The 115,343-nt window shown below is 69.7% G+C and carries 99 protein-coding genes, 1 tRNA gene and 3 pseudogenes (2 of these 103 running past the window's edge); 54 read left to right on the top strand and 49 right to left on the bottom strand.

Going from position 1 to position 115,343, the window contains the following annotated elements; translation table 11 throughout:
- Window positions 1–1,825, bottom strand: partial view of a hypothetical protein gene (locus HUT12_RS04685; protein WP_176092586.1) — the 5' portion only. The gene continues 2 nt to the left of window position 1, outside the view; only the first 1,825 of its 1,827 coding nucleotides appear in the window; it begins with the start codon at window positions 1,823–1,825; the stop codon is cut by the window's left edge — 1 of its three bases falls inside, at window position 1.
- A gap of 101 nt (window positions 1,826–1,926) precedes the next feature.
- Between HUT12_RS04685 and HUT12_RS04690 the strand changes: the two genes are divergently transcribed.
- The 3 genes from HUT12_RS04690 (at window position 1,927) to HUT12_RS04700 (ending at window position 3,402) form a co-directional block, all read left to right on the top strand.
- Window positions 1,927–2,007: transfer RNA gene (locus HUT12_RS04690), tRNA-Leu, on the top strand.
- Between the two features lie 103 nt (window positions 2,008–2,110).
- Window positions 2,111–2,947 carry a Bax inhibitor-1/YccA family protein gene (locus HUT12_RS04695; RefSeq protein WP_176092587.1) on the top strand — a complete coding sequence of 279 codons (837 nt, stop codon included), beginning with the start codon at window positions 2,111–2,113 and terminating at the stop codon, window positions 2,945–2,947.
- A gap of 122 nt (window positions 2,948–3,069) precedes the next feature.
- Window positions 3,070–3,402, top strand: a complete 333-nt coding sequence (locus HUT12_RS04700; RefSeq protein WP_131055975.1) for a hypothetical protein — start codon at window positions 3,070–3,072, stop codon at window positions 3,400–3,402.
- An 8-nt stretch (window positions 3,403–3,410) separates the two neighbouring features.
- On the opposite strand, the gene HUT12_RS04705 is transcribed toward HUT12_RS04700, so the two are convergent.
- From HUT12_RS04705 to HUT12_RS04715, 3 genes are all read right to left on the bottom strand, one after another.
- Window positions 3,411–4,670: an acetyl-CoA C-acetyltransferase gene (locus HUT12_RS04705; RefSeq protein ID WP_176092588.1), complete on the bottom strand. Its 1,260-nt coding sequence runs from the start codon at window positions 4,668–4,670 to the stop codon at window positions 3,411–3,413.
- Between the two features lie 89 nt (window positions 4,671–4,759).
- Window positions 4,760–5,551 carry an SGNH/GDSL hydrolase family protein gene (locus HUT12_RS04710; protein WP_131055979.1) on the bottom strand — a complete coding sequence of 264 codons (792 nt, stop codon included), beginning with the start codon at window positions 5,549–5,551 and terminating at the stop codon, window positions 4,760–4,762.
- A gap of 61 nt (window positions 5,552–5,612) precedes the next feature.
- Window positions 5,613–6,665 (bottom strand): SGNH/GDSL hydrolase family protein, encoded by a 1,053-nt coding sequence (locus tag HUT12_RS04715; RefSeq protein ID WP_176092589.1) that lies wholly within the window; start codon window positions 6,663–6,665, stop codon window positions 5,613–5,615.
- A gap of 162 nt (window positions 6,666–6,827) precedes the next feature.
- Here HUT12_RS04715 and HUT12_RS04720 point away from each other — a divergent pair, with 162 nt between their 5' ends.
- The 3 genes from HUT12_RS04720 to HUT12_RS04730 all read left to right on the top strand — a co-directional run bounded on the left by HUT12_RS04720 (window position 6,828) and on the right by HUT12_RS04730 (window position 9,753).
- Window positions 6,828–7,184, top strand: a complete 357-nt coding sequence (locus tag HUT12_RS04720; RefSeq protein WP_131053540.1) for a YkvA family protein — start codon at window positions 6,828–6,830, stop codon at window positions 7,182–7,184.
- 82 nt (window positions 7,185–7,266) lie between these two features.
- Complete coding sequence (locus tag HUT12_RS04725) at window positions 7,267–8,637, top strand: cystathionine beta-synthase (protein WP_131053541.1); 1,371 nt, start codon at window positions 7,267–7,269, stop codon at window positions 8,635–8,637.
- A 159-nt stretch (window positions 8,638–8,796) separates the two neighbouring features.
- Window positions 8,797–9,753 carry an intradiol ring-cleavage dioxygenase gene (locus tag HUT12_RS04730; protein WP_217705946.1) on the top strand — a complete coding sequence of 319 codons (957 nt, stop codon included), beginning with the start codon at window positions 8,797–8,799 and terminating at the stop codon, window positions 9,751–9,753.
- A gap of 79 nt (window positions 9,754–9,832) precedes the next feature.
- Here HUT12_RS04730 and HUT12_RS04735 read toward each other — a convergent pair whose 3' ends face one another.
- The 9 genes from HUT12_RS04735 to HUT12_RS04775 all read right to left on the bottom strand — a co-directional run bounded on the left by HUT12_RS04735 (window position 9,833) and on the right by HUT12_RS04775 (window position 18,963).
- On the bottom strand, window positions 9,833–10,342 hold the full coding sequence (locus HUT12_RS04735) for a GNAT family N-acetyltransferase (RefSeq protein WP_176092590.1): 510 nt from the start codon (window positions 10,340–10,342) through the stop codon (window positions 9,833–9,835).
- A complete protein-coding gene (locus tag HUT12_RS04740) occupies window positions 10,339–11,268 on the bottom strand; it encodes a ribonuclease Z (RefSeq protein ID WP_176092591.1) in 930 nt (309 codons plus the stop codon). The genes HUT12_RS04735 and HUT12_RS04740 overlap by 4 nt, the downstream gene beginning before the upstream one ends.
- 334 nt (window positions 11,269–11,602) lie before the next feature.
- Window positions 11,603–12,793 carry an osmoprotectant NAGGN system M42 family peptidase gene (locus HUT12_RS04745; protein WP_131053544.1) on the bottom strand — a complete coding sequence of 397 codons (1,191 nt, stop codon included), beginning with the start codon at window positions 12,791–12,793 and terminating at the stop codon, window positions 11,603–11,605.
- Window positions 12,790–14,685 carry an N-acetylglutaminylglutamine synthetase gene (gene ngg, locus HUT12_RS04750; protein ID WP_176092592.1) on the bottom strand — a complete coding sequence of 632 codons (1,896 nt, stop codon included), beginning with the start codon at window positions 14,683–14,685 and terminating at the stop codon, window positions 12,790–12,792. The genes HUT12_RS04745 and ngg overlap by 4 nt, the downstream gene beginning before the upstream one ends.
- 2 nt (window positions 14,686–14,687) lie before the next feature.
- On the bottom strand, window positions 14,688–16,472 hold the full coding sequence (locus HUT12_RS04755; protein WP_131053546.1) for an N-acetylglutaminylglutamine amidotransferase: 1,785 nt from the start codon (window positions 16,470–16,472) through the stop codon (window positions 14,688–14,690).
- Window positions 16,473–16,730: 258 nt separating this feature from the next.
- Entirely contained in the window at window positions 16,731–17,393 is a 663-nt protein-coding gene (gene msrA, locus HUT12_RS04760) for a peptide-methionine (S)-S-oxide reductase MsrA (protein ID WP_176092593.1), read from the bottom strand.
- 72 nt (window positions 17,394–17,465) lie between these two features.
- Entirely contained in the window at window positions 17,466–17,888 is a 423-nt protein-coding gene (locus tag HUT12_RS04765; RefSeq protein WP_131053548.1) for an HIT family protein, read from the bottom strand.
- 4 nt (window positions 17,889–17,892) lie between these two features.
- Window positions 17,893–18,633: a nucleotidyl transferase AbiEii/AbiGii toxin family protein gene (locus HUT12_RS04770; RefSeq protein WP_176092594.1), complete on the bottom strand. Its 741-nt coding sequence runs from the start codon at window positions 18,631–18,633 to the stop codon at window positions 17,893–17,895.
- Between the two features lie 3 nt (window positions 18,634–18,636).
- Window positions 18,637–18,963 (bottom strand): hypothetical protein, encoded by a 327-nt coding sequence (locus HUT12_RS04775; RefSeq protein ID WP_176092595.1) that lies wholly within the window; start codon window positions 18,961–18,963, stop codon window positions 18,637–18,639.
- A gap of 97 nt (window positions 18,964–19,060) precedes the next feature.
- Between HUT12_RS04775 and HUT12_RS04780 the strand changes: the two genes are divergently transcribed.
- The 3 genes from HUT12_RS04780 to ilvA all read left to right on the top strand — a co-directional run bounded on the left by HUT12_RS04780 (window position 19,061) and on the right by ilvA (window position 22,996).
- On the top strand, window positions 19,061–20,203 hold the full coding sequence (locus HUT12_RS04780; protein WP_176092596.1) for a cystathionine gamma-synthase: 1,143 nt from the start codon (window positions 19,061–19,063) through the stop codon (window positions 20,201–20,203).
- A gap of 16 nt (window positions 20,204–20,219) precedes the next feature.
- Entirely contained in the window at window positions 20,220–21,629 is a 1,410-nt protein-coding gene (locus HUT12_RS04785) for an amidase (protein WP_176092597.1), read from the top strand.
- 146 nt (window positions 21,630–21,775) lie between these two features.
- Window positions 21,776–22,996, top strand: coding sequence for a threonine ammonia-lyase (gene ilvA, locus HUT12_RS04790; RefSeq protein WP_131053386.1), 1,221 nt, complete (start codon window positions 21,776–21,778; stop codon window positions 22,994–22,996).
- A 63-nt stretch (window positions 22,997–23,059) separates the two neighbouring features.
- Here the strand turns inward: ilvA and greA are convergent, their stop codons facing one another.
- Both greA and HUT12_RS04800 read right to left on the bottom strand, forming a co-directional pair.
- A complete protein-coding gene (greA, locus tag HUT12_RS04795; protein WP_131053387.1) occupies window positions 23,060–23,557 on the bottom strand; it encodes a transcription elongation factor GreA in 498 nt (165 codons plus the stop codon).
- A 235-nt stretch (window positions 23,558–23,792) separates the two neighbouring features.
- Complete coding sequence (locus tag HUT12_RS04800; protein WP_176092598.1) at window positions 23,793–24,227, bottom strand: DUF4307 domain-containing protein; 435 nt, start codon at window positions 24,225–24,227, stop codon at window positions 23,793–23,795.
- Window positions 24,228–24,497: 270 nt separating this feature from the next.
- Here HUT12_RS04800 and mca point away from each other — a divergent pair, with 270 nt between their 5' ends.
- From mca to purE, 6 genes are all read left to right on the top strand, one after another.
- Entirely contained in the window at window positions 24,498–25,382 is an 885-nt protein-coding gene (gene mca, locus HUT12_RS04805) for a mycothiol conjugate amidase Mca (protein ID WP_131053389.1), read from the top strand.
- A gap of 48 nt (window positions 25,383–25,430) precedes the next feature.
- Window positions 25,431–25,724, top strand: a complete 294-nt coding sequence (locus HUT12_RS04810) for a hypothetical protein (protein ID WP_176092599.1) — start codon at window positions 25,431–25,433, stop codon at window positions 25,722–25,724.
- 179 nt (window positions 25,725–25,903) lie between these two features.
- Window positions 25,904–28,444 carry a bifunctional diguanylate cyclase/phosphodiesterase gene (locus HUT12_RS04815; RefSeq protein WP_176092600.1) on the top strand — a complete coding sequence of 847 codons (2,541 nt, stop codon included), beginning with the start codon at window positions 25,904–25,906 and terminating at the stop codon, window positions 28,442–28,444.
- Between the two features lie 36 nt (window positions 28,445–28,480).
- On the top strand, window positions 28,481–30,520 hold the full coding sequence (locus HUT12_RS04820; protein WP_176092601.1) for a thioredoxin domain-containing protein: 2,040 nt from the start codon (window positions 28,481–28,483) through the stop codon (window positions 30,518–30,520).
- Between the two features lie 53 nt (window positions 30,521–30,573).
- Entirely contained in the window at window positions 30,574–31,755 is a 1,182-nt protein-coding gene (locus HUT12_RS04825) for a 5-(carboxyamino)imidazole ribonucleotide synthase (RefSeq protein WP_176092602.1), read from the top strand.
- Between the two features lie 40 nt (window positions 31,756–31,795).
- Window positions 31,796–32,284 (top strand): 5-(carboxyamino)imidazole ribonucleotide mutase, encoded by a 489-nt coding sequence (purE, locus tag HUT12_RS04830; protein ID WP_131053394.1) that lies wholly within the window; start codon window positions 31,796–31,798, stop codon window positions 32,282–32,284.
- A gap of 78 nt (window positions 32,285–32,362) precedes the next feature.
- On the opposite strand, the gene HUT12_RS04835 is transcribed toward purE, so the two are convergent.
- Complete coding sequence (locus tag HUT12_RS04835; protein ID WP_254876716.1) at window positions 32,363–37,612, bottom strand: SCO7613 C-terminal domain-containing membrane protein; 5,250 nt, start codon at window positions 37,610–37,612, stop codon at window positions 32,363–32,365.
- Window positions 37,613–38,007: 395 nt separating this feature from the next.
- Entirely contained in the window at window positions 38,008–39,435 is a 1,428-nt protein-coding gene (locus HUT12_RS04840) for a UDP-glucose/GDP-mannose dehydrogenase family protein (protein ID WP_131057222.1), read from the bottom strand.
- 253 nt (window positions 39,436–39,688) lie between these two features.
- Between HUT12_RS04840 and HUT12_RS04845 the strand changes: the two genes are divergently transcribed.
- Window positions 39,689–40,912 (top strand): acyl-CoA dehydrogenase family protein, encoded by a 1,224-nt coding sequence (locus tag HUT12_RS04845; protein WP_176092603.1) that lies wholly within the window; start codon window positions 39,689–39,691, stop codon window positions 40,910–40,912.
- Here HUT12_RS04845 and HUT12_RS04850 read toward each other — a convergent pair.
- Together HUT12_RS04850 and HUT12_RS04855 are read right to left on the bottom strand one after the other, a co-directional pair.
- A protein-coding gene (locus tag HUT12_RS04850; RefSeq protein WP_176092604.1) for an IS3 family transposase occupies window positions 40,887–42,031 on the bottom strand; the annotation gives its coding sequence in 2 pieces (ribosomal slippage) (window positions 40,887–41,758 and window positions 41,758–42,031; 1,146 coding nt in all). The genes HUT12_RS04845 and HUT12_RS04850 overlap by 26 nt on opposite strands.
- Before the next feature lie 45 nt (window positions 42,032–42,076).
- Window positions 42,077–42,316, bottom strand: coding sequence for a hypothetical protein (locus tag HUT12_RS04855; protein ID WP_176092605.1), 240 nt, complete (start codon window positions 42,314–42,316; stop codon window positions 42,077–42,079).
- Window positions 42,317–43,166: 850 nt separating this feature from the next.
- Here HUT12_RS04855 and HUT12_RS04860 point away from each other — a divergent pair.
- The 15 genes from HUT12_RS04860 (at window position 43,167) to HUT12_RS04930 (ending at window position 57,397) form a co-directional block, all read left to right on the top strand.
- Window positions 43,167–45,560 carry a nitrate- and nitrite sensing domain-containing protein gene (locus HUT12_RS04860; protein WP_303393476.1) on the top strand — a complete coding sequence of 798 codons (2,394 nt, stop codon included), beginning with the start codon at window positions 43,167–43,169 and terminating at the stop codon, window positions 45,558–45,560.
- A complete protein-coding gene (locus HUT12_RS04865; RefSeq protein ID WP_176092607.1) occupies window positions 45,557–45,958 on the top strand; it encodes a roadblock/LC7 domain-containing protein in 402 nt (133 codons plus the stop codon). Before HUT12_RS04860 ends, HUT12_RS04865 begins: the two co-directional genes overlap by 4 nt.
- Window positions 45,955–46,545, top strand: a complete 591-nt coding sequence (locus tag HUT12_RS04870; protein WP_176092608.1) for an ATP/GTP-binding protein — start codon at window positions 45,955–45,957, stop codon at window positions 46,543–46,545. The genes HUT12_RS04865 and HUT12_RS04870 overlap by 4 nt, the downstream gene beginning before the upstream one ends.
- A 40-nt stretch (window positions 46,546–46,585) precedes the next feature.
- Window positions 46,586–47,788 (top strand): ABC transporter substrate-binding protein, encoded by a 1,203-nt coding sequence (locus HUT12_RS04875; RefSeq protein WP_176092609.1) that lies wholly within the window; start codon window positions 46,586–46,588, stop codon window positions 47,786–47,788.
- Between the two features lie 34 nt (window positions 47,789–47,822).
- Complete coding sequence (locus tag HUT12_RS04880; protein ID WP_176092610.1) at window positions 47,823–48,683, top strand: branched-chain amino acid ABC transporter permease; 861 nt, start codon at window positions 47,823–47,825, stop codon at window positions 48,681–48,683.
- The gene (locus HUT12_RS04885) at window positions 48,680–49,714 is read left to right on the top strand and encodes a branched-chain amino acid ABC transporter permease (protein ID WP_176092611.1); all 1,035 of its coding nucleotides are present in this window, start codon (window positions 48,680–48,682) and stop codon (window positions 49,712–49,714) included. The genes HUT12_RS04880 and HUT12_RS04885 overlap by 4 nt, the downstream gene beginning before the upstream one ends.
- On the top strand, window positions 49,711–50,514 hold the full coding sequence (locus HUT12_RS04890) for an ABC transporter ATP-binding protein (RefSeq protein ID WP_176092612.1): 804 nt from the start codon (window positions 49,711–49,713) through the stop codon (window positions 50,512–50,514). The genes HUT12_RS04885 and HUT12_RS04890 overlap by 4 nt, the downstream gene beginning before the upstream one ends.
- On the top strand, window positions 50,498–51,235 hold the full coding sequence (locus tag HUT12_RS04895) for an ABC transporter ATP-binding protein (protein ID WP_176092613.1): 738 nt from the start codon (window positions 50,498–50,500) through the stop codon (window positions 51,233–51,235). Before HUT12_RS04890 ends, HUT12_RS04895 begins: the two co-directional genes overlap by 17 nt.
- Window positions 51,236–51,383: 148 nt before the next feature.
- Window positions 51,384–52,238 carry a hypothetical protein gene (locus HUT12_RS04900; RefSeq protein ID WP_176092614.1) on the top strand — a complete coding sequence of 285 codons (855 nt, stop codon included), beginning with the start codon at window positions 51,384–51,386 and terminating at the stop codon, window positions 52,236–52,238.
- On the top strand, window positions 52,235–53,020 hold the full coding sequence (locus HUT12_RS04905) for a methyltransferase domain-containing protein (RefSeq protein ID WP_176092615.1): 786 nt from the start codon (window positions 52,235–52,237) through the stop codon (window positions 53,018–53,020). The genes HUT12_RS04900 and HUT12_RS04905 overlap by 4 nt, the downstream gene beginning before the upstream one ends.
- 286 nt (window positions 53,021–53,306) lie before the next feature.
- The gene (locus HUT12_RS04910) at window positions 53,307–53,492 is read left to right on the top strand and encodes a hypothetical protein (RefSeq protein WP_176092616.1); all 186 of its coding nucleotides are present in this window, start codon (window positions 53,307–53,309) and stop codon (window positions 53,490–53,492) included.
- 346 nt (window positions 53,493–53,838) lie between these two features.
- The gene (locus HUT12_RS04915; protein ID WP_176092617.1) at window positions 53,839–54,555 is read left to right on the top strand and encodes a CPBP family intramembrane glutamic endopeptidase; all 717 of its coding nucleotides are present in this window, start codon (window positions 53,839–53,841) and stop codon (window positions 54,553–54,555) included.
- Window positions 54,552–55,334, top strand: coding sequence for a hypothetical protein (locus HUT12_RS04920; protein WP_176092618.1), 783 nt, complete (start codon window positions 54,552–54,554; stop codon window positions 55,332–55,334). Before HUT12_RS04915 ends, HUT12_RS04920 begins: the two co-directional genes overlap by 4 nt.
- 230 nt (window positions 55,335–55,564) lie before the next feature.
- Window positions 55,565–56,065 (top strand): hypothetical protein, encoded by a 501-nt coding sequence (locus HUT12_RS04925; protein WP_176092619.1) that lies wholly within the window; start codon window positions 55,565–55,567, stop codon window positions 56,063–56,065.
- 144 nt (window positions 56,066–56,209) lie between these two features.
- Window positions 56,210–57,397, top strand: coding sequence for a hypothetical protein (locus tag HUT12_RS04930; protein ID WP_176092620.1), 1,188 nt, complete (start codon window positions 56,210–56,212; stop codon window positions 57,395–57,397).
- Window positions 57,398–57,464: 67 nt separating this feature from the next.
- Here HUT12_RS04930 and HUT12_RS32655 read toward each other — a convergent pair whose 3' ends face one another.
- Together HUT12_RS32655 and HUT12_RS04940 are read right to left on the bottom strand one after the other, a co-directional pair.
- The gene (locus HUT12_RS32655) at window positions 57,465–57,797 is read right to left on the bottom strand and encodes a hypothetical protein (protein WP_176092621.1); all 333 of its coding nucleotides are present in this window, start codon (window positions 57,795–57,797) and stop codon (window positions 57,465–57,467) included.
- A gap of 1,287 nt (window positions 57,798–59,084) precedes the next feature.
- Window positions 59,085–59,606: a hypothetical protein gene (locus HUT12_RS04940; RefSeq protein WP_176092622.1), complete on the bottom strand. Its 522-nt coding sequence runs from the start codon at window positions 59,604–59,606 to the stop codon at window positions 59,085–59,087.
- Window positions 59,607–60,167: 561 nt separating this feature from the next.
- Between HUT12_RS04940 and HUT12_RS04945 the strand changes: the two genes are divergently transcribed.
- Window positions 60,168–60,701, top strand: a complete 534-nt coding sequence (locus HUT12_RS04945) for a nucleoside 2-deoxyribosyltransferase (RefSeq protein ID WP_176092623.1) — start codon at window positions 60,168–60,170, stop codon at window positions 60,699–60,701.
- A gap of 567 nt (window positions 60,702–61,268) precedes the next feature.
- Here HUT12_RS04945 and HUT12_RS04950 read toward each other — a convergent pair.
- The 6 genes from HUT12_RS04950 to HUT12_RS32555 all read right to left on the bottom strand — a co-directional run bounded on the left by HUT12_RS04950 (window position 61,269) and on the right by HUT12_RS32555 (window position 66,232).
- Window positions 61,269–62,795: a tyrosine-type recombinase/integrase gene (locus HUT12_RS04950; RefSeq protein WP_176092624.1), complete on the bottom strand. Its 1,527-nt coding sequence runs from the start codon at window positions 62,793–62,795 to the stop codon at window positions 61,269–61,271.
- Window positions 62,796–62,886: 91 nt separating this feature from the next.
- The gene (locus HUT12_RS04955; RefSeq protein WP_176092625.1) at window positions 62,887–63,156 is read right to left on the bottom strand and encodes a helix-turn-helix domain-containing protein; all 270 of its coding nucleotides are present in this window, start codon (window positions 63,154–63,156) and stop codon (window positions 62,887–62,889) included.
- A 152-nt stretch (window positions 63,157–63,308) separates the two neighbouring features.
- The gene (locus HUT12_RS04960; RefSeq protein ID WP_368660299.1) at window positions 63,309–63,746 is read right to left on the bottom strand and encodes an XF1762 family protein; all 438 of its coding nucleotides are present in this window, start codon (window positions 63,744–63,746) and stop codon (window positions 63,309–63,311) included.
- Between the two features lie 14 nt (window positions 63,747–63,760).
- A complete protein-coding gene (locus tag HUT12_RS04965) occupies window positions 63,761–64,936 on the bottom strand; it encodes a site-specific DNA-methyltransferase (protein WP_176092627.1) in 1,176 nt (391 codons plus the stop codon).
- Window positions 64,933–65,706 (bottom strand): hypothetical protein, encoded by a 774-nt coding sequence (locus tag HUT12_RS32550; protein WP_217705947.1) that lies wholly within the window; start codon window positions 65,704–65,706, stop codon window positions 64,933–64,935. The genes HUT12_RS04965 and HUT12_RS32550 overlap by 4 nt, the downstream gene beginning before the upstream one ends.
- Window positions 65,675–66,232 (bottom strand): DNA cytosine methyltransferase, encoded by a 558-nt coding sequence (locus HUT12_RS32555; protein WP_217705948.1) that lies wholly within the window; start codon window positions 66,230–66,232, stop codon window positions 65,675–65,677. Before HUT12_RS32555 ends, HUT12_RS32550 begins: the two co-directional genes overlap by 32 nt.
- A 661-nt stretch (window positions 66,233–66,893) precedes the next feature.
- Here HUT12_RS32555 and HUT12_RS32660 point away from each other — a divergent pair.
- The 5 genes from HUT12_RS32660 to HUT12_RS04995 all read left to right on the top strand — a co-directional run bounded on the left by HUT12_RS32660 (window position 66,894) and on the right by HUT12_RS04995 (window position 71,997).
- Window positions 66,894–67,118, top strand: coding sequence for a hypothetical protein (locus tag HUT12_RS32660; protein WP_254876718.1), 225 nt, complete (start codon window positions 66,894–66,896; stop codon window positions 67,116–67,118).
- Window positions 67,119–67,516: 398 nt separating this feature from the next.
- The gene (locus tag HUT12_RS04980) at window positions 67,517–67,939 is read left to right on the top strand and encodes a hypothetical protein (protein ID WP_254876719.1); all 423 of its coding nucleotides are present in this window, start codon (window positions 67,517–67,519) and stop codon (window positions 67,937–67,939) included.
- 35 nt (window positions 67,940–67,974) lie between these two features.
- Entirely contained in the window at window positions 67,975–69,642 is a 1,668-nt protein-coding gene (locus HUT12_RS04985; RefSeq protein ID WP_176092629.1) for a hypothetical protein, read from the top strand.
- Between the two features lie 45 nt (window positions 69,643–69,687).
- Window positions 69,688–70,832 (top strand): IS3 family transposase gene (locus tag HUT12_RS04990; RefSeq protein WP_176092604.1). Its coding sequence is split into 2 segments (ribosomal slippage): window positions 69,688–69,961 and window positions 69,961–70,832, totalling 1,146 coding nucleotides; the frame shifts between segments, so codons are not numbered across the junction.
- 229 nt (window positions 70,833–71,061) lie between these two features.
- A complete protein-coding gene (locus HUT12_RS04995) occupies window positions 71,062–71,997 on the top strand; it encodes a hypothetical protein (protein WP_176092630.1) in 936 nt (311 codons plus the stop codon).
- A gap of 5 nt (window positions 71,998–72,002) precedes the next feature.
- Here HUT12_RS04995 and HUT12_RS05000 read toward each other — a convergent pair whose 3' ends face one another.
- Complete coding sequence (locus HUT12_RS05000; RefSeq protein ID WP_176092631.1) at window positions 72,003–72,644, bottom strand: HAD family hydrolase; 642 nt, start codon at window positions 72,642–72,644, stop codon at window positions 72,003–72,005.
- A gap of 249 nt (window positions 72,645–72,893) precedes the next feature.
- Here HUT12_RS05000 and fxlM point away from each other — a divergent pair, with 249 nt between their 5' ends.
- From fxlM to HUT12_RS05040, 9 genes are all read left to right on the top strand, one after another.
- Entirely contained in the window at window positions 72,894–74,153 is a 1,260-nt protein-coding gene (gene fxlM / locus HUT12_RS05005; RefSeq protein WP_176092632.1) for a methyltransferase, FxLD system, read from the top strand.
- A 61-nt stretch (window positions 74,154–74,214) separates the two neighbouring features.
- On the top strand, window positions 74,215–74,415 hold the full coding sequence (locus HUT12_RS05010; RefSeq protein WP_176092633.1) for an FxLD family lanthipeptide: 201 nt from the start codon (window positions 74,215–74,217) through the stop codon (window positions 74,413–74,415).
- A 199-nt stretch (window positions 74,416–74,614) separates the two neighbouring features.
- Window positions 74,615–77,551, top strand: coding sequence for a lantibiotic dehydratase (locus HUT12_RS05015; protein ID WP_217705949.1), 2,937 nt, complete (start codon window positions 74,615–74,617; stop codon window positions 77,549–77,551).
- A complete protein-coding gene (locus HUT12_RS05020; RefSeq protein WP_176092635.1) occupies window positions 77,539–78,759 on the top strand; it encodes a lanthionine synthetase C family protein in 1,221 nt (406 codons plus the stop codon). The genes HUT12_RS05015 and HUT12_RS05020 overlap by 13 nt, the downstream gene beginning before the upstream one ends.
- A gap of 65 nt (window positions 78,760–78,824) precedes the next feature.
- Window positions 78,825–79,670, top strand: a complete 846-nt coding sequence (locus tag HUT12_RS05025) for a thiopeptide-type bacteriocin biosynthesis protein (protein WP_176092636.1) — start codon at window positions 78,825–78,827, stop codon at window positions 79,668–79,670.
- 8 nt (window positions 79,671–79,678) lie between these two features.
- The gene (locus HUT12_RS05030) at window positions 79,679–80,761 is read left to right on the top strand and encodes a hypothetical protein (RefSeq protein ID WP_217705950.1); all 1,083 of its coding nucleotides are present in this window, start codon (window positions 79,679–79,681) and stop codon (window positions 80,759–80,761) included.
- Window positions 80,762–80,910: 149 nt separating this feature from the next.
- Entirely contained in the window at window positions 80,911–81,456 is a 546-nt protein-coding gene (locus HUT12_RS05035) for a DUF1990 domain-containing protein (protein ID WP_217705951.1), read from the top strand.
- Complete coding sequence (locus HUT12_RS33330) at window positions 81,443–81,676, top strand: hypothetical protein (protein WP_368660228.1); 234 nt, start codon at window positions 81,443–81,445, stop codon at window positions 81,674–81,676. Before HUT12_RS05035 ends, HUT12_RS33330 begins: the two co-directional genes overlap by 14 nt.
- Window positions 81,677–81,877: 201 nt before the next feature.
- Window positions 81,878–82,387: a DUF4240 domain-containing protein gene (locus HUT12_RS05040; protein ID WP_176092638.1), complete on the top strand. Its 510-nt coding sequence runs from the start codon at window positions 81,878–81,880 to the stop codon at window positions 82,385–82,387.
- 61 nt (window positions 82,388–82,448) lie between these two features.
- Here HUT12_RS05040 and HUT12_RS33335 read toward each other — a convergent pair.
- Window positions 82,449–82,619 (bottom strand): annotated as a pseudogene (locus HUT12_RS33335) (DUF664 domain-containing protein); the annotation flags it as partial.
- Window positions 82,620–82,823: 204 nt separating this feature from the next.
- On the opposite strand from HUT12_RS33335, the gene HUT12_RS05050 reads away from it, so the two are divergent.
- Complete coding sequence (locus HUT12_RS05050; RefSeq protein WP_176092640.1) at window positions 82,824–83,084, top strand: hypothetical protein; 261 nt, start codon at window positions 82,824–82,826, stop codon at window positions 83,082–83,084.
- Window positions 83,085–83,566: 482 nt separating this feature from the next.
- On the opposite strand, the gene HUT12_RS05055 is transcribed toward HUT12_RS05050, so the two are convergent.
- From HUT12_RS05055 to HUT12_RS05065, 3 genes are all read right to left on the bottom strand, one after another.
- Window positions 83,567–84,220, bottom strand: a complete 654-nt coding sequence (locus HUT12_RS05055; RefSeq protein WP_217705952.1) for a tyrosine-type recombinase/integrase — start codon at window positions 84,218–84,220, stop codon at window positions 83,567–83,569.
- Between the two features lie 61 nt (window positions 84,221–84,281).
- Complete coding sequence (locus HUT12_RS05060) at window positions 84,282–85,199, bottom strand: tyrosine-type recombinase/integrase (RefSeq protein ID WP_176092641.1); 918 nt, start codon at window positions 85,197–85,199, stop codon at window positions 84,282–84,284.
- Window positions 85,200–85,409: 210 nt separating this feature from the next.
- A complete protein-coding gene (locus HUT12_RS05065; RefSeq protein WP_176092642.1) occupies window positions 85,410–85,763 on the bottom strand; it encodes a hypothetical protein in 354 nt (117 codons plus the stop codon).
- A gap of 116 nt (window positions 85,764–85,879) precedes the next feature.
- On the opposite strand from HUT12_RS05065, the gene HUT12_RS05070 reads away from it, so the two are divergent.
- From HUT12_RS05070 to HUT12_RS32665, 4 genes and pseudogenes are all read left to right on the top strand, one after another.
- Entirely contained in the window at window positions 85,880–86,662 is a 783-nt protein-coding gene (locus HUT12_RS05070; RefSeq protein WP_176092643.1) for a transposase family protein, read from the top strand.
- A gap of 259 nt (window positions 86,663–86,921) precedes the next feature.
- A protein-coding gene (locus HUT12_RS05075; RefSeq protein WP_176092604.1) for an IS3 family transposase occupies window positions 86,922–88,066 on the top strand; the annotation gives its coding sequence in 2 pieces (ribosomal slippage) (window positions 86,922–87,195 and window positions 87,195–88,066; 1,146 coding nt in all).
- 349 nt (window positions 88,067–88,415) lie between these two features.
- Entirely contained in the window at window positions 88,416–88,565 is a 150-nt protein-coding gene (locus HUT12_RS05080) for a hypothetical protein (RefSeq protein ID WP_176092644.1), read from the top strand.
- Between the two features lie 810 nt (window positions 88,566–89,375).
- Window positions 89,376–89,762: pseudogene (locus HUT12_RS32665) on the top strand (NADAR family protein); the annotation flags it as partial.
- 94 nt (window positions 89,763–89,856) lie between these two features.
- Here the strand turns inward: HUT12_RS32665 and HUT12_RS05090 are convergent.
- Window positions 89,857–90,912 carry a TRM11 family methyltransferase gene (locus HUT12_RS05090; protein WP_254876720.1) on the bottom strand — a complete coding sequence of 352 codons (1,056 nt, stop codon included), beginning with the start codon at window positions 90,910–90,912 and terminating at the stop codon, window positions 89,857–89,859.
- Entirely contained in the window at window positions 90,905–91,819 is a 915-nt protein-coding gene (locus HUT12_RS05095; RefSeq protein ID WP_176092645.1) for a hypothetical protein, read from the bottom strand. Before HUT12_RS05095 ends, HUT12_RS05090 begins: the two co-directional genes overlap by 8 nt.
- A gap of 193 nt (window positions 91,820–92,012) precedes the next feature.
- On the opposite strand from HUT12_RS05095, the pseudogene HUT12_RS05100 reads away from it, so the two are divergent.
- A pseudogene (locus tag HUT12_RS05100) lies at window positions 92,013–92,195 on the top strand (transposase); the annotation flags it as partial.
- Window positions 92,196–92,240: 45 nt separating this feature from the next.
- Here HUT12_RS05100 and HUT12_RS05105 read toward each other — a convergent pair.
- Window positions 92,241–92,552 (bottom strand): hypothetical protein, encoded by a 312-nt coding sequence (locus HUT12_RS05105; protein ID WP_176092646.1) that lies wholly within the window; start codon window positions 92,550–92,552, stop codon window positions 92,241–92,243.
- Window positions 92,553–92,844: 292 nt separating this feature from the next.
- Here HUT12_RS05105 and HUT12_RS05110 point away from each other — a divergent pair, with 292 nt between their 5' ends.
- Window positions 92,845–93,291: a hypothetical protein gene (locus tag HUT12_RS05110; RefSeq protein WP_176092647.1), complete on the top strand. Its 447-nt coding sequence runs from the start codon at window positions 92,845–92,847 to the stop codon at window positions 93,289–93,291.
- A 641-nt stretch (window positions 93,292–93,932) separates the two neighbouring features.
- Here HUT12_RS05110 and HUT12_RS05115 read toward each other — a convergent pair.
- The 14 genes from HUT12_RS05115 to HUT12_RS05180 form a co-directional block, all read right to left on the bottom strand.
- The gene (locus tag HUT12_RS05115) at window positions 93,933–97,445 is read right to left on the bottom strand and encodes an NACHT domain-containing NTPase (protein ID WP_176092648.1); all 3,513 of its coding nucleotides are present in this window, start codon (window positions 97,443–97,445) and stop codon (window positions 93,933–93,935) included.
- A 787-nt stretch (window positions 97,446–98,232) separates the two neighbouring features.
- The gene (locus HUT12_RS05120) at window positions 98,233–99,489 is read right to left on the bottom strand and encodes a hypothetical protein (protein ID WP_176092649.1); all 1,257 of its coding nucleotides are present in this window, start codon (window positions 99,487–99,489) and stop codon (window positions 98,233–98,235) included.
- Window positions 99,486–101,021, bottom strand: a complete 1,536-nt coding sequence (locus HUT12_RS05125; protein ID WP_176092650.1) for a DUF4407 domain-containing protein — start codon at window positions 101,019–101,021, stop codon at window positions 99,486–99,488. Before HUT12_RS05125 ends, HUT12_RS05120 begins: the two co-directional genes overlap by 4 nt.
- On the bottom strand, window positions 101,018–102,505 hold the full coding sequence (locus tag HUT12_RS05130) for a hypothetical protein (RefSeq protein WP_176092651.1): 1,488 nt from the start codon (window positions 102,503–102,505) through the stop codon (window positions 101,018–101,020). The genes HUT12_RS05125 and HUT12_RS05130 overlap by 4 nt, the downstream gene beginning before the upstream one ends.
- Before the next feature lie 47 nt (window positions 102,506–102,552).
- A complete protein-coding gene (locus tag HUT12_RS05135; protein WP_176092652.1) occupies window positions 102,553–103,554 on the bottom strand; it encodes a protein phosphatase 2C domain-containing protein in 1,002 nt (333 codons plus the stop codon).
- On the bottom strand, window positions 103,541–104,257 hold the full coding sequence (locus HUT12_RS05140) for a VWA domain-containing protein (RefSeq protein ID WP_176092653.1): 717 nt from the start codon (window positions 104,255–104,257) through the stop codon (window positions 103,541–103,543). The genes HUT12_RS05135 and HUT12_RS05140 overlap by 14 nt, the downstream gene beginning before the upstream one ends.
- 70 nt (window positions 104,258–104,327) lie before the next feature.
- Window positions 104,328–105,833, bottom strand: coding sequence for a type IV secretory system conjugative DNA transfer family protein (locus tag HUT12_RS05145; protein WP_176092654.1), 1,506 nt, complete (start codon window positions 105,831–105,833; stop codon window positions 104,328–104,330).
- A gap of 3 nt (window positions 105,834–105,836) precedes the next feature.
- Entirely contained in the window at window positions 105,837–106,100 is a 264-nt protein-coding gene (locus HUT12_RS05150) for a hypothetical protein (RefSeq protein ID WP_176092655.1), read from the bottom strand.
- A gap of 304 nt (window positions 106,101–106,404) precedes the next feature.
- A complete protein-coding gene (locus tag HUT12_RS05155) occupies window positions 106,405–108,027 on the bottom strand; it encodes a hypothetical protein (RefSeq protein WP_176092656.1) in 1,623 nt (540 codons plus the stop codon).
- Window positions 108,024–108,815 carry a helix-turn-helix transcriptional regulator gene (locus HUT12_RS05160; RefSeq protein ID WP_176092657.1) on the bottom strand — a complete coding sequence of 264 codons (792 nt, stop codon included), beginning with the start codon at window positions 108,813–108,815 and terminating at the stop codon, window positions 108,024–108,026. Before HUT12_RS05160 ends, HUT12_RS05155 begins: the two co-directional genes overlap by 4 nt.
- 328 nt (window positions 108,816–109,143) lie before the next feature.
- Window positions 109,144–109,449, bottom strand: a complete 306-nt coding sequence (locus HUT12_RS05165) for a hypothetical protein (protein WP_176092658.1) — start codon at window positions 109,447–109,449, stop codon at window positions 109,144–109,146.
- 981 nt (window positions 109,450–110,430) lie between these two features.
- Window positions 110,431–112,425: a hypothetical protein gene (locus HUT12_RS05170; protein WP_176092659.1), complete on the bottom strand. Its 1,995-nt coding sequence runs from the start codon at window positions 112,423–112,425 to the stop codon at window positions 110,431–110,433.
- Window positions 112,380–113,179 (bottom strand): IS5 family transposase gene (locus HUT12_RS05175; protein ID WP_217706061.1). Its coding sequence is split into 2 segments (ribosomal slippage): window positions 112,380–112,843 and window positions 112,843–113,179, totalling 801 coding nucleotides; the frame shifts between segments, so codons are not numbered across the junction. Before HUT12_RS05175 ends, HUT12_RS05170 begins: the two co-directional genes overlap by 46 nt.
- 229 nt (window positions 113,180–113,408) lie before the next feature.
- Window positions 113,409–113,780, bottom strand: a complete 372-nt coding sequence (locus tag HUT12_RS05180) for a hypothetical protein (RefSeq protein ID WP_176092661.1) — start codon at window positions 113,778–113,780, stop codon at window positions 113,409–113,411.
- Between the two features lie 271 nt (window positions 113,781–114,051).
- Between HUT12_RS05180 and HUT12_RS05185 the strand changes: the two genes are divergently transcribed.
- A protein-coding gene (locus HUT12_RS05185) for an NF041680 family putative transposase (protein ID WP_254876721.1) crosses the window boundary here: on the top strand, window positions 114,052–115,343 show its 5' portion. Its footprint extends 328 nt past the window's final position; only the first 1,292 of its 1,620 coding nucleotides appear in the window; its start codon is at window positions 114,052–114,054; its stop codon lies beyond the right edge, outside the window.

The raw sequence follows: 115,343 nt of genomic DNA on the forward strand, positions 1-115,343 counted from the left end.
AGACCCGCCAGATCCAGGCGTCGGCCACCCGGCTGGACGGCCCGTAGAGCGCCTCCAGGGTCAGCCGCAGGCTGTCCGCGTGCGCCGTGGCGACCGCCAGCACCACGCAGGAGACACCCCAGTGCCGCACGTCCTCGGCGGCCCGGCGGCGCTGGTTCGCACCGACCACCGGCCGTAGACCGCTCCGGGCCACCTCGGCGAGCAGCGTGGAGGTGGGCCGTGGGGCCACTCCCATCGCGGCGCTGCCGCCCCGGCCGTGCGGGCCGATGAAGAACCCCTCCGGCATGCCGAAGGCGGCGTCGGCGGCCGTCGACCACCGCATCGGCCAGGGGTCCTTCGGCGTCGCCAACGGCACCGGCATCAGCACCCCGCCCGGTTCGACGCAGGTCCGCCAGTGCCCGGCGGTGACGAACTCGGGCACCGGCGTGCGCGCGGCGGTGGGCAGCGGCGTCGGCACCAGTGGCAGGAGCACCACACCGGCCGTCACCAGCGCCAGTCGTCGGGCGCGCCGGCCCGCGCGCAGCGCCCGGTCCAGCGCGAGCACTAGGATCGTCGCCGCCAGCGGCGGCACCGCCAGGGCGAAGCGCATCGGCAACGCACCGTCCACCACCGGCAGCCCGGCCAGCAGCGCGTACGGTCCGGGAAGGCCGGTGCCCTCGCCCCGGTGGACCACCTCGGGGCCGAGCGAGAGCGTCCCCATCACCAGGATGCCGGCGAGGCAGGCCAGCGCCAGCGGGCGCCGCCGCAGCCAGAGCGCACACCCCGCGGTGACCACCAGCAGGGGCCAGCCCAGGAAGGTGTTGTACTCCGCCGGCCCGGTGGTCAGCGCGGCCGAGCGTTCGTCACCGAGCAGGGTCAGCGGCGAGACGGCCCACCAGCTGCGCAGGTCGGCCGAGAAGTAGTGCGGGCTGAACATGCCGTCGGCGACGCCGAGCGGCCCGGCGAACTGGAGCCACAGCGGCCGGGCGAGCACCAGCAGGGCCAGCCCGGTGGCGAGCGCCATCCCGCCGACGAAGGCGGGCAGCGCGCGGCGGGTCAGGTCCCGGTCCACGACCGCCATGGTCGCGGCCATCACCAGCAGGGTGACGGCGGCGAGGAAGAGCACCTCCTCGCCGACGAACACCTGGGCGCAGACCACGGCGGCGAGCCCCACGGCGGAGGTCACCAGCCGCCGCCGGTCCGGTCCGGCCCGCCCGGTGTCGGCGGCCCGGAGCAGGCGCACCACCAGCCAGACCACGACCGGCAGCAGCCACTGGGCGGTCATGTGCAGGTGGCTGTTGGTCTGCGAGACCATCCCGGGGCCGAAGCCGCACAGCGCGCCGCCCAGGACGGCGGCCAGGCGGTGCACGCGCAGCAACCGGGCGAACAGCAGGTACCAGGCGGTCGCGGTGGCGGCCAGGTTGCCGGCGGCGAGCAGGGCGAAGCTGACCGGCGCGCCGAACACCAGGGTGACCGGTGCGAACAGCAGGCCGAGGGCGACGACCGAGGTGTTGGCCATCAGGTTCACCCCGTCCGGGGCGTTCATCCGGTCGGTGTGCAGCCCGAAATCGCCCAGCAGGGCCCGCGCGTCCACGGTCAGGAACCACTCGTAGAGGACCTGGTCCTCGGGGTTGAGGGCGAGCACCCGCCCCGTCGGGTCGGGCCAGAGCCCGTGTGTGAGCCAGCCCGCCAGCATCACGAACACCAGTCCCACCAGCAGGTCGGCCCGGTGCCGTGAGACGGCCGCCACCAGTCGGGCCCGGCGTGGCAGGCGTACCCGATCGGTGGTGCGGATCGCCCGCTCGGACACGCCGTTTTCGCGTGCGGTGGGTGCGGCGCTGCTCACGGCCTCGACCCTAGTGCGGGTGCTCCGCGCGGGACGCCGCAGCGGGCGGGAACCCGCTACCGTGGCACTGCACCACGCGTGTCGTCGCGTCGGGGTCACCCGCCCGGGTGGTGGAACGGCAGACACGGCCGCCTTAAAAGCGGCTGCCGCAAGGCGTGCGGGTTCGACCCCCGCCCCGGGCACTCTCAGGGTTCCCTCAGCATTCCGATCGACATCGCGCTGCTCCGGCCGTCTACTCTTGTAGCGCGCGTTGACGTGCCACGACCCCCTTAGGGAGGCCAGAGAGTGAAGACTTCGAACCCGGTGCTCGCCCGGCTCGGCCAGGCGGCCGAGCGGGAGCGTGCCGCCGGGTACGCCCCGACCGGGCCGTACGGACAGCCCGGATACCCCCAGCAGCAGTACCCGCCGCAGGCCGGTTACCCCGGTGCGCCGGGTTACCCGTCCGCGCCGCCGGCGGTCACCCCCATGTCGATCGACGACGTGGTGGTCAAGACCGTCATGCTCCTGGCCATCGTCGGTGTGACCGGCGCGGCGGCCTGGGTGATGGTGCCCGACGCGCTGCTCGGCGTCGCCTGGATCGGTGCCGCCGTCGTGGGCCTTGTGCTCGGCATGATCATCTCGTTCTCCAAGATGGCGAACCCGGCTCTGGTCATCGCGTACGCGGTGGTCCAGGGCGTGCTCGTCGGCGCGGTGAGCAAGTTCTTCGAGTCGCTGTACGACGGCATCGTGGTCCAGGCGGTGACCGCCACCTTCGGTGTCTTCTTCGTGATGACCATGCTCTACCGGGCGAAGGTCATCCGGGCGACGCCGAAGTTCGTCAAGGGCATGGTCGCCGTGATGGCGGGTCTCTTCGCCGTCATGCTGATCAACCTGGTGCTGGCGATGTTCGGTGTGAACACCGGTCTGCGTGACGGCAGCCCGCTGGCCATCGGGTTCAGCATCGTCTGCATCGTGGTCGCCTCGCTGAGCTTCATCCTCAGCTTCAAGGAGGTCGAGGACGGCGTCCGGATGGGCCTGCCGCAGCGCTACTCCTGGGTCGCCGCCTTCGGCATCCTGGTCAGCCTGATCTGGCTCTACATCGAGATGCTGCGCCTGCTGAGCTACTTCCAAGGCGACGACTGATCATCGCCGCCCAGCGACCGACCGGCGCCCGCCCCACCGTGGGGCGGGCGCCGTCGTTCGTAGTCGGACCCGTCGGCGGCGGGCATGATCGCCGGTTCCCGGGCGGTGCGTACAGTGCGGGGATGGGTGATTCGCCGGGGCGGGACGAGGTGGGGCGAGGAGTCGAACTGCTGGTGCGGCAGGTCGGGCACTGGCAGCACCCCCGCTGGGCGGCCACCGCCTCCCGGGGCGACGTGTCCCGGGCGGACCTGGTGCACCGGTTGGTGCAGGAGATCGCCGACCTGGCCGCCGACGCGGAGGGGCAACCCCGGCGTACCGTGCCCCGGCTCGGCAACGACCTCGTCCTGCCCGACCAGCTCCGGGTGGTCGCCGCCGACCTGCTGGCCGCCGGCCCCACCGAGCAAGTGCTGGCGCGGGCCGCCGCCGAGGTGGCCGCGACCCGCACCGCGCTCTAGGAACCGCCTCAGTTCAGGCGTTCGAGGACCATCGCCATGCCCTGCCCGCCGCCGACGCACATGGTCTCCAGGCCGATGGTCCCGTCGTGCCACTGCAACGCGTTGAGCAGGGTGCCGGTGATCCGGGCGCCGGTCATCCCGAACGGGTGACCGACCGCGATCGCGCCGCCGGCCACGTTCAGCTTCTCCTCGGGGATGCCGAGCTGCCGGTACGACGGGATCACCTGCGCCGCGAACGCCTCGTTGATCTCCACCAGGTCGACGTCGTCGATGGCCATACCGGCACGTGCCAGCGCCTGCCGGCTGGCCTCGACCGGACCGAGCCCCATGATCTCCGGCGACAGCGCGGTGACGCCGGTCGAGACGATCCGGGCCAGCGGGGTGACACCCAACTCCTCGGCCCGTTGGGCACTCATCACGACCACGGCGGCGGCGCCGTCGTTGAGCGGGCAGCAGTTGCCGGCGGTGATCCGCCCGTCCGGTCGGAACACCGGCTTGAGCGCGGAGACCGCCTCCAGCGTCACCCCGGCACGCGGGCCGTCGTCGGCGGTGACCACGGTGCCGTCCGGAGTGGTGACCGGGGTGATCTCGCGGGCCCAGAAGCCGTCGGCGATCGCCTTCTCCGCCAGGTTCTGGCTGCGGACGCCGAAGGCGTCCATGTCGGCACGGCTGACGTCGTGCACCTGGGCCAGGTTCTCGGCGGTCTGCCCCATGGCCAGGTAGACGTCGGGCAGCGCGCCCTGCTCGCGCGGGTCGGTCCAGACCGGAGCACCGGCTTCCGTGCGGCTCCTGGAGCGGTCCCGCGCCTCGGCGAACCGGGGGTTCTCCCAGCGTCCCAGCAGGGCCTGTGCCTCCGGGGGCAGGACGTCGGAGTTGCCCCGGGCATAGCGGGAGACGGTCTCGACCCCGGCGGAGACGAAGACGTCCCCCTCACCGGCGCGGATCGCGTGCATCGCCATCCGGGTGGTCTGCAGGGACGAGGCGCAGTAGCGGGTGGTCGTGGCACCGGGCAGGCCGTCCAGGCCCATCAGGACGGCGACCACCCGGGCCATGTTGAAGCCCTGCTCACCACCGGGCAGACCGCACCCCAGGTAGAGGTCGTCGATCTCGCGTGGGTCGAGTTGGGGGATCTTGTCCAGGGCGGCCTGCACGATGGTGGCGGCGAGGTCGTCCGGCCGGACATCGCGGAGCGAACCCTTGTGGGCCCGGCCGATGGGGGAGCGGGCGGTGGCGACGATCACGGCGTCGCGGGACGACTCAATCGGCATGCGCTCACGCTAACTCGGCGGTAACTTGCAGCGGAAGTTTTCCGCCGTCGGGAAATGTCACCCCGCCACGTCGGCCTGATCGACCCAGGTCAGCGACGAGGCGTGACCGCCGCTGCGGCGACCACGGCCGGCAGCAGGGCGTGCGCCCAGACCCGGTAGCCGTCGGCGGAGGGGTGGTAGCCGTCGTGGCAGAACGTGCCCGCGTCGGCCCGGAACACCGGACCGGTCTCGGTGCCCAGGTCGACGACCGTGCCACCGGCGTCCAGGACCGCGCCGGTCTGCGCCCGCGCCACCCAGCGCCCCACCAGGCCGACGACCTGACGCAGGGGCGGGGCGATCGCGCGGACCGCCCCCAGGTCCGGGCAGGTGCCGACGACGACCTCGACGCCCGCCTGGCGCAGCCGGTGCACGGCGGCACCGAGGTAGGCAGCGGCGTCGGCCGGGCGGCGCATGCTGGTCACGTCGTTCGCGCCGACCAGGATGACCGCGACGTCCGGCCGCTCGCCGAGCAGTGCCCGCGCCACCTGGGTGGCCAGGTCGGTCGAGCGGGAACCGGAGACGCCGACGCTGGACAGCTGCACCTGCCGCCCGGCGGGTCCCTCGGCGAGCAGCTCGGCCAGTTGACCGCCGATGGTGTCGCCCAGACGGTCGACCCCGACGCCGAGCGCCGAGGAGTCGCCGAGCAGCACCAGACGCAGCACCGGCGCGTCGCTGCGACCGACCGTGGCCCGCAGCGCCAGCCCCAGCTCCGGCTGGGCGTACCGGCGGTTGCGTGCCGCCACGGCCTGACCGGCCAGGACGGCGGCACCGCCGAGCGTGCTGGCGAGCAGGGAGACGGCGGCCGTGCGGGCGACCCGAGCGCCGGGCGACCGCCCGGTCATCGTGTCGCTCCCAGGCGCGTGCCGGTACACCGTGGCCCGTGCTGCTGCCTGATCCGCTCAGTCATCTGAGTCCCTCCACTGCGGGTGAGTCGATCGCGGAGGTCGGCTGTGGCGTCGTGCCGCCCCCGAAGAAACCCCGGCGGCGAAGCTGTGCCCACCGGCCGGCCGGCCCGCTCTCGCTGCCACGGACCTGCGTTCCGCTGACCTCCGTCCCCGGGTGCTGGGCCGCTTCCTGAGCGGCCCTCGGCAATGACCGTACGCCTTCCGGGCGCATGCGCGAAGGCCCGCGTTCGGCTCCCTGCCCGAGCGCGGAGACCACCGTGGGCAACAGGGCGGCGGCGGCTGCCGCATAACCCTCGGCGGACGGATGGAACCGGTCCCAGGCGAACATCCGTCCCGGCTCGGCGTCGAACCGGGGACCGAGCAGGTCACCGAGGGAGACCGTCCAACCGCCCGCCGACACGACGGCGACGGTCTGGGCGGCGGCGAGCTGCCGACTCCACCGACGGGCCAGCCAGCGCAGCGGCGGCTGGATCGGCCGGATCGCCCCCAGGTCGGGACAGGTGCCGACGACGACCTCGGCCCCGGCCGCCCGCAACGCGCGAACCCCCTCGGCGAGATGGCGGATGGCCAGGGCGGGTGGCGTCCGGTTGGTCACGTCGTTGGCGCCGATCAGGATGACCGCGACGTCGGGATCGCAGTCCACGGCCGCCTCGACCTGGAAGCGCAGGCCCGCCGAGATGGCGCCGACCACGGCGAAGCGGTGCAGCCGGACCGGCCGTCGCAGCCGCCGGGACAGACCGGTCGCCAACAGGGCACCAGGCGTCTCGCGGCGGCGGTGCACGCCGTAGCCGGCGGCCGAGGAGTCGCCGAGCACGACCACGGTGATCGGCGTACCCGGGAACTTCGCACCGTAGACCCCGTCGCAGCGCGGCGGTGGTGCCTCGGCCATCGGGATGGTCCGTCGGGCCTGCCGGGCCTGGCCGAACAGCACCCCGGTGGTGGCCGCCGCGGCGGCCACCGTGGCACCCGTGCCGATCGCGGCGGCAAGGGCCACCCGCCGCGCGTGCTGCCAGCGCGGACGATCCGAGACGACGGAATCAACCACCCCCATGAAGCGACACTAGCGCGCGGGTACGACGGCTCGCTGTCGTCGAGCACTCTGCGCTGATGCCTGGAAAACGACCGATCCGGGTACTTGGCGCTGTGGCGTCGTGTGACGGATCGTGGAGGTTGCGCCGGGTCGTCACGCTGCACGGTGGAGAGGAGCACGACGATGGCTAAGACGTTGAAACGGGGTGCGGCGTTCGTCGCCCTGGCCCGGGCGCTGACGGCCGGTGCCCGGGGCGGTCCGTCGATCGGCGCACGGGTCGGGGCGCTGCCCAGGATGATCGGGGCCACCGCCCGCGGACAGTACGACGGCGGCCTGCGGCTGGCGATGATGACGGCGGCCACGGCCTACATCGTCTCGCCGATCGACGCCGTGCCGGAGATGTTCCTGACGGTGTTCGGGCTGATCGACGACGCGGTGATGGTGACCTGGTTGGCCGGTGCCGTGCTGGCCGAGACCGAGCGTTTCCTGGAGTGGGAGGCGCGGGGCGGCTCCGTGATCCCGGGGCACGTGGTGCCCTGACCCGACGTACCCTGGGCGCGGGAATCACGCGAGTCACCCGCCCGGCCTCCGGCGCCGGCGCCGGAGGAAAGGGCACAACGAGGTGCAGTACTACGACAACGTCGTCGAGATGATCGGCAACACCCCGCTGGTACGACTGCGTACCGTCGCCGAGGGCATCCAGGCGACCGTGCTGGCGAAGGTGGAGTACCTCAACCCCGGCGGCTCGGTCAAGGACCGGATCGCGGTGCGGATGGTCGAGGATGCCGAGGCCGCCGGCATCCTCCGGCCCGGTGGCACCATCGTCGAGCCGACCAGCGGCAACACCGGTGTCGGGCTGGCCCTGGTGGCGCAGCTCAAGGGCTACCGGTGCGTGTTCGTCTGCCCCGACAAGGTCAGCCAGGACAAGCAGGACGTGCTGCGGGCGTACGGCGCCGAGGTGGTCGTCTGCCCGACCGCCGTCGCGCCCGAGGACCCGCGCTCCTACTACAACGTCTCCGACCGGCTGGCCCGGGAGATCCCCGGCGCCTGGAAGCCCAACCAGTACGCCAACCCGGCCAACCCCCGCTCGCACTACGAGACCACCGGTCCGGAGTTGTGGAAGCAGACCGAGGGCCGGATCACGCACTTCGTCGCGGGCGTGGGCACCGGCGGCACCATCTCCGGGATCGGGCGCTACCTGAAGGAGGCGTCCGGCGGCAAGGTCAAGGTCATCGGCGCGGACCCGGAGGGCTCGGTCTACTCCGGCGGCACTGGCCGGCCGTACCTGGTCGAGGGGGTCGGTGAGGACTTCTGGCCGGAGACCTACGACCGGGACGTGGCCGACGAGATCATCGAGGTGTCGGACAAGCAGTCCTTCGAGATGACCCGGCGGCTGGCCCGCGAGGAGGGGCTACTGGTCGGCGGCTCCTGCGGGATGGCGGCGGTGGCGGCACTGGAGGTGGCCCGCGCCGCCGGGCCGGACGACGTGATCGTGGTGCTGCTGCCGGACGGCGGCCGGGGCTACCTGTCCAAGATCTTCAACGACGCCTGGATGGCCCGGTACGGCTTCCTGGACAACTCCGGCTCCGAGCCGACCGTGGCACAGGCGCTGGCCGCCAAGCCGGGGCAGCTCCCCGAACTGGTCCACGTGCACCCCACCGAGACGGTCCGCGACGCGGTCGACTACATGCGCGAGTACGGCGTCTCGCAGCTCCCGGTGCTCAAGGCCGAGCCGCCGGTGGTGACCGGCGAGGTGGCCGGCTCGATCGCCGAGAGGGACCTGCTGGACGCGCTCTTCACCGGACAGGCCCAGCTGCACGACACGATCGAGCGGCACATGGGGCCGGCGCTGCCGATGATCGGTGGTGGCCAGCCAGTCAGCGAGGCGGTCAACCTGCTGGAGAAGTCCGACGCCGCGCTGGTGCTGATCGACGGCAAGCCCAAGGGCGTCCTCACCCGCCAGGACCTGCTCGCCCACCTCGGCGCCCGCTGAGGTGTAAGGAAGGGCACCTTATTAACGCCTCGTGCATAGCAGGGGTCCCCTACTAACGCGCAGAACGGCCCGCTGGACGTCGGTTAACAGCCCGGCGTCTGACTCCCTCTGTCCGGCGGCCCGCCGACGCACAGCAGTTGCACAAGCGGGCCAAAGCAGATGCCTACTTCCCGTTTCTATCGTCGCTGCCAGGGCAACGATCGGGAGGAACAGATGGGCTACGACCACCATGAGGGGCAACGGGTCAGTCGGCGTCGCATCATCGCCGGCATCGGGTCGGTCGGGCTGGCCGGCCTGCTGGCGGCGTGCGGCCGGGACGGTGGCACCGTCACCACCTCGACCGGTGAGACCGTCGCCCCACTGGCGACCACCGCGAACGATCTCACCGCGCTCTTCGACGGCGCGAACACCTGCACGCTGACGGCGAGCACCACCCAGGGGCCGTACTACTTCGACGCGGACAAGATCCGCAGCGACATCCGGGAGGACCGCGAGGGCGTACGGCTCCGACTGGCCATCCGGGTGCAGGACAGCGAGCAGTGCGGGCCGCTGCCGAATGCGGTGGTGGAGATCTGGCACTGCGACGCGGCCGGTCTCTACTCGGGCGCGGAGGCCCAGTCCTCGGGCGCGAACGGTGCCTCCGGCGGCGGCACCCCGCCCGATGGTGGCCACGGCGGCACCCCGCCGAATGGCGCACCCGGGGGTGGAGGTCCTGGTGTCGGCCCTCCCGGGGGCGACTCCGGTGGCGGGGACACGGCCGATCTGACCCCGACCGACGACCAGCGTTACCTGCGCGGGGCGCAGGTCACCAACGCCGACGGCATCGTCGAGTTCGTCACGATCTGGCCCGGCTGGTACCGCGGTCGCACCGTGCACATCCACGCGATGGTGCACGTCGACAACTCGCGGGTGCTGACCACCCAGGTGATGTTCGACGAGGCGCTGAACAGCAGGGTTTATGCCAGCCAGCCGTACGCGGCGCACACCGGGCGGGACACTTTCAACGACGACGACTCCATCTACGCCGACAGCATGTTGTTGCGGGTGACCGAGGACGGCGACGGCTACCTCGGAGTGATCAACTTTGCCGTCGACTCCGACCAGGACGGCGCGTGATCCGATGTCGTGGAGCTGTGAGATCGACTGTTAGCAGGGGACCCCTGCTCTACCGCAGGCGTTAAGAAGGTGCCCTTCCTTACACCGCACGGGTGTAGCGCAGTTGGGGGGTCTGCGTCGTACCGATCAGCTCGACGCGTTCGACTCCGGTGGGGGACCAGCCGCCACGCTCGTAGAAGCGGCGGGCGGACTCGTTCTCGCGCAGCACCCAGAGCGCCGCGCGGCGCCAGCCCCGCGTCCGCATGCTCGCCAGGGCGTCGACCATCAGCGCCCGACCGACGCCCCTACCGCGCTCGGCGGGAGCGAGGTGGATCGCGCACAGCAGCCCGGTGTCCGGGTCGTCCTCGTCGTCCGGGCCGGAGTAGCTGAAGCCGGCGAGGGCGTCACCCCGCATGGCCAGGATCATCCGGTGGCTGTCACGCTCCCAGATCCATCGCTCGGCCCAGTACTCACCCATGGCCTCCGGGCTCGGGTCGGCCAACGCCTCCGGCGGCAGGAACGACGAGTAGGCGGCGACGCGCGAGCTCTGGTGGAGCCGGCCCACCGCCATCAGGTCCTCGGCGGTTGCGGCACGCAGCGTGACACTCACTCCGCCGAGGGTACCCGGCGGGGCGGCACCTGAATCGTGGTCAGATCCTCGGCGATCACCAGGTCCCCGTCGTAGTGCCGGCGGGCCTCCTCGGCGAAGCGGAACGGGTCGGCGTAGCGCTGGGAGAAGTGGGTCAGCACGAGTCGGCGCACCCCCGACTCGGCCGCCACCCGCGCGGCCTGGCCGGCGGTCAGGTGCCCGACCTCGGCGGCGAGTGCCGCCTCCGACTCCAGGAACGTCGACTCGATGACCAGCAGGTCGGCCTGCTCGGCCAGCGCGTACACCCCGTCGCAGAGGCCGGTGTCCATCACGAAGGCGAACCGCTGCCCGGGGCGGGGCACGCTCACCTCCTCCCGGGTGACGCGCCGCCCGTCCCGGTCGAGGTGGCCGACGCGCTGCAGCTCGCCGACCGCCGGCCCGTCGACGCCGTACGCGGCCAGCTTCTCCGGCAGCATCCGGTAGCCGTCCGGCTCCACCAGCCGATAGCCGTACGTGTCGACGGGGTGCCGTAGTCGACGTGCCTCCAGCGTGCCGCAACGCAGCGCGATGCGCTGGCCGTCCGCCTCGATCGGTGTGACGGCCAGCTCGGCGGTCTCGTGGAAGGAGCTGGCGTGCCGCAGCCGGGCGAAGTACTCGGCGCCCTCGGCCGGGAAGTGCACCGCCACCGGTCGCGGCACCCGGTCCAGCGAGAGGCGCTGGATGGTGCCGGGCAGGCCGAGGCAGTGGTCGCCGTGGAAGTGGGTGACGCAGATCCGGGTCAGGTCGGTGGCGGTGACCGTGGTGTGCAGCAGTTGCCGCTGGCTGCCCTCGCCCGGGTCGAAGAGGATCACCTCGTCGTCCCAGCGGAGCACGTACCCGTTGTGGTTGCGGGCCCGGGTCGGTGTCTGGCTGGCCGTTCCCAGCACCACCAGCTCGCGCATGGACACGACGACCTCCAGGGGGGCCCGGACAAAGGGCGACCCCCGGGGTTTCCGCGCTGGCGCGGACCGACTGGACTGAGTCGGCACCCCGGGGGTCGGGTGGCTTGTCGTGGATTCGCCGCACCGCTGCCACACGGTCTCGACGCTTGTCACTGCCCGCCTGCGGAACAGACGGTCACTGTCGAGGACAGCGGCTAGCGGACAGCCACCTCACGAGTCCGATTGCTATACAAGTCTGGACCACCTCCTTTCACGTGTACCGCCACGTTATCCAGCGACGGCCGCACCGGCAACGGATTTCGATCACATCTGTCGGGGCGGCCCGTGCCGGGCGTACCGGTCAGTCCTGGGCGATGCCGATCGGGCCCTTGCGGGGGCCGTCCGCGCTGGCCGGCTGCACCGCCAGCGACGGGAAGTCGGCCAGGTCGCCCTCCGGCTCGGCGTCCCACTCGGGGAACACCAGGTCGCTCTGGAGATAGAGGCAGAGCAACTGGGCCAGGTGGTGCAGCCCGTCCAGGTGGGTGCGTTCGTGCCCGTGCGTGGCGTCGACCCCGAAGCCGAGCAGGGCCACCCGGGCGTGCGCGCCCGCCTCGACCGCCGCCGCCACGTCCGAGCGGTAGTAGTCGAAGACGTCGCGGACCAGGTCGACGTCGTGTTCGCGGGCGATCGCCGCGAGGTTCCGGGTCAGGTGGTAGTCGAACGGTCCCACCCCGTCGCCCATCGCCAGCGTGGCGGCGTTCTCCCGGGACTGCTGCCCGGGGGCGACCACCGCCGCGTCCACCGAGACGATCTCGGCCACGTCCGGGTCGAGCCCGTGCGACGCGCCGTGGCCGATCTCCTCCGTCACGGTGACCAGCAGGTGCGCGGTGACGGCGGGCTTCACGCCCGCGTCGACCATCGCCTTCATCGCGGCCAGCACCGCCGCCACGCCGGCCTTGTCGTCCAGGTGCCGGGACTTGACGTAGCCGCTGGGCGTGACCGTCGGGTTGGGCAGGAACGCCACGAAGTCGCCCGCGTCGATGCCGAGCGCCCGCAGGCCGGCGATGTCCTCTACCGGCTCGTCGATGCGTACCTCGACCTGGTCCCAGCCGATGCCCTGCTCGTCCACCGCCTCGTTGTAGCGGTGCCCGCTGGCCTTGAGCGGCAGGACCTGACCGGTGACCACCCGGTCCAGGTCGTCGGTGAAGACCCGGACGTGGGCGCCCTCGGCGAACCGCGCGCTGTGCGTGCCGATCGGGTTCAACTCCAGCCGACCGTTCTCCTTCAGGCGCTTGACCATCCCGCCGATGGTGTCGGTGTGTACCACGATCGCCCTGTCTGCCCCGGTTTCCCGAGGGCCGGGCAGGCAGGCGCTGAGCGCGCCCCGGCGGGTCAGCGTCGACGGGATGCCGAGCGCCGACAGGCGCTCACCGACGTACTGCTGCACGTGGTCGGTGCGCCCCGACGGGCTCGGGATGTCCAACAACTCCACCATCACCTGACGCAGATAGTCCAGGTCGATGGGGAGCGGAGTGGTCTTGCGTACGGTCATGCCCCAGATGGTGCCGCACCGGCCGGGGTCCACAACCGTTGCGGTGCCCGAGTCCCGGGGAAAAGTAGATCCACGAAGCGTTCGGCGGTGGGCTGGGGCTCGTGGTTGGCCAGCCCCGGCCGCTCGTTGGCCTCGATGAAGACGTGCTCGGGTCGGTCCGGGGCGGGAACCAACAGGTCGAGGCCGGTGACCGGGATGTCGAGGGCCCGGCTGGCGGCCACGCACGCCTCCGCGATCACCGGGTGCAGCTCGCCGGTGACGTCGTGGATGGTGCCGCCGGTGTGCAGGTTCGCGGTCCGCCGTACGGCCAGCACCTGGCCCTCGGGCAGGATGTCGGAGAGCGCGTACCCGGCCTCGGTGACCACGTCCCGGGTCATCTCGTCGAGCGGGATGCGGGACTCGCCACCGGTGGCGGCGGCCCGACGGCGACTCTGCCGCGCGATCAGCTCGGTGATGTCGTGCACGCCGTCACCCGTGATCGAGGCAGGGCGGCGTACGGCGGCGGCCACCACCTCGTGGTCGATCATGACGACCCGCAGGTCCTCACCGGTGCAGAGCTCCTCCAGCAGCACCTCGGGGCAGAACCGGGCGGCCAGTTCGACGGCGGCGGCCAGCGCCTCGTCGGTGCGGACGCCGACGGTGATGCCGTTGCCCTGTTCGCCCCGGGCCGGCTTGACCACCAGTTGGCCTAGATCGGCCAGGAACTCCGCGTCGGCGGCGTCACCGGTGGCGGTCCGCCCGCGCGGCACCGAGAGGCCGGCCTCGGTCAGGATGCGGCGGGTGACCCGCTTGTCGTCGCAGCGGCTCATGGCCACCGCCGAGGTCAGCTCGGAGAGCGACTCCCGGGTGAGGATGGTCCGACCGCCGCTGGTCAGCCGCAGCTCACCCCAGGCCGCGTCGGTCACCTCCACCCGGATGCCCCGGCGCATCGCCTCGTCGGCGACGATCTTCGCGTACGGGTTGAGCTCGTCGTAACCGGCCGGCATGGCCGGCAGGAACAGCCGCTCGTTGATCGGGTTCTTCCGCTTCACGCAGAGCGTGGCGGTGCGATAGAAGCCGAGCCGCTCGTACAGCCGGATCGCCCCGGCGTTCTCGGCGAGCACGGAGAGGTCGACGTACGCGCGGCCCCGCGCCACCAGCCGGGTGGCCAGCTCGGTGATCAGCGCCTGGCCGGTGCCGGGGGGCGCCTGGTTGAAGTCGACCGTCAGGCACCAGAGGCTGGCCCCGTTGTCCGGGTCGTCGAAGACCGCCACGTGGTCGACACCGGTGATGGTGCCGACGATTTCGCCGGTCACCGCCTCGGCCACGAGGTGCAGGAAACGGTCCGTGGCGGCGTTGTCGACCAGGATGTCCACCGGGGCGGTGACCATGCCGTTGGCCGCGTAGATCCGGTTGACGGCGTCCGCGTCGGCGGCGTCGCGCAGCCGGCGGATGCGTACCCCGGGCAGTTCGCCGCGCCCGTTCACGGCGGCCGGGGTGTCGGCGTTGCCGGCCTCCTCGGTCGTGCCGTCGGCCCGACGCGGACCCGAGCGGGCCCCGCCCAGCGGCAGCCGGAAGGTCAGCGACGGGTCGATGAACAACTCGTCGGGCAGCCGGGAGACCAGCACGTGCGGGTCCCGCAGATAGATGCAGATGTCCCGCGCGCCGGCCGCCTCGGAGCGCAGCACGTCGGCGACGGCGGCCTGGTCGGTGAAGGTCTGGCCGAAGACCAGCCGCCCCCACCCGCAGTCGAGGATGACGCCCTCGTCGCCGCCGGCACGGTCGTCGTCGGTGGCGTCCCCGCCGGGGCTCGCGGCGATCGGATCACCGCCCGGCCCGACCCGCTCGTAGCGACGTCCCGCGCCTCGACCTCGGTCGGTCCGGGCCACCCCGGTCGCCAGGGTGTCGGTCACGGTCAGTCGATTCCGTGGCTCTGGAGCCACATTTCCAGGAGTCCGAGTTGCCACAGCTTGTTTCCGTTCAACGGGGTCAGTTCGGCGTTGGGAGCGTCGAGCAGGGCGTTGACGTAATCGGTGCGGAACAGGTCGCGGCGTCGGGCCTCGGGCGCGGAGAGCGCGTCGCGTACCCGGTCGAGGAGCTTGCCCTCCAGGTGGGTGAGGCCGGGGACCGGGAAGTAGCCCTTCGGCCGGTCGATGACCTCGTGCGGCAGGACCCGGCGGCCGATCTCCTTGAGCACCCCCTTGCCACCCTGAGCCAGCTTCAGCTCCGGGGGGCAGGCGGCGGCCAGTTCGACGAACTCGTGATCCAGGAAGGGCACCCGGGCCTCCAGCCCGTGCGCCATGGTCATGTTGTCGACCCGCTTGACCGGGTCGTCGGTGAGCATGATCTGCGTGTCGAGGCGCAGCCCGGCGTCGACCGCGGTCTGCGCGCCGGCCCGCGCCAGGTGCGCGGCGACGAACTCCCGCGCCGGGTCGGTGCCGGTCAGCCAGTCCCGGTTGAGCACCTGGGCCAGGCCGCTGGCGTCGCGGTCGAAGAAGGCCTTGGCGTACGTGTCGAGCGCCTGCTCGCGGCCGACCTCCGCCAGCGGCGGGTACCAGTGGTAGCCGCCCAGGATCTCGTCGGCGCCCTGGCCGGACTGGACCACCTTGACGTGTCGGGAGACTTCCTGGCTGAGCAGGTAGAACGCGACGCAGTCGTGGCTGACCATGGGTTCACTCATGGCCGCCACGGCGGCCTCCAGCGGCGGCACCAGGTCCTGGGCGGCCACCCGGAGCTGGTGGTGGTCGGTGTCGAAGGTCTTGGCGACCACGTCGGAGTAGCGGAACTCGTCGCCCTCCCGGCCGCCGACCGCGTCGAAGCCGATCGAGAAGGTGGCGAGCCCGCGCTGCCCCTCACCGGCGAGCAGGGCCACCACCAGGCTGGAGTCCAGGCCGCCGGAGAGCAGCACGCCCACCGGCACGTCGGCGACCATGCGCCGCCGTACGGCGGTGGTCAGCGACTCCAGCAGCGCGTCCTGCCAGTCCTTCTCCGACCAGCCGGAGTACTCGTCCCGACGCAGGAAGGACGGGTCCCAGTAGACGCGCTCGTGGGTGGCGCCGTCGGGCTCGTAGACCCGGACGGTGGCCGGAGGCAGCTTGGTGACGCCGCGCAGGATGGTGCGCGGCGGCGGCACGATGCTGTGGAAGCTGAGGTAGTGGGCCAGCGCGACCGGGTCGATGGTGGTGTCCACGCCGCCACCTGCCACCAGGGCGGGCAGGGTGCTGGCGAAGCGCACCACGCCGGGCGTCTCGGCGAGGTAGAGCGGCTTGATGCCGAGCCGGTCCCGGGCGAGCACCAGACGGCCGGTGTCGCGTTCGGTGATCGCCACGGCGAACATGCCGACCAGGTGGTCGACGAAGTCGAGCCCCCACTCGGCGTACGCCTTGATGACGACCTCGCTGTCACCGCTGGAGAAGAAGTGGTGGCCCTTGGCCGCCAACTCGGCGCGCAACTCGCGGTAGTTGTAGATGCAGCCGTTGAAGACGCCGGTCAGGCCGGCGGCCGAGTCGACGATGGGTTGGCCGCTGGCGGCCGACAGGTCGATGATCTTCAGACGACGATGGCCGAGAGCGACCGGTCCCTGGGCCCACACACCGCCACCGTCAGGCCCCCGGTCGCACATCGTGGCGGCCATTCGCTCCACCGTCCCGACGTCGGCACGCGACGCGTCCCGTCGGAACTCCCCAGCTAGTCCGCACATGCGAGCCAATGCTGCCAGAGGTTGTTGCGATTCGCCTGTTGAGACCATGACGGTCGTGTAACAGCATTGCTATCATCCGCGCCCGCGCGATCAACCGGGTGTCATCTCCCGGCGAGCGCGGGCGATCGGGGCCCGCCTGTAGCGGTTTGTCCTACTTGCCCTACCTGCCCGACTGTGACGAGCGCCGCAATTTGGATCATCGGCGATCTCCGGGCACCTGCCGGCCCGCCCGGGTGGGCGAGCCGGCACGCGAGACGGTCAGCCGGCGGTACGCGCCACGCCGACCGGGCAGCTCAGCCCGTTCGGGCCGTGGTTGCAGTAGCCGTTGGGGTTCTTGGTGGGTGCCAAGTACTGCTGGTGATAGTCCTCGGCCAGGAAGTAGTCGCCGAGGCGGCTGATCTCCGTGGTGATCTCGCCCTTGCCGGCGCGGGCCACGATCGGCGCGAACGCCTCCCGGGACGCCACGGCGGTGGCGAACTGCTCGTCGGTGGTGGTGTAGATCGTCGAGCGGTACTGCGTACCGACGTCGTTGCCCTGGCGCATGCCCTGGGTCGGGTCGTGGTTCTCCCAGAAGACCTTCAGCAGGTCCTCGAAACTGATCGTCGCGGGGTCGTACACGACCTGGACCACCTCGGCGTGCCCTGTCCCGCCGGAACAGACCTCCTCGTAGGTCGGATTCGGGGTGTACCCACCCGCGTATCCGACGGAGGTGGTGTAGACGCCCGGGAGGGTCCAGAACAACCGCTCGGCACCCCAGAAACACCCCATGCCGAAGACGGCGACCTGCGAGCCCTCGGGAAACGGCCCCTTGAGGGGGGTCCCGAGCACCTCGTGCCGGTCGGCGACCGGCATCGCGATCGCGCGGCCGGGCAGGGCACGGTCAGGAGAGATCATCTCGGCCTTCATGCTGCGGAGGAACACGGTGGAACTCCTTTCGTCCTTCCCCGCGTGCAACACCGGCGGACCCCACTTCCTTACCCGCCCCGCGCGCGGTCAGGCGCCGCCCGGCACGGCGTCCCGCACACGCTCGGCGTACGCGGTCGCCTCGGCGTCGTCGGCGTAGCGGGTACGCGGCCAGAAGAAGCCCCGCAGACCGTCGCCCTTGGTCCGGGGAACCACGTGGGTGTGCAGGTGCGGCACCGACTGGGACACCTTGTTGTTCATCGCCACGAACGTGCCGCCCGCGCCCAGCCCGGTCTCCACCGCGACGGTGAGTCGCCGGACCAGCCCGAAATAGCCGGCCAGCGACTCCGGCGGCAGGTCGGCGAGGGTGACCAGATGCGTACGGGGCACCACCAGGACGTGCCCCTTGAACACCGGACGGGTGTCCAGGAACGCCACGCCGTCGGCGGTGTCGACCACCCGGAACGCCGGCACCTCGCCCGCCACGATCCCGCAGAACACACATCCCGCCATCGGCTCAGGTTATGGCCGGCGGCGAAACTCTGCCTGCTGGCCCACCAACAGCATCAGGTGGATCGAGGTAGGTATCCCACTCGTCCTCAGTAACGCCGATCGGGCCGGTCTCGCCGTTCGCCAACCGGGACCGGATGTCCGTCTCCCAGGCGATCGCCCACCCGCACAGCGCCCTGACGTCGTCCTCGCTGAGCCCGTAGGCCATGAACGTCTCGTCATCGAGTTCGCGGACGCCGCCAAGCCGGTCGGCCAACTCCTCCAAGGAGAAGGCGACGGTGTGCCGCGCCCCCAGAGACTCAAGTTCGTGCCAGTTCAGTCGGCCGTTGGCGGCACTGATGTCGATGTAGTCCCGGTGGGCTGCGCGGTCGTGCAGTGCGCGTACCTTGAGTCCGACCGCGTCCTCGAAGGCGAGGACAGGGCCGATGGTGAGTTGCGCGGGTGGCCCGATCGCCTCCTTCAGAAGATCTACCTCGCACGCTGTCGCTTCTGCGGACACCACAAGTCGAGCCATTCGCGGGGTGGCCTCGATTATGCGAGCGGTGAAGCCGGCAGTGACGTAGGCGTCTGCGAGCCGCTCGGCCACCGCCGACAACGACATGTCGGTCGCGGTGGCGAAATCGATGTCTCGTGAGGGTCTGTTGGTCAGCTCGTGCGCTGACAGGGCGTAACCACCTGCGAGAACCAAGCCGAGATCATTGCCGGCTTCGAAGCCAAGGCGCAACAACTGCCGATGCAGTTCGTCCATTGATCAGGTGGCCAACTCTGGGAGCTGTCGCTCCCAGAGGGCAACCAGGCGTCGGGAAGTCAACCGCCGGATCCGGGGCCAGTCGGCGCGCAGCAGAGTGGCGTTGACATAGCGAATAACGTCCTCGCGCTGGCCGCAGTCCAACAACGTGCGGTACAGCGTCAGACGCTGCCGTGCGTCGCTCACATCGAACTCGGTCAGACCGGACCATGCCAGCCGTACCGGCAGGGCGACGCGGCCGTCAGCCGGACCGGTCAGCAGCGACAGCGAGGGCGGGACGCGCTCGGCCGCGCCGATCAGGCGGGATGGCAGGGTCTTGGTCGAGTTCACCCGCCCATTATCGCGCACAGGACGACATGGTGGGCCGGGCGACTCGGTGAGTCGGCTCCCACACGCTGGGACGCGGGGGAGGACTAACGTCTGCGTCATGACCCACGGCTTCGAGACGCTCGCGATTCACGCCGGCCAGGACCCGGAGGCCCGCACCGGCGCGGTGATCCCACCGATATACCAGACCAGCACGTACGCCCAGGACGCCGTCGGTGCGCCCCGGCTCGGATACGAGTACAGCCGTTCCGGCAACCCCACCCGGGACGCGCTCCAGGAGTGCCTGGCCGCGCTGGAGGGCGGGCCGGTCGGTCTCGCCTTCGCCAGCGGTCTGGCCGCCGAGGACACGCTGCTGCGGACCGTCTGCGGCCCCGGCGACCACGTGGTGATCCCGGACGACGCGTACGGCGGCACGTACCGGCTGTTCGCCAAGGTGGCCCAGCGGTGGGGGCTGTCGTACACCCCGGCGAAGGTCTCCGACCCGGACGCCGTCCGGGCCGCGATCCGGCCCGGCAGCACCAAGGTGGTCTGGTTGGAGACGCCGACCAACCCGCTGCTCGGCATCGCGGACATCGCCACCCTCGCTGCCGTCGCCCACGACGCCGGGGCGCTGCTGGTGGTGGACAACACGTTCGCCTCGCCGTACCTGCAACAGCCGATCGCCCTCGGCGCGGACGTGATCGTGCACTCCACCACCAAGTACGTCGGCGGTCACTCCGACGTGGTCGGTGGGGCGCTGGTGGCGGCCGACGCCGGGCTCGGCGAGGAACTGCGCTACCACCAGAACGCCATGGGCGCGGTCAACGGCCCGTTCGACGCCTGGTTGACGCTGCGCGGCATCAAGACCCTCGGGGTACGGATGGACCGGCACTGCGACAACGCCGAACGGATCGTCGGCTACCTGGACGGGCACGCCAAGGTGCGCGAGGTCCTCTACCCGGGTCTGCCGTCGCACCCCGGTCACGAGGTGGCCGCCAAGCAGATGCGCCGGTTCGGCGGCATGATCTCGTTCCGGGCGGCCGGGGGTGAGGAGCACGCCGTCGAGATCTGCAACCGGGCCCGACTCTTCGTGCTCGCGGAGTCCCTCGGCGGGGTGGAATCCCTGATCGAGCACCCGGGCCGGATGACACACGCCAGCGCTGCCGGCTCGCCGCTTGAAGTTCCCTCCGATCTCGTGCGACTGTCTGTCGGCATCGAGACGGTCGAAGACCTGCTCGCCGATCTGGAGCAGGCGCTGGGCTGACCGCTGGCTGGGGAGGGTGGCCGTGCAGGACATCATGCCGACCTGGGTCGGGGCGACCGCCAAACAGATCGCCCGGGGCGTACGGCGGGGCGACGTCTCCGCCACCCAGGTTCTGGCCGACCATCTCGACCACGTCGCGAAGGCCGACGTCGACCTCGCCGCGTTCCGCACGGTACGCGGCGGGGAGGCGGTCGCCGAGGCGGAGAAGGTCGACGAGCAGGAGGACCTGGGCAACCTGCCGCTGGCCGGGGTGCCGGTGGCGGTCAAGGAGAACACCCCGGTGGCCGGGGTGCCCACCTGGAACGGGTCGGCTGCGGCGCGTACCCCGGTGGCCGAGGCCGACCACGAGGTGGTCCGCCGGCTGCGCGGCGCGGGCGCGGTGATCCTCGGCGTCACCCGGATGCCCGAGCTGGGCCTCTGGGGGGTGACCGACGACGGCACCGCGGTCACCCGCAACCCCTGGGACCTGGGGCGTACCCCGGGTGGCTCGTCGGGCGGCGCGGCGGCGGCGGTCGCCGCCGGGCTGGTGCCGATCGCGCACGGCAACGACGGTCTCGGCTCGATCCGCATCCCGGCGGCCTGCTGCGGCCTGGTCGGCCTGAAGCCCGGCCGGGGCGTGGTGCCCTGCCAGCTCGGCGCGGAGGACTGGTTCGGGCTGACCGAGCACGGCATGCTCGCCACCACGGTCGCCGACGCGGCGGTCGGCTTCCAGGTGCTCGCCGGCCGGGCCCAGGAGAAGCTGGTCCCGCCGCAGCGGCTGCGGGTCGGGGTGTCGCTGCGCTCGCCGGTGCGCGGGGTCTCGCCGGACGCGCCGAACCGCGACGCGGTCACCGCCGCCGGTCGGCTGCTCGCCGCCGCCGGGCACGACGCCGTCCCGGCCGACCCGGTCTATCCGACCGCCCTCGGCCTACAGGGCATCGCGACCTGGTTCGCCGCCGCCGCCGCTGACGTGCGGGCCGCCGGGATCGACCGGCGCGACCTGCAACCGCGCAGCCGTCGACACGTCACGTTCGGGGACTGGGCGTGGCGGCGCGGGTACGTCCGGGAGGCCGACCGGACGGCCTGGCGTGAGCGCTCCATCGGCTTCTTCGCCGACCACTCGGTCGACCTGCTGCTCACCCCGGCGCTGGCCAGCGCCCCGCCGCCGGCCACGAGCTGGTCGGCCCGGTCCTGGCGGGCCAACATGCTGGTGAACATCAGGTACGCCCCGTACGCGGCACCGTGGAACATCGCCGGCCTGCCCGCCCTGGTGGTCCCGGTGGGCCGTCGCCCGGACGGGTTGCCGCTGGCCGTGCAACTGGTCGGGCCACCCGGGTCGGAACTGCTGCTGCTCGGCGTCGCCGGACAGTTCGAGATGGCGGCACCGTGGACTCGGCACGCTCCCGGTTACCCGCGCGTCGGAACGGGGTCACCGGCCAGCGCGTGATCGTGCGTACCGACGCGGGTGGCTCGGTCGATGTGGCCGGCGCGGCCGGTGGACGCCGGCCGCCGCCGTACCGGACGTGCCCTGGTCTGCGTCTGCGCCGTCCGGGCCGTGGGGAACCCCGGTGGGGCGGGTGGCACGATCGGGGCATGACGGAACTGGTCAGCCTGGACGACGTGCGGGCGGCGCGGGAACTGCTCGCCGAGGTCACCCGCACCACCCCGCTGGAACCCTTCCGCCCGCTGAGCGCGGCGCTCGGCGGGCCGGTCTGGCTCAAGTGCGAGAACTTCCAGCGCGCGGGGTCGTACAAGGTGCGTGGCGCGTACGTGCGGATCTCCCGGCTGTCGGCGGCGGAGCGGGAGCGGGGGGTGGTGGCGGCCAGCGCCGGCAACCACGCGCAGGGGGTGGCTCTCGCCGCCGGCCTGGTCGGCGCGCACTCCACCGTCTTCATGCCGGTCAACGCGCCGCTGCCGAAGGTGGTGGCCACCAAGGGGTACGGCGCCCGGGTGGAGCTGGTCGGTGCCACGGTGGACGAATCCCTGGTGGCCGCGCAGACGTACGCGGAGCGCACCGGCGCGGTGCTGATCCACCCGTTCGACCATCGGGACGTGATCGCCGGTCAGGGCACCGTGGCACTGGAGATCCTGGAGCAGTGTCCCGAGGTCAGGACGATCGTCACCGGGGTGGGCGGCGGCGGGCTGGTCTCCGGGATGGCGGTGGCCGCCAAGGCGCTCCGGCCCGACGTGCGGGTGATCGGGGTGCAGGCGGCGGGCGCGGCGGCCTTCCCGCCGTCACTGGTGGCCGGCGAGCCGGTACGCCTGCCCGACTTCTCCACCATCGCCGACGGCATCGCGGTCGGTCGGCCCGGTGACGTCACCTTCACCCACGTCCGCAAGCTCGTCGACGAGATCGTCACGGTCACCGAGGAGGACATCTCCCGGGCGCTGCTGATGCTGTTGGAGCGCGGCAAGCAGGTGGTGGAGCCGGCCGGCGCGGTGGGGGTGGCCGCGTTGCTGGCCGGTGCGGTCGAGGTGGAGCCGCCGGTGGTGGCGGTCCTCTCCGGGGGCAACATCGATCCGCTGCTGATGCTGCGGGTGATCGAGCACGGGCTGGCGGCGGCCGGACGATACCTGCGGGTGACGGTGCGCTGCTCCGACCGGCCAGGGCAGCTCGCCTCGCTGCTGCGGCAGATCGCCGAACACCGGGCCAACGTGGTGGACGTGGAGCACCAGCGGGCCCACCCGCACCTGCGCCTCGGTGAGGTCGAGGTGGCGCTGTCGGTGGAGACCCGGGGTGTGGAGCACTCGGACACCCTGATCAGTGCGTTGCGGGCCAGCGGCTACCAGGTCTCGATCGCGCCAGAGGCGTGACACCGCCAGGTGTCACGCCTCTGGGTTGGTGGAACGGCCGACCTCTGTCGGTCGGCGGGTGGCTCAGCCGGAGAAGGGCTCGAAGCTGACCACGGTCACCTTGATGTCCGCGCCGCTGGGCGCGGTGTAGGTGCAGGCCTGGCCCGCCTTGCCGCCCAGGATCGCCTGGCCGAGGGCCGACTCGGGGCTGTAGACGGTGAGATCGGTGGTCGAGGAGATCTCACGGGACCCGAGCAGGAAGGTCTCTGTGTCGTCGGCGTCGTCGTCGAAGTAGATCGTCACGACCATCCCGGGAGCCACGGCGTCGACGGTCGGTGCCTCACCGACCTGGGCCGTGCGGAGCAGCTCCTTCAGGTAGAGGATGCGCCCCTCGGCCTTGCCCTGCTCCTCACGGGCGGCGTGGTAGCCGCCGTTCTCGCGTAGGTCACCTTCCTCGCGCCGCGCGTTGATCTCGGCGGCGATGACCGGCCGGTTGGCGATCAACTCGTCGAGCTCGGCCTTCAGGCGGTCGTAGGCGTCCTGGGACAGCCAGGTGGCGGGCGCCTCGTTGCCATTGGACACAGGCGGTCCTCCTCGGTTGTGCGGGCTGGCTGACAGGTGAACCTCCAAGTTACCAGTGCCCTACGACAAGGAGTGTCGGTGATCACGCTGGTGCGGCCGGCGACCGCGGGTCGCCGGGTGACCTTCCCGCCGCAGGCCGGGTGCGTACGGCCTGCCGTCGGACCGGGTCCGGCCCGTGGTCAGGAGCGGGTCCGGGCCGCCGTTCCGGGTGGGTCCGGTGCCGCTTCCGGTGGGCTCAGGCCGCCGGGCGGCAGCGGACGACCTCGCCGATGAAGGGGCGGGCACTGGTGGCGAGGGAGTGCCGGACGGTGACGCTGCGCTGCCCGTCGGCGGCGGTCACCGGGACCTCCTCGCGGGCCACCTCCGCCCCGGCGTGGTCCCGGGCCCGCAGGGCGCAGACCGCCGAGCCGCCCGCCGGCAGGTTCACCCGGAAGTTGACCACCACCTGCTGGTCGGTGATCTCGCCGTAGGTGATCACCTGGGCGCCGTAGGCCGGGTCGCCGTACTGCCGGTAGAGCCGGAACGAGACGGCGGTGAGCGCCACCAGCACGGTGACCACCAGCAGCGTGGTCAGCAGCCGCCGACGTCGGCCGGGCGTACGACGGCGGCCGTACCGGCCGGGCGGGAACACCGGCGCGGTCGATGCAGATGTGGCGTGCGTCTCGGTCACCGGCGGGTATCTCCTGGCGTCGTTGTCGGGCCCATCGGCAAGAATGGCAGAGCGCCGTCGTTCCTGTCCGACTGGGCATTGCTGCAACTGGCACTGCTTGTCCATGGGGCACTGCCTCCGACCGAGGCACTGCTTCTCGACCGGGCACTGCTGGTTCCGGGGTCAAATATGACAGGCCGGCACGGGCCGGGACCGCGACGGGGGAGGATTCCGGCAGGTCAACGGTGTGGCCGGTGGCCCACCGGTGGGCAGAGACGAGGAGCGCCGACCGTGGCAGAACAACTCCGGCTCATGGCCGTGCACGCGCACCCAGACGACGAGTCGAGCAAGGGCGCCGCGACCACGGCCAAGTACGTCGCCGAGGGGGTGGACGTGCTCGTCGTGACCTGCACCGGCGGCGAGCGGGGCAGCGTGCTCAACCCCAAGTTGGACCGGCCCGAGGTGTGGGCCAACATCGCCGACATCCGTCGGGCGGAGATGGACGCGGCCCGCGCCATCCTCGGCGTCGAGCAGGCCTGGCTGGGCTTCGTCGACTCGGGCCTGCCCGAGGGTGACCCGTTGCCGCCGTTGCCCGAGGGCTGCTTCGCCCTCCAGGACGTCGAGGTGGCCGCCGGTCCGCTGGTACGCCTGATGCGGCAGTTCCGTCCGCACGTGGTCACCACGTACGACGAGGAGGGCGGCTACCCGCACCCGGACCACATCATGTGCCACCGGATCAGCGTGGCGGCCTTCGAGGCGGCCGGTGACCCGGAGCGCTACCCCGAGCTGGGCGAGCCGTGGCAGCCGCTCAAGCTCTACTACGACATCGGGTTCTCCAAGGGCAAGATCCTCGCCCTGCACGAGGCGATCCTGGCCACCGGCGTCGCCGAGTCGCCGTACGCGGAGTGGATCAACCGTTGGGAGGACCGGCCGGACAAGGGCCCCCGGATCACCACCCGGGTGGAGTGCGCCGAGTACTTCCCGGTCCGCGACGACGCGCTGCGCGCCCACGCCACCCAGGTCGACCCGGACGGCTTCTGGTTCCAGGTGCCGATGGACCTGCAACGGCGGGCCTGGCCGACGGAGGACTTCCAACTCGTACGCTCGCTGGTCGACTCGCCGCTGCCCGAGTCGGACCTGTTCGCGGGCATCCGGGAGACGGCCCATGCCCGCTGATCCGGCGGCGGGCTACGCTGGTCGGACATCGCACTCCGGAGGAATCCCATGTTGACCGCTGCTCAGGTGCTCGCCCAGAACAATTTCGGGGACACCCGCACGGGGGGCCTCGCCGGTCCAATGGGCCTGTTCCTCATCCTCGTCCTGGGCACCGCCACCGTGCTGCTGATCCGCAACATGAACGCCCGGCTGCGCCGGTTGCCCGACCATTTCCCCGGTCAGGAGCCCGCCGCCGAGTCGGGCACCACGCAGCGAACGGTCGGTGATCCGACAGATGAGAACGTGATGCTGGATTCATCCGGTGACGCTCCCAACCGGCGCCAGCAGCGTCGCGACGCCTGATCGGGGCATGATTCACGCTTAACCGGATGGTCGCCCCCTGTTGCGACCATCCGGTTTGGCTTAGCCTTCCGCCGGGAGGACCAGACGTCCTCATGCCGTGCGCGGGAGGGGGCGCCGATGACCATCGCAGTCGTTGACACCCTCCGTGCGCCCTGTTCCCGCCCGACGGGAGTGGGTCGGTGACCTCCGGCAGGGCCGGTCATCCGATCGATCGGCCCGAGGGCCGTCGCACCCCGCTCAGGGTGCACCTGCTGACGGCCGCGGTCGTCCTCACCGCCGTGGTGGCCGCCGTGGTGGGGCTGCGCGTGCCGGTCGGGCTGCCGGCCGACGACCCGTTCGGGCCGTACGGCGGGCTGACCCGTTTCGGTATCGCGGTCGCACTCTTCGCACTGTCGCAGTTGGCCCGGCTACGGTTCCGGGCCGCCGCCGGAGTGGTCTCGCTCACCTGGGCCGAGGCCGCACTGATCGTCTGCCTCTATCTGGTGCCGCCCGGATGGCTGCCGGGCGCGGCCCTGATCGGCATGCTGCTGGCGTGGACGATCCTGTCCGTGGTGGACGAGGGCAGGTCCACCTGGGACGTCGTGCGCATCGCCGCGTCGCAGACCGCCGCCGTCGCCCTCGCCGTGTCGGTCACCACCTCGCTGGCCGAGCCGCTGCTGGCCGCCCCGACCCCGGCCCTCGCCCTCGTCCTCGCCGCCGGCGCCCTCACGTACCTGCTGGCCGGTGCCGGGCTGGGCGGCGTGACGCTGGCGCTGCGGCACGACATGTCGATCGGGCGCCCGCTGCTGGCCGCGTTGCGGGGCAAGCTGCTGATGTTCGTCGGCAACGTGGTGGCCGCTCTGCTCGTGGTGGCCCTGATCGAGTTCGATCCACGGTGGCTGGTGCTGCTGCCCGCGCCGCTGTGGCTGCTCCACCAGACCTATCGGCAACGGCTGCGCGACGAGCGCGAACGGCGTACGTGGCGGTCGTTGGCGGAGGCGACGGCGGCGCTCAACCAGCTCGACGAGCGCGGCGTGGCGACCGCCGGGGTGACCGGTGCGCTCACCGTGTTCGAGGCGGAACTCGTGGACGTGGAGGTGGTCCGGGGCGACGGCCGCTGGCGCCGCTACCGGGGCGATCCCAGCGGTCAGGTAACCGACCGGGAGATCGCGCCCCCCGGCGACGACGAGCCCGGTCCGGACGAACTGCTCCGAGAGCTGTCGGTCGGCGAGCACCGGGTCGGTCGACTACGGGTCCGGCTGCCCCGGACGGCTCCGGCCTCCGGCCGGGAACGGTACGCGCTGGTCACCTTCGCCGAGGCGCTGTCCGCCGCCCTGCACGACGCGGCCACCCACCGTGAGCTGCGGGTGGTCACCGCGCGTTCCTCGTACGAGGCGGTGCACGATCCGCTGACCGGGCTGGCCAACCGCACGGCCATGCTGGGCCAGGGCGACCATGCGCTGCGGAAACTCGGGCACGACCACCCGGTGGCACTGCTGTTGCTCGACATCGACCAGTTCAAGGAGGTCAACGACACGCTCGGGCACGCCGCCGGCGACCAGCTCCTGCGGTTGACCGCCAACCGGCTGGGCACCCTGACCCGCAGCGGCGACCTGCTCGCCCGGCTCGGCGGCGACGAGTTCGCGTTGCTGCTGACCTCGGTTCCGGTGCTCGGCGACCGCACCGCCCCGATGGCGTACGCGTTGCGCCAGGCCCGGGAGATCACCGAGCGGCTGGCCGCGCCGACCGAGGTGGCCGGGGTACGGATGTCGGTCGAGGTGTCCGTGGGCGTGGTGGTGGCGTCGGCCGGCGCCGCCGACCTGACCGAGCTGATGCGCCGGGCCGACATCGCGATGTACCAGGCCAAGGCCGGTGGCGGCAGCGTGGCGGCGTACGACAGCTCCCGGGACGGGGCCAGCACCGACCAGCTCGCCCTGCTCGCCGAGCTGCGTGAGGCGTTGCTGACCGACGATCAGCTCGTGCTGGTGTTGCAGCCGGCCGTGGACCTGGCCACCGGCGCACCGACCGGGGTGGAGGCACTGATCCGCTGGCGGCACCCGCGCCGGGGCTGGCTCGGTCCGGCCGACTTCATCCGGCCGGTGGAGAACAGCGAGCAGTTGGGCACCTTCACCCGGTACGTGCTGGACAAGGCGCTCGGGGTGGCGGCCGGCTGGGCCCGGGAGGGCCTGGACATCCCGATCTCGGTCAACCTCTCCGCCCGCAGCCTGCTCGACCACCGCCTGCCGGCGGAGATCGCCGACGCGCTACGCCGGCACCAGGTCCCGGCCGACCGGCTGGTGCTGGAGATCACCGAGACCGTGGTGATGAGCGAGCTGGAGATCATCGACCAGGTGCTCACCACGCTGCGGTCGATGGGCGTGCAACTGGCCGTGGACGATTTCGGCACCGGCTTCTCCTCGCTGGCCTTCCTCACCCGGATCCCGGTCGACGAGTTGAAGGTGGACCGCTCGTTCGTGCTCCGGATGGCGGATTCGCCGGAGGCGGCAGCGATCGTCCGCAGCACCGTCGGGCTCGCCCACGAGCTGGGGCTACGGGTGGTGGCCGAGGGCGTGGAGACCGCCGCCCAGCGGTCGGCCCTGGCCGAGTTGGGCTGCACCGCCGCCCAGGGCTACCACTTCTTCAAGCCGATGCCCGCCGACAAGATCGGTGCGGTCCTCGGCTCGCTGTCCCGACAGAGCCCCACCAACGTCCTGCCGCTGCGCGCCGACGGCGCCTCCTGACCCCGACCCGGCCGCCCGGCTGGATATGGTCGTCGGGTGAACCGACTCGCGGATGCCACCAGCCCGTACCTCCTCCAGCACGCGGACAACCCGGTCGACTGGTGGCCCTGGTGCGAGGAGGCGTTCGCCGAGGCGAAGCGACGTGACGTGCCGGTGCTCATCTCGGTCGGTTACTCCGCCTGTCACTGGTGTCACGTCATGGCGCACGAGTCGTTCGAGGACGCGGGCGTCGGCACGCTGCTGAACGAGGGTTTCGTGTCGATCAAGGTGGACCGCGAGGAGCGGCCCGACGTCGACGCCGTCTACATGACCGCCACCCAGGCGATGACCGGCCAGGGTGGCTGGCCGATGACGGTCTTCGCCACCCCGGACGGCACCCCGTTCTTCTGCGGGACGTACTTCCCCCGCGCGAACTTCGTCCGGTTGCTGGAGTCGATCGGCGCCGCCTGGCGGGACCAGCGCGACGCCGTACTGCGTCAGGGTGCCGCGGTGGTGGAGGCGATCGGCGGCGCCCAGGCCGTCGGCGGGCCCACCGCCCCGCTCACCGCCGACCTGCTCGACGCCGCCGCCGACCAACTGGCCGACGAGTATGACGAGCGACACGGGGGCTTCGGCGGCGCCCCCAAGTTCCCGCCGCACATGAACCTGCTCTTCCTGCTGCGGCACCACCAGCGCACCGGCTCGGCGCGGAGCCTGGAGATCGTCCGGCACACCTGCGAGGCGATGGCCCGGGGCGGTCTCCACGACCAGCTCGCCGGCGGCTTCGCCCGGTACGCGGTGGACGAGCACTGGACCGTGCCGCACTTCGAGAAGATGCTCTACGACAACGCCCTGCTGCTGCGGGTCTACACGCAGCTCTGGCGGCTCACCGGTGACGCGTTGGCGCTGCGGGTGGCCCGGGACGTCGTCCGGTTCCTCGCCGACGAGCTGCACCGCCCCGGCCAGGGCTTCGCCTCGGCGCTGGACGCGGACACCGAGGGTGTCGAAGGGCTCACGTACGCCTGGACCCCGGCCCAACTGGTCGAGGCGCTCGGCGAGGAGGACGGCCGCTGGGCCGCCGACCTCTTCGCGGTCACCGAGACCGGCACCTTCGAACACGGCAAGAGCGTGCTCCGGCTGGCCCGGGACGTCGACGACGCCGACCCGGAGGTCCGCGCCCGCTGGCAGGACGTGATCCGCCGGCTGCTGGCCGTGCGCGACACCCGCCCGCAGCCGGCCCGCGACGACAAGGTGGTGGCCGCCTGGAACGGGCTGGCCGTCACCGCGCTCGCCGAGTTCGTCCGGCTCGTCGAGACCTCCGGCCGGATCGGCACCGAGGGGGAGGCGAACCTGCTCGACGGCGTCGTCATCGTCGCCGACGGCGCGATGCGGCAGACCGCCGAGCACCTGGCCCGGGTGCACGTGGTGGACGGGCGACTGCGCCGCGCCTCCCGGGACGGCCGCGTGGGGGAGCCGGCCGGCGTGCTGGAGGACTACGGCTGTGTGGCCGAGGCGTTCTGCGCCATGCACCAGGTCACCGGCGAGGGGCGGTGGCTGGAGCTGGCCGGCGAACTGCTCGACGCCGCCCTGACGCACTTCGCCGCACCCGGGGGTGCGTTCTACGACACCGCCGACGACGCGGAGCGGCTGGTGGCCCGGCCCGCCGACCCGACCGACAACGCCACCCCCTCCGGCCGTTCCGCCATCGTCGCCGCCCTGGTCAGCTACGCGGCGTTGACCGGGGAGAACCGGTACCGGGAGGCGGCCGAGGCGGCGTTGGCCACCGTCGCGCCGATCGTCGGGCGGCACGCCCGGTTCACCGGGTACGCGGCCACCGTGGGCGAGGCGCTGCTCGCCGGCCCGTCCGAGATCGCGGTGGTGACCGGGGACCCGACGAACGATCCGCTGGTCGCGGCGGCGTACCGGCACGCCCCACCCGGTGCGGTGATCGTCGCCGGGCAGCCCGACCAGCCGGGGGTGCCGCTGCTGGCCGGCCGGCCGCTGCTCGACGGCGGGCCTGCCGCGTACGTCTGCCGGGGTTTCGTCTGCCAACGGCCGGTGAGCGGCGTCGACGACCTGGTGGCGCAACTGCGGTGACACCGGTGTCCGCCGACCGGCACTCCGGTCGGCCCGGATAGGCTGGCGCCGCTATGGATTTCCGTACCGGTCTGCCTGTTGTCGGCATGGTGGGTGGCGGCCAGTTGGCCCGGATGACCCACCAGGCCGCGATCGCCCTCGGCCAGTCGCTGCGCGTGCTCGCCCTCACCCCGGACGACGGCGCGGCGCTGGTCGCCGCCGACGTCCAGTACGGCGACCACACCGACCTGGCCGCCCTGCGCATGTTCGCCAAGAGCTGTGACGTGGTCACCTTCGACCACGAGCACGTGCCCACCGAGCACATCCGCACCCTCACCGCCGAGGGGGTGAAGCTGTTCCCGCCCGCCGACGCACTCGTGCACGCCCAGGACAAGCAGGTCATGCGGGAGCGGCTCGGCGGGCTCGGCGCGCCCAATCCGGCGTGGCGACCCGTCACCGTCCCGGCCGACGTGGTGGCCTTCGGCGACGAGTTGGGCTGGCCGGTGATGCTCAAGGCGGCCCGGGGCGGGTACGACGGCCGGGGCGTGTGGCCGGTGGCCGACGCCGCCGTCGCCGACGACCTGGTGCGGACCCTGCTCGACGGCGGGACGACGCTGATCGTCGAGGAGCGGGTGGCGTTGCGCCGGGAGTTGGCGGTGCAGGTGGCCCGCTCGCCGTTCGGGCAGGTCGCGGTCTATCCGGTGGTGGAGACGGTGCAGCGGGACGGCATCTGCGTCGAGGTGCTGGCACCCGCGCCCGACCTCGACGAGGAGCTGGCGGTCTCGGCCCAGCAGCTCGCCATCGACCTGGCCACCGCGCTCGGAGTGGTCGGCCTGCTCGCGGTGGAGCTGTTCGAGGTGGCCGATCGGGCGGCCCCGGGCGGCAGCCGCGTCGTGGTCAACGAGCTGGCGATGCGCCCGCACAACTCCGGGCACTGGACCATTGAGGGCGCCCGGACGTCGCAGTTCGAGCAGCACCTGCGGGCCGTGCTCGACTACCCGATGGGCGACACCGGGCTGACCGCGCCGGTGGTCGTGATGGCGAACGTACTCGGTGGCGAGCCGGGCGGCATGTCCATCGACGAGCGGCTGCACCACCTCTTCGCCGCCGTACCGACCGCCCGGGTGCACCTGTACGGCAAGCAGGTCCGTCCCGGTCGCAAGATCGGGCACGTCACGGTGCTCGGCGACGACCTGGACGAGGTACGCGCCCGGGCCGCCCGCGCCGCCCGCTGGCTCCGCGACGGCGTGGAGTGACCGTGCGGGACCCGCAGGTGGGAACGAGAGGGAGAACAGCGTGAGCACGGTCGGTGTGATCATGGGTAGCGACTCGGACTGGCCGACCATGAAGGCGGCTGCCGACGTGCTCGCCGAGTTCGAGGTGTCGTACGAGGTCGAGGTGGTCTCGGCCCACCGCACCCCGGTGAAGATGATCGACTACGGTCGGGCCGCCGCCGGACGGGGCATGAAGGTGATCATCGCGGGCGCCGGTGGTGCCGCCCACCTGCCCGGCATGATCGCCTCGGTCACGCCGTTGCCGGTGATCGGCGTACCGGTGCCGTTGAAGCATCTCGACGGCCTGGACTCGCTGCTGTCCATCGTGCAGATGCCGGCGGGCGTGCCGGTGGCCACGGTGTCGATCGGCAACGCGCGCAACGCGGCGCTGCTCGCCGTCCGCATCCTGGGCACCGGTGAGCCGGCGTTGCTCGATCGGATGTCGGCGTACCAGGCCGATCTGGAGCAGCTCGTCGCCGAGAAGGACGCGGCCCTGCGCGCTTCGCTGTAGGCGCATGTAAGGAGGGGTCCCCTGCTAACGCCTGGTGCATAGCAGGGGACCCCTCCTAACAACTCCCACCGGAGCGGATCAGCGCATCCCGCGCAGCGCGGTCTGGAGGCGCTCCTGGGCGCGGCGACGCCGTTCGTTGCTGGCGCCGAGCACGAGCAGCAGGAGACCGACCGGGATCAGCACCAGCCACGGCCCGAGGCTGAACAGAGCGTGTACGGCGGCGATGGCGGTGACCACCGCGCCGACGATCACCGGTGCCTGCTGACGGGTCATGGAGCCGAAGACCAGCACCGCCACCGCGCCGAGCAGCAGCAGCACCTGCCGCAGCGTGCTGGAGTCGGTGGCCAGCACGATCGCCAGGGTGGGCAGGAACGCGGCGACCAGCGCCGGCCCGTACGCCACCCAACTGCTCAGGTCGGCCCGCTGCCGCAACTCCAGCACACCGACCAGCAGCGCCAGGGCCGCGAACGGCAGCGTGTACGCCTCGGGCAGCGCCACGTCGGCGACCCACATCAGGATCCACCAGGCGGTGATCTCGCAGATCACCACGCCCCAGAACAGGATGCGGCGTTCCACCGGTCGGCGCCCCGGTCGGGTGGCGGCGAGCCCGAGGACCGCACCCCAGGCGGCCAGCAGGGCGGCGATGTGCCGGGGCGAGTCGAAGGCCAGCGCCAGCGCGATGAGTGCGGCGGCGTACCCGCTCCACTCCACCGTTGCCGCCTCGCGCCGCGCCTCCGGGCGACGGAACCGGGGCAGGGTGGCGGCGAAGACCTGTAGGGCCGCGCCGACCGCGAGTACGCCGAACGCCGACCAGACCGGGGCGAGCCCGGCCACCAGTCCGGCGGTGAGCACCAGGAGTTGTGCCTTCAGCGAGGCGAACAGCCACCCGAGGATGCGCGCCCGGGAGGTGGTGCCGTACAGGGCGGCGACCACCCCGACGGCGACCCCACCGGCGAGCGTGAAGAGGGTGAGTTCCCGGGTGGCGAGGCTGCCGGCGAGCCCCGCCCCACCGGCGGCCAGTCCGATCACGAAGACCAGGACCCGGGCCAGCCGGATCGAGCGGGCCCGCTCCTCCAGCGGGGGCGGTGGGGTCAGCGCCAGCCCCAGCATCGAGATGGCGAACACGGTCAACGCCGAGAGGGTGCTCGCCGGCCAACCGCTGCCCAGCGCGATCGGTGCGATCAGCAGGGTCACCGCGGCACCGGGCAGCACGACCGGCACCGCCCGGGTCCGCCGGCCGCCGCTGAATCCGGTGGCGGCCAGCGCTGCGGTCACGGTGAGCAGCAACGCGGTGAGCACATGGGTGGGGTTCACCGCGGCCGGTGGCGGGTTCAGCAGCTCCGGTGGTGGCCCCTGCCAGATGCGGTTGAGCGTGCGGTGCGGGTCGACGAGTGCGGCCAGCAGCGCGGGGGCGATCGAGACCAGCGCCAGGACGACCGGCAGGGTGGCGGCGGCCAGCGCCCCGGCGGCGGGGCTGACCCGCCACCGACGCTGTCCGCCGTCGTCGGGCAGCCGGCGCAGGGCGCCGTCCAGCAGGACCGTCCACCGGCGGACCGGCTGCGCCGCGCCGACCGGTGGCTCGGTGGCGCCCCGGATCAGTTCGGCGAGCACCCCGAGCAAAGCTGCGGCGGCGGCGTACACACCGATCGGCAGGTGCACGGGAACGGCGGCAAGCGCGGTCACGCTCGCCCCGCCGACCACTCCGGCGCTCGCCCAGGGCAGGTACTGCGGGACCTGGCGGCGGACGGCGGCGATCGCGGCCAGTCCGAGACTGGACGCGGCCAGGCCGGCGGTCAGCACCACCTCGGGCGGGTGCCCGAACTCGACGGCCAGGGCGGCGGTGGCGCCGGGCAACGCCAGCAGCGCGGCACCGGTGCCCGCGCCGCCGATCTGCGCCAGGTGCGGCGGCATCCCCTCGACGTGGATGTCGTCGACCAGCGGTTCCGCCATCGACCGGGCGAGCGTCGCCACCGCCGCACCGATCAGCACCACGCTGGCCAGCGCCAGCGCGGTCGTCCACGGCCGGACCAGACCGGCGCCGGTGGCGTGCAGTGCCACCACCCCGGCGGCGGTGATCCGGGACAGCCCGGCCCGGGGGTCGACGGAGGCGACCGCCGCCATGCCGAGGACGGCGGCGACCATCGCACCGAGCACCACCGGCGACCACCAGCTCAGGGTGAACGCGGCGGCTGCGCCGATGGTGGCGAGCACCACCGCCGCGTTGGCGACGTCGTAGCGCCAGGGCGGCGGCAGCAGGATGCCGGCGGCAAGCGCGAGCAGCAGCAGCGCGATCGGCCCCTGCCACGTCGTACCGCCGGTCGGTGCGGCGGGCCAGCCGCTGAGGTCGCCGTTCCAGATCGGCCCGGGGGTGGCCAGCACGCCCACGCCGCCGCGCAGCGCCATCCATCCGGCCAGCAGCCCGATCAGCACCCCACCGACGGCGAGACCGAGCACCGGCCCGCGCCGCCACTGCTCGGGCATGGCCCGCGCGGCCACGGAGACCACCAGGACCAGTGCGGCGGCGACCGCGAGCTGTCCGCCCGGTGCCAGCACCGTGCCGATCCGCAGCAGGGTGGCGACCAGCGCTGCGGTGACCGCTGCGGCGGCCAGGTCGGAGCCGTCCAGCCGGGCGTCGGCGCGACGGCCGCTGTCGATCGACGGGGCCAGGAAGAGCAACACGGCGGAGACCAGCAGCAGCGCACCCACCCAGGCGTCGGCCACGGTGGCGCCCGGCGCGCCGAAGCCGGCGGCGGCGACCACCAGCGCGCCGAGACCGGTACCCACCGACAACGGCGCCGGGAGATGGCGCTGGGACACCTGCACGATGGCCGCGTAGCCGAGGGTGACGCAGACGGCGAGGAAGCTGGCCGCCAGCACCGGCACGGTCACCTCCCGCAGCGCTGCCGGGGTGAGGATCGGGTCGGTGGGCAGGATCGCCGCGACGAAGGCGGCGACCGCTCCGGGCAGGGCGAAGGCCGCCCCTCCGGCGGCCCAGGCGGAGACGGTGTCGGCCGCCGCCGGGGCGAGCCGGATCCGGGGAGCGGCGGCGACGAGGATGCCGGCCAGCACGAGGGCGAGCAGCACGGCGGCGGTCGACGCCGGGCGGGCCAGGGCCGCGCCGGCACCGGCCAGACCGACGCCGGTGGCGGCGATCGCGTGCGCCAGGGCGGCCCGAGGGGTACGCGCGGAGAGGCCGACCGCCCCGATCCCGATCGCGGTCACCACCATCGGCCAGGGTGCCAACGCCCAGGACAGCCCGAAGGAGGCGGGTACGGCGAGCGCGGTCAACGCGGCACCGGTCACCGCGAACTCACGACGGATCTCCGGTGGCAGGGCGAGCACGGCGGCCACGGTCAACAGGAAGGCACTGGTGGCGAGCTGCCAGGAAGCCGGTCCCACCGCAGCCGCCAGTTCGGCCGGGTACCGGTCCAGGTCCGCCGCCCAGGCCGGCAGGGCGGCCTGGAGGGGGGCGAGTCCGGCCCGGAGGGCGCTGCCGGCGACGAGCACCCCGGTGACCGTCAACGCGATCGCGGAGGCGAGCTGCGGGCCACGACGCGCGGATTCCGGCACCGCCCGGACGGCCAGGCCGGTGACCGTGATGACGGCCGCGATCACCAGCAGGGCGCGCCCCGGCAGGGCCACCGAGGCGATCCGGCCGAGCGCGCCGATGACGGCCAGGGTGAGGACGCCCGCGCCGAGGTCGGGTAGCGGCGGACGCCGCAGCACCAGCGTCCCGGCCAGACAGACGGCGGCGGCCAGCAGCAGCACCAGGCCGGCCATGGTGGCGCCCGGCACGGTGGTGGCCCGCACCAGGGCGGTCACCGCGTACGCGACGGCGACCGCGACCGCGACGCCGTGCAGGGCCCAGGTCAGTTCCCGCAGCCCGGGTACCGGTCGCGTCGGCGGGGCGGCCCGCCCGGTGCCGGTGAGGTCCAGCAGCTCACCGGCCTCTTCCGGCGCTCCTTCGGGCCGTCCCTCGGCCTGTCGCTGTCGGGGCGGCTTCGTCCGGCCGAGCGGGACCGGGGTCGGCTCGTCGGGGTTCGACTGCTCCACGGTGACCGGGGAGCGGGCCAGCCAGAGGTCGAGCAGGGCCACCACGGTCAGCACCAACGCCCAGCCGACCGGTCCACTGATCCGGTCGTACGCCAGCAGCGGCACCACCGGTTGCGCGGCCAGCACGGTCGCGAAGCGGGGAGCGCGCAGCCGGGTCCAGCCGGCGTAGCCGACGGAGACGGCGGCGGCGACCGCGAAGATCACTCCGGCGAAGACCGCGCCGGAGGCACCGCCGGCACCGATGGCGTCGACGGTCCAGAGTGCGTACCCGGCCAGCGGCACCAGGAGCAGGCCCACCGCGGCGATGGTCTCGGCGGTGGAGGTGAGTCCACGCCGGACCAGCACCGGCGGGGCGAGCAGCATGAGCACGGTGGCGAGCAGCAGGATGCCGAGCCGGGACAGCGCGTCCATCGAACTGGTCGCGACCACCGCGAAGACCACCGCGGCCACCCCGAGCAGCAGCGCCCCGAGCCCGAGCGGGATGTTCTGCACCTCGCGTGAGGAGGCTTCCGGCGGGTGCTCCGGGTCGTCGGCGTCCAGCCAGACCGGCGCGTCCGGTGGCGGGTCGCCCGCCCCGAAACCGGCACCCTGCCGGGGTACCCGTGGTGGCGCGTCACCGCCGCCCGGCCCGTGCGCCGCCCGTGCGCTGCCGTCGACGGGTTGCTTGCGGGCCGACGTGGCTCCGCCGCCGGGTGGTCTCCGCGACGGCCCGTCGGCGTCGTCGCCACCGAAGCGTGTCGGCCCGTCGGCATCGCCGCCGCCGAAGCGTGTCGGCCCGGTGGCGTCGTCGCCGACGGGCACGCGCGTCGCGCCGGTGGTGCCGTCGCCGGGGGGCATGCGGGCCGTCGAGGTGGCACCGTCGCCCGGTGACGTCCGCGTCGGTCCGGTGTCGCCGTCGGCGGGTTGTCGCCGTGGCGGCGGGGTGGTGCGGTCGGCCGTGGGAGTCGAGGCCGTTGCGGCGGTGCCGTCGCCGGAAGGGGTGCGCGGCGGTCGGCGACGGAGTACGCGGCGCCCCCGGCCGGACTGCTTGAGACGTTCGTCACCCGAGTTGCCGGCGTGCGCGAGGATGTCCCGCTGGAAGATCGCGGCCTGCATCTTGGACGCGAGTTGCCGTTGTTCACTGGCGATGGCGGCCTCGCGGGCCTTCATCTCCGCGATGGACCGCTCGATGTCCGCCAGGTGCTCGGCCCATTGTGGCTGGTGGGCGCCGCAGCGCGGGCAGCGGACGGCCGGCTTGATCTCCTGGCCGCACGAGGAGCACTGAAAGGTCGCCACGACACCCCTCCACCCGCAGTGTGGATTCCCACTGTCGCAGCATGCCCAATGCGGCCCAGGAATTCGACCGTTGTCGGCGGGTCACACCCGTCCAAGATCAGCAACCCCGAAGCGATCCCGCCCAGTCGAGCCCTCCGAGTCAGCTCGCCGTACCCCCCGACGACCCGCCGACCAAAGCGAAGGCCCAGCTCCCACCCCCGCCGGATGGGCCGCCTCACGCAGGCTGCGGAACGTCAGGTTCCCGCGAATCCAGACCCCACCCCCGCCGGGGATGGGCCATCTCACGCAGGCTGCGGGAAGTCAGGTTTTCCGGGGGAGCCCACCCGCGCAGGGATCAAGCCTGACCGCCCGGAGCGGGTGGGTTCCCCCGGAAAACCCACCCCCGAAGAACAAGATCAAGGCCGCCCCATCCCCCGATACTCCCAGCCAGCCTGCGTCCACAGTGCCGAGTCGAGGCAGTTGCGGGCGTCGACCACGCGCCGCCCGGTGACCAGTTCGCCGAGCGCGCTCGGGTCGGCGTTGCGGAAGTCCGCCCACTCGGTGAGGACGCAGACCAGGTCGGCGCCGGTGACCGCCGCGTTGACGTCCGGCTCGTAGCGCAGTTCCGGCACCGCCCGGCGGGCGTTCTCCATGCCCTGCGGGTCGAAGACGTGCACCTCGGCGCCGGCCTTGTGCAGCAGCGCGGCGACGGCGAGAGCGGGTGCGTCGCGTACGTCGTCGGTGTTGGGTTTGAAGGTCGCCCCGAGGACGGCGATGCGGGTGCCGGAGAGGTCCGGGCCGGCCGGGCCGGACCGGCGACCGAGCAGGTCGGCGGCGAGGTGGAGCACGCGGGTCCGGCGACGCAGGTTGATCAGGTCGACCTCGTGCAGGAAGCGCAGCGCCTCACCGGCGCCCAGTTCCTGCGCCCGGGCCTGGAAGGCGCGGATGTCCTTCGGCAGGCAGGCGCCGCCGAAGCCGAGCCCGGACTGGAGGAAACGGTTGCCGATGCGGGGGTCGTACCCGATGGCCTTGGCGAGCTGGGTGACGTCGCCGCCGGCAGCCTCGCACACCTCGGCCATCGCGTTGATGAAGGAGATCTTGGTCGCCAGGAAGGCGTTGGCGGCGACCTTGACCAGCTCGGCGGTGGCGAAGTCGGTGACCACCAGGGGTACCTCGCGGTCCTCCGTGGCGGCCAGGTCGAAGACGCCCTTGTGCGCGGCGTAGAGCATGCCGTTGGCCCAGTCGCTCTTGACGCCGACCACGATCCGGTTCGGCCGGAGCACGTCGTCGACGGCGAAGCCCTCCTGGAGGAACTCCGGGCTCCAGGCCACCTCGACACCCAGGTCCGTGGAGGCGTGCTTGCCCACGAGCTGTTCCACCCACTCGGCGGTGCCGACCGGGACGGTGGACTTGCCGACGATCAGGGCCTTGCGGGTCAGGTGCTGGGCCAGACCGGTGACCGACGCCTCGACGTACGACAGGTCGGCGCCCATGCCGTCGGCGCGCTGCGGGGTGCCGACGCAGATGAAGTGCACGTCGCCGAAGTCGGCGGTCTCGGCGATGTCGGTGCTGAACCGCAGCCGACCGGCGGCCAGGTTACGCCGGAGCAGCTCGTCCAGGCCGGGCTCGTGGATCGGCACCTCGCCCGCGTTGAGCTTGGCGATCTTGTCGGCGTCGACGTCGAATCCCAGCACCTCGTAGCCGAGCTCGGCGTAACAGATGGCGTAGGTCGCGCCGAGGTAGCCAGTGCCCAGGAAGGTCACCCGAGGTCGGGATGCACCCGAGGGGGGTGTCACCGAGGCGATGGCGGGCATCGGCTGGGTGTTCGGGTACGGGATGGTCACGCCTGTCTCTCCGCTCGCACTGGCGGCGCGTGGTCGCGTCGCGGGCCGCTGCGGCGCCTCGGCGGGGCACCGGAGGGGGGTGATTCTGCTGTCTGCACTCCATCATCGCCGACCGGCGTCGATGCTCCGTCCCGGCTCAGCCTACGCGCCGGTAACATGGCTCGAACGGTGGTGGCTATCCTTCAGTCTGCGCGATGGCCGTCCAGGTGACGCTACAGACTGCGCATAGTAGCGGTGAAGGGGAGGGGCCGGCATGCCCGCAGAGCACTCGTTCGATGTGTATCGGTTGCCCGAGGAGCACCAGGCGATCCGGGAAGCCGTCCGTGAGGTCTGTGCGGCGAAGGTGGCGCCGCAGGCTGCCGAGGCCGACGAGACCGGTGAGTTCCCCAAGGCTTCGTACGACGCGTTACGGGCTGCCGACTTCCACGCCCCGCACATCCCCGAGGAGTACGGCGGTGCGGGCGCCGACGCGCTGGCCACCGCGATCGTGATCGAGGAGGTCGCCCGGGCCTGCGCCTCGTCGTCGCTGATCCCGGCGGTGAACAAGCTCGGCACCATGCCGCTGCTGCTGGCCGGCTCCGACGACCTCAAGCGCCGCTACCTGACCCCGGTCGCCGCCGGTGAGGCGATGTTCTCGTACTGCCTCTCCGAGCCGGAGGCCGGCAGCGACGCGGCGTCGATGACCACCCGGGCGGTGCGGGACGGCGACCACTGGGTGCTCAACGGCGTGAAGCGGTGGATCACCAACGCCGGGGTGTCCGAGTTCTACACGGTTTTCGCCGTTACCGACCCGACCGCGCGGTCGCGGGGCATCTCCGCCTTCGTGGTCGAGAAGTCCGATCCGGGGGTCAGTTTCGGTGCTCCGGAGAAGAAGTTGGGCATCAAGGGCTCGCCGACCCGCGAGGTCTACCTGGACAACGTCCGGATCCCGGCCGACCGGATCATCGGCGCCGAGGGCACCGGGTTCGGCACCGCGATGAAGACCCTGGACCACACCCGGGTCACCATCGCCGCGCAGGCGCTCGGCATCGCGCAGGGTGCGCTGGACTACGCCAAGGGGTACGTGGCCGAGCGTAAGCAGTTCGGCAAGGCGATCGCCGAGTTCCAGGGTGTGCAGTTCATGCTCGCCGACATGGGCATGAAGCTGGAGGCGGCGCGGCAGCTCACGTACGCGGCGGCCGGCAAGTCGGAGCGGGGTGACGCCGACCTGACGTACTTCGGTGCGGCGGCGAAGTGCTTCGCCTCGGACGCCGCGATGGAGATCACCACCGACGCGGTGCAGTTGCTCGGCGGCTACGGCTACACCCGGGACTACCCGGTCGAGCGGATGATGCGGGACGCCAAGATCACGCAGATCTACGAGGGCACCAACCAGGTGCAGCGCATCGTGATGGCCCGCCAGCTGCTCAAGGGACTGCCCCGGGTTTGGTTGACTCGCGGGGTTGAGTGGTTCAGGTCGGGTGTGTGGGCTGGTTGATTGTCTCAAACTCGATCGGGGTGAGGCGTCCGAGGCGTTGTTGCCGTCGTCGGCGGTGGTAGGTCCGTTCGATCCAGGTCACCATCGCCAGGCGCAGGTCGTGGCGGGTGCTCCAGCGTTGCCGGTCCAGGACGTTGCGTTGCAGTAGGGCGAAGAACGATTCCATCGCGGCGTTGTCGCCGCAGGCGCCGACGCGGCCCATCGAGCCGACCAATCCGTTGCGGTGCAATGCCTTCACAAATTTCCTAGACCGGAATTGGCTGCCCCTGTCCGAGTGGACCACGGTGCCGGCCGGATCGCGTAGTCGGACCGCGTTGGACAGCGCCGCGACGGCCAGAGAGGCTTTCATCCGGGTGTCGATGGAGTAGCCGACGATCCGGCCGGAGTACACGTCCTTGATCACGCACAGGTAGAGCTTGCCCTCGGCGGTGGGGTGTTCGGTGATGTCGGTCAGCCACAGCCGGTTCGGGGCGTCGGCGGTGAACCGGCGGTGCACCAGGTCGTCGTGCACCGGCGGCCCGGCCCGCCGCGTGAGCCCCTTGCGCTTGGCGAACACCGACCAGATGCGCTGCTGTGAGCACAGCCGGGCGACCCGGTTCGGGCCGGCGGTGATGCCGTGGGCGGGGAGTTCGTCGGCGATGAACCGGTACCCGAACGCCGGATCATCGTGGTGGATGTCCAGGGCGGCGTTGATCAGATGGGCGTCGTCGACGTCACGTCGCGACACCGGCTCGGCGCGCCATGCGTAGTAGGCCTGCTTACTGAACCCCAACACCCGGCAGGTCACCGCGACGGGGATCCCGTCCGCGGCCAGGTCACCGACCAGCGGGTACATCATTTTGGGGAGATATCCCGGGCGAAGAACGCCGCCGCCCGCCGCAGGATCTCGTTCTCCTGCTCCAGAAGCTTGTTACGCCGACGCAGCTCTCGCAGTTCCGCTGACTCGCTGCTGGTGGCCCCGGAACGGACACCGTCCTCGACATCGGCGAGCTTGAGCCAGCGGTGCAGACAGCCCTCGGAGATCCCGAAGTCCTTCGCGATCTGCCGCAACGGCGCCTCGCCCTTACGCGCGACCGCGACCACGTCACGACGGAACTCCGGCGGAAACGCTTTCGGCATGACAGACATCCTTCCAGCGAGGAACGCATCCTCACAGGTCAGGAGTCAACCAAACCGGGTGCAGTCCCTGTCGCCGCGTTCAAGTTTGCCGACCCACCGGAAGTCGACGGTGTGGTATTTCAGATCTTTGCGGTCGGGATATAGCTCGTGAAGCTTGGCGTTAACACCGTCGGCGACGTCGGAGCGACTCATGCGCAAGTTCGGCCAGCGCGGTGACGGGAGGCGACGGCGGGCTTCCATCAGCCGTAGATTCGGCTTCTTTGCGCTGGCCTCCGATGCTGGCATCGAGATCTACCTCCTGGCGCTACTCCGCACGTCCCCGCCGCCGTAGCAAAGAATGAAACTGCATCGTCCTATTGTTAATCAACTATTCCGTGTGCCCGGATCTCGCGCAACGACGAACGTCGGTCGAACGCCCATAGTTGCCGTACGCGCTCGGTCAGGTGGTCCGCTGAAGGTCCAGTGGATTCACTTCTGGTGCTTTGCTCTCCTTCCAGGGGCTTGGGGCCGAGGGGGTCGCTGCTGGACTCAGCCGGTGGAAACGGGCCGCACGCTGTTCCCGAACCTAGTACTTCACCATCACGTTCGTCGGACCGCGGACGGCAGCGTAACCAGCGATAGCTGTATCGCGGGGCTTGATGTCCACTGGCTGGTGATCGCAGACGCAGGCCGCGGGGTTGATGTTCGGGCCGCGTCGACCGTTCTCAAGAGCGCTCAAGTGCTGGCAGTGAACTCCCAGCGCCGGGGACAGTTGCTCGCTGCTCCAGTCATGATCGTCTCAAGTTCCGGATCTCTTGCGCGAGTCAACGGTGGCGGAGGTACGCGCGTGGGCAGCCCACACGTCGTTCGTAACGGTCTGGCCAAAACCCGTGCTTGCGGGATGTCAGCTGACCGTAACGCACACTGGCGGTCTCGCGACCGGGCCCTCTGATCTTGACGTCTTAGCAGCTCAGGGTTCGGGTGCTTCGTGATCGGAACCGCAATGTGGACCGTAATGCGGAATTCCCCGATCGGCGGACATGCGTGATTGTTGGCGTGCGTCAGTCGCGATGCGTCCTGAGGGAGAGGTTCCCAGGCGTTTGTTCGGCGATTGACGCCGTGAGGTCCTTCTTGTCGTTGGCGCAGGCCAACGGGTATGCGATCCGAAAGGTTTCCTGTGCGTGTTGCCCGGAGGCTGGCCTGGTTGCTGGCGATTCCGCTGTCTGCGACTGTGCTCTTCGCCGCGTGGGGTGTGGCGTCGACAGCGCGTCAGGCGCTTGCTGCCGATCGGTTGGAGTCGCTGGTGGCGGTGTCGTCCGCTGTCGGTGAGGTGCTTTATCAGCTGGATCGTGAGCGTCAGGTTGCGGCGTCGGTGGTGTCGGACAGCGGTCGTGGGCTGAACGCCTTCCTCGAGCAGGGTGCTGTCTCGGATGGTGCGGTCGAGGCGTATCGGCAGCGTCGGGGCGATCTGGACTTGTCACCGCCGTCGGTGGCGCAGTTGTTGGGTCCGTTCGACGAGCAGTTGCGGCTGCTCCCAACGTTTCGCGAGCAGGTGAAGGCCAGGTCTGCGTCGCTGACCGCCGTGTTGGTGCGGTATCGGGCGGCGATCGGCCGAGGGCTGGCGGTACGGGAGGCCGTGGGTCAGGTCGGCGGGGCCGATGGTGCGCTGGCTGATCAGTTGCGGGTGGCGGCGGCGTTGTCGCAGGCGTCGGAGTACGCCGGCATCCAGCAGGTCGCGGTGGCGACGGGTAGCGGCCGAGTGGTGTCGCAGGCGGTACAGCGGGACGTGGCGGCGACGCGGGCCGGGTTCGATGAGGCGTTGTCGGTGGTGTCGCAGCGCTCGCCTGCAGTGTGGCGAGGGTGGCTGGATCAGGCGTTGACCGGTGAGCAGGTGCTGGCAGCGCAGCGGTTCGATGACGAGGTCGCGCGGACGCAGGTGGGTCAGCGGCTGCGGGTGAACTCCGGTCGGTGGTTGGTGGCCAGTGGTGAACGCCGCGACCGGTTGCACGAGGTGCAGTCGCGGATCGACGGCGAGATTCAGGCGGCGGTGGGGCGGGCGCGGAGCCGGCAGTGGGTGACCACGGGGGTGCTCTGCGGGGTGGCGGCGGTGCTTGTGGCCGCGGCGACGGTGTTGGCGACGTGGCAGGGCCGGGCGTTGGCGCGGCGGTTGCGGCGGGTCCGCGATGCCGTCACCGGGATGGCCACGGAAGAGCTGCCGTCGCTGGTGCGGCAGGTGGCGGCGGCTGATCCGGCCGACCCGGGGTCTGTGCCTCCGGCGCCACGTGCCTTGGCCGTGGACATGCCTCGGGATGAGGTGGACGAGGTCGCGGTTGCTTTCGACGCGCTCGCGGCCACCACGTACCGGATCTCGACGGATCTGGCGCGGCAGCGCCTGGTGGCGGTGGGTGCGGTGGAGGCGGTGGGGCGCCGGTGTCAGGGGATCACGAATCGTCTTCTGGGCGTGTTGGACCGTGCGGAGCGGGATGAGAAGGACTCGGCGACGCTGGCGACGTTGTTCGCGGTGGACAACCTGGCGGCGCAGCTGCTGCACGGTACGCAGAGCATGCTGGTGTTGTCGGGACGGACGCTCGGGATGCCGTACGAGGAGCCGGCCGAGCTGGTGACGGTGGTGCAGGCGGCGCAGAGCCGGATCCAGGAGTACCGGCGGGTCATCGTCGGACTCGTCGACGACCGGATCCTCGTACCACCGGCGCTGATCGACGACCTGGTGCACCTGTTGGCGTCCCTACTGGACAACGCCACCCGCTACAGCCCCGACGAGGTGGTCGTCACCGGTCACCTGATGGGCAACCGGGCGATCCTGCAGGTCACCGATACGGGCAACGGCATCGGTCCAGACCTTCTCGACCAGCTCAACGAGGAGTTGGCGGCGCCGACGCCGATGATCGGGGTGGAGCACATCCGCCGTCAGGGCATCGCCACCGTCGCGGCGCTGGCCGCCGCGCACGGGCTGCGGGTGCGGCTGCTGCCCGCGTCACCGCAGGGCACCATCGCCGAGGTCGAGATTCCCGCCGACCAGCTTCGTATCCGGATCCCGGAGCGGGTCGCGCTGCCGGTGGGGCCGGTGGCCGGCAGGCGTGCCCCGGGCGGCACCCCCGCTTCCGACTTGTCCTTGCCCACCAGCTCGCCGCGTGCTCCTGCGGTGCGTTACGACCCGCCCACGACGATGGCGGACGCGTCGACGCAGACCCTGCCGCAGATCCCCGCGCAGCGCACCGCTGCCGCCTGGCAGGAACCGGACCCGATCTACGAGCAGGCGGCCGAGGAGCACGGCCCGTCCGGATGGTTCGAGGTGGGCGGCACGGTGCACCTGCCCGCCGCCACCGCTGCGGCACCGTCGGATCACGGCGCGACCACGTCGAACGGACTGCCCAAGCGGCAGCCTTCCCGGGCGATCGCGTCCTCACCTCGGCCCGTTCCTGTCGAACCGCCACACCGTGGACGGGCGGTAACGGGCTTCGCCAAGACCGCAGGGGCGTATCAGCGCGGCCGTGGCCGCTCCCTCCAGCCGAGAGAAGGACGACGATGAGCACCGATCTGAGCTTCCTGTTGAACAACAACGTGCGCGTGGTGCCGGGTGTGAGCCAGGCCGTCGCGGTATCCGTCGACGGACTGCTGTTGGCCTTCACCGACGGTCTCCACCGAGACGCTGCAGAACGCCTCGCCGCGGTCGCCTCAGGCTTGAACAGCCTGATCAACGGCGCCGCCCAGGAGCTGAACGCCGGTGGGGTGCGGGGCAACATCACCGACACCGACCGGGGTTACCTGATCCTGACGAGCCTGAATCGGGGGGCGTCGCTGCTGGTGTTGACGCGGCGGGACGCGGACCTCGCCTACGTCACCGCCGAACTGGACCGCTTCGCCGAGCAGGTGGGCGACACGCAGCTCAACCCGTCGTTCGCGGCAGCGGCCGCCGGGGCACGATGACCGCGCCGGGCACGACGGTTCGCCGACCGGCGGGCGGGCCACCGGGGTTGAAGATCGTGCTGACCGGGCCCCTCGGGATCGGTAAGACCACGCTGGTCGGGGCCGTGTCGGACATCGTGCCGCTGACCACCGAGGCCCGGATGTCGGCCGCCGGCGACGACATCTCCCACAGTCCGAACAAGGTCACCACCACGGTGGCGATGGACTTCGGTCGCCTCGCCATCAACGACGTCACCGTGTACGTCTTCGGGACCCCTGGACAACAGCGGTTCTGGTTCATGTGGGACGCGATCGTCCACGGGGCGATCGCCGCGGTGGTGCTCGTCGACACCCGCCGGCTCCAGGACTCGTTCCGGCACCTGGACTACATCGAACGTCGCAGGCTGCCGTTCGTGGTGGCGGTCAACCGGTTCCCCAACGCCCGCTCCTACCCGCCGGCGCAGATCCGCGACGCCCTCACGCTCGACGGTGAGGTGCCCGTCATCGAGGTCGACGCCCGGGACCGCGACAGCGTACGCCGCCTGCTCATCGCCCTGGTCGAGCACATCATCGCCACCACCCCGATCCCGGCCCGCGTCGCCTCCTGACCGCTCGGCCCCTCCACCCTCGAACAGAAGGAGCACCCTTATGCGACATGCCCGTTCCCGACTGCGGCAGGCACTGGCTGTCGCCACCGCCACCGGCCTGCTCGCCACCGGCGCGGCGTGCAGCAGCAGCGACGGCGACTCCGACCGGGTACGGATCGGACTGCTGGTGTCGCTGTCGGGCATCTACACCAGCGTCGGCGAGGACATGCACCGCGGTTTCCAGCTCTACCTCGACACCCACGACGGCCGTCTCGGTGGCCGCGAGATCGACCTGGTCGTCGCCGACGAGGGCGACGGCCCCGCCACCGCTGTCGCCGCCGCCCAGAAACTCCTGGAACGCGACCGGGTAGTGGCGCTGACCGGGCTGGTCGGCGGCGCCACGGTGGACAAGGTCCAGACGCTCATTCACGAGCGGCGGATACCGCTGCTGGGAGCGAACGCCCGCCCCGGGTGGCCCCCGGCGCGGGCCCTGTCCTACACCTGGCACACCTCCTACAACTCCGACGAGCCCGGGATCGCGATCGCCGAGTACATCAAGGCGCAGGTCGGCAACGGAACCGTGTACGCGATCGGCCCGGACTACCAGGGCGGCTGGGACGAACTGCGCGGCTTCACCGACACGTACACCGCCCTCGGCGGGACACTCGCCAACCCGGACGGCAAGACCGTGTTCACGCCGTTCCCGACGACCGAGAACTTCCTGCCGTACCTGAACAAGGCCGCCGAAACCCAACCGGCCGCCGTGTACACCTTCTACGCCGGTGGTCCCGCCGTCGCGTTCGTCAAGCAGTACCGGCACTCCGCGCTCAGGGACGTGCCGCTCTACGCCGCCGGCTTCCTCACCGAAGGACCGGTGTTGGACGCCCAAGGGACGGCGGCCACCGGAATCCGCAACGTCCTCAACTACTCGCCGACGCTGCCGCACGCGGCGAACCAGCAGTTCGTCGCCGCCTGGTCCGCCGCCGGCTACCCGGGACAGCCGACCACCTTCGCGATGGCCTCCTACGACGCCGCCGCAGTCCTCGACCGGGCCCTGGCCGCCGTCGACGGCGCCGTCACCGGCGACACCCTCAACACCGCGATCAGCACGGTGGGACGGGTCGACAGCCCGCGCGGGGACTGGCAGTTCCATCCCACCGAGCACCGGCCGGTGCAGCGCTGGTACCTGCGCGAGGTCAAGCCCGACGGCCCGGTCCTGTCCAACGTGCTGCTGCAGGACCTGACCACCCTGCCCGCCACCTGACCGACACGACCAGAGCTAAGGGGGTGCCGTGCCCATGGACGCACTCGTGATCACCACCGTTGACGGAATCGCCTACGGGCTGCTCCTGGCGATCGCCGCCGCCGGGCTGACCGTCGCATTCGGTGCCGGCGGAGTGCTGAACCTCGCCCACGGCACCCTCATCGCGACCGGCGGCTACATCGCCGCGACCACCACCGCAGGCACCTGGGGCAGTCTCGTCGCCGCGATGGCCCTGGCGGCACTCGCGGGAGCTGCCGGTGGGGGAGTGCTCGCCGCCGCGACCGCCGCACTGCGCGGACGTGGTCACCTGGATCAGGCGTTGTTGACCTTCGGCGTCGCGTTGATCGGCGCGGACCTGCTGACCACGGCGTACGGGTCGGACCTGCTGCGGCCCCGGATGCCCGCCGCCCTGGAAAGCACGATCGTGGTCGCAGGATACCGATATCCGGTCGACCGGCTCGCCGCGTTCGCCGTCGCCGTGCTGGTCGCCGCGTGCGGGTATGTGCTGCTGCACCGCGCCCGCGCCGGTCGGCTGATCCGGGCCACCGTCGACGACCGGGCGATGGTCGCCGCGATCGGCGTCAACCCCCGCACCGTCGACGCCGCCGTACTCGTCGCCTCCGGGGCCCTCGCCGGTCTAGCGGGAGCGCTGACCACCCCGATCCTCGGCGTCGGGCCCGGCACCGCCGACACGGCACTACTGCTGTCACTGATCATCGTGGTCTGCGGAGGTCTCGGCTCCGTACCCGGTGCCGTCATCGCCGCGATCGGCGTCGGCGTGGTGCAGACCGTCGGAGTGGTCACCATCCCGGCCCTGGCGCCCTACCTCCTCACCGCCATGGCCGTGATCCTGCTCGCCCGCCCCAGCACCGTTCCTGGTCAGGCGACGCCATGAGCATGCCCACCCGGGCCACCGTTGCCCGACTCCGATCGCTACCCGTTATCGCCCCAGGTGCGGCTGCCCTGGCGATCATCGTCGTGGCGGTGTCACCGAATCCGTACCTGCACACCACGGTCGCCCGGATGCTGCCCCTCGCGCTGCTGGCGGTCAGCGTCGCGGTGGTCGCCGGGCACGCCGGCCTGCCCACCCTGGGCCACGTCGCCCCCTACGCCGCTGGCGCCTACCTCACCGCCCGCCTCGCTCTCGCCGGTATCGACCTCGCCGTCGTGCACCTGCTCTGCGCAGCCGTCATCGGTGCGGCCGTCGCGGGCCTGGCCGGGGCGGTACTGGTCCGCTATCGGGGCACCGTCTTCCTGATGCTGAGCCTCGCGGTCGCTGAGCTGACCGCGATCACCGCCGGGCAGTGGCGGACGGTCAGCGGCGGCACCGACGGCCTCGCCGGTATCCCCGCACCGCGCCTCCTCGCCGGCATGCCGCCGCTCGTCGGCGACCGCACGGTGCTGCTCTACACCGCCACGATCATGCTGGCCGTGACGGCTGCGGCCGGGTGGTCGCTGCGCGGCGATCGGCGGATGCTGTTCACCGCCGCCCGTGCCAACGAGAACCGGGCCCGCGCCAGCGGCCATCCCGTCTACGTCTACCTGTGGATGGTCCACACCGCCGCCGGGAGCCTGGCCGGCATCGCCGGAGCGCTACTGATCCACACCCATCGGTGGATCACCCCCGCCGATGTCGGATTTGGAACCGCAGCCCTGGCCCTGCTCGCCGTCGTCATCGGCGGCGCCCGATCCCTCACCGGGGCGGCGGTCGGTGTGGTGATCGTGCTCATCGTCCGTGACGTCGTGGCCGTGGAGGTTCCCGGGCACGCGCCGCTGCTGCTCGGCGCGTTGTTCGTCATCGCCGTGTACGCGCTGCCGGGCGGCTTGACCGCCCTAACTGCCCGCCTTAGCCGCCACCGTCTGTTCGCCACTCCGCATGACGCGCCGCCCCCGGCCGCCGCGACGAGCGTCAGGAGCGCGCCGTGAGGATCATCCACCGCGTCGAGCCGGACCGGCCGCCCGCACCGCGCAGCCGCCGCGATCCCGACCACGCCCACGGCAACGGCCTGGTCGCCACCGGTCTACGCCACGCCTACGGTCCGCTCACCGCCCTGCACCTCGACACGTTCGCTATCGCCCCGGGTGACCGACACGCAGTCATCGGACCCAACGGGTCCGGTAAGTCCACCCTGCTGGGCGTGCTGGCCGGCGCCCTCCGCGCCCAGGCAGGTCAGCTCACCTACAACGGTCAGTTGGTGACCCGCCACGGCGCTGAATGGCGGGCGCGAGCCGGTATCGGTCGCACCTTCCAACACCCCCTGGTGTGGCCCGATCTCACCTGCCTCGACTGCGTCCGGGTCGGCGGCTGGCAGCATCGCCGCAACCCGGACCGCACGCCGCTGGAGGTGCTGCGCCTGGTGGGTCTGGCCGACTACGCCCACCAGCCCGCCAGCGCCCTGTCACACGGGCACCGGCGGATGCTCGACCTGGCCGTCACCCTGGCCGGCCAACCCCGGGTCCTGCTACTCGACGAACCCGCGGCCGGCCTCACCGACACCGACACCGACACCAGCCGCCTTCTCGACGTCCTCCAGGGGCTGCCCAGCTGGATGGCGGTGGTGCTGGTCGAGCACCACATGGGCGTGGTCGCCGCGTTCGCTGACTGGATCACCGTTCTGCACCAGGGCCGCCGGCACACCGACGGCCCCGCCGACACCGTGCGTGCCGACCCAGGCGTCGCCGCTCTCTACCTCGGCACCGGAGGTAGCGATGCTGCGCATCCGTGACCTGACCGTCGCCTACCCCCACGGCGCCCCAGTCCTGCACCACGTCACGCTCAACCTCGACAGCGCCGGTGTGCACGCAGTGGTAGGCCCCAACGGAGCCGGCAAAACCACCCTGCTGCACACCCTCGCCGGCCACCTCCACCCCAGCGGCGGCACCATCCACCTCGACGGCCACGACGTGACCGGCTGGCACCCCACCGCAGCCGCCCGGGCCGGCGTCGCACTCGCCCCTCAGGGCCGCAGGCTGTGGCCGTCGTTGACCGTCGTCGAGCACCTCGCCCTCGCGCGGCCCGTCGCAGGCCGCGACGAAGCGTGGACTGTCGAGGAACTCCTCGACACGTTTCCCCAGCTCGCCGACCGCATGCAGCACCGCACCAGCCAGCTCTCCGGCGGCGAGCAACAGATGCTCACCATCGCCCGCGCGCTCCGCACCGCACCGCGTCTCCTGCTGGCCGACGAACCCACCGAGGGCCTCGCCCCCATCGTGGCCGACCAGATCACCACCCTGCTGCGGACCCTGCCCGACCGGGGCGTGACCGTCCTCGCCGCGCTCCCACACGCCGGCGTGGCCGCGATGATCGCCGACACCATGCACGTCATCGCCTCCGGGCAGCTCCTCGGCCACACCGACACCCACGCCGTGGCCACCGATGTGATGCGCCGACACCTCACCCTCACCCATCTCGGCGACGAGCCCGGGAGCCCGACCAATGACCTCTGAGACCGTCATGCGCGGCGCTGCCCCGACACCCCGGCCACCCGGCGTACGAAGTACGGCGGTGCTGGGAGCAGGTGTGCTTCTGACCGCCACCGTTCTGGCGGTATCGCCTGTCCCAGCGGCGCCTGCCATCGCCCCGCAACCGTGCGCGATGTCGGCGTCACCACAGCCTGACCTGGCCACCGCCGCCGCCCGCCACGGCTCGCTGGCCGTCACCCGACTGGTCTACCCACAGCCGGCCCGACACGCCCTGCGGAACCTCGCCGCCACCATCGCCACCAGCCCCTGCGACACGGCATCGGGCCGCTACGACCTCATCCGCTACCAGCAATGGCGGAGTGAGTCCTCCCCGGGGGAGCCGGAAACGCTGCAAGAAGTCGTGCGATGGAACACCGGTGACCTCTCCGGCGCGCAACTCGCCACCCGACACCCACCCGGCCCCGCACCCATGACGAAACACTGGTGGGATCCAGGCCAGATCCCCTCCGACATCCCGGTCAATCCCATCCTCGACCCACGGCAACCGTTCGTCATCATCGATCGGCTACGCCACGACAACGACCGTGACTACACCGCCGCCGACGCCGTGCAAGCCATCGCAGAACTCGTGTCCTGGCACAACGCGCGCCGCGACGAGCGGGCGACGGTCCTCACCACTCTGGCCCAGTACGACCAACTCGTCTTCTACCCGCGGGTGTCCGACCGCGCCGGACGTGTCGGCGTCGCCATCGCCGCCACCGACAGCGACGACAGTCAGCGCCGGGTGCTCGTCGTCGACCCCGTCACCGGCGACGTCCTCGCCTACGAAACCGCCCGCCCCGACGAGATCGGCGCCTGGCGACCCACCAGCTACCTACTCGTCATGGGCCGCACGCGCGTCGACGCCCGCTGGTGGGAGCAACCCGGCCCACCGCCCCCGGCCCGACTTCACCCGCAGCGCGCGCGAATCGACCTGTCCCTGTTCGCCACACCCTGTTTACCCATGCCCGAAGGAGACTCCCGATGACCACGACGACCTACCAGTTCCGCAACAACCCGCAGCAACTCGGCCCCCTGCAACAGGTCCTCGACCCCATCACCCGCCACGACCTCGCCAAAATCCCCATCCGGCCCGGGCGGCGGGCCCTGGACATCGGTGCTGGCGCAGGCTCCATCACCCGACACCTCGCCGACACGGTCGGCCCGACCGGCACGGTCCTCGCCGTCGACCGCGACACCGACCTCCTCGACCCCACCGCCGTCATCGAGGTATACCAACGGGACCTGCGCAACGGCCTCGACCTCCCGATCGCGCCCGGCAGCATCGACCTCGTCCACAGCCGCTGCGTCCTGGAACACCTCGCCAACCGCGCCGACCTCCTGACACCGATGACCACACTGCTGCGGCCCGGAGGGTGGCTGCTGCTCGGCGAGATCGTCTATAGCCGCGCCCTGATCCACCACGCCCCCACCGGCGACGACAACCACCTGATCTACCGGGTCATCCACGCCATCCTCGACACCCTCGCCACCGGCGGCACCGACCTGGACTGGGGCAACAACACCCACAGCCACCTGCTCGACCTGAAGATGACACACGTACACAGCCGTACCCGCGCCGACACATGGACCGGCGGCGGCCCCGGCTGCCAACTGCTGGCCGACAACGCCCGCCAACTCCACGACCGACTCCTGCACGCCGACCTCGACGACGCCGACCTGTGCCGCTTCAGCGAACTGATGGCCGACCCCACAGTGGCCCTACGCGGCTACCAGTACACCTCCACCCTCGCCCAGAAGCCCGAATGACCCAGAAGCGACGGGCGGCACGACCGAAGACCACGAGGTAGCCGCCATCCCAGCGACTGCCTGGCATCACTCGCGATCTCCGGGAGACCGCGTGACGACTATGTCGCTGCCCGCGCGCCCTGAACCCGTGCACAGGCTGCTCGACTGGCCATCTCCCCAGTCCTAGACCAGGCGCGTCTCAGCTGGTTGACCCTTCGCTGACATTGACGCCTGCCCATTCTCCGACCACCCGTCTGCATCGACGGGCAGACGTCGGCACGACCCATTCGAAAGGGATCGACCTTCCGTGCTCCCGCACTTCGCGGTCGTCGGGATGATCGCGCTGCACCTGCATCTCGTCGGCCAGCCCACCACCACGCCCGACACCCCTGCCGGCGTCGGTGACCTCGTGGCGACGGCCCGATCGGTGGACCTGGTCTGTGTGCGCTGCATCCTGCGGGGCCTCGCACCGCTGGTTCCGGCACGCCCGTGATGCCCTCCGCCCGTTCGACACCCGTTGAGGACCACCGCAGGATGCCCACGCCCATGCCGCCTGTCGGTACGCCCTACCACCGGTTGACCATACGGATCCCCTGGTGGAGGACGCTGCTGACGCTGTCTGCCGCGCTGATCGCCACCCAGATCGCGCCGATCCCCGCCACCCTGATCAGCCGACGACTGCCGCCCGAGGGGCTACCGATCCTCGGCGACCTCACACCACTGGTCCTCTCAATCGTGGCGATCGCCTGCATCCTGCCGGCGACCCTGCTGATCGTCCGCGTGGGGAAGGCCGACGTATCGGCACACTGGCCGGCGTCACCGGCCGCCTGTCCCGGCGGTTGCTGGCCCTGTACGGCGCACTCGCGGCGATGTGCCTGGCGATGACGGCGGTCATCGGCACCACCGTCATGCTCGCCGTGGCCGTCACCACCGCCGGCCCACCCGAACAGTCCGGCACCCTGACGCTGAACGGCATCGGTGAGCGCCTCACCGTGCTGCCGATCCTGCTGTGCCTCATCGTGGTCCAGACCGCAGCCGAGGAAGTCGTCACCCGCGGCGTGATCCTCCAGGCCGTCGGCCGCTTCACCCGCTCCCCGTGGCCCGCCGTCCTCGTCCAAGCGGCTGTCTTCACCGCCCTGCACGGCGCCGGTGAGGTGTCAGGAATGGTGGGCGTGCTGGTGGTCGGGGTCGCGCTCGGCTGGATCACGGTCCGCACCGGCGGCCTGGCAGCCGCCATCGCCTTTCACATCGTTGTCAACAGCCTGGCCGCACTCACGGCTGTGGTCTACGGGGCTACGAGCCCCACCGACAACGCCGCCACCGGGTCCTGGCCCCAAGCCCTCATCCTCGGCGGCACCACCACCGGCTATGTCCTGCTCGTCAACCTGCTGATCCGGCCATTGGGCGTCACCACCACCGTCCGCGATCTCGTCTTACGGCAAGCCAGCGACACGGCCCGGATCAGCGCGGCCGTACCGAAAGCCGTTCCCCGCTATCCCTCTGCTAGCCCCTCGTTCGAGTCTCTCCACGATCAGGAAGCGCACACCCCCTCATGATCGAGTATCTGCGCCTGTCTGGCGCGGCGGTCCACACCCCGGTCTACCGATACCGGCACCCCGTCACTGGCCGTCGGGTCACGCTGGTCGCCGCCATGCACGTCGGTACGCCCGCCTACTTCTCCGGCCTGCTCGACACGATCAGCGACGTCGAAGACGGCGGGGCGGTGGTGCACTCCGAGTTCATTCGGTCGCAGCCCATCCCGCCGGACGTCGCCGAGGAGGAGAGACGGGTGTTGGAGGCGATGAAGGGTGGCGGGCAGTGTGAGGATCGCGCTATCGCCACGTTGGGGTGGGTGCATCAGCGTGAGGCGTTCGGTGACATCCCGCCGTCCTGGCAGGAACACGACCTCGACCCGCTGCAGATCATCCGCCTCGCGGGACCGACCGTGATCGGCGCCCAGGTCGCCCAACACCACCGCCGCTTTGCGTGGGCCACCGACGACTGGCAGATCCGCACACCGCGAGCAGCCGCACTGTTCGCCCTTCAGGCCGCGATCGGACTCCGCATCGGCGCGTCACGAGGCACCAAGAAGATCCCTTATACGCCAGGCGACGAGATCCTCATCGACGCCCGCGACCGCGCCGCACTGCAAGGCATCGACTCCACCGACCGTGACGTCGTCATGATCTGGGGCGCTGTCCACGTCCGCGGCATCGACACCGGCCTCCAAGCCCGCGGCTTCACCCACATCGCCGACCCCGAATGGCGCACCGTCGCCGTCCTGCCCACCATCAGCACCGCACTGTGGCGGCTGATCCGCCGCGGCACGCCGTGACCGGAGATGTCCGCACCATTCGCCTAGCGCACCTGATCGCGGTCATCGCGTTCGTACACACGCCGATCTCGCTGATCGCCATCTGCGGCACCTACCTGGTGACCGCCTTGGCCCTGCGTAGGGGCCTTGCTGCACTCAGCCCGCCGACAACAAGGTCAGAACCCCATCACGGCGCGTGCTTGGTTGATTGCATTAAGCTCCCATCAACGAAGCCGACGAGGGAGGTCCCGGTGAAGCAGCACACCGCAGACGGTGCCATGCTCGGAACCGGCAACTGGTCGCTCGTACCTCCGGGTAGCGACGACTTCGAGGTCTACGGAGGGGCAGCAACGGTTCAGCGAGCGCGGGAGTGGGCGTTCAAGTACCAGCTTCTGCTGTATCGCGGTCCGGCTCAGGCGTGCGTGCATGGGTTGTACCGCATGGACGTCTGCACCTTCTCGGCCTGCACATCAGTCGGGATGGACCACACCCAGATCTGGGTGCAGCACGACGGCCGCACCGCGTTCCTGCTGACCCACCCGTACGCCGAAGACATCCCGGATAAGCTGCGGGTCTACGCCGAAATGCACGGCCTCAGTATCCGCTCGAATCCGTTCGACGGCTGGTACGGCCATGGCACCCTTCCGATCCGGTTGACGATCCCGCCTGACTGGCCGCTGTGGCCCATCGAACGAGACTCAGTCCTGCTGCTGCACACGCAGCCGGTGGAGTGGCCGGAGAGCTACGAGTAGCGGCACCGAGCGACACCACCAAGCCGCACCGCTCTGGCCAGCGCTGCCGCCGACTACGACGTCCGACTGCTGTCAGCGCGAATGTTGGATCCCCATCAGTGGCGCCCAGCATCATGGGTGGGCGCGGCCGCTAAGGAGGCCCCAGTGGCAGAAGCTGTGCGGCACATCCGACTACAGATCGATCTAAACCTCAGCAGGGCGGATCTGGGGCACCCCGACCGGCCGGGGCTGTGGCAGGAGCTTCGGTCGCGGACAATCCACGCCGGTGAGCTGCGGTGCATGGGAGCCTGCTACACGAAAGACCCGGACTGCCCAGAGTGGATGTACCTCAAGGGAAAGCCGGACGGCACCGGCTTTCGTCAGGCCGTACACCTCAACCGATCCGCCGCCAGGAACCACCCCGACGCCATCGAGACTGACAAGCACAAGGCCCTGAAGGAGCGCGTCGCAACCGTCTCCGAGCGGGCAGGCTTCTCCGTCGAGGTAGAGGCCCGCTCGACTTCCGGCAAGCGGGTCACCGACGTGCTCGTGCGTGGCGAGGGTGGACTGCTGCTCGGGCACGAGCTCCAAGTATCAAAGCTGTCCATCCCGACCATCAAGAAGCGCGTCAGGATCGCCCGTGGGGACGGCTTGATGCCGATGTGGACGACCGACAACCCTGCTGTGCAGATCGAGCACCGTGTTGCCTGGGCGACGATCCCGCCGACCAACGCGGGCTGGGTTCGAACCGGCAACGAGCTGCTCGTGTCCGGTGGTGCCCGCGACGCTGACATCGACCGGTGCGGCCGCCGTGAAGCGTACTGCCCAGTCACTCGGAAGCGGCCTTGCGGCAAGCTGCACGTCTACCTTCTAGCAACCCGTGGTCTCAACCTCGATGACCTCGTCGTCGGGGCAGCTGCGGGCGCCTGGCGGTCACTCGAAGAGACTGACTCGCGCGGCCGGCCCATGTACTACTGGGTGACGGCCGACGACATGGAGCGGTACCTGAACGACCGCGAAGGGCGAAGGCCGGTCCCGAACATCGAGCTGGACCCGGATCCTGGCACCAGCGGGACGATGGTGCCCCGAGAATTGGAACTCGACTGCAACTACGGCGTCGACACCGGATACCGTCGCCCCCCGACACTGCCCCGTGATCGCCCCGGGCCGGTAGTGATCGACCTGGGGAATTCCGGCGTCAAGCCGACAGTCAGCCTGGTCTGGACGCACCATGCGACTGGCGAACTACAGCCATGTCGAATCTGTCAAAAGGGTGCAATCATGCGGGACGAGAACGGCCACCCTTGTCACAAGGTTTGCGCAGAGGAGGAAGTGGCGAAGCAGGGCCGTTGACCAACCCAGGAGTAGCGGAGCGCCCGCTGAGTAGGACCCGCAGGCGCACGCCTGGGCTGTGCGGCGCTTACTGCTGAGGCGGGTACGGGCCGGGAGGCGGCTGCGGCACCACCGTAGTGGTGGAGCGGCTCTTGCTCTGGGCGAACCACCAGTGGATCGGCCAGATCAGCCACATGATTCCGCAGGTGAAGAACCCGCCGATGGCGTACAAGAGGTGCATCCAGCCAGGGATGCCGCCCGACGCGACGGTGGTCTGCTGGTAGCCCATCGGTGGCGGGTAGCCGTGCGGCGGCGGGTACGGGCCGGGGGGTGGGTACTGGCCAGCCGAGGGCGGCGGGTAGGTGCCGGGCTGCTCGGGAAAGGTCGGCGGTTGCCGCAAGGTCGGGTCGTCGGGATGCATCGAGACAGGCTATCGCCGAAGGTCCATGTCGGAGGGACGGCTACTCGGGCAGAAGATAGCCCGTCGACCGGACCGGTCGGCGGGCTCCTTGGCGCTCCGGCGGGCGTTACCGGTTGGCGAGGTGGTGCGTTCGGCTGCGGTGGTCTGCATCAGCGGCGACGGGTACGGGCGCATGAAGCTGACCCGGGTGGCCTGGTGGGGCAGCGCCATGACGTGCCCCAGTTCGTGAGCGATCAGCCACCGGCGGGCGGTGGCGTCGTAGCCGAGGCTGCAAGCCTTCGTCAGATCGAGGTTGATGGTGGTGGTCCGGGACCTGATCCGGGGACGCTACGGCCGCACCATCGACAGCTGCCGATCTTGCGTTGTCGGTGGGTGTGTCGTACGCCGTGCACACCATGGCCTGGCCGGGGCAGGATAGATCCATGCCCGAGGTGCCTGACTACGGTTGCCCACCTGATGCCGATGCTTAAGGGCGCTGACGCCTTCTCGGCTCACCCGAGTGGCGACGTGAACGTCGGAGCCCCTGACGCCCTGGTCGCCCAGCTTCGCACGGTCGCCCTCGCTTTGGGGAAGAGCGCCGCCGAGTTGACCACGGCCGCCGACTCGGCTGGCCACAGCGACGCAGCGAATGCTCTTTGTCGGGCGGCGGCCAGCCAAGTCGATTCGGCGCAGGCCCTCGCCGTAGCGGTGCAAGGACTTCAGACGCCCCGGGTGTTGCGGGGTAGGCGGTCGGCCCTCGGCAACCGGGTTAGCTCCGACTAATCAGTACGGCGTGCAGCCCCGCTAGTCCGATCACCGCACCGAAGATACCCAGGGCAAAACTAATCGCGGTCACCTGGTCCGTTATGAACCCGCGCCAGTAGTATCCCTTGCTGGCAGCACCCGTGTACCAGTACATGAAGGCCACTGCCACGTACGCGGGGAGTGACAGTGTGATTGCCAGTCCAATTCGCTGGCTGACGAATTGTGCGACGGCGTCCTTGGTTTGGCCGCGCAAAAGGCGGCCAGCCGAGGGCCGAACCGTGCCGAAGCTAGCCCTGGTTTCGTGCCCGGTGGCGAGGCACGCTCGGTCCCTCTTTTCAATATCCACAACGCTAGCACCACCAACCCTGGCCGTGCCGGAGAAGGCGACATCAACATTCGCCCGGCCGCCTGACGCCGAGCCAGGAGCGGATGTCGTGGAAGGCATCCGCTGCGCACGCGGGCTCACTCTTCTCGACTCCCTCTCTACCGCAGCGCGCACCCTACGAAGCTCGGCTTGCGCCCTGCCAGCGCCAGACGACGTACTCATGGCATCACTCCCGTCATAGGGATGTTTGCCAACACCATCTGCGATGGTGCAGGCACCCTTAGTAGGATGGCCTGTGAGGCCTCGGTTCCCGCACCCGGGGTGCGGGAACCGAGACCGATACCAGTCAGCGCACTGGATGTCACCCGGGCGATGTCCTTGATGGAGCTAGCGAGCGTGGGAGAGTCGTCTTTCCATCCGCCGTGCCAGCCAATCCGGATCTGATCGTGCCCGGCGCGGCATGCCTTGGTGGCGAACCCGCGCCGCAGCGGATGACCCGCATACGCAGACGCGGTGTCGACCCTGGCGGCAAGCGGGGTCCGCTGCACGACGATGGCGACAGTCTGGGAGCTGATCCGGCCGTCAGTCGTAGCGCGCCCGTGCGGGGCACGACCGAGCTGGCCGTGCTTGTCGATCCGCCGGAACAGGGCACCGCTGGCGACACCGCGCTCCGCGAGGGCGGCGAGCCAGGCCCGCACGGTGTGGACCTTGTGGATGTAGGTGTTGGTGCCGTACGGCACGTCCCGCGCCGCTTCGGTAGCGAGCCTGGCCCGCGCCGGTCGAGCGGTGGGCGACCGCGACGGCGGTCAGGGCACGGTTGATGGTGGCGGGTGCTTTGCCTTTGTCGGCGAGGGGGTTGACGTATTCGGTGTCCACAACGTGCAGTCGCCCGTACTGATGCAGCAGAGCGGCGATCGCCTCAGCGTTGAGTCCGTCGTTGATCGGCTACTGGCCGGTGGGAGTGAGGTTGGCGGGAATCATGCGCCGTGCTCCGACCCGAGCGAGGAAGCAGCGGAGGCCGCCGCAGTACGCGCGGAGGGTGAGTCGGCCTTGGCGCGGCGGAGCCGGTTCAGTGCGGACGCGGACGGCTAGTTGAAGGCTTGGGAGGCGGTGGGCACGAGGGCGCCCAGGTCGCTCACCCGGGACGGATTCTCATTCACGAGCAGTGAGGATTATCGTGAATGAGGGTTCGTTGGTGGCGACACGCTGGACATGCCCGACTCCCTCTCGGAAGGACGGCTTCGCCGGATACGGTCCCTACGGTCGCCCGCCTCCCCGCCCTAACCGAGAGGACGAACCCGATGAGCACCTTCGAGGGCATCCGTGTCTACGCCGCCGGAAAGATCACCCAGAACGGCTGGCGACACAGCCTGTTCCCGATCTTCGACGACGCCGACACCACCAACCCCGACCGGCAGCCGTGGCCGGAAGAGGTCCGCATTCCCGCTCTGCCGGGCGCGGTCTACGTCGGCCCGCATTTCATGAGTGATGATCACGGCTGCTACCACGGGGAGAATATGCACGGGGTCGCCGCTGGCGAGCACGCCTGCGGCGGCGCCTATCCGGGCCTTTCCCGGCCGGAGGTCGCGCAGCGGTGCCTCGCCGCGATCCGACTATCCACCCACGTGTTCGCCTGGCTGGACGACCCGACGTGCCATGGCAGCCTGGTCGAGATCGGATACGCGCGGGCACTGGGCAAGCAGGTGTTCGTGTACACCAAGGCCGGGCAGAAGGATCTGGCAGACCTGTGGTTCGCAAAGCAGATCGCCAATGCTCACGCCGAGGCGGCCACGGCCGAGGGGGCGTTGGCGGACTTCCGGCTGCGGGTCAGCTGATCTCGGGCACGGCCAGCCCGGAGGGTTGCCTCGGTTCCCTCCGGCTGACGTCCTCGTCGTTGTCCGGATCGCGTTGATCGCTGTGTGTCGCGGCGATGATCGCTCGTGCCCTACGTAGCGCTTCCACGTTGCCGACCCGACACCACGGCCATTGACGTCCCGGTCCAGCTTGGTGGCCACCGGCAGGAGCAACTCCCGGATGATCTGTGCGTTCCGGGCGCGGGTGCGGTTGGACGACATCAGCCGGTGCACGCAGCTGACGAAGTCGAGCACCAACTACCGGCTCTCGCCCGCCGTAGGCCGCTGACAAGCCGGATAAATTGGTTAATAGCCGATGTCAGGGGTTGATCGCCATTCTCGCCCTTTAGGCGAGGGCTGATCTCGGCGCTGCCAGTACAACAGACGTGGCCCGCGTGGATCATCCACCGTGCGAATGAGGATGTCGGCAGATGCTACGCGGACTCCGTCTGACCCGTTACGTGCACCGCCCACAAGCGGCGAGCGCGCTATCCGTCGGGGATCTCGGTGAGTGAGTTTCAGCGGCGGACGGCGCTGCCAATGACCGCGTCACGCGGCGGAACGGCGTCCGCCCTCCGCCTCAAGGTCCCCGCCGCGTGGGCGTCGGCGGGGGATGAGTTTGGTGGTGGCTTCGGCGGTGGAGTGTTTGAGTTCCTGGAGCACGCTGGTGTAGGTGTCGGCGGTCAGTTTGTAGCTGGCGTGTCCGAGGGTGTCTTGGATCTCCTTGATGCCGGCTCCGGCGGCGAGCATCAGGGTGGCGGCGGTGTGTCGCAGGTCGTGGAACCGGATGGGTGGGAGTCCGGCGCGGGTGACGTGCCGGTCGAAGCGGGTCGTGATCAGTTCGGGGTGCCATGGGCGTCCGTCGCGGCGGACGAAGAAGACGTCGCTGTGATGCCACCGGTCTCCGGCGGAGAGTTTCCAGGCGGCGCGCCGGGCGAGGTACTCGCGTAGCCCCGCCACCGTCTCCTTGGCCAGCGGCACCACCCGGTCACCCGCGGCGGATTTCACCGCCTTCTCGATGACCTTGTAGCCGACGCTGGTGCGTTGGTCGACGATGGTCAACTCGTTGGCGGTCAGGTCGACGTCGTAGTCGTGGAGTCCGGCGAGTTCCCCGCGGCGGGGTCCGCAGTGCACGGCGAGGTCGAACAGGGCGGACAGTTCCAGGTCGTGGGCGTCGACGTAGTCGAGGAACTCGCCGACCTGCTGCGGGGTCCACACCATCACCGGGCTGGGACGTCGGCCGGTGTGACGCCACCGGTTGACCGCGGAGGCGGCCCAGAGTCGCGGCTTGGGTGGGGCCCCGGAGCGCAGGATCACCGACTCCGCCGGGTTGTGGTCGACGAGCCTGTGCCGGTACAGGCGACGGGCGTCGTTAAGTGCCTTGCGGAGGGTGGCCAGGATGCGGTGCATGCTCGCCGGTCCGACCGTCCGCACTCCCTTGACGCTGTCACGCACGGACTGCTGTTCGCTTCGGCGGGCGGTGAGGATCTCGGCGTTGCGGGCCTCGATGCCGGCGAACACCGACTGGATGTGCCCGGCGGTGAGGGTGTGCAGCGGTACGTCGCCGAGCTTAGGGATCCAGTACTTGTTGATGTGATCGCGGTAGCTGCGCAGGGTGGCCGGTGCGAGGCCGGTGACGTCGGTGATCCAGGTGGTGAGGTAGACGCCGAGGGTCAACGGCGCACCGGCATCGACGGTGGGCGCGCCCGCGCCGCCGCTTGCTGGGGTGGTGTGGAGGTCGCGGGCGAGGGTGTCGCGGTCGGGTAGCGGTTCACCGTGCCGGAGGCGGTGCAGCAGGTCGGCGACGTGACGGCGCAGGAGTCTGTCGGTGCCGCCGAGGTCGAGCAGCGCCTGCGCGCGGTCGCGTTCGGTGGCGGCGGCGTCGCGGGTGTCGAACCCGGCACGCCGCAGTTGCCGTCTGGCCCCGGTGGCGTCGGGTGGGAGTTCGAGTTGGTACGCCCACATGCCGTGGTGGGGGTTCCATCCGTTGCCGCGGCGCAGCCTGGGGCACTTCACGCCGAGGCGTTTGCCGTTGTGGCGGCAGCCGCAGCGTTTGGTGATGGATCCATCGGCCATCGGAACAAGGTCTCCTTCGTGCCGATGCCGGGCGGGCATCGGATTGTCGGGTGTCGTTGGATGGTGATCCACGCTCGGTCGCGGGGACGGGTCAAGTCACCTGCGGTGGGCGGTCGAGGTCGGTGGCGGTGAGGACGGCGATGATGGCCGGTACGGACACCCGGTAGCGGGAGCCGATCCTCATGACCGGTATCGGCAGCCTGTTGGAACGGGCCAGCTCGTAGGCACTACTCCGGGACAGACCGAAGATGGCGCCCGCGGTGGCGACGTCGGTGGTCGTGCCGAGCGCGCGGACCTTGTCGAGGCTCCACGTGTCACTGCCCGACGCCGCCGTGGCGGTCGAGGTTCGGTCGGATGACATGACGTACTCCTTGAACGGCGGTTGAGAATCGGAATGACTCGGGGCCGCCCCCAGCACGGGGCGGCCCCGAGAATCTGTGGGGATGCTGCGGAATCGACGTCGTCGGCGCCGGCCGTGCAACGCCTCCCGCACAGACGAGTGAAGGCGGGTCGCTAGTCGGGGGCGTGCCACCGCTGGCGACCGATGTGGGCGGTGCCGTGATCGGTGCGAGGTCGGCTCGGCCGGGACCAGCCCGGTGCCGGTGCACGGGTGGCGAGGACGCGCCATCCGGCGGCCCGCAGGCTGACTCCGGACTCGCCGTCCTGCGTGTAGGTGATCAGGCGGCGGTAGCCGAGTGCTCGGGCCGCCCGCCACGCTGCGGCGTAGAGCAGCGAGTTCGCGTTGCGGGTGCCGTCGGTGGCGACCCTGGTCACCTCAAGCGTCTGGCCGTCGTCGAGCATCCGCGCCACCGGACGCCCGACGACGGCGACGCCGACCAGGACGCCGTCCTGGTCGGCGGCCCCGATGCTGAACTTGTGGCCACGCGGCGGCCGGTGATGCCGATGCCAGTCCTCGACGAATCTGCAGGCTTGGGCGAAGGACACCGGCACCGTTCGTAGGCGGCTCACCCGCCGTCCTCGCGCGACGAGTCGTGGGGCAGATGCGGGGCGAGTCGGTACAGCGCCTCGTCGTGGAACGCGGGGCTGATGTCGACGCCCAGGTACCGGCGGCCGAGGTGCAGTGCGGCGAGACCGGTGGTGCCGGCGCCGGAGAACGGGTCCAGGACCACACCGCTGGGCGGGCAGCCGGCCGCGATCGCTCGCAGCAGTAGGTCGATCGGGAACGGCGCCACATGCGATCCCCGGTAGGGGCGGGTCGCGATCCGCCACACGTCGCCCGGGTTGCGTCCTTTCGGATGGGCGGCGGTGTGGGCGTGGCCGAGTGGAACGAGGTTTCCCCGCCCGGCCCGAGACTCGACCCGACTCTCCTCCGCGCCGTACTTGGCGGCGCCGTAGGCGGTGGTACCGCGGCGGCGTGCGGTCGCCCCGATCCCGCCGGTGCGGCCCTTGCGGGACCCGCCGATGATCCGGGTCCCGTCAGCGGCCTGCGGTCTGGCCAGCGGGATCCGAATCGGGTCGAGGTCGAAGTAGTAGGAGTGGGATCTGGTGAGCAGGAACAGCAGTTCGTAGCTGGCGGACAGGCGGTCGCGGACGGACTCGGGCATCGGGTTGCTCTTGGCCCAGATGACCGCGTTGCGCAGCCACCACCCGCGCGATTGCAGGGCGAAAGCGACCTGCCAGGGCACCCCGACCAGATTCTTCGGAGGGAGCATGTCCTGGACGCGCGGCCTGGCGGGTCGCAACCCGCCGGGTTGCGGCCGGCCTCCCTTCGGTGCGCCGCCTGCGGCGCTGCTGTAGCAGTCGCCGAGGTTGACCCAACAGGTCCCTGTCGGCGCGAGGACTCGTTTGGCCTGCTCGAAGACCGCGACGAGGTTGTCGAGGTAGTCGTCCAGGGTGGCTTCGAGTCCGTACTGCGGGTCGACCCACCGGGCGCGGCAGGCCGGGCAGGTGATGCCGTCGGTGCGGCGGGTCCGGCCGAGCGGGTGCGGGCAGGCCGGGTCTCCGCCGCTCCAGGCGCCGGTGCCGTAGTCGCGCAACCCCCAGAACGGCGGGCTGGTGACGACGCAGTCGACGCTGGCGTCGGGCATCGCGGCGAGCACCTGGCGGGCGTCTCCGAGATACAGCTCGACCGGGCCGACGCGCCGATACCGGTAGTCGTCCAGGGTCCTGGGATCGGTCATGCCGGCACCGCCCACCGGTGCGGGCACAGCAGCAGCCGCAACGCGACGGCTGCCTGTTGAGGGACGACGCCGTTACCGAGGACCCGCAGCGCCGCGGTGCGCGGCACCGCGAGCGTCGGGTCGGTCACATGGCCCGCATCCAGGCCCATAAGCCATTCCACGAACGGCGGCGCCAGGACCGGTTTGCCGTGCCGTCCCGGTTGGGTCGGCGCCGGCGCCGGACGGCCGAGCAGCAGCTCCCACCGGGCCACCGCCGCGGCGTACGGACCCCACCGGTCGGCGTCGGGCCGGCCCAGCCCGGCCACGGTGGTGCGTAGGTCCGCTCCACCGTCACCGTGCCTGCCGGGCCCGTGCGCGTCGGAGGCACGCGGAGTGGGCAGCGTCCGGACCGGAACCCGCACGGCCGCCGAGGGCAGGGTGAGGTCGCCGTGCGACCCGCGTTGCCCGGGGCAGCCCTTGACGCCGTCGGTCGCTCTGGGGGTGGGCAGCAGAACCTGCGACAACGGTGGCCGCCACCCGGTACCGGCCCGCCGGCCGGGGGTGCCGGTGTCGCTGGCTCTCGGCGTCGGCAGCAGCTTCGAGGCGACACCGGAGAGAGACGGCCGGCGGGCCGCCCCCGCCGAGAGGGACATGTTCGACCCGTAGGCCACCGCGGTCGGTGTCGGTAGCAGGCCGTGGCGGGTGCCGGTCGGCTCCACCAGGTCCGGCAGACCATAGGGGTGGCCGGGGCCCTTACCGTCACGGGCGCAGGGTGTCGGCAACGTCGGCACCCCCTCCCACTGGCGGGGCGGGAGTGGCCAGCAGGAACAGCCGGTCGCGTCGGTGAGCGGCACCGACGTCGGATGCGCGTAGGCATAGCCAGCTCGTGTCGTACCCGATCGTGGCCAGGTCACGGTGGACGACGTCGAGTCCTCGCCGCAGGAGGGCGGCGACGTTCTCCACGAACAGCAGCCGGGGTCGAAGGACGCGAACGGCGTCGGCGACGTGGTTCCAGACGCTGGAGTGTGCGCCGGTGATGCCGGCGCGGCGGCCGGCGTTGCTGATGTCCTGGCAGGGGAAACCGGCGGTGACGATGTCGACCGGCGGGACCCGCGTCCAGTCGACGGTGCCGATGTCGCCGAGGTTGGCGACCCCGGGCAAGTGATGGGCCAGGACGGTGGCGGCGTGCCGGTCGGTTTCGGCGTACCAGGTGAGTCGGCCGCCGAGCACCAGCTCGACGGCCAGGTCGAGACCGCCGTACCCGCTGCAGAGCGAGCCGATGCGCGGTCCGGCGTGGGGGGCGGGAAGGTCACTCACGCCACCTCCCGCGTCGGTGATTCCGGTCGGTCGGATCCGGTCGGCGCGGGTGGGACTTCTGTATCCGGGTGGGGGCAGGTCCACAGCCCGCAACCCGACGTTTCGTCGTCGACTGGATGAGGTCGTAGCCGCACCTGGTCGAGTGGGATGCGCTGCCGATGCAGGAAGAACCGCCCGCGGAGCGGCTGCCTGACGGCGTTGGCGAGGGCGGAGTCGTTGCGGATCGCGTGATCGAACGCGACGACGGCCGCCCTTGGCGCGGGGTTCTCGAATCTGAGCCGTGCCGATTCAGCGTCGGTGTTGAGCGGGCAGGCTACTCGGAATAGCGGACGTGCGTTCTGGCGTGGGCGTTGGTCATGGCGCTGGTGCGGCTGGGTTAGCTCTCGATCTATGGAAAGCAAGGTGACCTCTTCGCTGGTGCTGTTCTGGGTGAGGACGGGCGTGTTCGGGCATGCGTGCTCCTTCCGGGTTTTCGCGGGTGATTGAGGCCTGCCTGGTGGCGGACTCGATGACAGGACAGAGTTCATCGTTGGGCGGAGGGCCCTGATAGCCGGACGATCCGATGGAGGCCTGAGAGCAAGCGGACCGCGGGCGTCGGGCTGGCTCGTCCCGACTGGGAGACTCACCCGCTGAGTTCAGACGTTCCGCGCACGGTCGGGCGGTGGGTACGCCGGAGTTGATCCGGCTCGACACAGAGGCAATCGAGTGCGGGCTGAACCGCAATCACGGTTCCGGGTGGCTGGTGGAGTTCGCCGATACCGAAGCGACGCACTATCTGCGGCTGGTCCTCGTACACGGGGCGGTGCACCAGCCTGCGATCTCGCCGCACTGGCGGTTCATCCTGTTGCTGACGGTGCGAGCGGCCAGCAAGGCCTTGCCCTGCTAGATGTCTTGCGCACTCCGCTCAAGGGCTGGCCCGAGACGCTGGACGCGGCCACGAAGACGGAGATCGCTCACCGGCTAGAGCGTGAAGGTCGGCTGACGCAAGCGCAGTGGGCTGACCTCAACCCCTGCCCTACGTCAACATCCTCATGGTCTAGGACGTCCTTGCCGTCGACGGCTGGCCCTTCGTGCCGACCAGCGTGGGCTGACCTCGCTGGTTGAACCCACGGCGTCTCGAATGGTGGTCACCTTGATGTGGGCAGCCGGTTGATGTTGGCGACCCGCTCGCGGGAGCACTGGCAGAGAGGCGACAGGGCGCGGGGGCGGCCGGGTGGGAGTTGACACTGTGAAACACGCTAGCGTGACGGGAGTGCAACGGAAGGTGATCTTGTGGGTAGGTGGGTGGCAGCGATCGCCGGTGGGCTGCTGGTCGCTGGGCTGGGTGCTTTCCTGACCGTGCAGGGCTTGGACGACGCGGACAAGTGGGCCAGTGTGCTCGGGTTGTTCGTCGGCCTGGCCGGGCTGGGCCTCGCGGCGGCCGGTGCTGCCGGTACCCGTCGGCAGGCGCGGAACCAGTCGGTCGTGAACACCGTGGTTGGTGGCGGGGTGACCCAAGTCCGTGGGGTCCGCGGCAGCGTCCGTCTCGGCTCGGCTGCGACGCCGCCCACGGCCGCACCGCCGGTCGCTCCACCATCAGCGCCGACGGGAGGGCCGCCAGCGGCGGCCTCCGGTGGTGGTGGAGATCAGTTGGTGAGCGGGTCGTCGGTGACCGGCCCGGTGCGGCAGGTCGACGAGGTCGGCGGCGACGTCGAGATTGACCGGTGACCCACTGGCGGGTACCACGCCCGGGGCGGCAGGTGGTGACCGGAAGTGTCGTTTTCGGCGATGTCGTACAGATCTCGGGTGTCGACGGGGATGTGCTCGTCAGCCGGAACCCGCCGCCGTACCAGGTCGTCGCGGCAGACGACCGGCCGGTGTCGCTGAGCGTGGCCCGGGCCCGGGCCCAGCCGAGCCGCCTACTGCTGGCCCGCCATCAGATCGTGCCGTTCACCGGCCGCGAGAACACCCTGGACCGGCTGGCCGCCTGGATGAACTCCGACGCGCCGGTCGCGACCCTGCTGATACACGCCGCCGGCGGGCAGGGCAAGACCCGCCTCGCCGCGCACGTCAGCGCTCAATGCGCCACGGCGGGATGGGTGGTCTGGAAGATCACCCACATCCCCACGCCGGTCGCCGCGACCGCTACCACCGTTTCGCAGGTCGACGTGCCCGCCGCTGCGGTGCTGGCGGTGGTCGACTACGCCGACCGGTGGCCGGCATCGGCGCTGCTGTCCCTGCTCACCCAACTCAACGACCTGCATGCGCGTACCGGTATCCAGGTGCGGGTGCTGATGCTCGCCCGCTCCGACGGCTACTGGTGGCCGGCGCTGGCCGACCGAGCCGACAGCGATCTCGGCATCGACGTCGACCAGCTGCCGCTGCCCGCGCTGGCCTCCGATGGCGGTCACGACCGGCCGGGCCTGTTCACCGCCGCCGCCGACAGATTCGCCGCCGCCATGGACCTGACACCCCCCACCAGCGGCTGGACGGTGCCACCGCTGACACTGGCCGGCTACGGGCAAGTCCTGGCCGTACACATGACCGCCCTCGCGGCAGTCGACGCGCACCTTCACGATCAGGCCCCGCCCGCTGACCCCGGCGCGGTCTCGGCCCATCTGCTGAGCCGTGAACAGGCCTACTGGCAACACCTGTACACCCGCAGCGAAGCGCCCCTACACACCCCGCCGGGGATGATGCACCGCACGGTCCTCACCGCCACCCTGACCGGCAGCCAACCCCGCGCCGCCGCCCGCCAGGCCCTCGCCTGGACCCGATTTACCGACACCGCGCAGACTGCTGACCAGGTCATCGACGACCACACCGTCTGCTACCCGCCGACCGACGTCCGCGCCGTGTTCGAACCCCTGCACCCCGACCGGCTCGGCGAAGACCTGATCGCCCTCACGACCCCCGGCCACGGCCGCGACAACCGGCTGGGACGCGACTGGGCCGCCGACGCGATCACTGGTCTACTGACCACTGCACCCTCATCGGCATGGTCCGCTACCGCGGTCACTGTCCTCGTCGAAACCGCCCACCGGTGGCCGCACGTCGCCACCGACGTGCTGTACCCACTCGTACACGCACATCCGCAACAGGTGATTGCCGCCGGTGGAGCCACCATCACTCGACTGGCCAGTATCCCCGGCATCGACTTGGACGTCTTACAAGCCCTCGAACCGCTGCTGCCCGACCACCGGCACATCGACCTCGACATCGCCGCTGCCGCCATCACCACCACCCTCACTACCCACCGTCTGGCCGGCACCACCGACCCCGCAGAACAAGCTCTGCTGCACGCCACCCACGCCTATCGGTTGGCCAACGCCGGCCGCCACCAGCAGGCCCTGGTTCCGGCTGAGGAGGCCGTGAGTATTTACCGGCGGTTGGCCGAGGTCGATCGGGGGGACTGCACCCGGTTTGGTTGACTCCTGACCTGTGAGGATGCGTTCCTCGCTGGAAGGATGTCTGTCATGCCGAAAGCGTTTCCGCCGGAGTTCCGTCGTGACGTGGTCGCGGTCGCGCGTAAGGGCGAGGCGCCGTTGCGGCAGATCGCGAAGGACTTCGGGATCTCCGAGGGCTGTCTGCACCGCTGGCTCAAGCTCGCCGATGTCGAGGACGGTGTCCGTTCCGGGGCCACCAGCAGCGAGTCAGCGGAACTGCGAGAGCTGCGTCGGCGTAACAAGCTTCTGGAGCAGGAGAACGAGATCCTGCGGCGGGCGGCGGCGTTCTTCGCCCGGGATATCTCCCCAAAATGATGTACCCGCTGGTCGGTGACCTGGCCGCGGACGGGATCCCCGTCGCGGTGACCTGCCGGGTGTTGGGGTTCAGTAAGCAGGCCTACTACGCATGGCGCGCCGAGCCGGTGTCGCGACGTGACGTCGACGACGCCCATCTGATCAACGCCGCCCTGGACATCCACCACGATGATCCGGCGTTCGGGTACCGGTTCATCGCCGACGAACTCCCCGCCCACGGCATCACCGCCGGCCCGAACCGGGTCGCCCGGCTGTGCTCACAGCAGCGCATCTGGTCGGTGTTCGCCAAGCGCAAGGGGCTCACGCGGCGGGCCGGGCCGCCGGTGCACGACGACCTGGTGCACCGCCGGTTCACCGCCGACGCCCCGAACCGGCTGTGGCTGACCGACATCACCGAACACCCCACCGCCGAGGGCAAGCTCTACCTGTGCGTGATCAAGGACGTGTACTCCGGCCGGATCGTCGGCTACTCCATCGACACCCGGATGAAAGCCTCTCTGGCCGTCGCGGCGCTGTCCAACGCGGTCCGACTACGCGATCCGGCCGGCACCGTGGTCCACTCGGACAGGGGCAGCCAATTCCGGTCTAGGAAATTTGTGAAGGCATTGCACCGCAACGGATTGGTCGGCTCGATGGGCCGCGTCGGCGCCTGCGGCGACAACGCCGCGATGGAATCGTTCTTCGCCCTACTGCAACGCAACGTCCTGGACCGGCAACGCTGGAGCACCCGCCACGACCTGCGCCTGGCGATGGTGACCTGGATCGAACGGACCTACCACCGCCGACGACGGCAACAACGCCTCGGACGCCTCACCCCGATCGAGTTTGAGACAATCAACCAGCCCACACACCCGACCTGAACCACTCAACCCCGCGAGTCAACCAAACCCGGGGCAGTCCCACACGCACTGGACCAGTTGCGAACGCCGAGCAGCACTGCGCGCCTTCTTCGGAGTCACCACCGACGCAGAACTTGGCCTCTACCCCAACCGCCGTACCGAGTCCCGCACTACAACGACCACCAACCTCGACCAGCCACGCACCTACGAGCCGAGTCCGCTTCGCCCACCCGCCAGCGTCGACCTAGCCGTGATCCGTGCATCCCTCGACACGTTCGACCTCCCACCAGACGGCGTAATACGCTCCCCCGCCGAACTCAATGAGGCGGTGGCTGGCCTAATCCGCTTACGGCTACGATCGAACTACCAACGGCTCGCAATGGTTCTTCCCTCGCTGTTGGATGAGCTCCACCGTGCACAGATCGCGTGGACCGGCCAGCGGGGAAGCATCGCGACGCTCCTGCTCACGCAGGCATATCGTGCCGCCGATGCTCTGGCGGACAAGTTTGGCCACCACGATCTGTCGGCCCGAATCATCGCGATGATGACCGATGCCGCCCGACGTACCGGAGATGCGACCGTCCTCGCCACAGCGCACTATGTTCGCGGCGAGCTGTTTTTCGAGAACGGTCGCCCGGACCTCGGCCGCGCTGTCCTGGAGAAAGCTGCGGACGAAGTCAGCACCTGCACCGGCACGTTCGCTTGGGCGGCGTACGGCGCGCTGCACATGCGCGCCGCTGTCCTAGCTGGCATCGCTCAACAATCCGAACAGGCTAAGGACCACCTTCGCGAGGCTGGTGAGTACGCGCAACTTGTGTCCGACGGCGAATACCATGGCACCGCCTTCGGACCTTCGTCCGTCCGGATACACGAAGTGACGCTTGCGGTTGACTCCGACGACCCGGACGCGGCACTGCGCGCAGCGCGCGGCTGGATACCGCCCAACGGCTTACCCGGCGAACGTCGCTCTCACTTCTACATAGACCTCGCGCGCGCCCACTCTCAGACCCGGTCGACCGAGCCGGCATGTGATGCGCTGTTTCAGGCCAAGTTGGCCGCCCCTGAACACGCACGAATCCACCCACAGGTACGCCAGGTCGTCAGCGATCTCCTACCCCGAGTCACCGCAGCCCACCCACTACATGACTACGTCAGATGGATGACCAGCACGGCTGCCACCGGTTAGATCAATCAGGTACGAAGCAACAGCGGCAACTCCATCAGCGAATCGAGCACCCACCTCGCGTTTTCGCGGACCGTAGGGTCGTTGGCCCACACGCGCCCCCACGGTCCTCGCTTGATCAAAGCTGCTCGGAGACCGGCTGCGCAGGCCGCCTTGATGTCATAGTCACGGTGGTCGCCAACATAGAGAATCTCCTCTGGGGCCCCTGGCGCGAACTCTTTTATCCGGGAGAAGAATGCCGCATCAGGTTTCGTGACGCCCCACTCAGCGGAGGTGGCGATCCCGTCCACCGGCAACTGCAAGGCACGGAGTAGTTCGCCTGCTCGTGCGGTCTGGTTGCCGGCAATCCCCACCCATAGCCCGCTGTCCCGCAACTGCTTGAGGGTGGGCCGGACGTCTGGATACAGGTCTTCGTCTTCGATCCGTTCGCCCTGACCTGCCTCTTCGCGGCGTTGCCGCTCGATCGTGAGATCGATCCCCGGACGCACGTACTCGAACGCCTCGGCGTTGTTCCGTCCCTGAGCGACGACAATCCCTACCAGAGCCGACAGCGTGTGCCGCGGCACGCTGAGCCAGTCTGCCCAGGCGTGGAACTCGCGAGTGTCGTCCAGCAACGTCTCGCCAACGTCGAACACCACCGACTTGATCACGCACGTCTCCCTTCCGGCCTAGCTCAGCAACAGTACGGCCGGGACAGAGAGGCGGACAGATGTGCCTCCCTGTCCAGTCACCCGCGCGTCCGGCCACCTGAACCCCGGCGGCCAGACCTCGTGACGGTGATCAGACCGCAACTTGGACCACAAAGTGGAATTCCCTGCGCCACCTACTTTCGATGAGTGTGTGGGGCGGGTTCAGGAACGCATCGGCCCTGCCACGAATCGTCGTGCTGGGGCCTCGGCATGCGGGGCTCTACAGGTTCATATCCGGGAACTTTTCAGCTAGGGAGTCAGTCCGTGACGAGCGCAGGTCAGCAGGCTGTACAGGATCCGGCGGCGCTCCGAGCGGCGATGGTGTCCGAACTGTGCGAGGACACCATCGCCTCGGAGGCGGTAGCGGCCGCGTTCCTGACGGTGCCTCGTCACGTGTTCGCGCCGGACGAGCCGCTGGCTGTGGTCTACGACGTGGACACGGCGCTGGTGACGAAGACCGGTCCGGACGGGAAGGCACTCAGTTCGGTGTCGGCGGCTCACATTCAGGCGGTGATGTTGGAGCAGGCCGGGATCGAGCCGGGAATGCGGGTGCTGGAGATCGGCTCGGGTGGTTACAACGCGGCCCTGCTCGCGGAGCTTGTCGGCGACGATGGTGCGGTGACGTCGGTGGACATCGACTCTGACATCGTGGCGCGGGCCCGTGCGTATCTCGACGAGGCCGGGTACGAGCGGGTGCGGGTGGTGCAGGCGGACGCCGAATACGGCGTGGCGGAGCATGCGCCGTACGACCGGATCATCGTCACGGTGGGGGCCTGGGACATCCCGCCGGCCTGGATCGAGCAGCTCACCGAGCGGGGCCGGATCGTCATGCCGCTGCGGTTCGCGGGCCTGTCCCGCTGCGTCGCGTTCGAACGGGCCGGAGCTGGTCTGGTCAGCCACAGTTACCGGCTCGGTGGCTTCGTGCCGATGCAGGGTGAGGGCACCTTCACCGAAACGCTGGTGCCGATCAACGGTGAGGCCACGTTGCGGATCGACGGACCCGATCCGGGATTCGACGTGCCGGCGCTGCGCAAGGCGATGCACGGGCGGAGGATCGAGCGGTGGTCCGGGGCGGCTTTCGATCTGCCCGACGAGTTGGAGCTGTTCGTGGTGACCAGCGCCCCCCAGGTGCCGTTCCTGCACGCCAGCCAGCAGCTCGTGGATCAGGGCGTGTTCACCCCGGCCGTCATGTACGGCACAGCGATCCTGATCGACGGGGGCAGCTTCGCCTACCGAACCAAACGCGAGAACGAGAGCACCGACGGCTGGGAGAGCGGCGTCTACGCCTACGGCCCGAACGCCGAGGAGATCGCCGACCGATACATCGCGCTGCTGCGCCGCTGGGCCACGCAGTACCGCCATCGCGGAGCCGCGCGTATCGAGTACATCCCCACCACCGCAGGCGACGCGCCGCCGGTCGGGTGGTACACGCCGAAGCGCCACGGCGTCGTCGCGGTCACTTGGCGCTGACAGCTACCGGCGCCCCCTGCCCTGGGGCGTCGGAGGATCACCCCTTCAAAAGGAGGCTGCCATGACGATCACGACCGAGGAGCGGAGCACCACGGCGTCACCGCCGGTGGACGGCAGGTCGGGCGAGTTCGGGCCGGACGACTGGGAGCTGGATGTCACGTTCATCGAGTCCGGCGAGAGCGTGGACAAGCTGATCTACATGACCAACGACGGCTGCGGGAAGACCTGCCAGTCGGCCTGCAGCACCACCTGCCCGAAGTAGATCGAGGTTCGGACGAGCCTGGCCGTGTTGCCGCGCGGCCAGGCTCGTCCCGTTCAGCGGAGGAACCGTGTATCGGCACGTGGACGCACTGGTGGTGCGGGCGGCGGTATGCACGCCGGACCGTCTGGCGCTGGGATGGCCAGACCTGACCGAGGCCGGGGCCGGCGCGGCAACGTGGCGGCCATGGTTACAGCAGGCGATGGCCGCGCGAGAGTTCGCAGCCGCCTTGGAGCAGGCGAGCCCTGTGCTCGCCGATCGCGTCCGGGTGATCTGCGACCGGCAGCCGATAGATGATCGGGAGATCCGCAGAGTTGTGGTGTCGGTCCTGCGGTACCTGCTCCGGGCAGGTCACCGGGCGACCCCCTACGGCCTGTTCGCCGGCGTCGCCCCGGCCCACATCGGGGCACAGACTGTGGTCCGAGTCGGTGAGGGACACCGGGCCGTGGTGCGGGTCCGGGCACCGTGGCTGGCCAGCATGGTCGACCGCCTGGAAGCAGATCCGGCACTTCTGCCGAACCTGACGGTCCGCGCCAACGATCGACTGATCTTCCGCAGCGACGAAGTCGTGCTGGAGGATCGCGCTCACCCGACACCACGTTCGGCACCGACCCACGTGCACGTGCGCGCCACAGCTGCGGTGTGCGCCGCACTCGCCGCAGCGAGACATCCGGTCCGGCTGGACGATCTGGCGAGTCAGCTCGCGGCCGACCACCGTGCCGATGTCGGCACCGTGTTCGTGTTGTTGGCCAAGATGGTGTCGCAGCGCCTCCTGCTGACCAACCTGCGACCAGCGACCACGTCCACCGACCCGTTGTCCGTCGTAGTTTCGCGGCTCGAACAGGCCCTGGCCAGCGACGACAGGCACACCACCGAGAACACCCGCGCTCCGGCACGCGCGACGCTCGGCGCGCTACGAACTCTGACCGGACACCACGCGGCGTCCCTCGGCACCTCTGGACAGCAGCGCAGCGTACTCACTGCGGCATTGGTTGCCCTACACCCCAATGACGAACCGCCCGTAGCCGTCGACCTGCGACTGGACGTCGACCTGCGACTTCCCGAGACAGTCACCGTCGAGGCCGCACAGGCAGCCGCCGCACTCGTGCGGCTGGCCCCGGCTGGCCATGCCGGATGGCAGGCGTGGCACCACCGCTTCCTGGAGCGGTACGGGCCGCACGCGCTGGTGCCGCTACGTGAGGTGGTAGACGCCGATGTCGGCCTCGGCTACCCCACCGGGTACCGCGGTGCCCTGCCCACCGCACCCGCCCCCGTCACGCAGCGGGACCGGAAGCTGCTGGCCTTAGCCCAGAAGGCGGCACTGCGGCGCCAGCACGAGGTCGTCCTCGACGACGCCACGATTCGCGACCTCGCTGGGGAGGTGTCAATCGCGCAGGCACAGCCCACTACAGAGTTGACCGTCACCATTCACGCCCGCAGCCGCCACGACCTCGATCGGGGGGACTTCCGGCTTCAGGTCGTCGGCGTGTCCCGTAACGCCGGCACCACCACCGGCCGATTCCTCGACCTGCTCGATCCCGTCGACCGTGACCGCATCGTCCACCAGTACGCGGCTCTGCCCACCACCACGAGCGGCGCGCTGCGCGCGCAGGTGTCGGCGGCGACGCCCTACACGGTCACCGAAGACGTGGCACGCGCCACGCAGGTGATCTCGCATCTCATCTCGCTCGGCGAGTACCACGACAACACGCCCGGTCGAATCGACCTCGACGACATCGCCGTCACCGCCGACGTCGACCGCGTGTACCTCGTTTCCATCTCGCGCCGTTGCCCGGTGGAGCCGATCATGTTCAACGCCGTCGAACAGGTGCACTACACCCTGCCGCTCGTACGGTTCCTCACCGAAGCCTCGGCCGCTTTCACCACGCCCTGTAGCGCGGTCGACTGGGGTGCCGCGAGCGGGCTGCCGTTCCTGCCTGCTCTGCGCTACCGGCGGACCGTCCTGTCCCCGGCACGCTGGCTGCTACCAGCCATCGACCTGCCCTCCCTCGCTGCGAGCTGGACGGCGTGGATCTGTGCCCTGGCCTCGTGGCGGAACGCGGTCGCGTGTCCCCAGCGGGTGTACCTCGGTGAGGGCGACCAGCGCATCGTCCTGGACCTTGACGAGCCCGCACACCTCGCGGTGCTGCGCGATCACCTCGGCCGGGCCGACATGGCGGTGCTCCACGCCGCACCAGTGGCGGACGCCGCCGGGTGGATCGACGGGCGGGCAAACGAAGTCGTCATTCCCCTGGCAGCGACGACCGATCCAGTGCCTCCCCCGCAGCGCCTCACCACCGCGCCGGTGGTCGATGTCCGCGCGCACGGTCACCTGCCGGGAGTGGGCGACCGCCTCTACGTCAAGCTGTACGGCCATCCCGACCGGCACACCACGATCCTGACCCGACACCTGCCGTCCCTGCTCGAACGACTGAGCCCGGACATGCGCTTCTGGTTCCTTCGCTACAACGACCCCGACCCCCACCTTCGGCTCCGTTTAACCGGCGGCGCCTACGAGACGACGGCCATCGGTACGTGGGCGCGACAGCTGCGCCATGGTGGCCTGATCGCCCGGATGCAGGTCGACACCGATTACCCGGAGCCAGCGCGCTTCGGCGGCCCTGCCGCCAGCACCACGCTGGAGGAGGTCTTCGACGCCGACTCGGCCGCGGCACTCCAGCAGCTCGCCTTCGCCGCACGAAAGCAGACACCCGATGTCCGTGCGGTGACCGCGGTCAGCATGCTGCACATCACCACCACACTCATCGGCAACGTGGCCGAAGGCATGCGATGGCTGATCGCGCACACCCGACCACACCGACCGGCCCCACCCCGCGACATCTACAACGGCACAGTCCGGCTGGCTGACCCGGACCAGTCCGGGCTGATGTCACTGCCCGATGGACAAGAACTCCTCGCTGCCTGGCTGCGGCGCGACCAGGTCCTGCGGACCTACCGCGACGTCCTGCACACCGCCCAGGTCACCGCCGACAGTGTGCTGCCCGATCTGCTGCATCTGCATCACACGCGGATGATCGGCCCGGACCCGGACAGCGAGCGCGCCTGCCTCCATCTCGCTCGCGCCGCCGCGCTGAGCTGGACCACCCGAGCACACGGAGAGCACCGATGTTCGGTGTGAACAGGACTGCGCTCACGGCAGCCACCACCATCGCTGACGCGCTCGCCGACCCACAGATCTTGCGACACGAGCCCTTGAGCGGCCGAGCCCGACCGCAGTCTCTCGCCGGTGGCGCGGTCGGCATCGCGCTGCTACACATCGAGCGTGCCCGCACCGGACACGGCGACGAGGCCCGCGTCCACGCCTGGCTGACGCACGCCGCGTCCGAGCCGATCAGCGCAGGCCCCAATGCGAACCTGTTCCACGGCGCGCCCGCACTCGGCTTCGCCCTGCACACCGCCGCGATGCCCCGGTACCGGCGCGCACTCGCGGCACTCGATGACAAGACGACCACGCTCACCCGCACGCGCCTGGCCACCGCCCATGGCCGCATCGGCCGAGGCGACCGGCTACAGATGCGGGAGTTCGACCTGATCCACGGCCTGACCGGACTCGGCGTCTACCACCTACACCGCCACCCCACACACCCCATCACCGGCGAGGTCATCGCCTACCTGACCCGTCTCACCCAATCCCCCGGTGGGACCGATGATCTGCCACCGTGGTGGATGCCGGTCGGCCTATCCGGCGAACCTGACGCCGACTTCCCGCTCGGACACGGCAACCTCGGAATTGCCCACGGCATCAGCGCGGTCCTGGCGCTGCTGTCCCTCGCGATCCTTCACAACATTCCTGCGGCCGGCCTGCAGGATGCGGTCGCTCGCCTCTGCGAATGGACCGACCAATGGCGTACGGATGAACCTGCCGGCACCTGGTGGCCCGGCTACCTCACCGTCGAACAAGCCCGAAGCCTCGCACCGCCGCACCGCCCCCGACCGTCCTGGTGTTACGGCATCAGCGGCACCGCACGTGCCCAGCACCTCGCCGGCCTCGCTCTCGGCGACACCGCTCGACAACACGCAGCCGAGGCAGCGATCCTCGCCACGCTACGCAACCCAGCACAGCTCGCCCTGCTACCCGGAATCGGGTTGTGCCACGGACAAGCGGGCCTACTCCAATCCGCCCTCCGCACAGCCGTCGACGCCCGCAACACCGCTATCGCCGCCGAACTACCCGACGTCGCAACCCACCTCAGCGCCCAACTGGCGCAGCCCATCACCGACCCCGAGCTCATGGACGGTGCTGCGGGCGCCGCGCTCGCGTTACACGCCTTCGGCACCGGCGCCGCCCCCGTCTCTCCCTGGGACGCCGTCCTCCTGCTGGGCTAACCACCACCCCGCCCGATGCATCCGATCCGCGATGTCGCCGACCTCATCCCTTGCAGAGAGGGCCTATGAACTCCACACGCTGGATGCACGTCACCGTTCAATTCCGGGATCAACCCTCTGCCGAGGACATCGCCGTCACCCGCGTGGCACCCCTATTCACTGCCGCTGAGGCCGACAGGCTCATCTCGGGCTGGTTCTTCATCCGCAAAGCAATCCAGTGGCGATTCCGTTACCTCCCCACAGACCAGAACGCCGACGCACGGGCGTACCTACTCGGTCACCTGTACGCACTCAGACGCACCGGACACCTCGCCTGGGCGACGCAGAGCATCTACGAACCCGAACTCCGTGCCTTCGGCGGAGACGAGGCGATGGAGGTCGCACACCGGCTCTGGCACGCCGACAGCCGCCACGTACTCACCTACCTCGCCGCCACCGCCGAGCACCCCACGACTCGACGCCGACGAGAGATGGCGATCCTGCTGGCCAGTGCGATGCTGCGTGCCGCCGGTCTGGACTGGTACGAGCAAGGCGATGTCTGGGCACAGGTGGCCCACCATCGGACACCACCCGACGGTCTCGACGCCGACACCGCAGCAACCCTCCAAGCGTCACTCCGCCAGCTCATGAGCACTGACGCAGACAGCTTCACGGTGCCCGGCAAGCCCTCTACCACTGCCTCGAACTGGACCACGTCATTCGCCACTTCAGGCCGCGACCTGGCCCGTCTCACCTCGTCCGGACACCTGCGACGCGGACTCCGCGACGTCCTGGCACACCACATCATCTTCGCGATGAACCGCCTCGGCCTACCCGCCACCACTCAGGCCGTTCTCTCCACACACGCCGCCACCGTGGTCTTCGGCCCCGACCCGACACTCGACGCTCCCGCACCCAACGGTTCGGCATGAGACCAGACGTGGCCCGCAGATTCCCGCTAGTCGCCAGACAGCGCCCCATCTGCACGCCGCTCGACCAGCGTGTGATCGACCTTCAGCAACGCGCGCATGCCGCCCGGGCACAGCGCGATACGGCAGCAGCGACCGCAGTCTTCAATCTGGCCGCCCTCCTGGCATCCGACTGCGGCATACCCGACCTGGCACGAACCTGGTGTCACCGGCTCGCGGCGGTCGCGCTGGCCAACGACCACGAGCCTCAGCACGCTCTCGAGCCCCTCGTCAACCTCGCCCGTCTCCACATCCGGGCAGGCAACGGCCCAGCCGCCTGGACGCTCTTGGAAGAGCTCTTCCAGGCCATCGACATCCGCACCGACACCACGATCGACGGCATCACCGTCCCCGCAGCCCGGCTCACCAACACGCCCACCGCCCACTCCGCTACCCGACGGTGGCTGTGGACCGTCCTGCTCGGCACCGGCGCCCACGCCCTGGCCACCGCCGGCCGATGGGACGAAGCAAGCCGACGCCTCAGCCACTACAAGGGAATCGGCACACGCATGCTCGACGGCCGACAGGTGAACGTGATCGCCCACGCCATGGCCGGCCGCCACCAGCAGGCACGCGCGATGCTCAGCGCAACCCAACCCAGCGAGCCATGGGAAGACGCCGTCACCACCTGCCTGTCCCTACACCTACCGCCAGTCGGCCCAGCCGACGTGATAACCGCCGCGCTGAACGCCTACCAGGCGCTCGATCACGCCAAACCCGAGCTCACCGTGTTCCACCTCCGGCTCGGTCTCTCCGTCATCGACGCACTACGCCACGATCACCCTGCGCGGAAGCAAGTCGCCGCGAACCTGGTCCACCAGGCTGCAGTCGACGGCTACGCCGCCCGCGATTTCCTGGCCCACCCCGAGCACCCCGACATCGCCACCACTCGACAGATCCAGCAACTGACCGACCTGGTATCCGCCTGCGGCCTCGCACTCGGAAGTATGCCCTCAGCCCACCTCGTCACTCTCAACAGCGCCCTCGACATAGCCGAATCGGCCATCGCGCGTCAGGGTGAGAGCCGGGTTATGGGCCCCGACAGCGCCAGGTGACGTTGCCTAGATATTGCGCAGTGGCAGGCGCTAATCGGCGACAGCCTCGGCCGCTGATGGATCGTGCCCACCGCGCTGGCGGGCTTATGCGGCCTCACCCGCACCGTCCCGTCAGCGCCGGCGATCCCGGAACTCGTTAACATGATCGGGTGCGGCGCGACCTGACGAGAGTCATCTCCGAACTGAACGCTGCGTCTCTCACGTATCAAGAAGTCGGTGCTACTCAGGCTGAGTCGATGCCCCAGGGCTACGGCCATGTGCACCGAGATGTCAGCCTGGGCAGCGGACGCGAGGCCTTTGAGCGAGCGACTGCCGCCTTGTTCGGCTGGCGGATGCACGAAGAGGCCGGCCTCACTGTCGTGCACTCAGGCGGAAAGCCTACAGCGGGGATCATCGCAGTCTTGCGGGCCGGCTGGCCCCTTCTAGAGCTCACCATCCCGTGCCGAGTCGTGTACACGGTCGATGAAAACGATCGCCGTGGATTCGCCTACGGAACCCTGCCCGGCCATCCGGAACGCGGCGAAGAAGCATTCGTGATCGCTATGACCGAAACAGGCGACGTGCGGATCCGGGTCCGAGCGTTCAGCCGTCCCGCCTCGCTCGTGGCACGGGCAGGCGGACCACTCACCCGATTGGTACAGCAGTACGCGACCGACCGTTACGTAACCGCGCTCCGACGCCTTGCCCACGGGTAGAAAGCTCTTCACGGATCGCCGCAGCGCACATCTCTCTGCGCCAATCTTCGACGCCCAGGTCGCCAAATGGCTCCGCACCCAGCGGCTGGCATCGCTACACGTGAACAAGACGCCCGACTACGAGCAGTACCTGAAGCTTCTGAAAGACTGGGGCCAGCGGACAGGACGCGCGCCGGCGCAGGTTGAAGCCGGGATCTTTCAACTCGCCACGGAGCGTTGAGGAACGACGGGCCTTGCAGCACGCCCGCAGAGATCACCCACATGCCGCTTTGCGGCAGATATGCGCACCTGACCGCGTCGAGGCGATGGCGTCACCCGTGGCCCAATGCGACGAGCCGTAGCCGCGACGGGACCTCAGTTGACCTGCTTCTTCTACCGAGCCTGGAAGAAGTATGTGACCCGCTTCTGAGAGGATCTCGCGATGGAGCGGGAAGAGTTCTGGCGTCTGGTCGAATCCATGGGGCCGCAGCCGGACGACGATGGCTTCGACAGGCTGACCGCCGAGTTGGCAACGCTGCCGGTGCCGGACATCCAGGCGTTCGAGGATCACCTGGCCGCCCTGCTGCACGGCCTGGACACACACGCTCACGCCCGTGCCGCCCGAGCCAGGGGCGACTGGTTCCTCTACGTCCGCTGCGCCGCAGTCGCCACCGGGCGAGCAGCCTACGAAGAAGTGCTCGCCGATCCGCACAAGCTTCGGCGTTTCGCACGGCGCGAGGCAGAACCCCTTCTCTTCATCGCGTCCCAGGCGTACGAGCGCAGCACCGGCTTGCCATGGCGTCATGAGTCACCGGTCAGCTACGAGTCCGGAAGCAACCTCACCGGCTGGAGCGGCGACGACACTTCCGGCCGGCTCCCACTCTGGCTAAGGATGATCATTGCCATCACCCGCCCATTGCGCCGCAGCACTCAGCCGCCTGGCCACGATTGACTACGGCAACGAGGAAGCGCGCACGTCACGCGGCAGATGAGCAGGGCTCGGCGCGCCAGCCTCAGATTCCACGCGAGCAGTCAAGGACCTCCCGCATGATGTCGCCGTGCCGAGCATGGAGAGCGGTCTCCTCAATCAGGCGAAACAGGACATAGCGCATTGCATTCGATGGGCTCTGTACGCGCACGGGGGCGTCCAAATCCATCGCGGCGACAATCGCGTTTGACGTCTCAGACTGGGCGCTGTGTCATCAGTGCGGTCGGACATCCGACACAACAGCCTCCGTATCCAGCCATTGGCGGTATCGCATGTAGCCGATGAGCCATCATGATCGCGATGAAGCGTTTGCGGGTGGACACTTCCATCAACCGTCCCCCTTGGATCGAGTCGTCCGTTCGGGTGATGCTAGTAGCGCGGGTCTCGCTATGCTGTCGACGTGGACGATGTCTCGCTCGCCGTGGCGATAGCCGCCTTTGCGCCGGTTATCGTCAGAGCAGCGCTTACTGCATGGAAATTTTGGCTGTCCAGGCAGGAGAAGGTTTCGATCACCGTTTCTGTCGATGACCGGCGCATCGAAATTAGTTCGGCGAGTCGCCTGAGCGTTGAGAATTTGCATTCCATGCTGCGGGCGCTCGACACGGTTAGAGGCGATACATCGGCGAAAGCATCCGGTGCGCGCGAGGCTGCCGATGAGTAAGAGCGCTAAGCGAGCCGCTAGCGAGAACATGTCTGGCTTTGCTGGAGTTAGCGGCGGCACGGGGCTTGTGTACCTCGGATACCAGCTCGGCGGCGGCTGGGGTACAGCCATGATCTACATGTCACCCCTGATCTCGTGGGCTCTTGGCTACGGTCTATTTCGGTGGAATGTGTGGGTCGATCAGCGAACCAGGCAGCGAGCTCTGCATGATCTTGAAGAAGAGATCAACGGTCTGCTAGACGGTGACGAGATTGCCCCCACGGAGAAGGCTGAGCTCAAAAAGGCACTGGCTCAGCTGAAATTGCATGCGGGACGCCAGGGGATTGAGCGAGTCAGAATCCTCTTGGACGCTCCAAGCATAGCGATCGGTGGGGTGCCTCGATTGGACATAGATGCCGGCGTAGTCCCGCGCCCGCGCGACTAGAGAGTCATGCCAAGATTTTCCGCTCTGCGCTGACATCGGCAAAGCCGTGAGTGGCTAATCATGTTCCGGAGGCCATGTAGGCGGCGAGGATGTAGTTGGGGTGGCGGTCGAGGTTCTTGCGGGCGCGGTCGTAGCGCATGGTGGTGCGCGGGTCGGCGTGGCGAGCGGCGATCTGCACGTCGCGGAGGCTGACGCCGGCGTCGACCATGGTCGTCACGAACGTGTGGCGCAGCATGTGCGGGTGCATCCTCGGCATCCGGATCCCTGCGGCGTGGGCGAGGTGTTTGAGTCGGCGGGTGGCGGCGTGCCGGTCCATCCGCCCACCATGGATGTTGCGCAGGATCGGCCCGGCGTTGCGGTCGTCGACGGCCCGGTCGATGGCTCGGGCCACGGCTGGCGGTAGTGGGACGAGGACGACCTTGCCGCCTTTACCGCGTACGCGTAGGACCCGGTGGCCGTGTTCCTCGCCGAGGTCGGTGATGTTCGCCCCGCAGGTTTCGAAGATCCGCAGCCCGAGCAGGCCCAGGAGCGCGACCAGGGCGAAGTCGTTCGGGTTCGAGGAGTTGCGAGCGGTGGTGATCAGGGCTTCGAACTGTAGGTGCCCCAGTCCGAGGGTCGGTGATTCGGCTGGCACGGTGGGTCGGCGGACGTAGTCGGCCGGTGAGTGCTCCAGGATGGCGTCGATGACGCAGACCCGGTAGAAGCCGACCACGACGGACAGCCGACGGGAGACGGTCGAGGGCTGGTACCGGCGGATGTCTTGCAGCGGCTGATCATGTTCCGGAGGCCATGTAGGCGGCGAGGATGTAGTTGGGGTGGCGGTCGAGGTTCTTGCGGGCGCGGTCGTAGCGCATGGTGGTGCGCGGGTCGGCGTGGCGAGCGGCGATCTGCACGTCGCGGAGGCTGACGCCGGCGTCGACCATGGTCGTCACGAACGTGTGGCGCAGCATGTGCGGGTGCATCCTCGGCATCCGGATCCCTGCGGCGTGGGCGAGGTGTTTGAGTCGGCGGGTGGCGGCGTGCCGGTCCATCCGCCCACCATGGATGTTGCGCAGGATCGGCCCGGCGTTGCGGTCGTCGACGGCCCGGTCGATGGCTCGGGCCACGGCTGGCGGTAGTGGGACGAGGACGACCTTGCCGCCTTTACCGCGTACGCGTAGGACCCGGTGGCCGTGTTCCTCGCCGAGGTCGGTGATGTTCGCCCCGCAGGTTTCGAAGATCCGCAGCCCGAGCAGGCCCAGGAGCGCGACCAGGGCGAAGTCGTTCGGGTTCGAGGAGTTGCGAGCGGTGGTGATCAGGGCTTCGAACTGTAGGTGCCCCAGTCCGAGGGTCGGTGATTCGGCTGGCACGGTGGGTCGGCGGACGTAGTCGGCCGGTGAGTGCTCCAGGATGGCGTCGATGACGCAGACCCGGTAGAAGCCGACCACGACGGACAGCCGACGGGAGACGGTCGAGGGCTGGTACCGGCGGATGTCTTGCAGCCAGCGCACGTACCGCTCGATGTCCACCCGCGTTGTAGCGAGCGGGTCCAGGTCGTGGTTGGCGCACCACCGGAGGAAGACACGCAGGTCGGACTCGGTGTGAACGCGGGTCTGGCCACGGTAGCGGCCCAGGAAGGCCGATACCGCGGCGTGTACGACGAGTTGGTCGGTCGGTACGACACGGGAGACGGGAGCAGGAGAGGTAGCCATATACCACCGTGCGTCACCACCGGTGATGAACACCAGTCCACCCGGAGCGGCATGAGCGTGCGTGTGGTCAAACTGCCTCGGGCTGGCAGCTGCAGGCGAGAACGCCGCTGTAGATCTTCGATGACCCATGCGCCGGGTGCTTGAGTGTTCTTCGAGGGAAGACGGGTACCACCTGCGGGCGAGGCCCGGTCCAGCGGACGGCAGCTGTTACTACTGCCGTGCCCAACGGAGCACCGCGGTGCCCTTCGGTGTCAAGGTGCCGGCCCGCTCGAAGGGTTCGAGTACGTCCACGGTCTCCGCGATCAACGCAGCCCGATCGTCGTTGTTAACGACGCTACTCAGTTGGGCGAGGGTGACGCCCAGTTCCTCGGCGAGGTCGATGCGATTCGGCTCTTGGCGGTGCAGCGCGCGGCGGATGCTGGCCGCCGTGGTCAGTAGGGCCTTGGCGGTCTCCGTGTCTTCGGCATGGTGCGCCAGGTCACCCAGCCGCTCGTAGGAGATCGACAGGTCGCGGGCGTAGCTGGTGTTCTCCGGCTCAGCGGCAGCCAACCGCTCGTGAGCCATTTTCATCGTGACGGTGCAGGTCACGGGTGGTGCGGGAAGCCGGTGTCCAGGTAGGACGAGGCTCCCGGTAAGACAGCAATCGACCAAGATCAGATGCCCCAACCGGGAGCCTCGCTGTGCTGTCTTACCCTGCCGCGATTCCGTTGTCCACCCGCAGCCTGAACCACCTCGCCGCCCTCATCCGAACCCGCCGCCAGCAGCGACGGTCCCGGTGGCGACGCCTCGCCCCCGGCCGGCAAGCCCTGCTCGCCCTTGCCCACTTGCGCAACGGCGACACCCTGGCCCGCCTGGCCGTCGGATTCGAGATCGGCGTCACGACGGCCTGGCGCTATGTCCGCGAGGCCATCGACCTGCTCGCCGCGACCGCCGGCGACCTGGCCACGGCCATGACCAGGATCCGGCTGCTCGCCTACGCGATCCTCGACGGCACCCTGATCCCGATCGACCGGGTCGCCAACCAGAAGCCGTACTACTCCGGGAAGCACAAGCGTCACGGAGTGAACGTGCAGGTCATCGCCGATGCAGCCGGGCGTCTCGTCTGGGCCTCGGCCGCGCTGCCCGGCTCGACGCACGACCTGACCGCCGCCCGCGCCCACGGCATCATCGACGTCTTGACCAGCGCCGACGTGATGACCTTCGCGGACAAGGGCTATCAAGGCACCCACGGCAGCGTGCGCACCCCGTTCAAGCGGCGCCGCTTCCGGCCGAAGCTGTCATCCCGGCAGAGAGCCGTCAACCGGGCCCACGCGAAGATCCGCGCTCGCGGCGAACGCGCGATCGCCACCCTCAAGACCTGGAAAATCCTGATCAAGCTGCGCTGCTGCCCACGCCGAGCGACCGCGATCGTGCAAGCCATCCTCGTCCTGCACCACGTCGAAGCCGACCGCCACGCACGATGAAAATGGCTCACTATCGGGCCAGAGCCGGTGTTGCCTCATTGCAAGCTCGGTCGCGCCGGGTACCTACGAGCGGTATTCGACCACGATGCCAGTGTCTGTGCAGGGCGATGGTGGGTAGCGATTCGGACACGTTTTTTCCACACGAATGGTGACTATCCTTCGTGACGCAAACTGGGGTGGGCGGTGGTGTCGGGACTGCACCCGGTTTGGTTGACTCCTGACCTGTGAGGATGCGTTCCTCGCTGGAAGGATGTCTGTCATGCCGAAAGCGTTTCCGCCGGAGTTCCGTCGTGACGTGGTCGCGGTCGCGCGTAAGGGCGAGGCGCCGTTGCGGCAGATCGCGAAGGACTTCGGGATCTCCGAGGGCTGTCTGCACCGCTGGCTCAAGCTCGCCGATGTCGAGGACGGTGTCCGTTCCGGGGCCACCAGCAGCGAGTCAGCGGAACTGCGAGAGCTGCGTCGGCGTAACAAGCTTCTGGAGCAGGAGAACGAGATCCTGCGGCGGGCGGCGGCGTTCTTCGCCCGGGATATCTCCCCAAAATGATGTACCCGCTGGTCGGTGACCTGGCCGCGGACGGGATCCCCGTCGCGGTGACCTGCCGGGTGTTGGGGTTCAGTAAGCAGGCCTACTACGCATGGCGCGCCGAGCCGGTGTCGCGACGTGACGTCGACGACGCCCATCTGATCAACGCCGCCCTGGACATCCACCACGATGATCCGGCGTTCGGGTACCGGTTCATCGCCGACGAACTCCCCGCCCACGGCATCACCGCCGGCCCGAACCGGGTCGCCCGGCTGTGCTCACAGCAGCGCATCTGGTCGGTGTTCGCCAAGCGCAAGGGGCTCACGCGGCGGGCCGGGCCGCCGGTGCACGACGACCTGGTGCACCGCCGGTTCACCGCCGACGCCCCGAACCGGCTGTGGCTGACCGACATCACCGAACACCCCACCGCCGAGGGCAAGCTCTACCTGTGCGTGATCAAGGACGTGTACTCCGGCCGGATCGTCGGCTACTCCATCGACACCCGGATGAAAGCCTCTCTGGCCGTCGCGGCGCTGTCCAACGCGGTCCGACTACGCGATCCGGCCGGCACCGTGGTCCACTCGGACAGGGGCAGCCAATTCCGGTCTAGGAAATTTGTGAAGGCATTGCACCGCAACGGATTGGTCGGCTCGATGGGCCGCGTCGGCGCCTGCGGCGACAACGCCGCGATGGAATCGTTCTTCGCCCTACTGCAACGCAACGTCCTGGACCGGCAACGCTGGAGCACCCGCCACGACCTGCGCCTGGCGATGGTGACCTGGATCGAACGGACCTACCACCGCCGACGACGGCAACAACGCCTCGGACGCCTCACCCCGATCGAGTTTGAGACAATCAACCAGCCCACACACCCGACCTGAACCACTCAACCCCGCGAGTCAACCAAACCCGGGGCAGTCCCAGGCGGTCACCATTCGGCGCCAGTTGGCCGAGGCCAACCCAGACGCCTACTTGCCTGACCTCGCTGCGTCGTTGAACAACCTCGGCATTCAACTGTCCGGACTGAGGTGCCATCAGCAGGCCCTGGTTCCGGCCGAGGAGGTGGTCACTATTCGGCGCCAGTTGGCCGAGGCCAACCCAGACGCCTACTTGCCTGACCTCGCTGCGTCGTTAGCGGTATACGGAGACGTGTGCGTGAGCGCGAAGGCCAACTACCCAAAGGCGTTGGAAGCGGTAACGGATGCGATCGCGCTATACGAGCCTCTCGCCATGCAACTACCAGACGTGTTCGGCGGGCACCTGCTCTCCGCGCACCGCACCTTGGCGGCTGTCCTCGACGGTCTCGGTCGGGCCGGTGAGGCTACGGACCCGCGTCGGGGGCTCGACCAGGCTGTCCGCAGCGGCCCGAACGAGGGGTGACAGTTCCCTACAGGGAAGGTCCCACCTGGGATTTGAGGAGTACTCGCCACCGGCGGTTACCCCCTGCACTACTGCAGACCCCACACCGGCCGCCGCACCGACCAGCCTCCGAGAGCAGGACATTCTTTTCAGCATCGTTAGACTACGGTGCGCCGGATGACCAAGTATCGCCGCACCTACCGCGACGTGGACGGCCAACGGATCGAAGGCACCTGGCGGCACGTCTTCACCCACAACATGGACACGTACTTCCTAACCGAATTGGTCATCTACGCCGACGGCGCGATCGACTGCGGCATCGGCGGACTCACCGACCTCGACGGTCTGGCCGAAGAACTCCATCGTGGCAGGGTCGCTACCACTCTCGAAGACGGCGCATGGGCATCCGCGCATCACCTGGCGGGATGGCGGTTCACCGAGCCTCGCTCCGCCATCAGTGCAGAGATGCTGCTCGGCGAGGTCGCAGACGAGATCGACCGGCTCAACGACCGGCCCGACTCCACCGGTCGATGCCTGCACGCAGTGCAGACCTACCTGACCGACCCTACCGAAGACAACCGGCACGCGGTTTGCGAGCGCTACCTGGCAATCCCCGAACACCTGCGCGTCTACGCCCTCGGCGATATGGACCGCAAGGATGCTCCACTTCGGATACTGGCCACGGATCTGGGCGAACCACTGCACGGCTGGCCGAACGGCCCGGTCGTCACCGAGCAGAAGCGGGCCGAGGCAATGGCGTACTTCCGCGAGCGTGAGTTCGCGACCGAGGCATGGAACGCGCGAGTCCCAGCCGATGGCCCCGAGCACCCGATGGAACCCACGCTGACGATCCCAAAGACGGTTTACCCAGGTGGCTGGCCGGATCCACCCGGCGTCGAAGTCCTACAGAACGACTACCCGGCAACCATCGCCGTCGGCGCCAACAGCTACCCCAGCGTCACCCACGCTTATTGGGCGCTGTCGACTCCCGACCCGCACTGGCGCGACGAGGTCGCCGCGGCGCCGCGCGGATACGACGCTGGCAAACTCGCCGAGCAGGCACCCCGCCGCGCGGACTGGGCTGCGGCACGTCTGGCTGTGATGACCATCCTGCTGCGCGCCAAGTACACCCAACACCCACAGATAGCACAGATCCTGCTCGCCAGCGGCGATGCCCACATCGTCTACGTCGACTTAGACTCCGCCTACTGGTCCGTCGGTAGCGAACGAGCCACCAACTGGATTGGGCGGCTGCTGGAAGTGATCCGCTCCGAACTCGCAGCCGCCGAGGCCGGGGTCCCCTTCCGGCGATTCATGACGCCGGCTCCGCAGCTTCGCCAGGAACACAAGGGCCGACAGGAGAGGATGGGGCTCCAGCGTCGCCCGGTTCCCCGTAAGAACACTTGGATTCGCGCGAACTTCCGGAACTCGCGGGGTCCCCGGGCTTGGTGAAGATCAGGACGTCTTCGTGGGCGATGAGGTGCATCGGTGTTCCGCCAGCCCTGGCCCTGCGGACCTGTTGGAGTTGGAAGAACGACGGTCGGGCGACGAGGTGCCCGTCGCGGACGGCGGCGAGCAGGGCGACGCACCGTTCGGTCGGGACGAGCCCGGCGCGTAGGCCGGCGGCGATGACGGCGCTGGGCAGGTCGACCAGCTCGCCGCGTTTACGCCAGGGTCGGGCGGTCACCACGACGACCCCGCCGGGGCGCAGCAGGGTGTGGCAGCCGGTCAGGATGCGGGTGAATCCGTCGGCGAGGCCGGTCAGGTCGCGGTAGGCGAGGTTGCCGCGGTCGTGGCCGTCGTTGTACCGGTCGTCGTACTTGACGACCCCGTGCTCACCGGGCCGGACCATCCCGTGCACGGTCGGCCCGTAGGGCGGGGAGGTGACCACGAGCGCCACCTGCCCGGTCAGCGCGGCCGGGACGAGGGCGGTGAGGCGGGTGGCGTCGCCGCGGATGACCGCAGCCCGCCCGGTGGCGCCGCGGTCGTGGGCGTGGCGAATGTTGGCGTCGGCGATGTTCGACCAGCGCGGCTCGTACTCGATGCCGAAGGCGTCGCGGCCGGCGTGGACGGCCTCGACGAGGGTGGTGCCGATGCCGCACATGGGGTCCAGGACCAGGTCGCCGGGGCGGGTGTAGGCGTCGACGGCGTGGGCGGCGATCGCGGGCAGCATCCGGGCCGGGTGCCTGACCGACTCCGGCACGTACCGGCCGCGTCGTTGGACGGGGCCGGTGGCCTGGGCGGTGACCCAGACCGACAGGCCGTCCGGGTCGGCGCGGTGGCGTCCCTCGTACTCGCCGTGCCGGCCGTGGTCGCTCCCGCCCACGACGGGGTCCTGTCCGGAGGGTGTGGTGGTGGGGTCAGGCATGGCCGTCACCTCCGGTGCGGCTCCGCCGGGGTCGCGGTTCGGCGTCGCGGTCGGGGTGGGGGGTGAAGACGAGCAGGTCGGCGTGGACCCGCAGGTGCGCGACCTGCCACCGCGCGGTGTCGTGGGCGAGGGTGAGTAGTTCCTCGTCGGTGACGTGGTAGACGAACTGGTCGCCGTCGGTGTCGGCCTCGACCGCGACGATGTGCTGCAGGTAGCCGAGGCCGGCGGCGGCCGCGGCGGCCACCAGCGGGCCGAAGTCCTCCGGCGTGGGCTGCGTCCCGGCGGGCACACCGACGACGAGGACGAGGCAGCCCCCGGGGCGCAGCAGCCGCGCGCAGGCCGCGAGGAGCCAGGCGAGGCGGACCCGCGCGGTGGTGTCCGCCGTGTGCAGCGGCCAGCACGCGACCACCAGGCTGGTCGCTGCGTCCCGCCGACCGTCGTGCGGCGGCGTGAGGAAGACGGTGTCGGGGTGGTCGCAGTCGGTGAGGTCGTCGCCGAACCACGCGCCCAGCTCAGGCGGGTCCTCACCCCCGTCGGTGTCCGGCATCGGCGTGTCGGTGACCGGGGTGATCCCCGACGCCGGTGGCGGCTCGGCGGTGGTGGGGCTGATGATCAGGCTGGAGCTGTCGGTGAACCAGGCCCGGTGGTGGCGGCGACCGCCCGTGGCGCAGATCGTGGTGAGGGCGTGGTCGGTGGTGAGGTCGACGACCGACTCGCCGGGCCGGCTGTAGGCGGCGACGAGGCGGTACGCGAGGCGGGTGGGCAGGCTGGTGTGGGCGTCGGCGTCGGTGCGGGCCGTACGCCAGACCGTGATCGGGACCGGCGGGTCGCCGGCGATCAGGTCGATGAGGGTGGGGTCGGCCGGCGGCTGGTGGCCGGTCTGAGGGTGCGGCGGGTGCTGGCTCATGTGGATGTCGGCTCCGCGCCGCGCCGTGAAGCGCTGACACCCCCGAACCGCGCCTTGTGAGCCGTGACGAACACTTGTTCCGCTCGCAGCCACTCACAACGACTGACAGTCGTAGGGCTGGGCGGTCCCCCGGCCGCGAGACTGGCGTGTCCTGCCGATCTTCTAGTGGTGGATCGTTGACCATGTGCCAGCGGTGCGTCGCGGTGAGCTGACCGGTAAGGCGCGGGCGGTGATCGCGCTGCTGCTGCCCGAGCCGGGCGGTGCGCGGGGGCGGTGGCGGGATCACCGCCAGGTCGTCAATGGGATCCTGTGGAAGCTGCGCACGGGCGCGCCGGGGCGTGAACTGCCGGAGCGCTTCGGACCGTGGGAGACCTGCCGGGCCAGCCTCGTCATCATCGCCGCCATCGTCTGGCTTTCATGATCACTCGGATGCGTCATCCGAGATCACCAGCTCTTTCAGTCCATCGATCACCCGAACGTCGAGATCCCAACGCCCAGCGAGATCGGTGATCGCCGCGTACTCCTCACCTGTCAGCCGCACCCGGTAGTCGAGGACGTTGACGCAGAGCGTGTCCAGCCCGAGCTGCTCCTCGCCCGCCATCACATCCACCACCGAGTCCGCGAGCCGCGGATCCAGGGGTGCACCAATCTCAGCCTCAGCCTGTGCATCCGCCCGTCCAGACAGCGCCTCGACCAGACGCTGAAAACGCCGGCGATCCTCGGTCCAGTACATGGCCGAAGCATGTCATGACCAGGAGTGCCGATCCATGCTCGGCGGGACACGCCCGAGGTGCGGCTGAAGTGCGCTCACCCGCTATCCGGTCCGTTTCTGTGAGGCGACGGATACGGATCTCTCTCGATCCCGCCTCCACATGTCGTGACGGATGCTGGCCGAGCTGCCGCTTTCGGCAGGCGAGCTCAGGGAGCTGCTGCACCAAGCTAGTCCTGTTTGTTGTTACTGATACTGGGTTGCGTCGATCGGTCGTGAGCGTTTCCGGTGGAGGGTGTGGCTTACCGTGATCGGCGTGGCGTTCACTGTGGATCAGGCTGCGGTAGCGGGAGTCGGCGTAGCGGGAGTGATCTCCGTCAGCGCGGCCGATGGCCCGTACACGGTGTTCGATTCGGTGATGGGTGTGGTTCTGCTCATCCTGTTCTTGTCGTTCTATGAGCGAGGGACGCCTGGTGTGCGGTCGTCTGACCGCTTTCCGGCCGCTGCGGCCGCGGTGTTGGCCGTGATCTTCTGTCTTGTCCTGTCGCCGTTGGTCGAGGCCTTCTGGCTGATCGGGGGGTATGACCGGCGGGACTTCGCAGTCGACTCGACCCTCGCGGCGGTCTGGATCGTCCTCTTCTCGGTCTTCTGGCGCTCGCCCATCCGCCGGGAGGTGCCCCGCATCTTGACGGCCATTCAGAGCCGGATGAGAGTTGCCGCCCGGGAAGGGTGGGCGACGCGCGGCAAACGCACGGAGACGTGAGAGATCCGCTCGACAGCGTGGCCGCCTGAACGTCTGCTGCGCCGCCAGGCGATCCGCAGCCGGTAGGGGTGCGTGACCCTAGGGGTGGACCACAGAGTCGACCAGCGCGGTGAAACCTGTTCTGGTGTCACAGCGCTGATGTCGCCGGCCCTGGCACAACCTCCGGCCTAGCGGGCGATGGCCGCCGCCCGGAATTGTCACAGGTTCGCGGCCGGCGGCAGGGCGCTGACAGCGCCGGGTGCTGACAGCGGCACCGTGATCGGACCCGGCTGTCACCGCCGTTCGTCCGGGACCGACACGATGACAGCCGCCGCCACGACCTCGCGTGCCGGAGCCCGTTTGTGACACAGCGCCGCGACAGAGGCGCTCTCACAGGGACTGTCACGGTGTCACAGGGCAGGTCAGCCGCCCTGCCCGGATCCGCTGTCAGCAACCTCCGTCGATGTCCGCTCTGCCCGTGACAGTGCTCCGACCTCTGACAGCCGCCGCCGGACGCCCCGGGGATGGCGTTGTCAGAGCCGTGTGAGGCCCTCGTGGCGGAATCGATGTCACCGCCTGCCCCGACGACACCGGCCGGCCGGCGACCAGCAGCACCAGCTCGCAGCAGGGTTTGACCGCGTCGCGCGTGGTGGATCAACGATTCATGCCCGCGCCACGACCAGTGCCTCCGGCGTTCGTCGGAGGCCGCGGGAGCGTTTTTGCATGAGGGTCATGCCAGCGGCGATATGGCGGAGGCGGTTGCCGTTGTGGAGGTCGCCGCGCTGCAGGGACTCTGCCGCAAGAATCAGTGCCACGATTCGTGTCGTTGTGGCGGCTTCCGGCGCTATTTGCTTTGTGCGTAGGAACGTCGGACGAGCCGTCTGGAGCAAGTGTCTGGCGATCCGGTATGTCCAAGCAGGAAGCGCGGTGTTACCTTCGATCGCCTTAGCAGCCACGGAAGCCGCGGGGGCTAACCAGTCAAGCGGAATGTTGAGCTCATCAGCTGCGGCGACTCCGGAGGCGGCCAGCAGTGCATGAGCGAATGCCGTCGGCGGATCCACGCTGTTGTCCCTGGCGTTTCTGACGGTGCGGTCGACAACGTCGGCCAACCCCGCACCAAGGCACTCACGCAGCGCCGACACCGTTGCTTGCGCCGGGTCGTTGCAGGCGTGCTGCTGCATCGGTGCCAGCGGCGGCAGGAGGCCTGGGTGGTTTCTTGTCCGAGAAGCGATGATCTCCTCGGTTACCGCCACGATTTCGCGGGCAAGCTGCCGGCCGGCCTTCCGTGCCACGTCAAGGGCTGTTGCGCGGTCGCGCATTCGATCCCGGGCCTGTACAAGATTTTTTACATCCCCGTGCCTTCCTGGTTCTAGCTGGATGCGCGCTGTCTCGGCGAGCTGGTGCAGCTGGTCGAGCCGAAGGACCAAGTTCAGGGCTTGTCGACGGTTGGTTAGCGCGGCATCCGATCCCACGCCTCGGCCGCCAAGAACTGTCACAAATCGCTCGGCGTGGGCCAGCGCTAGCGCCAGTGACCGACACGTATTCGCCGCCTCCACGCATTCCCCTTCGAACACGTCACCAGATCTGGAGATACTGCGATCGGACACGGTGGGCGCTGCCCTGTCCTGGCCCTGCGCGGAGTGGGCAGGGTCAGCGTAGGCGAGGATCTGCCCAAGGCGATCCGCATCTTCTTTGGCCGTGGACAGGCTGTCGCGAGGATCTTCCAAGGCGTATTTCGCGCCGGTCATCTCGGCAGCCCGGCGGATTTCGTAGTTCCGGATCTTGGCCTGTAGCTGGTCCTCTAGGTGCTTAATAGTCGAGCGGGCTTCCTCGGCCCGCAGCTCCAAGATCCTGCGGCGCATGCCCAGGACCTGGCGCGCGCGGCGTGCCGCCTTCTCCACCAGCCAACGCAAGTTCTCTGCCCGAGCTCGGATAGCGTGCGATAGCAGCAGCCATGGAACCGGCGATCCGGCCGCGTCGATTATGACTGACTCCAGAATCTCGGCCCCAGACACTGTGAGTGGCGAAGGGATGCCCGGCGCTGTCCATAGCTCAGGCGGGTTTTCCGGCCGCTGGGCCCAGATGTGTCTCGCCGACCGCACCGATTGCCCAGCGATGCCGCCGCGCTCGGCGAGTTCGGTCAACTCCGCTGGTGTAGGCAGTCGGTACGCAACTTCGGCTCTTGCAGTCACGGAATTGAGCCAGGCGACAAAAGCCGTGGCATCGCTACCCCAGACGCCGGTCACGGCCGTGGCGGCGGTCGGGTCCGCTGGACAAGGCCCCTCCGGTGAGGGCCGGCGCCTATCGGCGAGGAGGTAAAGGCGGTAAAGGTCCGTGCGGATGGGCTGGTAGCAGACCTGCGAGCCGCCGGAAGTGGCCGACTGCGCGCTGAGATACTGGAGCGCCAGCACGCCGGCCACCAAGCGGCGATGCTGGCTGTCGGCATCCAGCTGGAATGCCAGCGCGACGACGTCGTCTAGCCTGCGACGAAGTGCCCGATCGGAGGTCTGGGCGATCTCGCAGCACTCGAAGGCGAGCGATAGCGCAGCCAACGAGCCGGATTGGACGGCAGCTCGGATCACCTGGTCGGCGTTGACGCCGGTCACCGCCAGCAGTGTCACCTCCCGCCACGAGGGATCGTCCACACGATGCCTTAGATCCTGGTAGGCATTGGTGTTCCGTATATGGGTCGCTGCGAGGTACTCCTGAAAGGTGAGGTGAACGAAGGCGAATACCTCCGGATCGCGCTCCACCAGAATGCCGCTCGCTGCCGCCTCGTCCACGAAATCGTCTGGTGTCGCGCCTTCGGGCAACTGATCGAGGCAGGCCGAGACTCCCTGCCGTATATCGGCCCGCAGCATCGTCCGCAAGGGGTGGTCCATCATGTCATACGCCAACGCGGCGAGCACACGAATCTTGTCGTCAGTGCTAAAGCGGGTACCCGTCATCCGGCTATCACCGCGTGGCCCAAGCACGACCCGGCACATCTCGGCGTACAGGGCGGCTCGAGTTTTGGGTAGCGCACCGCGATTGCGATGCACATTCACGATCATTGTGAGCAGGAGCGGGTTGACGGCAAGATCGTGTAGTGCTGGGGTGTTGGTGATGCGGTCGATAAGATCCATGGCGGCTCGCTCTGCTCGAGTTCGAGCGGACGCAGCGTCGTTGCCTTCCTGATTCTCCAGGGCCCGGTACCAGGCGTGCACGAATGTGCTCATCTGGTGATTGGTGAATGGTCGCACCTGCAGGATCAACGCGGCGTCGAGCATGGGGCCGCGGTAGGCGTGTGGGCGGGAGGTGACGACGAATGCGGTCCTTCGGTGCAACGCGATCTGGTCGTTCAGCCAAGAGGAAACCGTGGCCCGGTCTTCTGGGTCGAAGATTTCGTCCAGGCCGTCTAGAAGTACGACGCACCTGCCCGCTCCCAACTGACTTTCCCACCAGCCCCGTGGTTCGCCGTCCGGAGCTCGCAGCGTACGCCGGAGGAGACCAGGCAATGTGATATTTGGATCGTGGACGATATGCCGACCGTGATCGCGTAGCTCCAGCAGGATCGGGACTCGATAGCGACCCAGTCGCTGTTCACGTGCCAAGCGGCTGCCGACGTGCAGCAGCAACGTGCTCTTACCGCCACCGGGTTGGCCGCGGATCGCGAGGACTCGAGATCCGCTGTCGTCGAGAAACTCCCAAATCGAATGGCGGCGCGACGGGTCCATCGCGACGTCCGACAGCATGCCGCCCTCAGTGCCGAGCAGAGGCCTCGGCACCAGACTGACGTCGACGTAGATGTCATCGATCTGCGGACTGAACGACCCGGCGATGCCGAGACGCCGGTTGCGCACGTACCGCATCGAGTCGAGTGCCCATGCGCGGTACGCGCGCTGGTAACGGGCTGCCGGCCGGAACCGCGCTACGACGAGGGCCAGCACTGCGCCGCTCGACAGGACAGCGACAGCCCCGACGACTGGGTGAGCCCAGATCACGCGTCGCGCCGCGACCACCGCTGCGAGGGCAACGAAGGTCGTCATGCCCAGAACGGCGAAGAACCGGACGTCGACAACGGGGCGGCCTCTCATCGCCTGCACCGCTGTGACCACCACGCCTATCCCGGCGAGGAGGGCTCCGACACCCTGCCAGACGGGATCGCTTAGGAGACTGTGCAGCGACAAACTCACCAACTCCGCCTCACCCCGGCGCACCGCTGCGGGCCAGCCCACGCGCCCGCGATCGTAGCGAAGCGATGCAGACTAAGCTGCGCCGTTCGCAGACCCGGCTCAGGTATGAGCTCCTCAGTCTCCCCGGGACACCTGAAGCCGGGGCGATATTGGTCGCCGAGAGTGGAGTTCGTGGGCCCTTACCACGCTTGCCGGACAAGCCCATCGGTGCTCCTGATCGACAAGCTTTCCGCGCATCCTCATTTAGTCGCAAGTCGGGCGCCAACTCTGTCCAAGGCAACCCAGCGTGAGTAGGCGGCGGAGGGGGCGCTGCGTCCGTAGCCGCCGACCGAGTTGAAGTTGCCGGCATCCTGGGATGTGCGTCGAGCCTACCGGCTCTGCAGTGGGCCGTGCCCAACACCGGGATTCGATGAGCTGTTCCGATCAGCGCGCAGCCCGCGCACGCTACTCGTCAACGGAGTGTTTGACCCAGGCGTGCAGCCGGCCGGTAGCAAGCTGATGCACTGGGTGACGGTGGACAAGACGAACCCGTACGCCTTGGTAGTCGATACGCGATGAGATCGGCTGAGAAGCCCTTGGAGCGGTGTCCGTGCGGACCCCACGAGGTGAGGCCGGACGATGACTTCCTATTTGATCGACCGTCGACGCCGGGGTGTGCACGCCTTGCCAGGTGGCGGCCGGGGGCCGGAGCAACCGCACGGCCATACCGGCGATCATCAACCCAAGCCGAGAACTCCCAGCTCACAGGATGCGCGACGAGTTTTGGCACGGTACACGGTGGAGCCATTCATTCCACCTGGCCGGAGATCCGCTCGGTGAACTCGTGCGCGATGTCCGAATGGTCGTCCAGAACCAGCACGCCGGCCTCGGTGAACTCGTCGGACATCAGCTCTGGGTCCACACCGACCAGGATCCACACCACCCGGCACCGGTCGCCGAGGACCCGCAGCCACTCCACCGACTCGCTGTCGGCCAGCGGCGCACAGGTGGAGATCAGCACCACCACCGTCGCCGGCACCTCAACGCCCCGGCTGGTCAGCGAGTTCAGGTCCCGCTGGTGGGCGTTTCCGATCCCGTTGACGCAGCGCACCAAGTCGACGTACTCGGGTTTGACCTTCGGCAGCCGGACCCGGGACAGCTGGCCGGCCGGACGGAGCGGACCGTGCCTGACCAGCGTGCGGCCGGCGGTGAAGAGCGCCGTCTCCACCGGGGCGAGACCGTCGCCCTCCCAGTCGACGCGCAGCCTCGCTAGCGCCCCGTCCAGCTCGACGGCGAGCCGAGCCTGCCGGTCCCGGACGCGGCGCTCGGGCAGCTGCCCATCGGTGACGAGCACCAGATAGGCCAGGGCGGCGGCGTTGGTGGTGCGGGCCAGCCGGTCCAGCGCCTGGGCCGGAGTCGGGTTGGCTCGCCGCCCCCGGGCCAGCAGGCCGCGCCACCGGCTGCGCGGCTCGGGATCCTCCCCGGCCTTCCCGCCGCCCGTCGCCAGCGGCGCAACGGTCGGCGGGACGATCGGCGGATCCGCTGGGCTGGGACGTAGCAGGCTAAGCAGCCGTCGTTCGTCGATCACCGCGTCGGGCCAGCGTTCCACCGAGTCCATCATGACGACGATCCGGGCGGTCACCTCGGTCACGGTCCCGGCCGGGGAGCTGGCCCCAACGCCATAGCAGTGGAGTGGCAGGGCGCTCAGCTCCTGGGACTGCGACAACTCGGCGGCCAGCTGCTCCGCCCGCTCCGGCTCCTGCCCGACGAGCACGCAGCCGAAGACGACCCGCGGGGCGAACGCCTCGCGGCGGTTCACCAGGGCCGCCCGGACCAGGGCGTTGGCCACCGCACTCGTCTCCTCGTAGCCGGCGGTGCCGATCGCGGGACCGCCGGCCACCCGGACAGTGTCGGCCAGGACCACATCGGCGGCGACCCGGTCGCGCACCGCCTGGACCAAGCCGTCCGCCGCCAGTTCCAACCCCTCCACCGGTACGACCAGCAGCACGAACCCGGTCCAGGCCGGCTCCTCCGGCCCCGTCCCCTCATCGAGTGCGATGGTCACGGCATGCCACCCGTCGGCAGGCCGAAGCGGTTACGGATCGCGTTGGTGCGGGCGTTTGCCTGGCCCGGCTGGCCAGGTTGCCCTGGCTGGCCCGGGGCAGCCCCCGGCGCCGGCTGGCCCGATCCCGTGCTGCTCAGCGTGTTGGTCACGTTGGCGCTCCACTGCCGCAGCGCGACGTCCAGGATCTTCTCCATCTCGCTGGCCACGTGCTCGTTCGCCCTGATGCCGAGCGCCGTCTCCCGTTTCCGCATGTCCTCTTCGATCTCGCGTCGCTTCTTCGAGTCGCCCTCGATGCGCCGCCGGTCGTTGTTGCGCCACTGGACCGCGTTGTCGTAGGCCGAGTTCTCCTCCAGCTCACTAATCCGGTCGTAGAGCGAGGGCTGGCCGATGCTGTTGAGGAGCTTCACCAGCACCGGAAGCAGCTCGATCATGAAGAACAGCAGGGCCACCGCCCAGTGCGCCAGCTCCGCCATCGAGCTGCGGTCGCCGAGCGAATCCAGCGCCTCCAGCCGGGCCAGCAGGCCGACGTTCTTTTCCTGGACCTGCCCGTCACCCCGTACCGTGGTGTTGAACAACTGCTGGAGCCGGTCCCGCTCCGCGATCAGTGCGGGCAGCTCGGCGTTGGCCCGGGTCTGCGCCTCCGCGAGCTTCGTGCTGGTGGTCCGGGCGGCCTCCTCGTTGGCCGCGTCCAACGCCTTGCGGGCCGCGGCCACCGACTCCTCGGCGCCGCGCAGGTCGGCGGCGGCCACGTCGTATGCCTGCTTGAGTGCCTGGTATCGCGGGCCGGCACCCCGGTTGCCGCTGGCCCCGTTGCACTTGTAGCCGTCCAGCTCGCACCTCATTTTTAGGTACGCCTCATTGGCGACGGTACGCCTCTTCTCCAGGTCTGCCTCGGCCTTCGTCAGCCGATCCGTGGCCAGCTCGATGTTGGGTGAGGTCAATCCCGGCAGCTGCCCGGCGAGGATGCCCTCGTTCTCGGCGATCTTCGCCTTCACCTCGACCAGCCGCTTCGCCTCCGGGCTGTTGCCCCGGGTCTCGCCCAACTCGATCGCTGCCTGCGCGTTGCGCAACCGCATCTCGGCCGCGATCTCGCTGTCGAAGACCCGCAGCACCAGTGGGGTGGCGATGACCAGACCGAGTAACGCCGCCACCAGCAGCCGGGGGGCCACCACCCCCAGCAGATGCCACCCGCTTAACCCGGGCCGGATGTTCTGGATCAGCAGCCGGTCGATGTTCAGGATGATCAGTCCCCAGCCGATGCCGAGCGGAACGGCGAACCACCAATTCACCTGAAGGCCGTCCATCAACGCGAACGCCATCGCCACCACCGCCAGGGCGGCGGTGGCGAGCAGCACCAGACCCAGCTGGATGAACTTGCCCTTGGCTGCGGGCACCTTCGGCAGGATCTGCGGGTCAGCGCCACCTAGCCGGGCGAGTAGGGTGCCCAGCGGCGGCACCTGGGCCCCGGCCAGCCGGCCGTGCACCGTCCCCCGGAACGACCGCTGACGGGTGTACGGGCTGTTGAGCCTCATGGGTTGGCTACCTTTCCTGTGCCCGGGGAGAGCTTCCGGGCTGAGGTGAGGACGGTCTGTAGCGCGGTGAAGATGACCCCGAGCACCCGCTCGTTGACATCTCGTTGGGCCCGCTGGAACGCTTCGGTGGTGTCGGCGGCCAGGTCAGCCGCCGGCAGAGCCGGGTTCGGCGGCGTCGCCGGCTGCAGCGCCCGCGCCGTCGACCAGAAATCCGGTACGGCCAACTGCGGCACCGGGTGCGCCTGCGTGCTGACCGCCGGGGCCGGTGGCAGCGCGGAGAGCACACTCGGCACCTGCACCGGGGCCAGGGCCGGCACGTCCGTGCGGGGCAGCACAAGCTGGGACAGATCGAGCGGCGGCAGCTCGTAGAGATCCACGAAACCGGCGACGGCCGAGACACTGCCGTGGTTGTTGACCGCCTCGACCACGATGTTCCCGGAGGCGGTCGGCTGCACGGCGCACCCGTTCGGGTGCCCGTCCGGGTCCTGGATCTCCACGGCCAGGCCGTTCGTGCCGGTGATCCGGATCCGCGTTGCACCCGTGACCGACCAGGTGACAACCACGTCCCCGCCGCGCAGCAACGCGGCCCGGTTGACCGCGGCCAGGTGCAGGACCGGCGGCTGGGCCTTCGCGAGGATGGCGCTTTCCAGGTACTGGTAGAGGGCCTTTGCCGGTGGCCGGTCGCCGGGCCGAGTGGCCAGTGCCCGGGTGACCAGGTCGACGCCGGCCTGGTCGAGGGTGCCGGCCAGCACCCGGGGATCCTTCAACTGGGTGACGCCGGACCCGGTGACCAGGCCACGCAGGACGCAGAGCCCCAGTTTGTACACGTCGGTCGCCAGGTCCTGCAGGACGGTCGAGTCGACGCACTCGGGTGGTTTGAAGAACGGTGAGTGCAGCTGACGGCGCCCGGTGTTGCTGAGCGCGGCCGCCGGGTCGCAGTCGAGCAGTAGCAGCCGGGGCGGGTTCACTGCGATCGCCACGTTACGCAGGCTCAGGTCGCCGTAGACGATCCCGCGCCGGTGCAGCAGCGCGATCACATAGCTGAGCTGCGCGGCCAACGCTAGTCGGATCAGCGGGTCATCGGCGCCGGAGCGGTCGATGCCGTTCGCCTTCAGATAGGTGTCGCTGCTGCACAGGAAGGCGAACTCGAAGACCACCCGCCCCGGCTGGCCGCCGGGCGGGTTGGTCCGGACGAAGAAGTCGTCCGGGATCAGCGGCAGGAGGGCGCCCACCGTCGTCCCACCGTGCCGTACCAGGGCCAGCGGCCAGGTGGTGACCCTGTCAAGTTCGGCCCGGTCAGCGGGGTCCATCGCCGTGCGCAGGGCCATCGCGTGCTCCATCGCCTGCACCACGCTGGCCCGGTCTGCCGCGCCGAGGTCGGTACGGATCTCCTTGAAGGCCAGCGGCCCGCCCAGCCCGGTGCCGACCGGCGGCGCGGCCAGCCGGTGGACCCGCCCCTCGGCGCCCTCGGCGATGAACGTCATCGCTCCCAGGCGGCCTCTGTCGACGTGCATCGCGCCCCTGCCCTCGCTCAGCCCTGCGCGCCCCGGTCGCCGGCGGCACCGGTGGGCTCGTTGGCCGCACCGGTGGGCTCGGCGGCCGGCTCGTCGAACCAGAGCCCCACCACGGTCCGGTCGTCCAGGTGCGACTTGCGGGCGAATCCCACCTGGCTGGCGAAGGTGAACACATCGGGCGCGGTGGCCCACCAGCCGGCGAGGGTGTCCCGAACCTCCCGGGCGCTCTCCAGCGGCACGCCCACCCCATCGGACATGACGAAGAGCGCACCGACCCCGACCGGTACCTCGATGGTGCGGAACCGGGGCCGTGGGTGAGGCAACGCGCGGACCCCGCCGGTGTGCAGGCCGTTGCCCACCGCCTGCGGGCCCGCCGCCCCGATGTCAGCCGCCGCCGGGTCGGCGGTGAGCTTCGACCATTCACCCTCGACCAGCGACCAGACGGTGCTGTCGTCGGTCCAGGCGATCGACGCGGTGCGCGGCCCGGTCAGACAGATCGCCGTCCCGACGAAGGTGGTGGCCATGCCCGCGTCCGCCGACCCGGCCTCCAGCACAATCCGGGCCAGCTCGTCGGCGTAACCGGTCAGCCGCTGGTTGACCTCGCTGATCGCAGCCGGCCACTCGCCGTGTGACCGGTACGACCGGGGCATCTCCCGGGCCACGAAACCGGCTGCCTCGTGGGACAGCCGCAGCGAGCCCACCCCGTCGCAGACCGAGACGATCAGCGTGTCCGTCACCGCGTCGTGGGCGATCGAGTAGCGGTCCTGTCTCGGCTCCGCGCGGTAGCGGTGCAGCAGGCCCCGGACGCTCGCCGCCCGTACCTGCACCCCGGGGAACGAGCACTCGCTCAGCTCGTGGTCGGCGCCATCGCCGACCTGAGATGGCGGCCCGGCCGGAAGTTCCAGCGCGGCTCGGCCGGGCACGCCGACGGCCGGTACGCCGAATCGATTACAAGGCCGGCCATCAGATTGGGCACCGGGCCGGTCGCCAGTCGGCGGGGCGACGTCAGACAAGGTCACCCGCCTCACCGAACTGCATGCCCTGGTTGGCCGGGACGGTCGGCGGCACGATCTGCGGGGCCCCCTGCCCGGCGCTGACCCCGGAACTGATCACGGTGTTGCCGATCGCCGAGGTCATCGACTTCAGCAGCTCGCCGATGTTGCTGGAGCGGGCGACGAACCAGCGGCCCCGGGCGTTGCCGAAGTCCGGGTAGGCGAGCTGGCGCATGACCTGCTCCGTCGCGTCTCGAAAGCCGAAGGAGACCAGGTACGGGAAGGCTTTGTTGCCCTGCTTGGTCTCCGGGTCGTACGCCAGCAGCGACCGGAAGGTCTCCAGGTAGTCGCCGTCGCCCGGGAGGCCGTCGGTCAGGAAGAAGACACACGGCCGGTAAACCTGCTTGCCGCTGGCCTTGAGCTGCGCCCGGTCCTCCTCGAAGACCCGGTGGTACTCCCGGAAGGCGGCCCCGTAGTTGGTGCCGCCACCGGCGGTCAGCGTGGGCAGGACGACCTGGCTGGGCGGGGCCAGCCGGACCACCGTCTGGGCGGTGGACTGGAAGGTGATGACGCTGAGCATGGTCAGGTCGTCGACCACCGGGTTGCTCATGATGTCAGTTCGCAGCTGGGCCAAGGCCGCGTTCAGCGCGGCGATATCCCCGTACATCGAGCCGGAGACATCACAGACGATGTAGAACGGCATGATCAGCTGTCCGTCGACGTTCGACACCGTGGCAACCGTGGTGTCCGCGGCAGTTGAATAGTCCGACATTCCTCTCCCCACAGATTTGTCCGTGCGCTTACCGCGACGGCGCTGGCTGGTCGAAGGTCACCAGGAACGGATGCGGTGTGGATCCTCTAAGGTGGACGATTCCGCCGAACCGGCCGACCGGCGGCTGCATGATCTCCCGGTTGCCCAGCATCGGTCTGGTCTGATGGGCCAGCGTCGGCGTCCAGCGGCCGTGCTGGTCAAGACCGACGCTGGTGGTGGCCGCCTGGACGTCCCCGAGACGCTGACTGAGCAGCGTCGCGGTGGCCTGCGAGGCACCCCGCAGGACGAGTAGGGCGTCCGCGTTGGCCAGCATTCGGACCTGCGCAGTCTCGTCACCGAACTGGGTCACGTCCTGGACACCCAGACAGGCGGCCACCCCAGCCCCGCGCATGAAGTCCAGCACCTGCTCCAGATCGATCCGGCGGGCGTACTTCGGCGCCTCGTCCAGCACCCACAGCATCCGAGGTCCGGGCCCGCCGAAGTGCTCCATGCACCGCAGCTTCAACATGTTCAGCATCAACGCGGCGGCGCTCATCGTCCGTTCGCCACCGCTGACCCGGGCGCCGACGACGATGATGGCGCCGCTCTCGGTCGCCTGACGCACCGTGAAGGACCGGGACGACGTGCCGTCCAGCATCCCCGCGAGCTGCGGCTCGGCAAGCCAGGAGAGCCGGTTGGCCAGCGCCCAGGTCGCCTTGGCATATTCGCCGGCCGGGAACCGCAGCAGGTCGATGACGTCGGTCGCGGCGTGCGGTGCCTGCTGGGCCAGGGTCAGCAACGCCTGCTGGTTGACCACGAGGGCGTAAAGGTCCCGGGCATGCGCCCGACTGCCCCTGGCGCTCGCCAGCATCTGCGCCAGGCCACGCAGCCAACGGTGGTCCCGCTCGGCGAAATGTTTCTGCTGATCGAGTGGGTCGACCGCACCCAAGAAGGCCAGTGCGACCTGGGCCGCGTCGTTGCTGCTGCGGACCTCGGCCAGCGGATTCCACGGACGAGAGGCGGCCGGCGCCTCGATGTCCCATCGAATGATCGGATAGCGCTGGGTAATACCGGCTCTTGTCTTATAGGCGACAATCTCTTGAACGAAATCACCCTTTGTGTCAACCACCACCACGCCGAGCCCGTTGGCCGCCGCCCCGACCACCCAGGGCACCATCAGATTCGCCGTTTTCCCGCTGCCGGCGGGACCGATGACCGCGACGTGCCGGCGCACCTCCTCCCAGCTGAGAAAGACCGGATAAGCTCCGGCGCCGCTGCGGGGATGCTTCACCCGACCGATCGGAAACGGGCCGGCCCCGAGAGCGGTCGTCTGTGCCGGTAGCAGCACCTCCCGGTAATCCAGAAAGGAGCCGACCGACCCGGTGGCCGGGCCGTCGCCGGGGCAGAGGATCCCGGGGCGCAGCGCGGCCCGACTCGGACGCACGCTCGCCAGCCGGGAGCGCCGCTCAAGGCCCAGGGCCAGGCTGTTGCCCGCGGAGACGGCCGCGCTGGCCAAGGCCGCGGAGCCGCGCCAGAGGGATCGCAGGTAGGACATGGGTCAGCGTTCGGTCCGAGTCTCCGGGGACCGCTCGGCGGGCAGCGGCTCGCGGAGGGTGAGCGCGAGGTCGAGCGCCCGCTCCTGCTGCTCAACCTGCAGTTTCTCGCGATGCCCGGCCAACTGCGCGACGGCCGGATGCACCGGGGCGAACGCGTCCACCGGCGCGGCGATGACCTGATCATGGGTACGGGAGACATCGGGACCGACGGGTAGCGGAATCGCGCTGGGCGTCGTCACCAGCTCGACCAGAGTCAACCCAGTCATGACTTTGTCCCGGACGGGACGCTGTCCGGCTGCTGAATCATTGGATGAGCCAGTCGACATTTTCAAGGCTCCAATCCCAGGATCGACGGCGAAGGGTGCAGTCAAGACGAATGCCGGAGCGTTTCGTCGGGCCACGATGGGCTGCCCCGATGATTCCCGGCTGTTTATCCGTGCCGGGATCACGCTAGCAAATATCTGCGAGCGCCCGCAGATTACGATCGGCTGGTGTGAGTATGAGTGCCGGCTGGCTGGTCGGTTGAACGCGGTGACCAATCGGAGCGGGCCGCGGATCCGACCGGATTAGTTAGGCGCGGTGGCGTTCGTCGAGCTGCGCCGCAACGAGCATTGGAAGGCGCGCGACCACGCGGAGCTGCGCCTCCGTGGCCGCAGCGAACAGCGTTCGATAGTCGTCGAGGTAAACGTCCACGGAGACCGACGCATCGGCGAGAGTGGCACTTGCTAGGCGTACAGCATCGGGGTCGTCGGTGAGCGCCATCGCCACCCGGTGAGTCTCGTGGAGGGTGAGTCGTGGTGCGGCCGTCAGCAATCCGTTGATCGCTTCGGCGCGCCGCCTCAACACCGGCGGGACCGCTGCGAACTTCTGTCCAGGGGCGGGCGGAGTCCGTGCGGCATCGGGCGGCGTGAGGCGCGCCTTCGCGTCGTCGGTGACGCATGCATCGAATGCCGCCCACGCCTGGGCCTGTCGGTCGATCGGCAGGTCCCGGATCCGCTCGCTGAACGCTTTGACCACTTTGCTGTCGGAGCGGTGCACAAAGCTGTCGAGCATCCGCAGCAGCACCGGGTGAACGGCATCGGTCGGGCTGCCGGCGATCCATGCTCTGAGCTGGTCCCGTAGCGTCTCGATTCGTCTGCTCAGCTCCTGATACCACGGGCTTTCGACGGCGGCGGGGTGCCAGCTCTCGGCGGTCGGGTTGACGTGGGTGGCAAACCTGGAGGCGAGCCGGCTCACCGCCAGCACGTTGAAGGACAGGACAGCCTCGCGCATCACGGGGTCGGCGAACTCTTCCGCGATGCGGACCGGGTTCAATCCCTCATACGGGTCCTCGGAACGTCTGGCCCGCCGCAGCCTTGGCCGGCCTGTGGGGTCCATTGCCGACGGGCTGAGCTGGCTGCCCTGCAGCAGCTCCTCGACTGCGACGATCGCCTCGTGGTGAGCGAAGGTCAACTCGGGATCATTCGGCAGGGCGCCTCGGAATGCACGTCCTCCGGCCGCGAGCCCGGTTCCCGCGTCGAAGAGGTGACCGCGCTTTGTAGCCGGGTGCGGGTCATCCGGAGACTGCGAGAAGAACACGTAGTGCCCGACGAACGACACCTGTGGGTACAGGGCGGCGAGCATGGCCTGGATGCTGCCCTTGTAACCGGTGTCCACGATCACTACCGGCCCGCTGGCATCGTCGAGGCGCAGGTCCGACGCGTCAAGGTAGTCGTGCAGTTCCTGCCATGCAGCCGGGCGGGCCGGTCCGGCGGCACGCTTGCGGAAGGTCTCGATCTCCACGAAGCTGTGCCCTTGAGCCTCAAGGTCGCTGATGGCCGCGTCAACGATGGCTCGAGTCAGGTACAGGCTCCGGCAGTGCTTCTCGCTGAACGGGCGGTCGATCGTGCTGACGACATAGCCGAGGCTGAACGAGTCTCGGCCGGCGAAAATGATCCGTGTCGTCGGGTCTTGCTGCACCAGTCGTTGTAGGTGCGGCAGGATGTCGAGGGCGGCTTTGATTATCAGTGGCGCTAACAGCTCGCGCGCCACTTCGAAGGTCGCGGAGATAGCCTCGAACTTGCTTCTGGTGTTGATGCCGAACGCCCCGAGGAAGATGCCAAGGTGCAGCGCGGGAAGCTCGAATTGGGAGATGTCGACGGTCAGTAGCGGATTGAACAGCCGGTCGTCGGCATGGGCGTTCATGCCGGTCATCGTTTCGATGCGACCCAGGCGAGCAGGACCACGCCTACGACCGCGAGCACCAGATGGACGAACACCCACAGGTGGTGCAGACGCAGCCGGTACACCAGCAGGTACCGTCCGGCGTGTTGGCGGCGTGTGTCTGCCCAGCCGCGTTCGATGTCGAGGTGGCGGCGAAGCTGGTCGATCTGCTGACGGAGGTGCTGCGCCTCGCTCATGTGCATCTGGTGTCGCTCGTAGTACTTGTGGCAGGTCAGCGCTCCCGCAGCACCAAACACAACAACCACTGCGGCGAGGAACCCCTGAATCGCTGCAGGCTGGACGACGACACTGGCGACCCCCGCGGCGGCGCACGCTGCCACGATCAGCGCGCTGAGCACTGCACGTTGGTTCTCACTCTGGCGCGCCTGGTTGCGCTGCTCCTGCCACAGCCGCAATAGAATCGTCACGTCATCAGGAAAATCGTTGACCTGCTGGGATGAGGTGGGAACCTTCGGTAGCTCCGAAGATGCGGGTGCGGCGGCGCGCGACTCGCGGGCGAGATCACGGACGCGTTCCCAGCGTGGCAACCATGTCTCGGGGGCGTCGCCACAGGCCTCAACAAACGCCTTTACCGTGTCCCAGCTGGGTACATGATCGCCGCCGGCGGCCTCCGCGAGGGCGGTACGTGACCTGCCCGTACGTCGTGCCATCTGCAGATACTTCGGTGAACCGGCCTTCTCCCGCAGCAGCCGCAACTCCTGCGCGAACTCGGCGATCAGCCCGCCTTCCGGTTGCAGCGGACGTTCTGGCCGAGGCACAGATCCAGTCTAGCCGCTCACCTCGACGCGGCAACGCATCGAATGAGTCGAAGGGCCGACAATCGATGGGTAGACTACGACCGCCCGACGGCTGGGATGGCGGGCCTAAACATTCCTCACCGTCCGGTGCTTCTGAGCCGATGGGCCACTCAAAGAATCGGACATGGCCGACCCCGCGCGGTCCTCGAAGTCAGCGCGCCCGACTCGGATCGGCGCCATAGACCGGGTCGCCAGTCACCCGGCCGAACCATGCCCTTCAAGGGCAATAGTGGCTAAGGGACTGGTATGGCAGCGCCGGGCGGGCACGAGCCCGCCCGGCGGAGATGGTTCAGCCGATCGCTTCGGTCCAGTGGCCGGTGACCACCGTCCAGGCCGGGCAGGACACGTCCGTTCGGCCGGAGCCGTAGAACCAGCTCGAGGTGCGGGACTGGCCCCACGTGCAGGTGACGACCAACCGCCACCTGGTCGGCGAGGTCACGCCTTCGCAGGACCCCCAGGCGACCCTGCCGTCGCCCCAGCTGTTGACTCCGCTACCGCACCACGTGTAGCCGGCGTGCGCCGGTGTGCCTGTGGTGATCGGCGCGATGATCGCGGCACCCAGGGCTGCCGCGATCGCGGCGAACACGCGTCCCATGTGAAGTCTGCCCCGGGTGGAGCGCGCCGGTCGCTCGGTCGGGCAGTTCTGGCTCTGGCGTACTCGACGTGGAAGGTGCATGTCGTTACTCCTGTCGGAGACGGGATCGGACCCGGCAAGGTCAACGCCGACTGGCCCGTTGGCGATGAACGGGACTGAGCATGGTCGGAAGACGCTGCTGAATCGTCGGCGACGGTCTATTCGCTAGGCGACGGCTTTGCTGCCGTGATCACCACACTTCGGAGCGGGATTTCACGGATGGGCCGGTCGACCAGGCGGCTACGGCGGACGGCTTGCGCCCAACGTCAACCCGACACATACGACAAGACCCACCGAGAGTTCCTGACAGACATCGAGGTGTCCGGCCGATAGGGGCCACTCAGACAGCCAGGGCGGCTCCCGATCTTCTGCAGGAGCCGACGGCGCGCCGGCTGCGATACTTGCTCGGTGCCCACCGACCACGCGTCCGCCACCGAATCAAGCCTGGCAAGCCGCATGGTGAACCGCCACAGCAGGCCACCAGCTTGATGCTGTCGAACGAGCCGATCCAGGTGCCACCTGACGAGCTGATCACCCTAGCGGCGCTTGGGCCGGGGGCTGCCGAGTTAGGCCGCGCTCTGAGTCGGACTCTCATCGACGCCGTCTCGCCCCGCCGGAAACCGCGCAGATGATCGTGCGGCCGGCTGAGATCAAACGGCTAGCGTTACCGCCGTACCGGGGCTTCCCCCATAGACCAGCAACGGAAGGGGCGGCACGTCACACGGAGCCTCGCGGTTCGCAAATCAGTGGAGAGGATTGCCACCGCTCGAATGCCGTTTCGGTCCGCCGTGCAGGGCCGGCGTTCGGCATTCAGACGCGACAGCTTGGCGCGTAGCTTATGGCGTCATCGGTGGCCGTGGCCGTGGCCGTGGCCGTGACGGCCACGGCCGGCTTCCGAGTTCCGGACGTCCTTTAGATAACCCATTATCGGCGGTTCTGCCGCTACATTCTGCCTGTCTCGGTGGCGTCGAATTTGCGGCGCAGGGTGCGCAGGTCGCTCCGAGTGGCGTCGCTGGATGCGGCGACTGCGGAAACTTGGCCGTAGATCCGCAGCCAGTCGTCGACGATCCGCTCATGCAGGTCGCCCGTCGTTTCAATGATCATCAAGCGTTCCAGGACCGACAGCGAGTGTCGCAGATAGGCCATCCACGTGATCAGGTTGCTGGTCTCCAGTTCGTGCGCCGCCTCGAACTGGTCCATCGCCTCGTCGTAGTACGTCGACAGCGCGGCCTCGTCGCTGCGTGCAGCCTTCGCCAGCAGCACGACGCCGAGCGTGGTGAGACTGTAGGAGTCCCTGACCAGGGTGACCGCGCGGCGAGCGTACGACTCAGCCCGAGACAGCAACTCCGGCCGCAGCTCGCCGTCGTGCCGACTCATGATCGCCCGCTGCTCCCAAAAACGGGCGCTCCACGAACCGAAGCTGCCGGACAGCCTGTCGTACCAAGGTTCCAGGTCGGCGTTGGAGAAGACGCCGCGGAGATTCTTGTACTTCATGAACGAGCCGACGAGCAGGCCGCGGGCATTGCGTTCGAGCTGGCTCTGCCGGCCGAGGCCCTTGGCGATCCGCACCATGCCCTGGGCGAGCGTCTCCAGCGACTGGTCCTCGCCGAGGCGCTTCACACAGTACGGCAGGGCGAGCCACCGTTGGCGGGTGCGTAGCCAGTCACCGTCGGTGGACAGCACCGACGCGAGCCGGTTGGCGCCGGAGACCCGCCGGATAATCGCCTCGCTCTGCGTATTCAGCAGCCGGGCCGCGTCGATGACGTGCAGACGGGTGCCGACCCGGGCGGCGTAAGAGGCGAATAGTAGGTAGCACAGTTCGTCGTCGGAGAAGTCGCGGATTTCGTCCTCCACCCGCCGGCCGAACCCAGGGGCGTTCTCCAGCTGCGCCATCGCGTCGAAGATCTCGTTGTTACGGAAGTGCCCGCGACGGGCACGGTCGTCCTGGTCCTCTAGGGTGCCGAGCCGGGTCAGCCGGTTCAATGTGTCGACGAGCCGGGACGCGTCGGTGCTGGTGAGCCGCCGGTTGATGGTGCGGACGGTGCGGTCCACCAGGTAGTTGGTTTCGATTCGGCCGAGCAGCCCGGCGCTGCGCCCAGCGTGGTCCACCCCGACGCAGGCGATCTTCAGGTCTGCATTCCTTGCCCGTCCAATCAGGTCGTTGACGTCGTCGGCGAAGTCGGTAATGCCGTCGAACAGCAACGCTATCGGCCGCTGGTCAGCGGCGTACGTCAGCAGGGCCTCGACGTCCAGGCGCTGGTCTGCGGTGAATAGGAAGGTACGCCATGAGAGCTCCCGCAGCTTCCGGCCGATTGCCAGCAGGCCGGTAGTGCGCCCGCTCAGCCGTTCCCCCGTATAGACCACGGCGCTACTGCTCGGCACCCCCGCTGAACCCAGCCGCTTGACAGTGTCCGACGCCTCCCTGATCCAGTCCAGCTCGGCGAAGCGGCGCGCGACAATGTCCGCCCAGAGCGGCTCGTCCCCGCCAATGAAGTCGTGCTTCTGCGGAACCTTCCCGACCCGGTCGGTCCGCAGCTCGACAAACTGTCGGCCGACCCGCAGACCGACCTCCTCCCGTGCGGCCGGTGGCGTAGTTAAATCCATGCCTGTCAGCTCGGCCCACGCGGCGATGAACTCCTCGCCGGTCATCCTCACCGGGATGACGTTCCAGCTGCGGAAATCGTCGGCGGCTGTCTCCGATATGCTGCGATTCACATAAAACGTGGGCGCCGGGTGCGCCGGCTTGCGGCGCGCCACCACCGCCTCGATGTCCGGCTCGTCGCGGATCCGGGCGCCGACGATGACGAACGGCGCGATGCCGTAGTTGTCGCGGAAGTTCGCCGGCCACGCGGCGCCAGCGACCGCGGCGTCCGCGTACTCACTTAGAGGTCCTAACTCTTTGAGTGTTGGAGCCTGCGCCAGCAGATGATGGCGCACGCGAGGGTCAGGAACGCTTCGTGGATGTCGTCTCGGATCTCCCAGCGGATCCGTAGGCGGCGGAACCAGTGCAGCAGGGCGATGGTTTGCTCGACGACCCAGCGTCGGGTGCCCAGTCCGGAGCCGTGTGGGATACCGCGTCGGGCGATGACTGGGGTGATGCCGCGGGTGCGTAGCTCGCGTCGGTACTTGTCGAAGTCGTAGCCGCGGTCGGCGTAGATCCTGTCGGGTCTGTGCCGGGGCCGGCCTCGGATGCCCTTGATGGGTGGGATCTTGTCGACCAGGGGCAGCAGTTGGGTGACGTCGTGGCGGTTGCCGCCGGTGAGCGCGGTGGCGAGGGGGATGCCGGCCGCGTCGGTGATGACGTGGTGTTTCGAGCCTGGCTTGCGGCGGTCGACCGGGCTCGGACCGGTTTTGGGCCGCCCTTGAGCGCCCGGATGTGGGAGCCGTCGATCACCGCCCTGGACATGTCCAACTGCCCGGCGGCGCGAAGTTTGCCCAGCAGGACCTCATGCAGTCGTTGCCACACGTCGGCGTCGTTCCAGTCCCGCAACCGGCGCCAGCAGGTCATGCCTGAGCCGAAGCCGAGTTCCTGGGGCAGGTACTCCCAAGGGATCGCGGTGTAGAGCACGAACAAGATCCCGCACAACACCTTGCGATCATCGAGAGGCTTACGGCCCGGGAACCGATGACGCCGAGGCGGACGAGGTGGCAGCAGCGGTGCGATCTCGGCCCACAGATCGTCCGAGACGATCCACGGCGGCTGCTCACCCCTCCTCACATCCAGACAGAACGATCCTCGCGTCCCGAGGACACGCCCACATCATTTCGTTAGGAGCTCTTAGGGAGAAGACCAACCGCTGGACCTCCTCCTCGTCCACCTTGCCGTGCAGGTGCACCACCGAGAGGTCCCGGGTTATGCTGAACTGGTCGTCCCAATTGACCCGGCGCACGGCTCGCGAGCCCTCGCCCATCACCCGGCCTTACGCTCGCTCGAACGAGTCGTCAACGTTCAGCGTCCACACGCATTGCCACGGGAAGCGGGCGAACGGATCCATCCAGTTCGGCGGGATGACCTCATGGAATAGCTCCCGCAGCCAATCGTAGACCGGCTTCGCCCCGGCCTTCTGGACGACGCGGTCGTAGACCCGCCACAGCAGGTCGTCCGCGTCGTACTTCACGGCGAACTCCGTAGCCAGCTGTTCTAACAGATCCTGGCTGCCGGGCAGCTTGCTGCCGTTACGCGCCACCGAGTCACGGCTGGCACCGGCGCCGAGCAGTAGGTGGTAATCGCCGTTGGCCGCAGCACGCAGCAGCGCCTCCGTCTGGTCCGCGGTCAACCCGAGATCCGGCACCCTGGTCACCCCGTCGTAGTCGGTCCGACAACACTTCGTACCGCCGCATCGTACCGAGCACTTTCACGGCTCCCCAGGCTGCCGCCGACGAGTGACCGTCTTACCGGAATGCGACGTAGACGTCGTCTTTCGGGTCGATCCTGAGGTCGTGCGGCTAACTTGATCTTTAACCTGTTGGGCGGTGGCATCGACCCCGGCTGATCGTGGGGACAGCCCTTGATCGATCATTCCTCTTGTCTAGGGAAGAAGATCGCAAACCAAGGGCTGTCTGGTGATCAGTGTGCACGATGCCGGGACGACCGGCGAGGTCGGGCGGCTGGCCGCGTTCCGGCGCGAGTTCCACGCCTGTCTGACCGCTCGACGGGACGCGTTGTTCGAGCTGGCCGACGCGCTGTTGTGCGGGGATGCGCCGGTGCGGTCGCTGGTGGAGTTATCGCTGGTAGGTGAGCACCGCCGCGGTCACGGCTCGCTGTACGCGGCGTTGAACCGCGGCCGGATCGACATCGAGCGGCTGCAGACCGCGGTCGCGGCGGTGCCGCTGCCACGGGCCGCGGACGGGCGGATCGTCCTGGCGGTGGATGTGACCTGCTGGCTGCGGCCGGAAGCTCACACCTGCCCGCAGCGGGTGCTGTGCCACACCTACGGGCGCGGCAAGGACACCCACGTCGGGGTTCCGGGCTGGCCGTACTCGTTCGTCACCGCCCTGGAGACCGGGCGCACCTCGTGGACCGCGCCGTTGGACGCCCGCAGGCTGGCGCCCGGCGACGACGCCGCCACGGTCACCGCCGGCCAGCTGCGCGACGTGGTGCAGCGGCTGATCGCTGCCGGGCAGTGGCAGCCCGGTGATCCGGACGTGTGGATCGTCGCGGACGCCGGTTACGACGGGCCCCGGCTGGCGTTTCTCCTCGCTGATCTACCAGTGCAGGTGTTGGTGCGGATGCGTTCCGACCGGGTGCTTCGCCGACCCGCGCCACCCCGGCTGCCCGGCACCACCGGCCGCCCGCGACGCCATGGCGGCGAGTTCATCTTCGGCGACCCGGCCAGTTGGGGCGACCCGGACGTCGCCACGACGACCGACACCCGTCTCTACGGCACCGCGACCGCGCGGGCCTGGCGCCGGCTGCACCCCCGGCTGACCCACCGCACCGCCTGGACCGCCCAGCACGGCCCGCTGCCGATCATCGAGGGCACCGTGATCCTGCTGACCGTCGACCGGCTGCCCTCCGGCGCCACCGCGAAACCGGTCTGGCTCTGGTGGTCCCAACCCGCCGCCACCACCGCCGAGGTCGACCTGCTCTGGCAGGCATTCCTGCGCCGCTTCGACATCGAGCACACCTTCCGCATGCTCAAACAGACCCTCGGCTGGACCAGCCCGAAACTACGCGACCCGAACGCCGCCGACCGCTGGACCTGGCTCGTGTTGACCGCCTACACCCAGCTACGCCTCGCCCGAGGCGCCGTCGGCGACCTCCGCCGGCCCTGGGAACGCCCAGCGCCCCCCGAACGGCTCTCACCCGCCCGCGTCCGCCGCGCATTTCGGCACCTACGCACCAAAGCCGGCTG

The organism is Verrucosispora sp. NA02020 (assembly GCF_013364215.1).
Taxonomy (GTDB): domain Bacteria; phylum Actinomycetota; class Actinomycetes; order Mycobacteriales; family Micromonosporaceae; genus Micromonospora.

Coding starts and splice junctions, on each gene's coding strand:
- HUT12_RS04700 (WP_131055975.1), top strand. CDS start 3,070: ATGGGTGATTCGCCGGGGCGGGACGAGGTGGGGCGAGGAGTCGAACTG.
- HUT12_RS04705 (WP_176092588.1), bottom strand. CDS start 4,670: ATGCCGATTGAGTCGTCCCGCGACGCCGTGATCGTCGCCACCGCCCGC.
- HUT12_RS04710 (WP_131055979.1), bottom strand. CDS start 5,551: ATGACCGGGCGGTCGCCCGGCGCTCGGGTCGCCCGCACGGCCGCCGTC.
- HUT12_RS04715 (WP_176092589.1), bottom strand. CDS start 6,665: ATGGGGGTGGTTGATTCCGTCGTCTCGGATCGTCCGCGCTGGCAGCAC.
- HUT12_RS04720 (WP_131053540.1), top strand. CDS start 6,828: ATGGCTAAGACGTTGAAACGGGGTGCGGCGTTCGTCGCCCTGGCCCGG.
- HUT12_RS04730 (WP_217705946.1), top strand. CDS start 8,797: ATGCCTACTTCCCGTTTCTATCGTCGCTGCCAGGGCAACGATCGGGAG.
- HUT12_RS04745 (WP_131053544.1), bottom strand. CDS start 12,793: ATGACCGTACGCAAGACCACTCCGCTCCCCATCGACCTGGACTATCTG.
- HUT12_RS04755 (WP_131053546.1), bottom strand. CDS start 16,472: ATGTGCGGACTAGCTGGGGAGTTCCGACGGGACGCGTCGCGTGCCGAC.
- HUT12_RS04765 (WP_131053548.1), bottom strand. CDS start 17,888: ATGGCGGGATGTGTGTTCTGCGGGATCGTGGCGGGCGAGGTGCCGGCG.
- HUT12_RS04770 (WP_176092594.1), bottom strand. CDS start 18,633: ATGGACGAACTGCATCGGCAGTTGTTGCGCCTTGGCTTCGAAGCCGGC.
- HUT12_RS04780 (WP_176092596.1), top strand. CDS start 19,061: ATGACCCACGGCTTCGAGACGCTCGCGATTCACGCCGGCCAGGACCCG.
- ilvA (WP_131053386.1), top strand. CDS start 21,776: ATGACGGAACTGGTCAGCCTGGACGACGTGCGGGCGGCGCGGGAACTG.
- HUT12_RS04810 (WP_176092599.1), top strand. CDS start 25,431: ATGTTGACCGCTGCTCAGGTGCTCGCCCAGAACAATTTCGGGGACACC.
- HUT12_RS04825 (WP_176092602.1), top strand. CDS start 30,574: ATGGATTTCCGTACCGGTCTGCCTGTTGTCGGCATGGTGGGTGGCGGC.
- HUT12_RS04845 (WP_176092603.1), top strand. CDS start 39,689: ATGCCCGCAGAGCACTCGTTCGATGTGTATCGGTTGCCCGAGGAGCAC.
- HUT12_RS04855 (WP_176092605.1), bottom strand. CDS start 42,316: ATGCCAGCATCGGAGGCCAGCGCAAAGAAGCCGAATCTACGGCTGATG.
- HUT12_RS04860 (WP_303393476.1), top strand. CDS start 43,167: ATGCGATCCGAAAGGTTTCCTGTGCGTGTTGCCCGGAGGCTGGCCTGG.
- HUT12_RS04865 (WP_176092607.1), top strand. CDS start 45,557: ATGAGCACCGATCTGAGCTTCCTGTTGAACAACAACGTGCGCGTGGTG.
- HUT12_RS04870 (WP_176092608.1), top strand. CDS start 45,955: ATGACCGCGCCGGGCACGACGGTTCGCCGACCGGCGGGCGGGCCACCG.
- HUT12_RS04875 (WP_176092609.1), top strand. CDS start 46,586: ATGCGACATGCCCGTTCCCGACTGCGGCAGGCACTGGCTGTCGCCACC.
- HUT12_RS04880 (WP_176092610.1), top strand. CDS start 47,823: ATGGACGCACTCGTGATCACCACCGTTGACGGAATCGCCTACGGGCTG.
- HUT12_RS04885 (WP_176092611.1), top strand. CDS start 48,680: ATGAGCATGCCCACCCGGGCCACCGTTGCCCGACTCCGATCGCTACCC.
- HUT12_RS04895 (WP_176092613.1), top strand. CDS start 50,498: ATGCTGCGCATCCGTGACCTGACCGTCGCCTACCCCCACGGCGCCCCA.
- HUT12_RS04900 (WP_176092614.1), top strand. CDS start 51,384: ATGTCGGCGTCACCACAGCCTGACCTGGCCACCGCCGCCGCCCGCCAC.
- HUT12_RS04905 (WP_176092615.1), top strand. CDS start 52,235: ATGACCACGACGACCTACCAGTTCCGCAACAACCCGCAGCAACTCGGC.
- HUT12_RS04920 (WP_176092618.1), top strand. CDS start 54,552: ATGATCGAGTATCTGCGCCTGTCTGGCGCGGCGGTCCACACCCCGGTC.
- HUT12_RS32655 (WP_176092621.1), bottom strand. CDS start 57,797: ATGCATCCCGACGACCCGACCTTGCGGCAACCGCCGACCTTTCCCGAG.
- HUT12_RS04945 (WP_176092623.1), top strand. CDS start 60,168: ATGAGCACCTTCGAGGGCATCCGTGTCTACGCCGCCGGAAAGATCACC.
- HUT12_RS04950 (WP_176092624.1), bottom strand. CDS start 62,795: ATGGCCGATGGATCCATCACCAAACGCTGCGGCTGCCGCCACAACGGC.
- HUT12_RS04955 (WP_176092625.1), bottom strand. CDS start 63,156: ATGTCATCCGACCGAACCTCGACCGCCACGGCGGCGTCGGGCAGTGAC.
- HUT12_RS04965 (WP_176092627.1), bottom strand. CDS start 64,936: ATGACCGATCCCAGGACCCTGGACGACTACCGGTATCGGCGCGTCGGC.
- fxlM (WP_176092632.1), top strand. CDS start 72,894: ATGCGGGGCTCTACAGGTTCATATCCGGGAACTTTTCAGCTAGGGAGT.
- HUT12_RS05010 (WP_176092633.1), top strand. CDS start 74,215: ATGACGATCACGACCGAGGAGCGGAGCACCACGGCGTCACCGCCGGTG.
- HUT12_RS05015 (WP_217705949.1), top strand. CDS start 74,615: ATGGCCGCGCGAGAGTTCGCAGCCGCCTTGGAGCAGGCGAGCCCTGTG.
- HUT12_RS05020 (WP_176092635.1), top strand. CDS start 77,539: ATGTTCGGTGTGAACAGGACTGCGCTCACGGCAGCCACCACCATCGCT.
- HUT12_RS05025 (WP_176092636.1), top strand. CDS start 78,825: ATGAACTCCACACGCTGGATGCACGTCACCGTTCAATTCCGGGATCAA.
- HUT12_RS05040 (WP_176092638.1), top strand. CDS start 81,878: ATGGAGCGGGAAGAGTTCTGGCGTCTGGTCGAATCCATGGGGCCGCAG.
- HUT12_RS05060 (WP_176092641.1), bottom strand. CDS start 85,199: ATGGCTACCTCTCCTGCTCCCGTCTCCCGTGTCGTACCGACCGACCAA.
- HUT12_RS05065 (WP_176092642.1), bottom strand. CDS start 85,763: ATGGCTCACGAGCGGTTGGCTGCCGCTGAGCCGGAGAACACCAGCTAC.
- HUT12_RS05080 (WP_176092644.1), top strand. CDS start 88,416: ATGCAACTACCAGACGTGTTCGGCGGGCACCTGCTCTCCGCGCACCGC.
- HUT12_RS05090 (WP_254876720.1), bottom strand. CDS start 90,912: ATGCCTGACCCCACCACCACACCCTCCGGACAGGACCCCGTCGTGGGC.
- HUT12_RS05095 (WP_176092645.1), bottom strand. CDS start 91,819: ATGAGCCAGCACCCGCCGCACCCTCAGACCGGCCACCAGCCGCCGGCC.
- HUT12_RS05105 (WP_176092646.1), bottom strand. CDS start 92,552: ATGTACTGGACCGAGGATCGCCGGCGTTTTCAGCGTCTGGTCGAGGCG.
- HUT12_RS05125 (WP_176092650.1), bottom strand. CDS start 101,021: ATGAGGCTCAACAGCCCGTACACCCGTCAGCGGTCGTTCCGGGGGACG.
- HUT12_RS05130 (WP_176092651.1), bottom strand. CDS start 102,505: ATGACGTTCATCGCCGAGGGCGCCGAGGGGCGGGTCCACCGGCTGGCC.
- HUT12_RS05145 (WP_176092654.1), bottom strand. CDS start 105,833: ATGTCCTACCTGCGATCCCTCTGGCGCGGCTCCGCGGCCTTGGCCAGC.
- HUT12_RS05150 (WP_176092655.1), bottom strand. CDS start 106,100: ATGACTGGGTTGACTCTGGTCGAGCTGGTGACGACGCCCAGCGCGATT.
- HUT12_RS05155 (WP_176092656.1), bottom strand. CDS start 108,027: ATGACCGGCATGAACGCCCATGCCGACGACCGGCTGTTCAATCCGCTA.
- HUT12_RS05165 (WP_176092658.1), bottom strand. CDS start 109,449: ATGGGACGCGTGTTCGCCGCGATCGCGGCAGCCCTGGGTGCCGCGATC.